General features: G+C 62.0%; 111 protein-coding genes and 1 pseudogene (2 of these 112 only partly in view). 56 read left to right on the top strand and 56 right to left on the bottom strand.

Translation table 11 applies throughout. The features are described 5' to 3' along the window. Window positions 1–1,433, top strand: the 3' portion of a protein-coding gene (locus ATY76_RS31265; protein ID WP_088678505.1) for a methyl-accepting chemotaxis protein. 391 nt of this gene lie to the left of the window's left edge; only the last 1,433 of its 1,824 coding nucleotides appear in the window; its start codon lies off the left edge, out of view; it ends in the stop codon at window positions 1,431–1,433. Window positions 1,434–1,506: 73 nt separating this feature from the next. Here the strand turns inward: ATY76_RS31265 and ATY76_RS31260 are convergent, their stop codons facing one another. Both ATY76_RS31260 and glyS read right to left on the bottom strand, forming a co-directional pair. Continuing rightward, window positions 1,507–1,995 (bottom strand): DUF523 domain-containing protein, encoded by a 489-nt coding sequence (locus tag ATY76_RS31260; RefSeq protein ID WP_088678504.1) that lies wholly within the window; start codon window positions 1,993–1,995, stop codon window positions 1,507–1,509. 56 nt (window positions 1,996–2,051) lie between these two features. Then, on the bottom strand, window positions 2,052–4,166 hold the full coding sequence (glyS, locus tag ATY76_RS31255) for a glycine--tRNA ligase subunit beta (protein ID WP_088678503.1): 2,115 nt from the start codon (window positions 4,164–4,166) through the stop codon (window positions 2,052–2,054). 417 nt (window positions 4,167–4,583) lie between these two features. Here glyS and ATY76_RS31250 point away from each other — a divergent pair, with 417 nt between their 5' ends. From ATY76_RS31250 to ubiA, 5 genes are all read left to right on the top strand, one after another. Beyond that, window positions 4,584–6,893, top strand: coding sequence for a Tex family protein (locus ATY76_RS31250; protein WP_088678502.1), 2,310 nt, complete (start codon window positions 4,584–4,586; stop codon window positions 6,891–6,893). Window positions 6,894–7,026: 133 nt separating this feature from the next. Then, entirely contained in the window at window positions 7,027–8,286 is a 1,260-nt protein-coding gene (locus tag ATY76_RS31245) for a cyclopropane-fatty-acyl-phospholipid synthase family protein (RefSeq protein WP_088678501.1), read from the top strand. A gap of 40 nt (window positions 8,287–8,326) precedes the next feature. Then, window positions 8,327–8,908: a histidine phosphatase family protein gene (locus tag ATY76_RS31240; protein ID WP_088678611.1), complete on the top strand. Its 582-nt coding sequence runs from the start codon at window positions 8,327–8,329 to the stop codon at window positions 8,906–8,908. 122 nt (window positions 8,909–9,030) lie between these two features. After that, on the top strand, window positions 9,031–9,843 hold the full coding sequence (locus tag ATY76_RS31235; protein ID WP_088678500.1) for a MipA/OmpV family protein: 813 nt from the start codon (window positions 9,031–9,033) through the stop codon (window positions 9,841–9,843). A 160-nt stretch (window positions 9,844–10,003) separates the two neighbouring features. Further along, window positions 10,004–10,963, top strand: a complete 960-nt coding sequence (ubiA, locus tag ATY76_RS31230) for a 4-hydroxybenzoate octaprenyltransferase (protein WP_088678610.1) — start codon at window positions 10,004–10,006, stop codon at window positions 10,961–10,963. An 83-nt stretch (window positions 10,964–11,046) separates the two neighbouring features. On the opposite strand, the gene ATY76_RS31225 is transcribed toward ubiA, so the two are convergent. Beyond that, window positions 11,047–11,613: a DUF6101 family protein gene (locus ATY76_RS31225; RefSeq protein WP_088678499.1), complete on the bottom strand. Its 567-nt coding sequence runs from the start codon at window positions 11,611–11,613 to the stop codon at window positions 11,047–11,049. Between the two features lie 301 nt (window positions 11,614–11,914). On the opposite strand from ATY76_RS31225, the gene ATY76_RS31220 reads away from it, so the two are divergent. Continuing rightward, on the top strand, window positions 11,915–15,250 hold the full coding sequence (locus ATY76_RS31220) for a DUF1217 domain-containing protein (protein ID WP_088678498.1): 3,336 nt from the start codon (window positions 11,915–11,917) through the stop codon (window positions 15,248–15,250). Window positions 15,251–15,262: 12 nt separating this feature from the next. Here the strand turns inward: ATY76_RS31220 and ATY76_RS31215 are convergent, their stop codons facing one another. The 3 genes from ATY76_RS31215 to ATY76_RS31205 all read right to left on the bottom strand — a co-directional run bounded on the left by ATY76_RS31215 (window position 15,263) and on the right by ATY76_RS31205 (window position 18,383). After that, the gene (locus ATY76_RS31215) at window positions 15,263–16,699 is read right to left on the bottom strand and encodes an FAD-binding oxidoreductase (RefSeq protein ID WP_088678497.1); all 1,437 of its coding nucleotides are present in this window, start codon (window positions 16,697–16,699) and stop codon (window positions 15,263–15,265) included. A gap of 32 nt (window positions 16,700–16,731) precedes the next feature. Then, window positions 16,732–17,706, bottom strand: coding sequence for an L-threonylcarbamoyladenylate synthase (locus ATY76_RS31210; RefSeq protein WP_088678496.1), 975 nt, complete (start codon window positions 17,704–17,706; stop codon window positions 16,732–16,734). 68 nt (window positions 17,707–17,774) lie between these two features. Then, the gene (locus tag ATY76_RS31205) at window positions 17,775–18,383 is read right to left on the bottom strand and encodes a DUF6656 family protein (RefSeq protein ID WP_088678495.1); all 609 of its coding nucleotides are present in this window, start codon (window positions 18,381–18,383) and stop codon (window positions 17,775–17,777) included. A 406-nt stretch (window positions 18,384–18,789) separates the two neighbouring features. Between ATY76_RS31205 and ATY76_RS31200 the strand changes: the two genes are divergently transcribed. Next, complete coding sequence (locus tag ATY76_RS31200; protein ID WP_088678494.1) at window positions 18,790–20,034, top strand: aromatic ring-hydroxylating dioxygenase subunit alpha; 1,245 nt, start codon at window positions 18,790–18,792, stop codon at window positions 20,032–20,034. A 135-nt stretch (window positions 20,035–20,169) separates the two neighbouring features. Continuing rightward, window positions 20,170–20,640: a BA14K family protein gene (locus ATY76_RS31195; protein ID WP_088678493.1), complete on the top strand. Its 471-nt coding sequence runs from the start codon at window positions 20,170–20,172 to the stop codon at window positions 20,638–20,640. 108 nt (window positions 20,641–20,748) lie between these two features. On the opposite strand, the gene ATY76_RS31190 is transcribed toward ATY76_RS31195, so the two are convergent. Together ATY76_RS31190 and ATY76_RS31185 are read right to left on the bottom strand one after the other, a co-directional pair. Then, the gene (locus ATY76_RS31190) at window positions 20,749–21,012 is read right to left on the bottom strand and encodes a DUF982 domain-containing protein (RefSeq protein WP_088678492.1); all 264 of its coding nucleotides are present in this window, start codon (window positions 21,010–21,012) and stop codon (window positions 20,749–20,751) included. A gap of 177 nt (window positions 21,013–21,189) precedes the next feature. Further along, complete coding sequence (locus tag ATY76_RS31185; RefSeq protein WP_088678491.1) at window positions 21,190–22,185, bottom strand: transporter; 996 nt, start codon at window positions 22,183–22,185, stop codon at window positions 21,190–21,192. A 205-nt stretch (window positions 22,186–22,390) separates the two neighbouring features. On the opposite strand from ATY76_RS31185, the gene ATY76_RS31180 reads away from it, so the two are divergent. Then, on the top strand, window positions 22,391–24,169 hold the full coding sequence (locus ATY76_RS31180; protein WP_088678490.1) for an acyl-CoA dehydrogenase: 1,779 nt from the start codon (window positions 22,391–22,393) through the stop codon (window positions 24,167–24,169). Between the two features lie 10 nt (window positions 24,170–24,179). Then, entirely contained in the window at window positions 24,180–24,932 is a 753-nt protein-coding gene (locus ATY76_RS31175) for a crotonase/enoyl-CoA hydratase family protein (protein WP_088678489.1), read from the top strand. Window positions 24,933–25,075: 143 nt separating this feature from the next. Here ATY76_RS31175 and ATY76_RS31170 read toward each other — a convergent pair whose 3' ends face one another. Both ATY76_RS31170 and ATY76_RS31165 read right to left on the bottom strand, forming a co-directional pair. Beyond that, on the bottom strand, window positions 25,076–26,080 hold the full coding sequence (locus tag ATY76_RS31170) for an MBL fold metallo-hydrolase (RefSeq protein ID WP_088678488.1): 1,005 nt from the start codon (window positions 26,078–26,080) through the stop codon (window positions 25,076–25,078). Between the two features lie 82 nt (window positions 26,081–26,162). Then, window positions 26,163–26,981, bottom strand: coding sequence for an oxidoreductase (locus tag ATY76_RS31165; protein ID WP_088678487.1), 819 nt, complete (start codon window positions 26,979–26,981; stop codon window positions 26,163–26,165). 84 nt (window positions 26,982–27,065) lie between these two features. Between ATY76_RS31165 and ATY76_RS31160 the strand changes: the two genes are divergently transcribed. After that, window positions 27,066–27,515 (top strand): helix-turn-helix domain-containing protein, encoded by a 450-nt coding sequence (locus tag ATY76_RS31160; RefSeq protein WP_088678486.1) that lies wholly within the window; start codon window positions 27,066–27,068, stop codon window positions 27,513–27,515. Between the two features lie 59 nt (window positions 27,516–27,574). Here the strand turns inward: ATY76_RS31160 and ATY76_RS31155 are convergent, their stop codons facing one another. Together ATY76_RS31155 and ATY76_RS31150 are read right to left on the bottom strand one after the other, a co-directional pair. Beyond that, complete coding sequence (locus ATY76_RS31155; protein ID WP_088678485.1) at window positions 27,575–28,825, bottom strand: class I SAM-dependent RNA methyltransferase; 1,251 nt, start codon at window positions 28,823–28,825, stop codon at window positions 27,575–27,577. Continuing rightward, window positions 28,822–29,607: a TlyA family RNA methyltransferase gene (locus ATY76_RS31150; protein WP_245310199.1), complete on the bottom strand. Its 786-nt coding sequence runs from the start codon at window positions 29,605–29,607 to the stop codon at window positions 28,822–28,824. Before ATY76_RS31150 ends, ATY76_RS31155 begins: the two co-directional genes overlap by 4 nt. A gap of 92 nt (window positions 29,608–29,699) precedes the next feature. Here ATY76_RS31150 and ATY76_RS31145 point away from each other — a divergent pair, with 92 nt between their 5' ends. Together ATY76_RS31145 and ATY76_RS31140 are read left to right on the top strand one after the other, a co-directional pair. Beyond that, entirely contained in the window at window positions 29,700–30,695 is a 996-nt protein-coding gene (locus ATY76_RS31145; RefSeq protein WP_088678484.1) for a DUF4424 domain-containing protein, read from the top strand. 216 nt (window positions 30,696–30,911) lie between these two features. Then, window positions 30,912–32,858, top strand: coding sequence for a methyl-accepting chemotaxis protein (locus tag ATY76_RS31140; RefSeq protein WP_088678483.1), 1,947 nt, complete (start codon window positions 30,912–30,914; stop codon window positions 32,856–32,858). Window positions 32,859–32,949: 91 nt separating this feature from the next. Here ATY76_RS31140 and dxs read toward each other — a convergent pair whose 3' ends face one another. The 5 genes from dxs to ATY76_RS31115 form a co-directional block, all read right to left on the bottom strand. Beyond that, window positions 32,950–34,866 carry a 1-deoxy-D-xylulose-5-phosphate synthase gene (dxs, locus tag ATY76_RS31135; protein ID WP_088678482.1) on the bottom strand — a complete coding sequence of 639 codons (1,917 nt, stop codon included), beginning with the start codon at window positions 34,864–34,866 and terminating at the stop codon, window positions 32,950–32,952. 164 nt (window positions 34,867–35,030) lie between these two features. After that, on the bottom strand, window positions 35,031–35,954 hold the full coding sequence (locus ATY76_RS31130; RefSeq protein ID WP_088678481.1) for a pirin family protein: 924 nt from the start codon (window positions 35,952–35,954) through the stop codon (window positions 35,031–35,033). 75 nt (window positions 35,955–36,029) lie between these two features. Beyond that, window positions 36,030–36,797, bottom strand: a complete 768-nt coding sequence (locus ATY76_RS31125; RefSeq protein ID WP_088678480.1) for an SDR family oxidoreductase — start codon at window positions 36,795–36,797, stop codon at window positions 36,030–36,032. 88 nt (window positions 36,798–36,885) lie between these two features. Further along, entirely contained in the window at window positions 36,886–37,137 is a 252-nt protein-coding gene (locus ATY76_RS31120; RefSeq protein ID WP_003545921.1) for an exodeoxyribonuclease VII small subunit, read from the bottom strand. A 2-nt stretch (window positions 37,138–37,139) separates the two neighbouring features. Then, on the bottom strand, window positions 37,140–38,075 hold the full coding sequence (locus ATY76_RS31115; protein WP_088678479.1) for a histone deacetylase family protein: 936 nt from the start codon (window positions 38,073–38,075) through the stop codon (window positions 37,140–37,142). 187 nt (window positions 38,076–38,262) lie between these two features. Here ATY76_RS31115 and ATY76_RS31110 point away from each other — a divergent pair, with 187 nt between their 5' ends. From ATY76_RS31110 to ATY76_RS31100, 3 genes are all read left to right on the top strand, one after another. After that, window positions 38,263–38,664: a thioesterase gene (locus ATY76_RS31110; RefSeq protein WP_088678478.1), complete on the top strand. Its 402-nt coding sequence runs from the start codon at window positions 38,263–38,265 to the stop codon at window positions 38,662–38,664. Between the two features lie 162 nt (window positions 38,665–38,826). Beyond that, on the top strand, window positions 38,827–39,141 hold the full coding sequence (locus ATY76_RS31105; protein WP_088678477.1) for an EthD family reductase: 315 nt from the start codon (window positions 38,827–38,829) through the stop codon (window positions 39,139–39,141). Window positions 39,142–39,198: 57 nt separating this feature from the next. Next, window positions 39,199–39,621, top strand: a complete 423-nt coding sequence (locus tag ATY76_RS31100; RefSeq protein WP_141105065.1) for a hypothetical protein — start codon at window positions 39,199–39,201, stop codon at window positions 39,619–39,621. A 98-nt stretch (window positions 39,622–39,719) separates the two neighbouring features. Here the strand turns inward: ATY76_RS31100 and ATY76_RS31095 are convergent, their stop codons facing one another. Next, on the bottom strand, window positions 39,720–40,370 hold the full coding sequence (locus ATY76_RS31095; RefSeq protein ID WP_088678475.1) for a GntR family transcriptional regulator: 651 nt from the start codon (window positions 40,368–40,370) through the stop codon (window positions 39,720–39,722). A 162-nt stretch (window positions 40,371–40,532) separates the two neighbouring features. On the opposite strand from ATY76_RS31095, the gene ATY76_RS31090 reads away from it, so the two are divergent. From ATY76_RS31090 to ATY76_RS31080, 3 genes are all read left to right on the top strand, one after another. Next, entirely contained in the window at window positions 40,533–41,957 is a 1,425-nt protein-coding gene (locus ATY76_RS31090) for a malonyl-CoA decarboxylase (protein WP_088678474.1), read from the top strand. After that, window positions 41,954–43,468, top strand: coding sequence for a malonyl-CoA synthase (locus ATY76_RS31085; protein WP_088678473.1), 1,515 nt, complete (start codon window positions 41,954–41,956; stop codon window positions 43,466–43,468). The genes ATY76_RS31090 and ATY76_RS31085 overlap by 4 nt, the downstream gene beginning before the upstream one ends. Before the next feature lie 93 nt (window positions 43,469–43,561). Next, window positions 43,562–44,911 (top strand): SLC13 family permease, encoded by a 1,350-nt coding sequence (locus tag ATY76_RS31080; RefSeq protein ID WP_088678472.1) that lies wholly within the window; start codon window positions 43,562–43,564, stop codon window positions 44,909–44,911. Between the two features lie 102 nt (window positions 44,912–45,013). Here the strand turns inward: ATY76_RS31080 and ATY76_RS31075 are convergent, their stop codons facing one another. Continuing rightward, window positions 45,014–45,400, bottom strand: coding sequence for an ectoine synthase (locus ATY76_RS31075; RefSeq protein WP_088678471.1), 387 nt, complete (start codon window positions 45,398–45,400; stop codon window positions 45,014–45,016). 225 nt (window positions 45,401–45,625) lie between these two features. Here ATY76_RS31075 and ATY76_RS31070 point away from each other — a divergent pair, with 225 nt between their 5' ends. Beyond that, window positions 45,626–46,519 (top strand): LysR substrate-binding domain-containing protein, encoded by an 894-nt coding sequence (locus ATY76_RS31070; RefSeq protein ID WP_088678608.1) that lies wholly within the window; start codon window positions 45,626–45,628, stop codon window positions 46,517–46,519. Between the two features lie 529 nt (window positions 46,520–47,048). Here ATY76_RS31070 and ATY76_RS31065 read toward each other — a convergent pair. From ATY76_RS31065 to ATY76_RS31055, 3 genes are read right to left on the bottom strand one after another with little or no spacing between them, the layout of a single operon-like run. Continuing rightward, window positions 47,049–47,612, bottom strand: a complete 564-nt coding sequence (locus ATY76_RS31065) for a biotin transporter BioY (RefSeq protein WP_088678470.1) — start codon at window positions 47,610–47,612, stop codon at window positions 47,049–47,051. Between the two features lie 24 nt (window positions 47,613–47,636). Further along, a complete protein-coding gene (locus ATY76_RS31060) occupies window positions 47,637–48,245 on the bottom strand; it encodes an energy-coupling factor transporter transmembrane protein EcfT (protein ID WP_088678469.1) in 609 nt (202 codons plus the stop codon). Next, entirely contained in the window at window positions 48,245–48,919 is a 675-nt protein-coding gene (locus ATY76_RS31055) for an ABC transporter ATP-binding protein (protein ID WP_088678468.1), read from the bottom strand. The genes ATY76_RS31060 and ATY76_RS31055 overlap by 1 nt, the downstream gene beginning before the upstream one ends. 315 nt (window positions 48,920–49,234) lie before the next feature. On the opposite strand from ATY76_RS31055, the gene ATY76_RS31050 reads away from it, so the two are divergent. Then, entirely contained in the window at window positions 49,235–50,425 is a 1,191-nt protein-coding gene (locus ATY76_RS31050) for a winged helix-turn-helix domain-containing protein (RefSeq protein ID WP_088678467.1), read from the top strand. Window positions 50,426–50,646: 221 nt separating this feature from the next. Here ATY76_RS31050 and ribB read toward each other — a convergent pair whose 3' ends face one another. The 3 genes from ribB to ATY76_RS31035 form a co-directional block, all read right to left on the bottom strand. Further along, window positions 50,647–51,750, bottom strand: coding sequence for a 3,4-dihydroxy-2-butanone-4-phosphate synthase (gene ribB, locus ATY76_RS31045; RefSeq protein ID WP_088678466.1), 1,104 nt, complete (start codon window positions 51,748–51,750; stop codon window positions 50,647–50,649). A 9-nt stretch (window positions 51,751–51,759) separates the two neighbouring features. Continuing rightward, window positions 51,760–52,857: a chorismate synthase gene (gene aroC, locus ATY76_RS31040; protein ID WP_088678607.1), complete on the bottom strand. Its 1,098-nt coding sequence runs from the start codon at window positions 52,855–52,857 to the stop codon at window positions 51,760–51,762. Between the two features lie 176 nt (window positions 52,858–53,033). Further along, entirely contained in the window at window positions 53,034–56,204 is a 3,171-nt protein-coding gene (locus ATY76_RS31035; protein WP_088678465.1) for an EAL domain-containing protein, read from the bottom strand. A 245-nt stretch (window positions 56,205–56,449) separates the two neighbouring features. Between ATY76_RS31035 and ATY76_RS31030 the strand changes: the two genes are divergently transcribed. Further along, window positions 56,450–56,710 carry a DUF1344 domain-containing protein gene (locus ATY76_RS31030; RefSeq protein WP_003569889.1) on the top strand — a complete coding sequence of 87 codons (261 nt, stop codon included), beginning with the start codon at window positions 56,450–56,452 and terminating at the stop codon, window positions 56,708–56,710. A 99-nt stretch (window positions 56,711–56,809) separates the two neighbouring features. Here ATY76_RS31030 and ATY76_RS31025 read toward each other — a convergent pair whose 3' ends face one another. From ATY76_RS31025 to ATY76_RS31010, 4 genes are all read right to left on the bottom strand, one after another. Next, window positions 56,810–57,400, bottom strand: coding sequence for a histidine phosphatase family protein (locus ATY76_RS31025; protein ID WP_088678464.1), 591 nt, complete (start codon window positions 57,398–57,400; stop codon window positions 56,810–56,812). A gap of 25 nt (window positions 57,401–57,425) precedes the next feature. Then, window positions 57,426–58,244 (bottom strand): enoyl-ACP reductase FabI, encoded by an 819-nt coding sequence (gene fabI, locus ATY76_RS31020; RefSeq protein WP_088678463.1) that lies wholly within the window; start codon window positions 58,242–58,244, stop codon window positions 57,426–57,428. 121 nt (window positions 58,245–58,365) lie between these two features. After that, complete coding sequence (locus ATY76_RS31015) at window positions 58,366–59,550, bottom strand: DnaJ C-terminal domain-containing protein (protein ID WP_088678462.1); 1,185 nt, start codon at window positions 59,548–59,550, stop codon at window positions 58,366–58,368. Window positions 59,551–59,858: 308 nt separating this feature from the next. Next, a complete protein-coding gene (locus tag ATY76_RS31010) occupies window positions 59,859–60,317 on the bottom strand; it encodes an RT0821/Lpp0805 family surface protein (RefSeq protein WP_088678461.1) in 459 nt (152 codons plus the stop codon). A gap of 65 nt (window positions 60,318–60,382) precedes the next feature. Between ATY76_RS31010 and pdxH the strand changes: the two genes are divergently transcribed. Beyond that, window positions 60,383–61,003 (top strand): pyridoxamine 5'-phosphate oxidase, encoded by a 621-nt coding sequence (gene pdxH / locus ATY76_RS31005; RefSeq protein ID WP_088678460.1) that lies wholly within the window; start codon window positions 60,383–60,385, stop codon window positions 61,001–61,003. A 5-nt stretch (window positions 61,004–61,008) separates the two neighbouring features. Here the strand turns inward: pdxH and ATY76_RS31000 are convergent, their stop codons facing one another. Next, on the bottom strand, window positions 61,009–62,046 hold the full coding sequence (locus ATY76_RS31000) for a polysaccharide deacetylase family protein (RefSeq protein ID WP_088678606.1): 1,038 nt from the start codon (window positions 62,044–62,046) through the stop codon (window positions 61,009–61,011). A 316-nt stretch (window positions 62,047–62,362) separates the two neighbouring features. Between ATY76_RS31000 and ATY76_RS30995 the strand changes: the two genes are divergently transcribed. Next, complete coding sequence (locus ATY76_RS30995) at window positions 62,363–63,661, top strand: D-alanyl-D-alanine carboxypeptidase family protein (RefSeq protein WP_088678459.1); 1,299 nt, start codon at window positions 62,363–62,365, stop codon at window positions 63,659–63,661. Between the two features lie 81 nt (window positions 63,662–63,742). Further along, window positions 63,743–64,060: a pyrophosphatase gene (locus ATY76_RS30990; protein ID WP_088678458.1), complete on the top strand. Its 318-nt coding sequence runs from the start codon at window positions 63,743–63,745 to the stop codon at window positions 64,058–64,060. Between the two features lie 31 nt (window positions 64,061–64,091). Here the strand turns inward: ATY76_RS30990 and ATY76_RS30985 are convergent, their stop codons facing one another. The 5 genes from ATY76_RS30985 to ATY76_RS30965 form a co-directional block, all read right to left on the bottom strand. Then, complete coding sequence (locus ATY76_RS30985) at window positions 64,092–65,105, bottom strand: inorganic phosphate transporter (RefSeq protein WP_088678457.1); 1,014 nt, start codon at window positions 65,103–65,105, stop codon at window positions 64,092–64,094. Beyond that, on the bottom strand, window positions 65,105–65,746 hold the full coding sequence (locus tag ATY76_RS30980) for a DUF47 domain-containing protein (RefSeq protein WP_088678456.1): 642 nt from the start codon (window positions 65,744–65,746) through the stop codon (window positions 65,105–65,107). Before ATY76_RS30980 ends, ATY76_RS30985 begins: the two co-directional genes overlap by 1 nt. Window positions 65,747–66,022: 276 nt before the next feature. Beyond that, on the bottom strand, window positions 66,023–66,514 hold the full coding sequence (locus tag ATY76_RS30975; protein WP_088678455.1) for a GNAT family N-acetyltransferase: 492 nt from the start codon (window positions 66,512–66,514) through the stop codon (window positions 66,023–66,025). Window positions 66,515–66,530: 16 nt separating this feature from the next. Further along, the gene (gene tldD, locus ATY76_RS30970) at window positions 66,531–67,946 is read right to left on the bottom strand and encodes a metalloprotease TldD (protein ID WP_088678454.1); all 1,416 of its coding nucleotides are present in this window, start codon (window positions 67,944–67,946) and stop codon (window positions 66,531–66,533) included. Between the two features lie 77 nt (window positions 67,947–68,023). Further along, window positions 68,024–68,680, bottom strand: a complete 657-nt coding sequence (locus tag ATY76_RS30965) for an invasion associated locus B family protein (RefSeq protein WP_176538931.1) — start codon at window positions 68,678–68,680, stop codon at window positions 68,024–68,026. Window positions 68,681–68,996: 316 nt separating this feature from the next. Here ATY76_RS30965 and coxB point away from each other — a divergent pair, with 316 nt between their 5' ends. From coxB to ATY76_RS30935, 6 genes are all read left to right on the top strand, one after another. Next, window positions 68,997–69,887 (top strand): cytochrome c oxidase subunit II, encoded by an 891-nt coding sequence (gene coxB, locus ATY76_RS30960; protein ID WP_088678452.1) that lies wholly within the window; start codon window positions 68,997–68,999, stop codon window positions 69,885–69,887. Window positions 69,888–69,904: 17 nt separating this feature from the next. Then, entirely contained in the window at window positions 69,905–71,605 is a 1,701-nt protein-coding gene (gene ctaD / locus ATY76_RS30955) for a cytochrome c oxidase subunit I (protein ID WP_088678451.1), read from the top strand. A 68-nt stretch (window positions 71,606–71,673) separates the two neighbouring features. Further along, window positions 71,674–72,624 (top strand): heme o synthase, encoded by a 951-nt coding sequence (locus tag ATY76_RS30950; RefSeq protein WP_088678605.1) that lies wholly within the window; start codon window positions 71,674–71,676, stop codon window positions 72,622–72,624. Then, complete coding sequence (locus ATY76_RS33895; RefSeq protein ID WP_088678450.1) at window positions 72,624–72,764, top strand: hypothetical protein; 141 nt, start codon at window positions 72,624–72,626, stop codon at window positions 72,762–72,764. The genes ATY76_RS30950 and ATY76_RS33895 overlap by 1 nt, the downstream gene beginning before the upstream one ends. Continuing rightward, window positions 72,761–73,369, top strand: coding sequence for a cytochrome c oxidase assembly protein (locus ATY76_RS30940; protein WP_088678449.1), 609 nt, complete (start codon window positions 72,761–72,763; stop codon window positions 73,367–73,369). Before ATY76_RS33895 ends, ATY76_RS30940 begins: the two co-directional genes overlap by 4 nt. Window positions 73,370–73,430: 61 nt before the next feature. Next, a complete protein-coding gene (locus tag ATY76_RS30935; protein ID WP_088678448.1) occupies window positions 73,431–74,309 on the top strand; it encodes a cytochrome c oxidase subunit 3 in 879 nt (292 codons plus the stop codon). Between the two features lie 54 nt (window positions 74,310–74,363). On the opposite strand, the gene ATY76_RS30930 is transcribed toward ATY76_RS30935, so the two are convergent. Beyond that, entirely contained in the window at window positions 74,364–75,005 is a 642-nt protein-coding gene (locus ATY76_RS30930) for a chloramphenicol phosphotransferase (protein ID WP_088678447.1), read from the bottom strand. 136 nt (window positions 75,006–75,141) lie between these two features. Here ATY76_RS30930 and ATY76_RS30925 point away from each other — a divergent pair, with 136 nt between their 5' ends. The 5 genes from ATY76_RS30925 to rnhA all read left to right on the top strand — a co-directional run bounded on the left by ATY76_RS30925 (window position 75,142) and on the right by rnhA (window position 78,901). Next, entirely contained in the window at window positions 75,142–75,522 is a 381-nt protein-coding gene (locus tag ATY76_RS30925) for a DUF983 domain-containing protein (protein WP_088678446.1), read from the top strand. Then, on the top strand, window positions 75,515–76,270 hold the full coding sequence (locus tag ATY76_RS30920; protein ID WP_088678445.1) for an SURF1 family protein: 756 nt from the start codon (window positions 75,515–75,517) through the stop codon (window positions 76,268–76,270). The genes ATY76_RS30925 and ATY76_RS30920 overlap by 8 nt, the downstream gene beginning before the upstream one ends. Before the next feature lie 139 nt (window positions 76,271–76,409). Beyond that, window positions 76,410–77,411 carry a 4-hydroxy-3-methylbut-2-enyl diphosphate reductase gene (ispH, locus tag ATY76_RS30915; protein WP_088678444.1) on the top strand — a complete coding sequence of 334 codons (1,002 nt, stop codon included), beginning with the start codon at window positions 76,410–76,412 and terminating at the stop codon, window positions 77,409–77,411. 72 nt (window positions 77,412–77,483) lie between these two features. Beyond that, window positions 77,484–78,449: a homoserine kinase gene (locus ATY76_RS30910; RefSeq protein ID WP_088678443.1), complete on the top strand. Its 966-nt coding sequence runs from the start codon at window positions 77,484–77,486 to the stop codon at window positions 78,447–78,449. After that, a complete protein-coding gene (gene rnhA / locus ATY76_RS30905; RefSeq protein WP_088678442.1) occupies window positions 78,446–78,901 on the top strand; it encodes a ribonuclease HI in 456 nt (151 codons plus the stop codon). The genes ATY76_RS30910 and rnhA overlap by 4 nt, the downstream gene beginning before the upstream one ends. A 16-nt stretch (window positions 78,902–78,917) precedes the next feature. On the opposite strand, the gene ATY76_RS30900 is transcribed toward rnhA, so the two are convergent. The 3 genes from ATY76_RS30900 to ATY76_RS30890 all read right to left on the bottom strand — a co-directional run bounded on the left by ATY76_RS30900 (window position 78,918) and on the right by ATY76_RS30890 (window position 80,966). Continuing rightward, on the bottom strand, window positions 78,918–79,991 hold the full coding sequence (locus ATY76_RS30900) for a putative zinc-binding metallopeptidase (protein WP_088678441.1): 1,074 nt from the start codon (window positions 79,989–79,991) through the stop codon (window positions 78,918–78,920). Window positions 79,992–80,081: 90 nt separating this feature from the next. Beyond that, window positions 80,082–80,273: a CsbD family protein gene (locus tag ATY76_RS30895; RefSeq protein ID WP_088678440.1), complete on the bottom strand. Its 192-nt coding sequence runs from the start codon at window positions 80,271–80,273 to the stop codon at window positions 80,082–80,084. Between the two features lie 87 nt (window positions 80,274–80,360). Beyond that, window positions 80,361–80,966, bottom strand: coding sequence for a YqgE/AlgH family protein (locus tag ATY76_RS30890; protein ID WP_088678439.1), 606 nt, complete (start codon window positions 80,964–80,966; stop codon window positions 80,361–80,363). Between the two features lie 140 nt (window positions 80,967–81,106). Here ATY76_RS30890 and ATY76_RS30885 point away from each other — a divergent pair, with 140 nt between their 5' ends. From ATY76_RS30885 to ATY76_RS30865, 5 genes are all read left to right on the top strand, one after another. Next, window positions 81,107–81,946, top strand: a complete 840-nt coding sequence (locus ATY76_RS30885) for a protein-disulfide reductase DsbD domain-containing protein (protein ID WP_088678604.1) — start codon at window positions 81,107–81,109, stop codon at window positions 81,944–81,946. Between the two features lie 81 nt (window positions 81,947–82,027). Beyond that, window positions 82,028–82,513 carry a peroxiredoxin gene (locus ATY76_RS30880; protein WP_088678438.1) on the top strand — a complete coding sequence of 162 codons (486 nt, stop codon included), beginning with the start codon at window positions 82,028–82,030 and terminating at the stop codon, window positions 82,511–82,513. 263 nt (window positions 82,514–82,776) lie between these two features. After that, window positions 82,777–83,526, top strand: a complete 750-nt coding sequence (locus ATY76_RS30875; protein ID WP_088678437.1) for a metal ABC transporter ATP-binding protein — start codon at window positions 82,777–82,779, stop codon at window positions 83,524–83,526. Beyond that, window positions 83,523–84,395, top strand: a complete 873-nt coding sequence (locus ATY76_RS30870) for a metal ABC transporter permease (RefSeq protein WP_088678436.1) — start codon at window positions 83,523–83,525, stop codon at window positions 84,393–84,395. The genes ATY76_RS30875 and ATY76_RS30870 overlap by 4 nt, the downstream gene beginning before the upstream one ends. A gap of 16 nt (window positions 84,396–84,411) precedes the next feature. Next, window positions 84,412–85,311 (top strand): zinc ABC transporter substrate-binding protein, encoded by a 900-nt coding sequence (locus tag ATY76_RS30865; RefSeq protein ID WP_088678435.1) that lies wholly within the window; start codon window positions 84,412–84,414, stop codon window positions 85,309–85,311. A gap of 63 nt (window positions 85,312–85,374) precedes the next feature. On the opposite strand, the gene ATY76_RS30860 is transcribed toward ATY76_RS30865, so the two are convergent. The 7 genes from ATY76_RS30860 to thrC all read right to left on the bottom strand — a co-directional run bounded on the left by ATY76_RS30860 (window position 85,375) and on the right by thrC (window position 93,333). After that, on the bottom strand, window positions 85,375–86,064 hold the full coding sequence (locus tag ATY76_RS30860; protein ID WP_088678434.1) for a substrate-binding domain-containing protein: 690 nt from the start codon (window positions 86,062–86,064) through the stop codon (window positions 85,375–85,377). Between the two features lie 24 nt (window positions 86,065–86,088). Beyond that, window positions 86,089–86,397, bottom strand: coding sequence for a Dabb family protein (locus ATY76_RS30855; RefSeq protein ID WP_088678433.1), 309 nt, complete (start codon window positions 86,395–86,397; stop codon window positions 86,089–86,091). A 101-nt stretch (window positions 86,398–86,498) separates the two neighbouring features. Next, the gene (locus tag ATY76_RS30850; protein WP_088678432.1) at window positions 86,499–86,924 is read right to left on the bottom strand and encodes a hypothetical protein; all 426 of its coding nucleotides are present in this window, start codon (window positions 86,922–86,924) and stop codon (window positions 86,499–86,501) included. A gap of 129 nt (window positions 86,925–87,053) precedes the next feature. Further along, complete coding sequence (locus ATY76_RS30845) at window positions 87,054–89,966, bottom strand: sensor domain-containing phosphodiesterase (protein ID WP_088678431.1); 2,913 nt, start codon at window positions 89,964–89,966, stop codon at window positions 87,054–87,056. Beyond that, window positions 89,963–90,577 carry a GNAT family protein gene (locus ATY76_RS30840; protein WP_088678430.1) on the bottom strand — a complete coding sequence of 205 codons (615 nt, stop codon included), beginning with the start codon at window positions 90,575–90,577 and terminating at the stop codon, window positions 89,963–89,965. Before ATY76_RS30840 ends, ATY76_RS30845 begins: the two co-directional genes overlap by 4 nt. Window positions 90,578–90,606: 29 nt before the next feature. After that, entirely contained in the window at window positions 90,607–91,905 is a 1,299-nt protein-coding gene (locus ATY76_RS30835; RefSeq protein WP_088678429.1) for a pitrilysin family protein, read from the bottom strand. Between the two features lie 3 nt (window positions 91,906–91,908). Continuing rightward, window positions 91,909–93,333, bottom strand: coding sequence for a threonine synthase (gene thrC, locus ATY76_RS30830; RefSeq protein WP_088678602.1), 1,425 nt, complete (start codon window positions 93,331–93,333; stop codon window positions 91,909–91,911). Window positions 93,334–93,597: 264 nt separating this feature from the next. Between thrC and ATY76_RS30825 the strand changes: the two genes are divergently transcribed. Further along, entirely contained in the window at window positions 93,598–94,245 is a 648-nt protein-coding gene (locus ATY76_RS30825) for a hypothetical protein (RefSeq protein ID WP_190233776.1), read from the top strand. A 197-nt stretch (window positions 94,246–94,442) separates the two neighbouring features. On the opposite strand, the gene ATY76_RS30815 is transcribed toward ATY76_RS30825, so the two are convergent. Further along, window positions 94,443–95,132 carry an HAD family hydrolase gene (locus ATY76_RS30815; protein ID WP_088678428.1) on the bottom strand — a complete coding sequence of 230 codons (690 nt, stop codon included), beginning with the start codon at window positions 95,130–95,132 and terminating at the stop codon, window positions 94,443–94,445. A gap of 199 nt (window positions 95,133–95,331) precedes the next feature. Here ATY76_RS30815 and ATY76_RS30810 point away from each other — a divergent pair, with 199 nt between their 5' ends. From ATY76_RS30810 to ATY76_RS30800, 3 genes are all read left to right on the top strand, one after another. Beyond that, window positions 95,332–96,000 (top strand): GntR family transcriptional regulator, encoded by a 669-nt coding sequence (locus ATY76_RS30810; RefSeq protein WP_088678427.1) that lies wholly within the window; start codon window positions 95,332–95,334, stop codon window positions 95,998–96,000. A 212-nt stretch (window positions 96,001–96,212) separates the two neighbouring features. Continuing rightward, a complete protein-coding gene (locus tag ATY76_RS30805; protein WP_088678426.1) occupies window positions 96,213–96,803 on the top strand; it encodes a biotin transporter BioY in 591 nt (196 codons plus the stop codon). Between the two features lie 32 nt (window positions 96,804–96,835). Next, on the top strand, window positions 96,836–97,225 hold the full coding sequence (locus tag ATY76_RS30800) for a DUF1284 domain-containing protein (RefSeq protein WP_348627537.1): 390 nt from the start codon (window positions 96,836–96,838) through the stop codon (window positions 97,223–97,225). Here the strand turns inward: ATY76_RS30800 and ATY76_RS30795 are convergent. From ATY76_RS30795 to ATY76_RS30770, 6 genes and pseudogenes are all read right to left on the bottom strand, one after another. Then, complete coding sequence (locus ATY76_RS30795; RefSeq protein WP_088678424.1) at window positions 97,218–97,907, bottom strand: metalloregulator ArsR/SmtB family transcription factor; 690 nt, start codon at window positions 97,905–97,907, stop codon at window positions 97,218–97,220. The genes ATY76_RS30800 and ATY76_RS30795 overlap by 8 nt on opposite strands. A gap of 58 nt (window positions 97,908–97,965) precedes the next feature. Beyond that, window positions 97,966–99,282: a histidinol dehydrogenase gene (hisD, locus tag ATY76_RS30790; protein WP_088678423.1), complete on the bottom strand. Its 1,317-nt coding sequence runs from the start codon at window positions 99,280–99,282 to the stop codon at window positions 97,966–97,968. 59 nt (window positions 99,283–99,341) lie between these two features. Then, window positions 99,342–100,067 carry an amino acid ABC transporter ATP-binding protein gene (locus tag ATY76_RS30785; protein ID WP_088678422.1) on the bottom strand — a complete coding sequence of 242 codons (726 nt, stop codon included), beginning with the start codon at window positions 100,065–100,067 and terminating at the stop codon, window positions 99,342–99,344. Continuing rightward, window positions 100,060–100,714: pseudogene (locus tag ATY76_RS30780) on the bottom strand (amino acid ABC transporter permease). The gene ATY76_RS30785 and the pseudogene ATY76_RS30780 overlap by 8 nt, the downstream one beginning before the upstream one ends. 27 nt (window positions 100,715–100,741) lie before the next feature. Next, a complete protein-coding gene (locus ATY76_RS30775; protein ID WP_088678421.1) occupies window positions 100,742–101,404 on the bottom strand; it encodes an amino acid ABC transporter permease in 663 nt (220 codons plus the stop codon). 70 nt (window positions 101,405–101,474) lie between these two features. Next, complete coding sequence (locus tag ATY76_RS30770) at window positions 101,475–102,278, bottom strand: transporter substrate-binding domain-containing protein (RefSeq protein WP_088678420.1); 804 nt, start codon at window positions 102,276–102,278, stop codon at window positions 101,475–101,477. A 145-nt stretch (window positions 102,279–102,423) separates the two neighbouring features. On the opposite strand from ATY76_RS30770, the gene ATY76_RS30765 reads away from it, so the two are divergent. The 5 genes from ATY76_RS30765 to ATY76_RS30745 all read left to right on the top strand — a co-directional run bounded on the left by ATY76_RS30765 (window position 102,424) and on the right by ATY76_RS30745 (window position 106,958). Then, window positions 102,424–103,248: a helix-turn-helix transcriptional regulator gene (locus ATY76_RS30765; RefSeq protein WP_088678419.1), complete on the top strand. Its 825-nt coding sequence runs from the start codon at window positions 102,424–102,426 to the stop codon at window positions 103,246–103,248. A gap of 149 nt (window positions 103,249–103,397) precedes the next feature. Further along, window positions 103,398–104,855: an aspartate ammonia-lyase gene (locus ATY76_RS30760; protein ID WP_088678418.1), complete on the top strand. Its 1,458-nt coding sequence runs from the start codon at window positions 103,398–103,400 to the stop codon at window positions 104,853–104,855. A gap of 158 nt (window positions 104,856–105,013) precedes the next feature. Continuing rightward, on the top strand, window positions 105,014–105,343 hold the full coding sequence (locus tag ATY76_RS30755) for an NIPSNAP family protein (RefSeq protein WP_088678417.1): 330 nt from the start codon (window positions 105,014–105,016) through the stop codon (window positions 105,341–105,343). Further along, window positions 105,340–105,690 (top strand): antibiotic biosynthesis monooxygenase, encoded by a 351-nt coding sequence (locus ATY76_RS30750; protein WP_088678416.1) that lies wholly within the window; start codon window positions 105,340–105,342, stop codon window positions 105,688–105,690. The genes ATY76_RS30755 and ATY76_RS30750 overlap by 4 nt, the downstream gene beginning before the upstream one ends. Before the next feature lie 125 nt (window positions 105,691–105,815). Then, window positions 105,816–106,958 (top strand): site-specific DNA-methyltransferase, encoded by a 1,143-nt coding sequence (locus ATY76_RS30745; RefSeq protein ID WP_088678415.1) that lies wholly within the window; start codon window positions 105,816–105,818, stop codon window positions 106,956–106,958. 98 nt (window positions 106,959–107,056) lie between these two features. Here the strand turns inward: ATY76_RS30745 and ATY76_RS30740 are convergent, their stop codons facing one another. Genes ATY76_RS30740 through mutY form a run of 3 tightly spaced genes read right to left on the bottom strand, consistent with a single transcriptional unit; the run spans window position 107,057 to window position 109,136 of the window. Then, the gene (locus ATY76_RS30740; RefSeq protein WP_088678414.1) at window positions 107,057–107,422 is read right to left on the bottom strand and encodes a nuclear transport factor 2 family protein; all 366 of its coding nucleotides are present in this window, start codon (window positions 107,420–107,422) and stop codon (window positions 107,057–107,059) included. 5 nt (window positions 107,423–107,427) lie between these two features. Continuing rightward, entirely contained in the window at window positions 107,428–108,042 is a 615-nt protein-coding gene (locus ATY76_RS30735) for an HAD family phosphatase (RefSeq protein WP_088678413.1), read from the bottom strand. Window positions 108,043–108,044: 2 nt separating this feature from the next. Beyond that, a complete protein-coding gene (gene mutY / locus ATY76_RS30730) occupies window positions 108,045–109,136 on the bottom strand; it encodes an A/G-specific adenine glycosylase (protein WP_088678412.1) in 1,092 nt (363 codons plus the stop codon). 96 nt (window positions 109,137–109,232) lie between these two features. On the opposite strand from mutY, the gene ATY76_RS30725 reads away from it, so the two are divergent. The 5 genes from ATY76_RS30725 to ATY76_RS30700 form a co-directional block, all read left to right on the top strand. Beyond that, complete coding sequence (locus ATY76_RS30725; RefSeq protein WP_039623073.1) at window positions 109,233–109,727, top strand: DUF721 domain-containing protein; 495 nt, start codon at window positions 109,233–109,235, stop codon at window positions 109,725–109,727. A 96-nt stretch (window positions 109,728–109,823) separates the two neighbouring features. After that, window positions 109,824–110,048 carry a DUF6290 family protein gene (locus ATY76_RS30720; RefSeq protein ID WP_088678411.1) on the top strand — a complete coding sequence of 75 codons (225 nt, stop codon included), beginning with the start codon at window positions 109,824–109,826 and terminating at the stop codon, window positions 110,046–110,048. Continuing rightward, entirely contained in the window at window positions 110,032–110,301 is a 270-nt protein-coding gene (locus ATY76_RS30715; RefSeq protein ID WP_071087404.1) for a type II toxin-antitoxin system RelE/ParE family toxin, read from the top strand. Before ATY76_RS30720 ends, ATY76_RS30715 begins: the two co-directional genes overlap by 17 nt. 147 nt (window positions 110,302–110,448) lie before the next feature. After that, on the top strand, window positions 110,449–111,225 hold the full coding sequence (locus tag ATY76_RS30710) for a DsbA family protein (RefSeq protein ID WP_088678410.1): 777 nt from the start codon (window positions 110,449–110,451) through the stop codon (window positions 111,223–111,225). Window positions 111,226–111,513: 288 nt separating this feature from the next. Next, window positions 111,514–112,656: the start of a chromosome segregation SMC family protein gene (locus ATY76_RS30700; RefSeq protein ID WP_088678409.1), read on the top strand. 2,319 nt of this gene lie beyond the right edge of the window; the window shows 1,143 of its 3,462 coding nt (coding positions 1–1,143); it begins with the start codon at window positions 111,514–111,516; the stop codon falls past the right edge of the window.

Raw genomic sequence — 112,656 nt, 5'->3', positions numbered from 1 at the left:
TCGGCCAGCAGGGCGGTGGCCTCGTCGAATTTTATTCCACCAGCAAACCGGGCCAACCGGCCGGCGATTACCGCAAGACGGCCTATGGACAGGCCTTCGACCCTTGGAAAGTCGTCGTCGTCACCGGCGTCTACATGGACGATCTCGATGCACAGATAGACAGCACGATCCTGACCGCGCTCTCCGGCAGCATCGTTCTGTTTTTCCTTGCCATGGCGGCAGCCTACGTCGTCATTCGCGGCATTTCAGGACCTCTCAACAACGTGCATGCCGCCCTGAAGGCTGTTTCCGAAGAGGACGTTTCCATCGCCATTCCGCATACGGCCATGAACAATGAAGTCGGCATGATGGCGAAGGCGACGCAGTCGCTGCAGGAAAAAATCAGGGAGCGTCACGCGATGTCGGATCGCGAGGCGACCCAGCAGCTGGCGCTGGAAAGCGAGCGTGAAAACAATCTGCGCCAGCAGAACGACGAAGCCGCACTTCAGGCTCGGGTCGTGGCGACGATCGGCCAGGCGCTGGAGATGATTGCCCGGGGCGACCTCACTGTCCGCTGCGCCGATCTCGGCCAGAAATATGCCGCCCTTCGCGACAACTTCAACGATGCGCTGTCGCATCTGGAAGCCGCCATGGCCAAGGTCAGCGCCAAGGGCAGCGATATCGGCACCAGCAAGGAAGAAATCCGCCGCGCTTCCAACGAGCTGTCGCAGCGCACCGAGCGCCAGGCCGCAAGCCTGGAGGAAACCTCGGCCGCCCTCGACGAGCTCACCGTCGCCGTCCGCCAGACCGCCGACGGCGCACACGAAGCCAGCAAGCGCGTCCATTCCGTCAGCACCGAGGCCACCCATAGCGATGCCATCGTCAGTCAGGCGATTGAAGCGATGAGCGGCATCGAGAAGTCGTCCTCGGAGATTTCGAAGATCATCGGGGTCATCGACGAGATCGCCTTCCAGACCAACCTCCTGGCGCTGAATGCCGGCGTCGAGGCGGCCCGCGCCGGCGACTCCGGCAAGGGCTTTGCGGTCGTCGCCCAGGAGGTTCGTGAGCTTGCCCAGCGGTCAGCCGCCGCGGCAAAGGAGATCAAGGACCAGATCGCCCGCTCCTCCACCCAGGTGGATCACGGCGTCCGTCTGGTCGGCGAGGCAGGCGAGGCGCTGAAGCGCATCTCCGACCAGATCAAGGCCGCCAACGAGATCGTCGCCAAGATCGCCCACAGCGCCTCCGAGCAGGACACGACGCTGCGGTCGATCTCATCTTCGATGAACCAGCTCGACGCTGCCACCCAGCAGAACGCCGCCATGGCCGAAGAGACCACGGCCTCGGCCGAAACGCTGGCCAGCGACACCGACGAACTGATCGATCTCATCCGCGGCTTCCGCGTCGGCACCGCCGGCGCTCAGCCGGCGATGCATCAGGGCCGCCGCGCCGCCTAACAGACCGGGCGACCTGTTTTCATCGCCAAAGACTGGACGGCCGCCGGTTTCCGGCGGCCGTTCCTTATGATGATCAGTCGGAAACACGTTCGATCAGCCGCTCGATTTCGCGATCGGAAAACACCTCGACGCCGGCCGCTTTCAGCGCCGCCGCCGTCACGCCGTTGCCGGCTAGCTTGCGTCCGGAAAACGTCCCGTCATAGATGAAATCGGATCCGCAGGACGGGCTGCCGTCGATGAGCAGCGCGTAGCGGCAACCGGCCTGGCTGGCGAGCGTGACGGCGTTTTCCGCAGCCTGCAGGAACTCTTCCGTCACGTCTGCGCCGGTGCTCTCGACGACCCGCGCCTTGCCTGCCAGTACGTCTTCACCGCTTGCCCCATTCGCAATCTCCGCCGGCGGCCGCGGCACCTGCATGCCCGCCGACATCTCCGGACAGATCGTCACCAGCCGTCCTTCTGCCCGCCATCTCTCGATTGCAGGATGAAGCAACGGCTTCGCCTGCCCGTCATAGCGGACGGCATGGCCCATGAGGCAGGCACTGACGAGAATCCTGTTTTGCATGCCTCATTGAATAACGCCGCGGCGGCCGCAATGCCAGACCGCCGAGGCCCGCATTCTTAACCCGATATCTTCGAGAAATCCGCGACCGTTCCCGTCGCTTCGCGGATCAGCCGCAGCAAAGCGAGGCGGTTGGCGCGAATGGCGGCGTCCTCGTCGTTGACGAGAACGTCTTCGAAGAACCGGTCGACAGGGCCGCGCAGCTTGGAAAGCGCCGCCATCGCCGAGCGGAAGTCCTCTCCGGCGACGGCATCCGCGGCATCCTTGGAGGCGCTCGATATGGCCGCGAAGAGTTCCTTTTCGGCGTTGAGCTTCAAAAGCGCTTCAGCGACGGCATCGGCGATGACGGTGCCCTTCTTTTCCTCGGCGGCGAGCAGCTGCGTGGCGCGCTTGGTGCCGGCAAGCAGGTTCTTGCCATCCTCGGAGGTGATGAAGGCCGTCAGCGCCTCGACGCGGCGCGCCACCATCAGCAGATCGTCGGCTTCGGGCGTCAGCACGGCATCGATGAGATCGTGGCGGGCGCCCTGATCGCGCAGATAGACCTTGAGGCGATCATGGAAGAAGGAGAGCAGGTCGGCATCCCTGACGGTCGCTAGAAGCGGCAGGCGGATCCTGCGCTCCAGCAGGATTCTGACGACGCCAAGCGCCGCGCGGCGCAGCGCGAAGGGATCCTTCGAGCCGGTCGGCTTTTCATCGATCGCCCAGAAGCCGATCAGCGTATCGAGCTTGTCTGCAAGAGCGACCGTGATCGCCACCTTGTCCTCCGGCACACGGTCCGATGGGCCTTGCGGCTTGTAGTGGTCCTCGATGGCCGCGGCGACGGAGGCATTCTCGCCCTGCAGCACCGCATATTTGCGGCCCATCAAGCCCTGCAGCTCCGGGAATTCGCCGACCGCTTCGGTGCGCAGATCGGCCTTTGCCAGCACGGCGGCGCGATCGGTGAGAGTTGCGTCGGCGCCGGTGATCTTCGCGAGCTCGGATGCCAGCGCGCGGATGCGGGCGACGCGCGCCCCTTGTGTGCCAAGCTTGGCGTGGAACGTCACATTGAGCGCATCGAGCTTGGCCATGCGCTGATCGAGCGGCTTCTTCAGGTCGAGGCCGAACTTCTCGGCCGAAACCGTCAGCGTTTCGAGATCCGGCAGGTTGCCCTGGTCGCGCTTCCAGAAATGCAGTGCATCCGAAAGCCGGGCGCGCACGACCTTGCCGTTGCCGTGAACGATTTCCTTGCCGCCATCCGTCGCCTGGATATTGGAGACGAGGATGAACTTGTTCGATAGCCCTTCTTCACCCTGCTTGCGGGTGACGAAGCACTTCTGGTTGGTTTTGATCGTCAGCCGGATGATCTCGGAGGGGATGGAGAGATAATCCTCTTCGAAGGAACCCATCAGCACCTGCGGCCATTCCACCAGGCCGGAGACTTCCTCCAGCAGGCCTTCGTCTTCCACCAGCTCGAGCCCGTTGGCGAAAGCAATGTCGCGCGCATCGTGCAGGATGATGTCCTTGCGGCGCTCGGCGTCGAGGATGACCTTGGCCCTTTCGAGGCTCGCCGCATAATCGTCGAAGCGGCGCACGGTGATCGCCTCCGGCGCATGGAAGCGATGGCCGTAGGTGACGTTCGAGGCAGTGATGCCGTCGATCTCGAAGGGGATGACGACCGTTTCTTCATGCTCGGGGCCGAAGGTGCAGACGATCGACTGCAGCGGCCGCACCCAGCGCAGCGCGCCCGGCTTGGAGGAGGCTTTGCCCCAGCGCATGGATTTCGGCCAAGGGAAATCGCGGATGATGCCGGGCATCACCTCGGCGATGATCTCTTCCGCCGCGCGGCCGGGCTTGGAGATGACCGCCACGTAAAAATCGCCCTTCTTCGGATCGCTCACCACCTGCGCCTCGGAGACCGAGGAAAGGCCGGCGCCGCGCAGGAAGCCTTCGATCGCCTTCTCGTTGGCGTCGGTGCGCGGCCCCTTGCGCTCTTCGCGCACATCGGCGGAGCGGGCCGTCAGGCCGTGAATGTCGAGCGCCAGCCGACGCGGCGTCCAATATTCGCGCGCGCCCTCATAGGACAGACCCGCTTCGACGAGCGCATCGGTGACGAGCTTCTTCAGATCGCCGGCAGCCTTGCGCTGCATGCGGGCCGGAATCTCTTCGGAGCGGAGTTCGAGAAGAAGGTTTGGCATGTCACACTTTTCCTTGCGCCCGCGGGCAGGGCGATCCAAAACGTTGCTTCTGCTATCAAAGAATGCCGCATCTGCACAACCGCAAAAACGGAAGAGAGTGATGGGGTGGATGGTTGGTAGGCGTTGTGCCGTGTGGCCCCCTCATCTGCCTGCCGGCATCTTCTCCCCGAGGGGAGAAGGGATATGCCGCACTGCTTTCCTCCATCACAAACGGTAGCGGCAAGAATGGGCCGCTGCCGCACCTCCCCTTCTACCCATCGGGGAGAAGGTGCCCGGCAGGGCGGATGAGGGGGCCGCACGGTATAACGCCTGCCGACCGCCAATCACTCAACTTCCGCTGTGGAAACCACGGTCGGGCATTGCCTTGCCGCTTTTCGCCGCTATGGTCCCGCAACTTTCGTCGGAACAGGAAATCCCATGGCCGCTGATCTTCGCTTTCTCGCAGCCCGCATCTCGGCCGAAATCAATGCCCGGCCCGACCAGGCCAAGGCCGCCATCGAGCTGCTGGATGAAGGTGCCACCGTGCCTTTCATCGCCCGCTACCGCAAGGAGGTGACGGGCGGGCTCGATGACACGCAGCTGCGCAATCTCGCCGAGCGGCTGGTCTATCTGCGCGAACTCGAAGCCCGGCGCGCTGCGATCGTCGAATCGATCACCGGTCAGGGCAAGATGACCGACGAGCTGATGGGGAAAGTCGCCGGCGCCGAAACCAAGGCCGAGCTCGAGGATCTCTATCTGCCCTACAAGCCGAAGCGGCGCACCCGCGCCGAGATCGCCCGCGAACGCGGCCTCGGCCCGCTCGCCGAGGCGATCCTTGCCGATCGCGGCCGGGAACCGGCGGTATTGGCCGAGGGCTTCATCACGGCGGATGTGCCCGATGTGAAAACGGCGCTCGAAGGAGCACGCGATATCATCGCCGAAGCCATCGCCGAAAATGCCGATCTGCTCGGCAAATTGCGCGCCCATATGCGCCAGGCCTCCCTGCTGAAAGCGAAGGTCGTTGATGGCAAGCAGGCAACGGGCGAGAAGTTTTCCGATTATTTCGACCATTCCGAACGCTGGGCGACCGCGCCCGGCCATCGCGCGCTCGCCATGCTGCGCGGCTGGAATGAGGAAGTGCTGACGCTGACGATCGAGGCGGACGCCGAGGCCGTCTCGCCGAACAAGCCTGTTGAACGCATGATCGCCGCTGCCTACGAGATCGGCACGAGCCGCCCCGGCGACCGCTGGCTGATGGATGTGGCAAGCTGGACCTGGCGCGTGAAGCTATCCATGTCGCTCTCGCTCGACCTGATGCGCGAACTGCGCGAGAGAGCGGAAGAGGAGGCGATCCATGTCTTTGCCCGCAACCTCAAGGATCTGCTGCTCGCCGCCCCCGCCGGCTCGCGCGCGACGATGGGCCTCGATCCCGGCATCCGTACCGGCGTCAAGGTTGCCGTCGTCGATGGGACCGGCAAGGTGGTGGCGACCTCGACCGTCTATCCTTTCCAGCCGCGGAACGATGTGCGCGGCGCGCAGATCGAACTCGCATCGCTGATCCGCAAGCACAATGTCGAGCTGATCTCGATCGGCAACGGCACCGGCAGCCGCGAAACGGAAAAGCTGGTGGCCGACATGCTGGCCGAACTGCCAGCGCCGAAGCCGACCAAGGTCATCGTGTCCGAAGCCGGCGCTTCGGTCTATTCCGCCTCGGCGACAGGTGCGGCCGAATTTCCCGATCTCGACGTGTCGCTGCGCGGCGCCGTCTCCATTGCACGCCGTCTGCAGGATCCGCTGGCCGAACTCGTCAAGATCGAGCCGAAGTCGATCGGCGTCGGCCAGTATCAGCACGATGTCGACCAGCAGAAGCTGTCGCGTTCGCTCGATGCCGTGGTGGAAGATGCGGTGAATGCCGTCGGCGTCGATCTAAACACGGCGTCCGCGCCGCTGCTCGCCCGCGTCTCCGGCCTTGGGCCGTCGATCGCCGATGCCATCGTCCGCCACCGCGACAGCGAGGGCCGTTTCGAGACGCGGCGCGACCTGTTGAAGGTCGCGAGGCTCGGCGGCCGCACTTTCGAGCAATGCGCCGGCTTCCTGCGCATTCCGAACGGCAAGGAGCCGCTCGATGCCTCCTCCGTCCATCCTGAAGCCTACGGCGTTGCCAAGAAGATCGTCGCCGCTTGTGGCCGCGATCTCAGGGCGCTGATGGGCGACAATGCCGTCCTGAAATCGATCGACCCGCGCCAGTTTATCGACGAGAAATTCGGTCTGCCGACGGTTCGCGACATTATCGCCGAGCTGGAAAAGCCCGGCCGCGACCCGCGTCCGAGCTTCAAGACCGCGACCTTCGCCGAAGGCGTCAACGAAATTTCCGACCTGAAGCCCGGCATGGTGCTGGAAGGCACGGTGACCAATGTCGCCGCCTTCGGCGCCTTCGTCGATATCGGCGTGCACCAGGATGGGCTTGTGCATGTGTCCCAGCTTGCCGACCGTTTCGTCAAGGATCCGCATGAGGTCGTGAAGGCCGGCGACGTCGTCAAGGTGAGAGTCGTCGAGGTCGATGCCAAGCGTAAACGGATCGGTCTTTCCATGCGGCGCGACGACGGTTCTTCGACACCTTCCCCGCGTGGTGATTCTCGGGGAAGTCAGGGTTCGCGGCCGCAGAACGATCGCCGGCCGGCCGCTCCGAAACAGGAAAGCCAGGGCGCCTTCGGCGCGGCACTTGCCGAAGCCATGAAGCGAAAATAAGGGCTTATCCTGCCTTTCGGCAAAAATGCAACAGTTTGGCAAAGTTCTCGAAAGAGTGCTAAATCCGGCGCTTGTAAGGCGAAGGAGAGCTATTAAGTTGATGTGACCATCCTGTCACATTTGCGAGGCGTCCATGGCGTCGGCTTTCCTTTCGATCGTCCAGCAAATCATCCGCAAGGGGTCTTTGAAACTTACCCTTGCCAATGGCGACACCCACATGATCGGTGACGGCACCGGAGACATGGTTGTCGCCCGTGTTGCCGATCAGGAGGCCGAGGATGCCATTCGTCGCGACCCGACGATGAAGCTCGGCGAAATGTACATGCAGGGCCGGTTCATTCTCGAACAGGGCAACATTTACGATTTCCTGTCGCTGGTGAAGCAGAACACCACCAATGAGATTTTCGATTTCAAGATGGCGGCGCTGCTCGTCGGCCGCATTGCCTGGCAGCAGCTGAAGAGCCGTGTGCCCGTCAACCGCAACAAGCACAACGTCGCTCATCATTACGATCTCTCGGCCAAGCTCTTCGATCTTTTCCTCGATGAGGATTGGCAATATTCCTGCGCCTATTTTGAGCCGCCGGGCATCGGCCTCGACGAGGCGCAGCTTGCGAAGAAACGCCATATCGCCGCCAAGCTTCTGCTCGAACCGAACCAGCGCATCCTGGAGATCGGCTCCGGCTGGGGCGGCATGGGCATGTATCTGGCGGAGGCGACGGAGGGCTCTGATTTCACCGGCATTACGCTGAGCGAAGAGCAGCTCAAGGTGTCGCGCACGCGCGCCGAAAAACGCGGGCTTGGAGATCGCGTGCGGTTCGAGCTGCAGGATTATCGCAGCATGACCGGCCGGAAGTTCGACCGCATCGTCTCGGTCGGCATGTTCGAGCATGTCGGCATCGGCAATTACGGCAATTTCTTCCGCAAGGTGTCGGACCTGCTCGACGACAACGGCGTCATGGTCCTGCACTCGATCGGCCGTCCGAAGCCGAGCTTCGGCACCAACGCCTTCATCGAAAAATATATTTTTCCCGGCGGCTACATTCCCTCGGTCGGCGAGGTCCTGCCGCCGCTTGAAAAGGCGGGATTGCTGGTCCGGGATGTCGAGATCCTGCCGATGCATTATGCCTATACGCTGCGTCACTGGCGCGAGCGTTTCGTGGCGCGCAAGGCCGAAGCGGTGGCGCTTTACGACGAGCAGTTCTTCCGCATGTGGGAATTCTATCTCGCCGGCTCGGAAATGGGCTTCCGTTGGGATGAGCTTTTCATCCTGCAGATTCAGATCGCCAAGAACCAGTTCACGGTTCCCGACAACCGCAATTACATTGCCCGGAACGAAGCGAAGCTGAAGGAGTTCGAGGCGAACCGCCCACCGCTGGAGAAGGTGACGTTCTGAGCGACAGCATCTGTGCCAGTTTTCATGAAAGGGCATGCCGATGAGCAGTGCGTTTCCCGAAATCTATCTTGTGCGGCACGGCGAGACCGAATGGAGCCTTTCCGGGCGCCATACCGGGCGAAGCGATATTCCCTTGACGGAAAATGGCGAGGCTGCCGCGCGCAAGCTTGCCGACCGGCTGGCGGGCCTTTCCGTCTCCGCTGTCTGGTCGAGCCCGTCCGCGCGTGCCCGTAAGACCTGCATGCTTGCCGGGTTCGGCTCCGGCGCGGTGATCCGTGAAGATCTCGCCGAATGGGATTATGGCGCTTACGAGGGCATCACGACGAAGGCTATTCTGGCGGACCGCCCCGCCTGGCAGCTCTTTCGCGATGGCTGCCCGAATGGCGAAAGCGCTGCTGATGTCGGCGCCCGCGCGGATGGTGTCATCGATGCGATTCGCCAGGCGCCTGCCAGCATCCTGATCTTCTCGAGCTCGCATTTCCTGCGTGTGCTCGCTGCCCGCTGGCTCGGCCTGCCGCCGCAAGGCGGCGAGCATTTCGTGCTGGATACCGCGAGCATCAGCGTGCTCGGCTACGAACACGACTTGACCGAACCGGTTATCCGCCGCTGGAACCAGCGGTAAAAAGACATCGGTTTTGCCTTCCAATCTCGCTGCCGTGGTTAACATTGGCGTAACGACCTCACGATAAATGTAGCGACCGCCGCCCTCCGCGGCTTTGTTTTTGCGTTTTCTGGAGTGCGGACGTGTCTCATCGATCAGTCGTATCGATTTCTTTGCTTATTGCTTTTTCTTCCTTTGGTTCGGCGGCCGCGCAGGAAAGCGGCCAGCATTTCTGGTCCGGCGACTGGTATTTGAGCGTCGGCGTTGCCGGCTTCTCTGCTCCGAAATTCGAAGGCTCAAGGCGTTATGAATTCAGGTTCAGCCCGCTGATCTCGGCCGGCCGGCAGGGATCGGCGCCGCGCTTTTCCTCACGCAACGACAATCCTTCCTTCGCCCTCATCGACAACGGAACTATCCGGGCCGGCATCGTCGGCCGGTTCGTGCCTTCGCGCGATGATGGCGACGGCCATGAGTTGAAGGGCATGAAGAAGGTCAAGTGGGGAGCGGAAGCCGGCGGTTTCGTCGAAGTCTACCCGACCGATTTCATTCGCGCCCGCGCCGAAGTCCGCCAGGGCATCCGCTCGCACGATGGCGTCGTCGCCGATCTCGCTGTCGATGCCTTCACCGACATCGCGCCCGACCTGCAGCTATCCGGCGGTCCGCGCGCGACATTCGCCACAAGCGGCTATTATGACGCCTATTACGGCGTCAACGCCAAGCAGGCTGCGGCGAGCGGCCTCGATCCCTACAAGCCGTCATCCGGTATTCAATCTTACGGCGCGGGTGCAGCCCTGACATGGAAGGCGACGGAAAACCTGTCGGCGAGTTCCTTCCTGGAATATAAGCGGCTCGCAGGCCCGGCTGCCGACAGCAGCCTCGTCAGGGAGCGCGGCTCGAAGAACCAGGTGCTGATCGGTGTTTCGGCGACTTACAGGTTCAATTTCTCACTGCAGTGATTGAAGCAATTCCGGCAAGAGGATACACCGGTCTTGCGTCAGGAATTGAGAGAAAACAAGGCGATAGAGCATTTCCGCGGTTCGAAGAATAGCGGGAGTGCTCCCATGACGCCGCGATCGCTTCTTGACCGGATCGCCGGCCCGCCGCTAGATGAACGGCATGCAAGATACCGGTCATTTTCACGATCGCGTCTCCGACGCCCCTTCCGATAACTGGGTCTACCGGATCCTGCCGCCATGGCTGTGGCCCTATGCGCAGCTCGCGCGCTGGGACCGGCCCATCGGCTGGCAGCTCTTGATGTGGCCATGCTTTTGGTCGGCGACACTCGCCGCCAATGCGGCGATCGGTGAGGGGCGCTATTCCGGCAGCCTGCTGGTCTCCCACCTCATTCTTTATTTCATCGGCGCGGTCGCCATGCGCGGCGCCGGCTGCACGTACAACGATCTCGTCGACCATGAGATCGACATGGAAGTGGCGCGCACGCGTTCGCGCCCGCTTCCGTCCGGCCGCGTCACCCGCGCCCATGCGAAGATCTTTATCGGCCTGCAGGCGCTGGTCGGCCTTTTCGTGCTGCTGCAGTTCAACTGGCTGACCGTTTTCCTCGGCATTCTCTCGCTCGGCATCGTCGCGCTTTATCCCTTCGCCAAACGCTTCACCGACTGGCCGCAATTCTTCCTGGGACTTGCCTTTTCCTGGGGCGCGCTGATGGGCTGGGCCGGCATATCGGGCGGCCTCTCCTTCGCCGCGATCCTGCTTTATGCCGCCTCCGTCGCCTGGACGATCGGTTACGACACCATCTACGCCCACCAGGACAAGGAGGACGACGAACTGATCGGCGTTCGCTCCACAGCACGGCTCTTCGGCGACAGGACGAGGCTTTGGCTGATCGGCCTTTATGGGCTGACGCTGGTGCTGATGTTCGCCGCTTTCCTGCTCGGCGACGCCAATCTCATTGCCTTCCTAGCGCTCATCGGCGCGGCCGGCATGTTCGCCTGGCAGATCGTCCGGCTTGATATCGACGATCCCGTCCAATGCCTGGCGCTCTTCAAGTCGAACAACCGCGTCGGCCTGATCATCTTCTTCGGCCTTTTCGTCTCGCTGCTGTTCGCCATTCCCTGAATGGAACGACAAACCCGGCGCGGGCGCCGGGTTTCAAAATGGTTCCGGAGCGGCGTTGCCGCATGGAACTGTCGCGATTTTGCTCAGTTGCGGGCGATGATTTCCTTGCCTTCGATCTTCATCGCAACGCCCAGCCGGCCAGTGGTGCGGCGCACGAGGAAGCGCGGACGGCGATTGGCGAAGTAGGAATGACGGCGGCGCGGCTTCAGATCGCCGGTACGCAGGGCTCCGATATGGTCTTCGAGCGGCCGTGCGACGCCATCGGCTTCGACCATCAGCATCGGAATGCGGAAGGCCTCCGACCAGCTGCGCCAGTCGGCGGCGATGTCGCTGAGATCATGGGCGACCAGCAGCGGAATGCAGAGTTCCGGATCCGCATGGTGGAGTTCGAGCGTCACCGTAACCTCGCCGTCGCCATGGTCTATGGCGCGGGCCGCGACACCCTGAAAGACGCGCTTCGGCAGGGCAATCGATAGCGGCAGGCCGCTGGAGGGAAGGATCTTGCGCAGAACGGCGCCGCGTTCGTCTATGGTGATGCTGACGTCATCCGAACAATCATGGATGGCGTAGCTGACCTGCTGGGGAAAGCGGGACGGATCGAGGCGTAGCGTCGTGCCAGCCCATGCGGGCTTCATAACGGGATTGTTCATTTCATTCTACCCTTGTCTTACCTGAGAGCCGGTTTCCGGTCTTCTCCTTGGGACTTTTCGTCCTCTATGGCCGACAATAGGCGGGGGCCCTTCCGTACAGCTTAAAAATTGCGGTTAAGAAAACTTTGCCTCCTACGATGGTTATCAAAACCGAATCCGGCAGGGTTTCCGGAAGGTGAACGGTGTCTTGTCCTGAAATGACGCAACCCAGAGGTAAGTCTCGGGTAAGCTTTGCGTGGCAAAATGGGCTCACCAGCAGTTCGTCGTTCTTTTAGAGATTTTGCCGAAAAGGGCGCTTTTGATGATTACGGCTTCCCTCGCTTACTCGATCCTGTCGAAGGATATGACGTCGAGCCTCAACAAGGTTGCGGCGCAATCGACGGTCAAGAAGGATGCCCAGTACTACGCCGACAATATCAACAAGGTCACCGACGTCGACGACTTCCTCGGCGACTACAAGCTCTACAGCTACGCGATGAAGGCCTATGGCCTCGAGGACATGACCTACGCCAAGGCCTTCATGAAGAAGGTGCTCGAAAGCGATCTCACCGACCCCGACAGCTACGCCAACAAGCTCTCCGATACGCGCTACCGCGAATTCGCCGCCGCCTTCAATTTCAACGCGCCCGACAAGGACGTGCAGACGGACGCGCAGGAGGACGATCTCATCGGCCTCTACAAGCAGTCCTTTGTCGATGCCGACAAGGCCGCCGCCACCGAGAGCACCTATTACGGCAACAATATCGACAGCGTGCAGACCGTCGACGACCTGATCAACAACACCCGGCTGCGCACCTATGTGCTGAAGACGTTCAAAATCGATCCGACCTATGCGTCGAAGGATTTCCTGCGGCAGGTGCTGACGAGCGATCTCAGCGACCCGTCGAGCTTCGTCAACACGCAGGGCGGCGACAAATACAAGGCGCTTGCCGCCCAGTTCAGCTTCAATGCCGACGGCACGGTCACCGGGACGGCCCAGACGGCCGCGCAGAAGGCTTCGGTGATCGAGACCTACACGCTGAATTCCCAGTCGGTCATCATCGACAATTCGGTCGGCTCCGACGTCTATTATGTCGGCAAGACGGCGGCCGAATATAACAAGGCCTATTATACGGCGAAGATCGGCACGATCACCAATGTCGACGATCTGGTCGCCGACAGCCGCCTGACCTCCTATATCAAGACGGCCTACAGCATGGGGGCCGACTTCACCGCCGCGGCGTTGCGCACGGTGCTGACCGATCCGGGCTATGCCCAGCTGATGGGCTTTACCAATGTCTACAACGCCTTCAATTTCAAGGCGGACGGCACGACCTCGAACACGGTGCGAGCTCAGTCGATCGAGCAGGCGAACAAGCTGACGTCGGCCGCGTCGAACACTACCAATTATTATAGCGTGACATCGCAATCGAGCAGCATCACCAATGTCGACGATCTGCTCGCCGACGGCGTCATGGCGCGCTACATCAAGGATGCCTATGGCCTCGGTGTGAATTTCAGCAATGCCGAGCTGAAGAACATCCTGACGGACCCAGCCTATGCCGCCGCCCAGGGGAAGGCCGGCCTCAATGCCGACTTCAACTTCAATGCGGACGGCTCGATCAACGGTTCGGTGATCCAGACGGAGGCACAGCGCAAATCGACCACCGACAAGTCGGCGGCGAATGCAACGCACTTCAACGGCATGATCGGCAATGTCACCAATGTCGACGACATCATGTCGGATCCTGTTGCTGTCAGCTACATCAGAACCAGCATGCAGATCGCAGACAGCGTCTCGGATGCGACGCTGAGGACCTTCCTCGTCGATCCCGCGGCGGCAAGCGCCCAGGGCTATAGTGACGTCCACGAACTCTTCAATTTCAAGACGGACGGGACGGTCGCGACCCTCTATGCCTCGCAGAGCGCGGCGCAAAGCGCCAGCACCGCCAGCAAGGCCGACAATGCGGCAGTCTATTACCAGTCGACCATCGCGGGCATCTCGAACGTCGATCAGCTGCTGGCGGATCAGAAGCTGAACAATTTTGTCCGCAACGCCTATGGCATCCCGTCGACCGTCACCGATGTCGCTCTTCGTGCCATCCTGACCGATCAGAGCGGCACCGGCACCTATGCTGACGTTGCCGCTTCCTTCAACTTCAAGGCGGATGGATCACTCGAGGACGGCATGTCTGCCCAGACGGGCGGCCAGGTCACCAACACGAAATTGGCCGCCGCAGCGCGCACGGACGACTATTCCGCCAGGATGTCGACGATCTCCAATGTCGATGATCTGCTCGCCGATCCCGCCATCACCAATTTCCTGAAGAGCACGTATAACCTGCCTACAGGTATCTCGGATACTGACCTCAGGAGCATCTTGACCGATGCGGCTGCGGCATCTGCGGCTGGCTATGCCGATCTCAATGCCGATTTCAACTTCGCCGCCGATGGATCGCTCCCGGCTGTCAGCTCGGTCCAGACCGCCGCGCAGGCGCAAGCCACCAACGACAATTATGCCGCCCGCTATGACGACGAGCGCGACGATGCGATCGACGAGGTCGCCGCCAATTACAAGAAGATGATGGCCGACAGCACCAGCCTGCTGGATTTCTCCGAAATCGACAGCGTCAATGATTTCCTGCGCACCAATTCGGCAGCGGATTTCACGAAGAGCAACGACAATCTGCCGGACCTCTATCATGTGGCGCTGCAGGCTTTCGGTCTCACCGATCAGGAAGTGCCGCGCTCGATGATGCGCAAGATCCTGACGAGCGATGCTTACGATCCGAATGGTTATATCGCGTCCCTCAAGGATGAACGCATCACCAACCTCGCCCGCGCCTTCAACTTCGGTCCCGACGGCAAGGCGGCTTCGCCTTTCCAGGCGCTACCTGACGCGACCATGGCCAAATACGCCACCGACTATAAGGCGCATATGACCATGCTGCTGAAGGATGGTCCGGTGAAGGACAAGGCGGCCAAGGACGCGACGGCCGAGGTCGATTATTTCGCCAAGGGCATGGCGAAGGTGAAGTCGCTCGACGACTTCCTTGATGACAGCCGGTTGACCGATCTGGTGCTGAAGGCGAACAACCTCGATCCGAAGGATTACGACAAGGCCACGCTGAAGAAGATCTTCACCTCGGATCCCGACGACAAGAAGAGCTACCTGAACGACAAGGCGGATGCGCGCTTCAAGGATATCGTCGCGGCATTCAACTTCGACAAGGACGGCAATCTGACCCGCGCCAAGATCGGCACCATCCAGAACAAGGCGTCCGAGGATCGCACCCAGCAGCTCTACCTGCAGCAGACGCTGGAGACCCAGGAGGGCCAAACCAACGACGGCGTGCGCCTGGCGCTCTACTTCAGCCGCAAGGCTTCGAGCATCACCTCGATCTATTCGATCCTCGGCGACAGGGCGCTCTACCAGGTCATCACCACCGCCTACAGCCTGCCGTCGCAGATTTCGGGCATGGACGTCGCCAAGCAGGCCGATCTCATCAACCGCTTCGTCAAGCTGGAAGATCTTCAGGATCCGAAGAAGGTCGACAAGCTGCTGAGACGCTTCACGGCAATGTACGACGTCCAGAACAACACGCAGCAGTCGCCGGCGCTGCAGATCCTGACCGGCGGCGGCACGCAGTCGGCCTGATAATGGTCAGCCTCACACGTCGAGGCTGACGACCTTCCCAGGATTCATGATATCAGCCGGATCGAAGGCGCGTTTGATGCGGCGCATCAGCTCGATTTCGATCGCCGGGCGGATCGTCGCCAGTTCGTCGCGCTTCAGTTGACCGATGCCGTGCTCGGCCGAGATCGAGCCGCCATGGGCGAGCACCAGCCCGTGAACGATGCGGTTCATCTCATGCCAGCGGGCGATGAAAGCGGCTTTGTTAGCGCCGATCGGCTGGGAAATATTGTAATGGATATTGCCGTCGCCCATGTGGCCGAAGGCGCAGATCCGGGCGCCCGGCATCGCCGCCATGACTGCCGTCTCCGCTTCGGCCATGAAATGCGGAATCCGCGATACGGGAACGGAAACATCGTGCTTGATCGAGCCCCCCTCGGGCTTTTGAGCATCCGACATGCTCTCGCGCATGTGCCATATCGCTTTCTGCTGCGCCACGGATGAGGCGATCACGGCATCCAAGACAAGTCCGGCCTCGAAACCCTGTTCCAGCAGGCCATTCATCATCCGCTCTGCCGTCTCGGCAGAGTCCGAGGTCGAGATATCGATCAGCACGTACCAGGGATAGGCCGTTTCCAGCGGATCGCGGACGCCGTCGATGTGGCGGGCGGTGATCTCGACCCCGAAGCGCGGCATCAGTTCAAAGCCGGTGAGCGAGGCGCCGCAGAGGCTGGAGGCAAGGTTGAAAAGCGCAAGCGCATCTTCGACCGAATGCAGCCCGGCGAATGCCACCTGATGGCCGAGCGGCTGCGGGAAAAGCTTCAGCACGGCGCCGGTGATGATGCCGAGCGTGCCTTCTGCGCCGATGAAGAGGTCGCGCAGATCGTAGCCGGTATTGTCTTTCTTCAGGCGGCGCAGGCCATCCCAGATTTCGCCGGTCGGCAGCACCACTTCGAGACCGAGGCAGAGCTGGCGCATATTGCCATAGGCAAGCACGGCGGTGCCGCCGGCATTGGTGGAAAGGTTGCCGCCGATGCGGCATGAGCCCTCCGATCCGAGCGACAACGGAAAGAGCCGCCCATGCGCCTCGGCAGCCTTCTGCACCTCGGCAAGAATGGCGCCGCCATCGGCCACCAGCACGTTCGCCACCGGATCGACGTCGCGGATCCTGTTCATGCGCTCGAGCGAGACGATGATATCGCACTTGCCCGAGCGCGGTGTCTGGCCGCCGACGAGACCGGTATTGCCGGTCTGCGGCACGATTGCCGTTCTCGTCTCGGTCGCGAGCTTCATGATCGCGGAGACTTCCTCGACCGAGCCGGGTTCTAAAAGGAGAGGGGAGGAGCCGTGATAGAGCCCGCGATTTTCGATGAGATGCGGCGCAAGGTCGGCCTCGCTGCGGAGCGCGCATTTCTCGCCGACGATGGCGGTGAAGCGGTCGAGAAGATCTGTGGAAATGCCGGGGCTGCTCATCAGGTCGATCCTCTATTGCTTCTATCGGTCTGTCAGTCGCGCGGGGCGGCAGCCCTTTGCAGACGGTCGTTGATGGCCTCGCCCAGTCCCTCCTCGGGAATGGGCGAAAAGGCGATGCTCGACGCGCCGCTGGCATCGGCCCGCTTCATGTAGTCGAAAAGATTTGCCGCCGCCTCGGCAAGGTCGCCGCGCGGGCTGAGATCGAGGACGATCCGCGCGCCGTCGGCCCCGGAGACCGGAGCGCTACCGAAAGAAATCAGCGCTTCCCCGGGTTCCACCGCCGTCGCATTGAGGCGCACGGAAGCGCCCGGCGCATAATGCGAGGCGAGCATGCCCGGCGCCTCGATCGCGGCCGATGCCGTTTTCGAACGCAGCAGCGGCCGGCCTGCGACGCGTTCGATTTCGCGCGCCGCCAGCCCGCCGGGCCGGAGCAGCCTCAGTCGGTCGTCCTCGACTTTGACGATGGTCGATTCGACGCCGACCGCGCTTGGGCCTGCATCGAGGATCAGGGGGATCCTCGTCCCGAGATCTGCTTCGACATGGGCCGCACTCGTCGCGCTGATGGCGCCCGAGGTATTGGCGCTCGGTGCGGCGAGCGGGTGGCCCAAGGCTTCGATCAAGGAGCCCGCGAAACCCTTCGGCACACGAACGCCGACGCTGTCGAGCCCGGCAGTCGCAAGCGAGTGGATCGGGCTGTCAGGCTTCAGCGGCAGCACGAGCGTGAGCGGGCCGGGCCAGAAGGCGATGGCGAGCGCCCGTGAGACCGGGTCGAATTCGGCATGTTCTTCGGCCATTTCGAGGTCGGCCATATGGCAGATCAACGGGTTGAAGCGCGGCCGTCCCTTGGTCTCGTAGATGCGGGTGATTGCCGCCGGATTGGTGGCGTCGGCCGCAAGGCCGTAGACGGTCTCGGTCGGAATAGCGATGGCAAAGCCGTCGGCCAGAGCGGCGCAGGCCGCTTCCAGCGCTGCCTGCCTGTCTGTCCTGATGTCGATGATGCGTGCCATATGCTGCCTGTGTCCGGTTCCGGCAGTCATTAGGCTTTCCGTCGCCCGCGATCAATCGCCTTGTTCGCTCACAGCTGGCGGATGATTTCGCGCAGTTGCTCGTTGCGGGCACCGAGCAGCAGGATATTGCGGATCGCCGCCTGCGGATCGTGGGTGCGGAAGAGCAGCCCGTTGCCGCGCACCGAGCGGTCGATGGACATCTTTTCCGTGGAATCCTCGCCCGGCTTGATCGCCACGGCAAAATACATTCTGGAATAGCCGACATCGATGCGTTCGAAGAAGTTGTCGTTGTCGCCGATGTCGGAATAGAAATTGGCGATGTAGAAGGCCCAGCTGACGTCTTCGTAATGTGCGAACTTCGTTCGCGCGGCGGTGACGTGGCAATAGCCGAGATGAGGGCTGTCCTCCAGCGTCCGGTGGAAGATCATCCTCGGAAACTGGATGGAGCGGTGGAAGCCGTTGATATGCTGATGGGTCTTTTCGCCGGCCGCCTCCAGCTTGCGGCCGGTTTTCGCCGCCACTTCTTCATGGGTGAGGTAACGCTTTTCCTCGGCCAGCCAATGGCGCCGGTCGCGGGTGATACGGCCGGTGCGCAAGAATTCCGAATGCGCGGTGATCAGCTGCCGCTCCGGCGATTTGCTCGGTATTTTCGCGTCGAAATAACGGAGTTTGGCCATGGTTCGCGTTCTTCGGTCGATCTGTAATCCCCGGGAGGATAGGACCGTATGCTTAAGGCGGTGTTAAAGCGGCCGCCGGACGGGCCTTAACTGCTTGTCAATGTCGTAAATACGATGATTATCGATGCGGTTCGGCCAATCGCTCGCCAGGTGTGGTCTTTACGCCGTGTCGCAATTGACGATAGATGCTGGAAAGTCGGGTGAATTGAACGATCGGGGCGAGGCGTTTGCGCTGCCTTGCATCCTGTCGTCAATTTCGAAGCCGATGTCGCATTGTAACCACGCGGCGGCCATACCAGGTGATTAAATGACGCCGTAAACAATTCTCCCGAAGGAGAAGGAAGCGGGCGCGCTTCCGCCGGCCTTCTTTCTCGAAGGCGGTAGCCGGGTGCACGAGGACAAGAAGATGGATATTCGTAGCAACGTTTTACGTCAGCTCAAGAACCGCCGCGAGGGCTTCAGCCTCGAACAGCCGTTCTATATCGACGAGGATTATTTCCAGCTCGACATGGAGATGATCTACTATCGCGACTGGCTGTTCATCGGCCATGACTGCGAGCTGCCGAAGCCCGGAGCCTATTTCACCGTCCAGATCGGCAGCTACCCTGTGGTCATCGTCCGCGGCCGTGACAATGTCATCCGCGCCTTCCACAATAGCTGTCGCCATCGCGGCTCGCGCGTCTGCACCAAGGACCACGGTTCCTCCGTGCGTCTCGTCTGCCCCTATCATCAGTGGACCTACGATCTCGATGGCAAGCTCGCCTTCGCCCGTCACATGGGCGACGATTTCGACAAGACCGGCTTCAATCTGAAGCCCGTTCATTGCGAAAGCGTCGCGGGCTACATCTTCATCTGCCTCGCCGACTCCGCCCCGGATTTCAAGACGGTGCGCGACAAGGTCGAGCCCTATGTGGCCCCGCACCGGATCGGCGAGACCAAGGTCGCTTTCCAGAGCACGATCATCGAGAAGGGCAACTGGAAGCTCGTCTGGGAAAACAACCGCGAGTGCTATCATTGCGCCGCCAATCACCCCGAGCTCTGCCGCACCTATCCCGAAGCGCCGAGCGTGACCGGCACGGATGGCGGCGCCGACGATCCGGAGATCGCCGGCCATTGGGCGCGCTGCGAAGCTGCCGGCCTGCCGAGCAAGTTCCAGATTTCCCCGGACGGCCAGTTCCGCACCGCCCGCATGCCGCTGATCGAGGATGCCGAGAGCTACACCATGTCGGGCAAGCCCGCGGTCAAGCGCCGGATCTCCGACGATATCTCGATCAACCGTATCGGCACCATGCTGCTCTTCCACTATCCGACGACGTGGAACCACCTGCTCGGCGACCATGCCATCTCTTTCCGCGTGCTGCCGCTCAGCGCCAATGAGACCGCGGTCACGACCAAGTGGCTCGTCCACAAGGACGCGGTCGAGGGCGTGGACTACAATCTGGAAGAACTGACGCACGTCTGGACCGAGACCAACGATCAGGATCGCCGCATCGTCGAGGAGAATGCTTTCGGCATCCATTCGCCTGCCTATGAGCCCGGCCCCTATTCCGCCGTGCATGAGGGCGGCGTCATGCAGTTCCTCGAATGGTACTCGAACTTCATGGTGAACCGCCTCCAGGGCGATCAGGCGAAAATTTCCGCCGTTGCCTGAGCGCTCCCGGTTAATCCCCGGTTCAATTCGATTTCTTTAAAAAACGAAAGCAGCCGGTCCCGGCCGCTTTCGGAACCATTCGGGCGCGAAGGCGTTGCTGAGCAGGCGGTGTTCGCTGTCGAATGGGAGAGAGAAATGTTCAGTTTGAGTAACAAGATCGCAACCGCGGTTCTGGCCGTCGCCGTCGTTGTAACGAGCTTCGCGCCGTCGCAGGCAATGCAGATGCCGAGCGCACCGCAGGTGGAGAAATCCTCCGCGGTCGAGAGCATCCAGTACCGCCGTTATTATCGCGGCGATTATTACCGGCCTGGCTATCGCCCCGGCGCCTATTACCGGCCCGGCTATTACGGCGGCTATCGCGGATATTCCTACTATCGCCCGGGCTATCGTCGCTATAACGGATATTGGTATCCGCTCGCCGCCTTCGGCGCCGGCGCGGTCATTGGCGGAGCCATTGCCGCGCAGCCGCGTTATGTCGCGCCCGCCCCGCGCATGGGCTCGGCCCACGTCGCCTGGTGCGCCAACCGCTACCGCTCCTATCGGGCTTACGACAACACGTTCCAGCCATATAACGGTCCGCGCCAGCAGTGCTATTCGCCTTATTGAGGCTGGAATCGGAAATCTGCGTTCACTATTGCCACTCCCACTCGCTCTAACATGAGCGAGTGGACGGCATCAGAGTGCCCGTGAACCCATTGGTGTCGGCTGCGAAACTCAGTGAACGGCTGTTATCACCGAAATGCCGGCTTCGTCGGCGGCACGGATAAGCGCTGCTCGCGCGTCCTCTGCCGGAATTTCTCCATGAATTGCATCCCGGCAGGCCCTAATCGCAATAAGATATTCGTCTCCATCGTCGATCGGCCAGCCAACCGTCAGCATCTCGGCAGCCTGCACGAGGGTCGCAACAAGCTTGTATTTTTCCGGCCCACTCACCACGAGCATCAGAGGGGCAAACTCTTCGGATGTGCACCATTTCATGACATTAGGTCTCCCCACGGTAAATATATTAGTAACCGTGCAAAAACCATTCCTGGCGAGGTGCATGAACAACTCGATCACCCCGAACGTCGACCGCTGGGATCTGCCATCGTGGAAGCTAAACAGCAGCTGGACGGTAGGCGGATGAGGGGAGGCATCGCCTCCCAGCTCTCACATTCAAAGAATATTCACCCGCCGCAGCAGCCACCAGGCGAATGCGATCGAAGCGACGATGAGGATGACGGCATATTCGGTGCCGTAGTCGCCGATGGAAAACGGCAGGTTGGCCGTGTTCATGCCGAAAAACCCCGTGACGAGGGTGGGCGGCAGCAGGAACGCCGTCATGATCGACAGCAGATAGAGGTGGCGGTTGGTCTCGGAGGATTGCTTCGAGTCGATTTCTTCATGCAGCAGGCGCGCCCGATCCTGCAGGGCGTAAATATCGTGGTCGACCGTTTCCAGCCGGCTCGTCAATCGCCGCGCGACGTCATCGAAGCCGAAGGGCATCTCGTCATCATCGGCCGCCGCGGCCCGGCGCATCAGCGCCAGCACGGTGCGCAGATGCCGGTGCAGCCTGACCACGGTTCGCCGCACCGGCGCCAGCCGCCGTCGCTCGTCGCGGGGCGCATTGTCGTAGACGATGTCCTCGATCAGGTTCAGCTCTTCGGTGAGTTCGATGACGATCGCGATCAGCGTGCGCTGGAACTCGATCACCAGCAGTTCGAAGAGATCGACCGGAAGGGTAAATTTGCCCGGATTTTTTTCGATCAGCGCCCGCGCCCGCTCGACGCTGCGCAGCGGCTGCAGCCGGGTGGTGATGATGAAGCGGTCGGACATGGCGAAATGCAGCCAGCCGAGATTGTTGGTGTCCTGGGCGAAATCGCGCTGGCAATCGACGAGAGTGCCGTAGAGCATCTGCTCGTCGACGGTGATCGCCGCATGCGTGTCGCGCGTCGTCAGCGCCGATTTCGCGTCCTCCGTTAGCCCCTCCAGCGTATCGAGCAACGCCGGCACGCGGGCATCGGCAAGGTTGAGGTGAAGCCAGTAGAAACCGTCATCGGCAGTCAGTTCCGCCACCGTCGCACTGTTCGTCAGTCGCACTGCGGTCTTTTCGCTGGGCGAAAAGCGGTAGGCCCAGACGAAACCGGGTATGTTGACGGGCAATGTGTCCATTGTTCGCCGGTCCTTTGCGAAGGCGATTTCATTCTTATTTCTCCATGACGTCCATTTATGCAAGGGTGCAAGAGCCAAGCGCCATGCCGCGGAAATTATTGCATGGCGGTCCGGGAAATCGAAATTGACGTTTACGTAAAAATCAATTAGCCCTGGCGCTGGAGAGGTTTTGCCGCGCGCAGAACGGTCTGCGGAGGAGAAAAGCATGTACAAGGCGCCCGTCGAGGAAATCGCGTTCACATTGAAGCATGTAGCGGGCATGGGCGAGGCGATTTCAACAGGGCTTCTCGGTGATCTCGGCGAAGATCTTGTCGACGCGATCCTGGCTGAGGCGGGACGTTTTGCCACAGAGGAAGTGGCCCCTCTCGCCGAAATCGGCGACCGCCAGGGCGCTCGTCTGGTGAACGGCGAGGTCCGGCTGCCGGATGGCTGGCGCGATCTTTATCGCAACTGGATCGCCGGCGGCTGGAACGGCCTGACGGCACCGGAGGCATTCGGCGGACAGGCGCTGCCGCATATGTTGAATGTCGCGGCGCTCGAGATGTGGAATTCCGGTTCCATGGCCTTTGCCCTCGCTCCGACCCTGACGATGGGCGCCATCGAGGCCGTCAGCGCTCATGGCAGCGACGCGCTGAAGGAGAAATACCTGGAAAAGATGGTGTCCGGCGAATGGACCGGCACCATGAACCTGACGGAGCCGCATGCAGGCTCCGATCTCGGCGTCCTGAAGGCCCGCGCCGAGCGCCGCGCCGATGGCAGCTACCGCATCTTTGGCCAGAAGATCTTCATCACCTGGGGCGAGCATGACGCCGCCGAAAACATCATCCATTTGGTGCTTGCCCGCCTCCCGGATGCGCCGGCCGGCACACGCGGCATCTCGCTCTTCCTGGTGCCGAAATTCCTCGTGAACGACAACGGTACGCTCGGCGCCCGCAACGATCTGTTCTGCCACTCGCTGGAGCACAAGCTCGGCATCCACGGATCGCCGACCTGCACGATGATCTACGGTGACGGCAAGTTCGGCGACGAGAAGGGCGCGGTCGGCTGGCTGGTCGGCGAGGAGAACAAGGGCCTGGCCTGCATGTTCACGATGATGAACAACGCCCGCCTTGCCGTCGGCATGCAGGGGGTGGCGGTCTCGGAAGCCGCCACCCAGAAGGCTCTCGCCTATGCCAGGGAGCGTACGCAGGGCAGGGCGCCCGGGTGGGCCGGCGCCGGCATGAGCCCGATTGTCGAACACCCCGATGTCGCCCGCATGCTGCTCACCATGAAGGCGCTGACCCAAGGCGCGCGCGCCATCTCCTATGCCTGCGCCCATGCGATCGACATGTCGCACCGGGCAGGCGGCGATCGTCAGTATTGGCAGGAGCGCGCCGCCCTGTTAACGCCGATCGCCAAGTCATTCTCGACCGATGCCGGCGTCGATGTCGCCTCTCTCGGCATCCAGGTGCATGGCGGCATGGGCTTCATCGAGGAGACGGGCGCGGCCCGTTATCTCCGCGATGCCCGCATCGCCCCGATCTATGAAGGCACCAACGGCATTCAGGCGATCGACCTCGTCACCCGCAAGCTGCCGCTCTCCGGCGGCGATCATGTGAGAGGCTTCATCGCTGAGATCAGAAAGACCGCAGAAGATGTCCGCCGTTCCAATCTCGATGGTTTCGGAGAAACGGCGGCCAGGCTCGATGTTGCCGTCGCCGACCTCGACGAGGCCACCGCCTGGCTGTTGAAGGCGCTTGCCGATGGCCGGACCGCCGAGGCGCTCTCCGGCGCCACGCCCTATCAGCGCCTGTTCGGGCTCGCGCTCACCGGCCGCTATCTGGCCAAGGGGGCTCTCGCCGAGACTTCCGATGGCGCCGGCGAGGACCGCATCGCGCTTTGCCGCTTCGCTGCCGAAAACCTGCTCGCCGAGACGGCGGCCCTTCGCGACCGGGTCGTCAACGGCGCAGCAAGTCTCGCTGCCGCTCGTATCCTGCTTGCCTGAGGGAACCCCAATGACCGATCATATCATCGTCGAGCAGCCTTCCGCCTATCCTGGCGTCCAGATCATCCGCTTCAACCGGCCGGAAAAGAAGAACGCCTTCACGCGGGCGATGTACCGCACCATGGCCGATGCGCTGAATGCCGCCAATGCGGATGCAAATATCCGGGTGACCGTCTTCCTCGGCACCGAAGGCAGCTTTTCGGCCGGCAACGATATCGGCGATTTTCTTGCGGCCGCCATGGGCGGCAGTATGGGAGAGGAACTGATCGATTTCCTCTATGCGCTCGCCAGATCCGAAAAGCCGCTCGTTTCCGGGGTCGACGGCTTGGCGATCGGCATCGGCACGACCCTCAACCTTCACTGCGACCTGACGGTCGCCTCCGACCGCAGCCAGTTCCGCACGCCCTTCGTCGATCTGGCGCTGGTGCCGGAAGCGGCCTCCAGCCTGCTTGCACCTCGCGTCATGGGCCACCAGCGCGCCTTTGCGATGCTGGCCGCCGGCGAAGCCTTCAGCGCCGAGGAAGCGCGTGAGGCCGGCATCATCTGGAAGGTGACGGCGCCGCAAGAGGTGGAAAACGCCGCGCTTGCCGCGGCTGCAAAACTCGCCGCCAAGCCCCCGGAGGCCCTGAAGATTGCCCGCGATCTCATTTGCGGCTCCCGGGATGAGACCATCGCGCGGATCGATGTCGAGGCCCGCCATTTCGCCGCGCGCCTGAAAAGCGCCGAGGCCCGCGCCGCCTTCGAAGCCTTCATGCGCCGCTGAACGGTCGGCAGCCTTCCGCGGCATATTGGATGGTTTGGCTGGGTTTAGCCGCCACGGGCATCTGCTTGACCGTGATCTCGATCGTCTCCGAAAATTTCATGACAGGTAGTCGACACCACAATCCGGGGGTAAACGGATAGCAATCAGACCGCCGGCACATTGAATACCTCTCCGGCCCTGAGCGGCCGGAATCGGTCGGGGGAAATATCATGCTCGCGCATTGCGTCTTGCAACGCTCTTGTCGGCGCGTCGACCGCCTCATTCGTCAGTTGGAACGTGGCGAAGTGATGCCCGGCCACATAGGCCGCATTTAACAGCTTCATCCCGATCACCGCCTCATGCGGATTCTGGTGCTGTCCTTCCATGAACCATCGTGGCTCATATGCGCCGAAGGGCAAAATGGCCAGGCGAAAGCCGCCATGCTTCTGCTGTGCCGCTTTGTAATTGATGCCGCGGTGAAAGCCCGTATCGCCGACGTGATAGATCTTGCCGGCTGGCGTCGACAAAACGAACGACGCCCAAAGCGCCATCCGGCGATCGGCGGTGCCGCGGGCTGACCAATGGTGTGCAGGCTCCGCATCGATGCTTATACCGGCGTGCGAGATGCGCTCGCCCCAGTCCATCGATGTCGTCTGTATATCGGGCACGGCACGGCGCATGATCGTGTCGTTGCCGAGCGGCGTCACGACCCTCGGTCGATGCTTCGCGTGCAACCGTTTCAGCGTCGTAATATCGAGATGGTCATAATGATTGTGCGAGACCAGCACGAGATCGATGGGCGGCAAATCATCAAAGGCAATACCCGGTTCGACGACGCGTTTGGGTCCGGCAAAGGTGAAAGGGCTGACCCGCTCCGACCACACCGGGTCGGTGAGAATATTGAGACCGGCGACCTGCACCAGCATGGTTGCATGCCCAACCATCGTCACCCGCAGATCCTCGCCGCCGACACGTGGATCCGGTTTGACGGCCGCAAATGGACTGGGAACCGACCGAGGCCACCGCTCGCGGCCGCCGCCGAACTGCCACCCCAAGAGTTCGCGGAAACCAAGCGGCTCGATCTCTTCGGGATTGAAGAAAAAGGTGCCGTCGAAGTGATCGGACACCGGGCCGGCATAGTAGGGATTGCGTCTTCTGGTCTTGCGCATTCGGAAACGGTTTCCTTGGCCGAGGATAGGATGACTTTAAGCGTGTCGGCTTGAAATCTGAATCCCGTCCTCACTCAAACAGTCAGGCTGAGGCCGGAAACTCATTGACCTTTCGCAGTAGGCTGTCGACCAGCCGCTCCGGGAGGTAGCGGCGAAGCGAGCGGACCTGGCGCGACTGCTTGCCTGCGGAGTAGCGCAGTTTCGGCGTCTTTGCAGTTGCGGCTTTCACGACCATGTCGGCGACGATCTCAGGCGCATCGCCCGTCTCCACCCATTTGCGCATCAGCGCTTCGCTGCGGGCGCGTTCCGAAGCATAGACCGGAAGAGGTTGGTCTGCTCGTGTCAGGTTTTCCTCGAAGGATGTTCTGGTGACGCCGGGTTGGACGAGAACGACGCGAATGCCGAAGTTGCGCACTTCATGATCAAGCGATTCCGAATAGCCTTCGAGCGCATGTTTGGTTGAAGCATAGAAGGCGTTGTACGGAGCCGGAATGAGGCCGAGGATCGAGCTCATGTTGATGATCCGGCCGCTCTTCTGCTTCCGCATGACCGGCAATGCGGCATTGGCGACGCGCGCCACGCCGAAGACATTCACGTCGAAAAGCCGCTGGGCCTGGGCGATCGAGGATTCTTCGGCGCCGCCGATGAGGCCGATGCCGGCATTATTGACGACCAGGTCGAGCCGGCCGGTTTGTCGGACGATCTCCGCAACAGCGGCCTGCACCGAGGCGTCCTCGGCCACGTCACAGACCAGCATCGTTATCCCGGGCCTGTCGGCGGCCGGTTTGCGGCTGGTCCCGAACACGCGGTAGCCGGCCTTCACCAGAGATTCCGCCGTTGCAAGGCCGATGCCTGAGGACGCACCGGTGACCAGTGCAACCTTTCTGTTTCTGTCGGTCATATTGTCAGCTTTCAAGGTGTGGATCGTTGTCCAGCAATCTGTTACTATCTTTTCGATATCGTGTCACTATCGAAAAGATACTAAATGAAAAATAGTCCGATTCCCCAGTGCCCGGTCGCCCGCGGCCTTCAATCAGTCGGCGATGCGTGGAGCATTCTCGTCTTGCGGGACGCCCATACGGGCCTCACCCGCTTCGATCAGTTCAGGAAGAGCCTCGGCATCGTGCCGACGATGTTGACCAAGCGTCTCAAGGCGCTGACGGAGGACGGTCTGCTTGAGAGGCGACTCTATTCCGAACGGCCGCCCCGCGAAGAATATGTCCTCACGGAAGCCGGTCGCGATTTTCTGCCTGTGTTGATGATGATCGGGGCTTGGGCGCAGCGCCATTGCGATGGAGAACTCGCCCGCTATATCGATGTCGAATCGGGCCTGGAGATCGAGCCGGTCGCAATCGATGCCGTCACGGGTGCAAAGCTCGGAACGCGGCCAATGCGCATGAGTTTGCCCGGGGTCAGCGAGCCGGCCGATCGATAGGATGTTCTCGACGCTCCGGCATATCGCGATCCCGTCGATGCGAAGTGTCAGGCAGGCGCCTATTTCTCCAGCGTCGCCACCACTTCGACATGCGAGGTCCAGAGGAATTGGTCGATCGGCGTCACCTTGGTAATCCGGTAGCCGCCCTCGACGAGGATCTGAAGGTCGCGCGCCAGCGTCAGCGGGTTGCAGCTGACGGCCGCGATCTTCTTGACTGCCGAGCGGGCCAGCTCCTTGCACTGGAACTCTGCCCCGGCGCGCGGTGGGTCGAACACGACCATGTCGAAGGGCTTGAACTCCTGCGTCATCAGCGGGCGGCGGAAGAGATCGCGCTTCTCGACGGTGACGGGTTTCAGTCCCTGCGTGTTGCGTGCGGCGTGATCGAGCGCTGCGAGCGCCTTTGCCTCGGCCTCGACGGCATGCACGCGGCCGATCCGAGCCAGCCTCAGCGAAAACGTGCCGGCGCCGGCAAAGAGGTCGGCGATCCGCTTCGCCTTGCCGGCATGGGTAAGCACCAGCTCGGCCATCGCCTCTTCCGCCGGTTTCGTCGCCTGGGCGAAGCCGCCCGGCGGCGGTGAAACCTGGACGCCGCCGAAATCGATCAGCGGCTTCGAGGGTTCGACGAGGATTTCGCCATTGACGGTCACGCGGGCGATGCCGCGCAGGCCGAGCACCGTCTCGATCGCCTTTCGCCGCTGCTGGTCGGAGAGTTTCTTCACCTCGTCGGCCGCGACATCGAGGCCGGAGAGCGTTTCGAGCACGGCAATCCGGAAAGGTTCGGCGCTCGTCGCCAGCGATGCGGCAATCGCCTTGATCGCCGGCAGCCGGCCGATGATCCCTGCCGACGCGATCGGACATTCCTCGATCGCGACGATATGGTGGCTTTCGGCTTGGTTGAAACCGATCAGCATATCCTTCTCGGTCTTGCGCGCCGCAAAGACCACGCGCCGGCGTTCGCCCGGCCGGGCCGGAATGACCTCGCCGACCTCAGCCGTGAGTCCTTTGGACTTCAGCGCATCGATGACCAGCTGTCTCTTGAAGGCGCGGTAAGGGGCGTCGGCCAGATGCTGTAATGTGCAGCCGCCGCAGGTGCCGTTGAGGCCATCGGGACCGAAATGCCGGCAGGGCGGCTCCTGCCGGTCGGGTGAGGGCGTTGCAATCGACATGATCGTGCCGTGGCCTTTGACGCGGGCGATCGCCACCGTTTCCCCGGGCAGGGAGAAGGGCACATAGACAGGCCCAGTGGCGCTGCTGGCGACGCCGTCGCCTTGAGCGCCGAGCTTTTCGATCGTGACGGTTTCTGTGCTCACGGTTTCAATCCTGCCAGAAGGAATTCCTGATTGCCGTCGCCGCCGGAAATCGGGGAGGGGATGAGGCCGAGGCTTTTCCAGCCCATGTCCTCGATGAACCAGCGCTCCAATTCCGCAGCGACGGCGGGAGCGGACGAGGGAGCCTTCAGCAGGCCGCCCTTGCCGATCGCCTCGCGGCCGGCCTCGAACTGCGGCTTGACCAGCAGGACGGCGATTGCGCCGGGCTCGGCGATATCGAGCGCCGGCGCCAGTGCGAGTTTCAGCGAGATGAAGGAGACGTCGGAGACGATGAAGCTGGCGGGATGGCCGATATGTTCTGCCGTCAGGTTGCGAGCGTTGAGGCCCTCTTTGCTGGTCACCCGCGGATCGCCTGATATGCGAGGATGCATCTGCCCGTGGCCGACATCGATCGCGGTGACGTGCCGGGCACCCCGCTGCAGCAGCACCTCGGTGAAGCCGCCTGTGGAAGCCCCGATATCAAGACAGTGATGGCCGGCGGGATCGAGCCGGAAATGGTCGAGGGCGCCGGCAAGCTTCAGTGCGGCGCGCGAGACATAGTCCTGCGCCGGATCGTCGATCTCGATGGCAGCGTCGTCGCCGAAGAGCGCGCCGGCCTTCGTCACCACCTGGCCGCCGATCCGGACGGTTCCGCGCTGCACCGCGTCGCGAGCCCGCGAGCGGCTGGCAAAGAGACCGCGGGAGACGAGAAGCTGGTCGAGGCGCTGGGTATTTTGATCGGACATCGGCTGTGAATGACCGGCAAAGCCGTCGGTTGCAAGCATTTTGTTCCCGGGATCGTCATTGACCCTCAAAAGCTTTCGGCGATAATCCTGCCGCGGCAATCGCGGGGCGGCCGCAGGAACGGGGGTGTTTCATGACGAAGCTCTTCACTCTTCTTGTCGCGGCAGCGGCGATCGCATCGCCTGTTTCGGCGAATGACACGCTGGCCGAGGTCAAGACCGGCGGGCTGATCTTTGCCCAATCCGACGATGTCAGCATGGCGGAGGAGGATCTTTTCATCTCCGCTTCGGAAGTGCGTGTCGACTATGTCTTCGAGAATAGCTCGGACAAGGACGTCGAGAGCCTGGTCGCCTTTCCGATGCCCGATATCACCGGCCGCCTGGATGGTGATACCGCCATCTCCGACTATGACAGCGACAATTTTCTGCATTTTTCCACCGCGCAGGACGGCAGGCCGATCAAGGCCGACCTGCAGCAGCGGGTCGTCTCGCTCGGCATCGACGTGACCGACGAGTTCGCCAAGCTCGGCATTCCCGCCATGCCCCTCAGCCCGAAGACGGCTGACGCACTTGCCAAGCTTCCCGAAACCGTCCGGAAGGACTGGATCGCCCGCGGTCTCGTCTATCCCATGGCGGATGGCGCCGGTAAGGTCGATCTGGTGCCGCTCTGGACGCTGCGCTCGACCTACTGGTGGCGCACCGTGTTTCCGGCGAAGAAGAGAGTAAGCGTCCAGCACCGTTACAAACCGGCCGTCGGCGGCACCGTCGCCATCAGTTTTCTCGAAAACGGTGAGGCGAAAGGCGAGCGTTTCGAACAATATGCCCGCAAATACTGCCTGGACGGAGACTTCGTCAGGACCGCCCAGCAGCGCGCCAGCGAAGCCGAGGCGGGAGGCGCCAACTACACCGAAAGCTGGATTTCCTATGTGCTGTCGACCGGCTCCAACTGGGCCGGACCGATCCGGCGCTTCCAGCTGACGGTCGATAAGGGCAAGCCCGGCAACCTCATCAGTTTCTGCGGGAGCAGCGTTCAGAAGATCGGTCCGACGACTTTCCGGATGACATCAGAGGATTTCGATCCCGAGAAGGATTTCGATATCCTCATCCTCAATCCGCCCGAGGCGCAATAATTGCGGGCTTGCTGCCGATGCGGTCCGCAATTTAAGCAAATTTAAAGTCTGCGCACAGAGGTTTGGCTCGATTGCAGCGGTTCCTGCGAACCGCTTCGCGCCATGAAGGCGCAGGCGTCTCCCCGCCGATCATGTTCCAAATTCAGAAGCCTTGCAGTTGCGCGTTTCGCGCGACCCCGGCTCTCGTCGCGTCGACTCGTCAGGAGAGATTCATCGATGTCCGCTAAAAACATATCCTTGAACGGCAAGCTTGCGGCCACGTTCGCAGCCCTCATCCTCATTTTCATGTCCATCTCGGTCTTCGTCTATTCCAAGGCGACGGCGTCCGCGGCCGCTTCCGCCGAGCAGGAAAAGTCCGAGCTGCTCGTCAATCAGATCGATGATGCGCTGCAGGCGATGCTCGAGCAGGCGGTCAATCTGCGCGGTTTCATTCTCTTCCGCAGCGACAGCACCTATGGCGACGTCTTCGCCAACCGCGAGCGTATGCTGAAGGCGATTGCCGCTGCCAAGCAGACGGCCGCCGGCGAGCCGCAGCTGGTCGAGATGATCGACGGCATGCAGAAGGCCGCCGACCTCTATTTCCATGAGCTTGCCGAGCCGCAGACCAAGGCGCGCAAGGAGACCGACATGCCGATCGAAGAGGTCGTCAAGATCGGCGTCAACGCCACCAAGGGTCAGCTCGATGGCTTCCGTCAGGCCTCGGCCAAGATCAAGGCCACCGCACGTCAGAAGGCTGAAGAACTGGCTGCGATCGGCGCCGATGCCAACAGCGTTCTGAAGACGACGCTGATTGCCGGCGGCATCGTCGCTTCGCTTGCCGCCGCCGTTCTCGCCTGGCTGATGTCGCGCACCATCGTCCGCCCGATCGTCGGCATGACCGCCGCCATGGATCGCCTTGCGGGCGGCCAGAACGACATCGAGGTTCCGGCCACGGACCGCGGCGACGAAGTCGGCCGCATGGCCCAGTCGGTGCTGGTCTTCAAGCAGGCCGCGATCGAGAAGCTGCGCCTTTCCGGCGAGACCGACCGCATGCGCGACGAAGCCGAGCGCCAGCGTCGGGCAACCGACGAACAGAAGGCGCGCGAGGAAGGCGAGCTCCGCTTTGCCATCGATGCTCTGGCAAGCGGCCTTGCCGGCCTTGCCGAGGGCGATGTCGCAGCACGTATCCAGACGCCGTTTGCATCGCAATACGACACGCTGCGGAACGACTTCAACCACGCCGTCGAAAAGCTGCAGGCGGCTCTCCAGTCGGTCGGCCACAATGCTTCGGCGATCAATGCCGGCGCCGGCGAGATCCGCTCGGCCGCCGACGATCTTGCCCACCGCACCGAACAGCAGGCTGCTGCCGTCGAAGAGACCGCCGCAGCGCTCGAACAAGTGACGACGACGGTTCGCGATAGCGCCAAGCGCGCCGAGGACGTCGGCAATCTCGTCGAGCGCACCCGCCTCGGCGCCGAAAAATCAGGCGAAGTCGTCCGCAAGGCTGTCTCCGCCATGGAGCAGATCGAGAAGTCCTCGGGTGAAATCTCCAACATTATCGGCGTCATCGACGACATCGCCTTCCAGACCAACCTGCTCGCTCTCAATGCAGGCGTCGAAGCGGCGCGCGCCGGCGACGCCGGCAAGGGCTTTGCCGTCGTTGCCCAGGAAGTGCGCGAGCTCGCTCAGCGCTCGGCCAATGCCGCCAAGGAGATCAAGGCGCTGATCACCAATTCCGGCACCCATGTCCAGACCGGCGTTTCGCTGGTCGGTGAAACCGGCAGGGCGCTGGAAGCGATCGTCGCCGAAGTGCAGGAGATCAACCACCACGTCAACGCGATCGTCACCGCCACGCGCGAACAGTCAATCGGGCTGCAGGAGATCAACACTGCCGTCAACAATATGGACCAGGGCACGCAGCAGAATGCCGCGATGGTCGAAGAGCAGACAGCGGCAAGCCATGCGCTCGCCCAGGAAGCAAGCGCTCTGGACCAACTGCTGCATCAGTTCAAGCTCGGCCAGGTGAGATCTGATACCGCCGCACCGCGCGCCGCCGTCGCCAGCACGGCGTCCCGCCCGGTCGCCTCTCCGGCCCGTGCGCTCGCCGGCAAGATCACGAAGGCCTCCGGCGGCAGGCAGGCAACCGCGGCAGCCACCGTCCAGGAAGACTGGACGGAGTTCTGATAGGGCGCTCTTTCTCGGAAAGGGACGTCAAACGAAGAGGGCGGCGCAGTGGATGCGCCGCCCTTTTTCATGATGATATGGCAGCCAAGATCTACCCGGCCACCCCAACCGCAACGCCGCGCCCCAGCGCCCGGAACACCGTCGAAACGATGCCGGCGCGGTCGAGCCCGGCATGGGCGTTCATCGCTTCGGGCTTTGCCTGCTCCATCCAGATATCGGGCATGACGAGCGAACGTATCTTCAGCCCGTTGTCGAGCAGGCCTTCGCTTGAGAGATACTGCATCACCTGGCTGCCGAAGCCGCCGACCGAGCCTTCCTCGACGGTGATCAGCATCTCGTGGTGGCGGGCAAGCTGGCGGATCAGGTCGTGGTCGAGCGGTTTGGCGAAGCGGGCGTCGGCGACCGTCGTTGAAAGGCCGGCCGCATCGAGATCCTCGGCGGCAAGCAGACAGTCGGCAAGCCGGGTGCCGAAGGAGAGCAGCGCCACTTTCGCGCCTTCCTTGACGATACGGCCCTTGCCGATCTGCAGGATTTCGCCGCGAACCGGCATCTCGACGCCGACACCTTCGCCGCGGGGATAACGGAACGAGATCGGGCCGGCGTCATAGGCCGCGGCGGTGCGCACCATGTGCTTGAGTTCGGCCTCGTCGGCTGCCGCCATCACCACGAAGCCGGGCAGGGTGGCAAGGAAGGCGGTGTCGAAGGAGCCGGCATGGGTCGGCCCGTCGGCGCCGACGAAACCGGCGCGGTCGATCGGGAAACGCACCGGCAGGCCCTGGATCGCCACGTCGTGGACGACCTGATCATAGGCGCGCTGCAGGAAGGTGGAATAGAGCGCGGCGAACGGCTTGTAGCCTTCCGCCGCAAGCCCGGCGGCGAAGGTCACGGCATGCTGCTCGGCGATGCCGACATCGAAGCAGCGCGACGGGAAGGCTTCGGCGAGTTTGTCGAGGCCGGTACCATTCGGCATGGCGGCGGTGATGCCGACGATCTTGTCGTCGAGTGTGGCTTCCTGCACCAGCGCTTCGGCAAAGACGCTCGTATAGCTCGGCGCATTCGGCTTCACCCGCGCTTGCGCGCCGGTGATGACGTCGAACTTGTTGACGCCGTGATATTTGTCGGCTGCCGCCTCCGCCGGCGGATAGCCCTTGCCCTTCTGCGTGACCACATGGATCAGCACCGGCCCGCGCCCGTTGTCGCGCACGTTGCGCAGCACCGGCAGCAGATGGTCGAAGGAATGACCGTCGATCGGCCCGATATGATAGAAGCCCATCTCCTCGAACATCGTACCGCCCGTAACGTAGCCGCGGGCATGTTCGACGGCGCGGGTAATCGCCCGGTCGATATTCTTGCCGAGATAGGCCGTCAGCTTCTTGCCGAAGTCGCGGAAGCCCATATAGGTGCGCCCGGAGGCGAGGCGGGCGAGATAGGCGCTCATCGCGCCCGTCGGCGGCGCGATCGACATGTCGTTGTCATTGAGGATGACGATGAGGCGGGCGTCGAGCGCGCCGGCATTGTTCAGCGCCTCATAGGCCATGCCGGCCGACATGGCCCCGTCGCCGATGACGGCTATGACGCGCCGGTCGGTCTTGTCGAGATCGGCGGCGATCGCCATGCCGAGACCGGCCGAGATCGAGGTCGAGGAATGCGCCGCCCCGAAGGGGTCATAGTCGCTCTCCGCCCGGCGGGTGAAGCCGGACAGCCCGTTTTCCTGGCGCAGCGTCCGGATGCGGTCGCGCCGGCCGGTGAGGATCTTGTGCGGATAGCATTGGTGGCCGACATCGAAGATCAGTCGATCGTTCGGCGTGTCGAAGACGCTGTGGATGGCGATTGTCAGCTCGACCACGCCGAGGCCGGCGCCAAGATGGCCGCCGGTGCGCGACACGGCATCGATCATTTCGTCCCGAACCTCGCGCGCAAGCTGCGGCAGGTCGCGATCCTCGAGCTTGCGCAGGTCTGCGGGGTAGGTGACCTGGTCGAGCAGGGGGGTCTTCGGCAGTTGTGTCACGGGCGGGCGCTCTTTCTTGCTTTTCCTTGTCTCGCTTTATTCGATTAGAATGCGGCAAAACAAGTGCATTTCAGGAACCGAAGGTTTGACCTTAGAGCATGATATCGAAAAGTGTGAGCGGTTTTCGAAGGATATCCTGCTCTATTTCTTCTAATCCTTGTGGTTCAGCTTTCCGGCAAAGGCACGAATTCCTCTTCGTCGCCGGGGACGATATCGAAGCGGCCTGTGCGCCACTCCTCCTTGGCTTTTTCGATGCGCTCCTTCGAGGAAGAGACGAAATTCCACCAGATGTAGCGCTTCGAATTCAGCGCCGCGCCGCCGAAGAGCATCAGGTGACAGCCCTCGCTGCCGGCTTCGAGCGTAATCGGATCGCCGGGCCGGAAGACCAGCAACTGGTTGGCGGCGAAACGGTCGCCCGCGATCACCACCTCGCCCGAGAGTACGTAGACGGCACGCTCCTCATGGCCTGCGCCGAAGGGAAAGTTGGCGCGCGGCTCCAGATTGAGATCGACATAGAGCGTATCGGAAAAGGTGCCGACCGGCGACGTCATGCCTTCGAACGAACCGATGACCACCCGGCCGCGCACGCCTGATGTTTCGATCAGCGGCATGTCGGTCTTTTCCGTATGGGCGAAGGAGGGATCGATCTCCTCCTTGTCGTCGGGCAGCGCCAGCCAGGTCTGCAGCCCCGACATCAGCAGCGGATGGCCGCGCAGATTTTCGGGCGTGCGTTCGGAATGCACGATGCCGCGTCCCGCCGTCATCAGGTTGATGTCACCGGGGCGGATAACCTTTTCGGTGCCGAGGCTGTCGCGATGGCGGATCTCGCCGTCGAAGAGATAGGTGACCGTCGACAGCCCGATATGCGGATGCGGCTTGACGTCGAGCGCCTCGTTCGGCTTCAGGATCGCCGGCCCCATGCGATCGAAGAAGATGAACGGCCCGACCAGCCGGCGCTGCCGCGTGGGCAGCGCGCGCCGCACCTGGAAGCCGCCGATATCGCTGGTGCGCGGAATGATCAGGTTCTCGATCGCATCACAGGCGAAGGCATCGCCGGGCAGGGGATCTTTGCCTGGAAAGAAGGACATGTCGGATCTCCGATCTCAGAAACATCCGCGATAGATAGGGACTGGAGCGCGGCGCGTCCAATGGAACATGTCCGCTCAGATCGCGGTGAAGCCGTTGTCAACGAAGAGATGGGCGCCGTTGACGAAGTTGGACTCGTCGCTGGCGAGATAGAGCGCGGCCCGAGCCACATCTTCCGGCTCGCCGATCCGCCCCTGCTGGGCAGCGATCGCGGCATCCGAGACATCGACGCCGAGCGCCTGCAGGTCGGCCACCTCGCGCAAGCCGTGCGGCGTGCGAATGAAGCCGGGGCAGACGGCGTTGCAGCGGATATTGCGGTCGCGGAATTCCACCGCAATCGCACGGGCAAACATATGCACGGCGCCTTTCGTTGTGTCGTAAAGCACTTCCATCGGGGTCGCGGCGACGGCGGAGATCGACGAGGTGCAGACGATCGAACCGCCCCCGGCCGCAATCATCTTCGGCAGCACCGCCTTGGTCATCAGGAACATCGAGCGCACATTGACGGCGTGCAGCCAGTCCCATTCCTGAAGCGTCGTTTCTAGGAAGGGTTTGATGACGATGGTGCCGGCATGGTTGAAGAGCACGGTGACGGCGCCATAACGTTCCTCGACGCCGGCGACAGCGGCATTGACGGCCGTTTCATCCGAGACATCGGCGGTCCAGTGGTCGGCCTCACCGCCGGCATCGCGGATTGCCTTGACGGTTTCGGCCGCCGCCTGGCCATTGCGGTCGATGATCGCGACACGCGCGCCTTCCGCCGCAAACAGCTTCGAGGCCGCGCCGCCCATGCCTGTGGCGCCGCCTGAGATAATGGCGACCTTGCCGTTCAATCTGTCCGTCATCTGTCCGTCCCCTCATGGTTCTTGAAGGGGATCATAGATCGGCCGCAAGCCGATCGCCAAGCGCCTTCGAAAGGCTGCTTCGATGCGCTCAGGCCCCGTCCAGCGGCTCGACGCCCTGTGGCTTGCCGGCACGATCGAGCCGGATCTTCTCGATGCGGTTTTCGGCGGCCGAGAGCAGAGTCTCGCAATGTTTCTTCAGTGCTTCGCCGCGCTCATAGATCTCGATCGATTCATCAAGCGCCACGTCGCCGCGTTCCAGCCGTGCGACGATGCTTTCGAGTTCGGCGACCGCCTTTTCGAAGGAAAGGCCTGATACTTCAGGCTTGGCGCTGTCAGTCATTCTCAACCCTTCATCATTCTCAGAATATGCATGCCCGCCGATTCGGCGAGCCCTTCCAGATCATAGCCGCCTTCGAGCAGGCTGACGACCCGGTTCTGCGCATGCCTGTCCGCCAGTTCGAGAATGCGCCCGGTCGCCCAGTCGAAATCCTCGCCGGTCAGGTTGATCTGCGCCAGCGGATCGCGGTGATGCGCGTCGAACCCGGCCGAGATGATGATGAGATCCGGCCGGAAATCGGCAAGTGCGGGCAGCACGCGCGATTTGAACGCCTCGCGGAAATGATCGCTGCCGACATTCGGCGAAAGCGGCGCGTTGACGATGGTGTTGTGCTTGCCCTTCTCCTCCTTGGCGCCGGTGCCGGGATAGAGCGGCATCTGATGCGTCGAGCAGAACAGAACGGAAGGGTCGTCCCAGAAGATATCCTGCGTGCCATTGCCGTGATGCACGTCCCAGTCGACGATGGCGACGCGCTCGGCGCCATGCGCCTTCTGTGCATGGCGGGCGGCGATCGCCGCATTGTTGAAGAAGCAGAAACCCATCGCCGTCGTCTTTTCGGCATGGTGTCCGGGCGGCCGGGCGGCGACGAAGACATTGTCGGCCCGGCCCAGAAAGACGTCGTCGACCGCCGCCATCGCGCCGCCGATGCCGGTCAGCGCTGCCTGCAGGCTTTTTTGGCTGGCGTAGGTATCGGCTTCGAGCTGGTTGATCCGATCTTCCTCGTCGGGGATCTCCCGCATGACCGCGGCAAGATGTTCTTCCGGATGCGCAAGCAGCACCGCATCCTCGCTCGCCTGCGGCGCCTGCCGGCGCTCCAACCGGGCGAAATTCGGATGTTCCAGCGCCACATTGATGGCTCGGATCCGATCCGACCGCTCCGGATGGCCGGAAGGCGTCACATGTTCCAGGAAGATCGGGTGTTCATAAAGACGGGTGCTCATGGAGACACTCTATCGGCCGCTTGTGTCATGTTCCACAGCAGATGGGGCATCGCCTGATGATTTCAACAAGCGCTCCGCCGCACCATCTCGCCGGCGGCAGCATTATAAATTCCTGTCATCTCAGCCGTTTACTTCGAAAAACCACGTGCTACTGTCGTTAACGGGGAATTTGCAGGCAGAGCTGTTGATGAGTCAGTCGAAACGCCCGGGTGTGACGGAAATACATGTGCCGTTTCGCGATGTCGATATGACCGGCCGGATGTTCCTGGCCTCCTATATTTCCTATGCCGAATCCGTCATTGCCAGCTTCTGGTCGGCTCGGCCCGAGGTCGAGGACGAACCGGTCTATAACGCCAGCAAGATTACCTGCGTTCTCCACCGCCCGCTGCATTACGACGAGCCGGCCCTTTTTACCGCCGCCGTCGACAAGATCGGCGTGCGTTCAATCGGCTTCCTCGTTTCGATCGACACCGGCGAGGAGCGCGCCGCCGAGGTGGAAATCATCTGGCAGGCCCGCAGCGGCGAGGATCAGCAGCCGGCCTCGCTGCCGGAGGAAACGCGCGATTGGCTTTATCGGTTCTTGGATTAGGGCACGCACTTCCGTGCCGTCGCCACCGGCTTCGAAAAGTACAGCGAAAACTACCGTGCTCTCGTCAAACTCGCTTCAGCCAAAATCCGGATGCGCTTTGCGACTCCGTGAGCTATGAAGGCCCTCGGACGCTCGGAGCGGCGTTCAGGCAGGAGCCCGACCATGATCAAGATGAGCGTCTACTATCCGGCCGATGGCGGCTCGAAGTTCGATCACGACTACTACCGCACCCGCCATATGCCACTGATCCAGGAACGGCTCGGCGATGCCTGCCTGCGCTACGAGATCGAGAAGGGCCTTGCGGGCCGCGAACCTGGAAGCGCGCCGGCGTTCGTCGCGGCGTGTCACGTCTACTCATCGACCCTGGAGATATTCCAGGAGGCGCTCGGTCCCCACCGCGCGGAGATCGCCGCGGACGTCGCCAACTATACCGACATCGCGCCCATCGTGCAGATCAGCGAAGTTGTTGGAGGGTAGGGGCTTCGGCGCGTCAGGCGTAGCCGTTGAACTTTCCGGGATTAGAGGAGCCGTTCGGTGACGCGACGTTCAATGCTCGCTACCGCCCTGTTGCTTGTGTCGGTCAGCGCTGCTTGGAGCGGCGATGAGCCTCCTTGTCCCTATCAAGGTCCTCTTTTCTTCAACGGCGAGGGTTATGTCAGTACGCGCTTCATAAGCGCAGTCGCACCGCTAGGTGACGGTTCTCCGATCTATGCTGGTGCCAAGCCGGGGGGCGGAAAGGTCCTCGCAGTGCTGCACTCAGAGCCAGGTCCGGGAGTTCGTGCCGTTTACGTCGTTCCGAATGAGGAAATCGTGGTAGCGGTGATCGCGCCGAAGCGCACTGGTCTTATAGGATGGAAAGGCTGGATCAGATTTACGGTCGTGACCGAAGGCTTTCCTGATGGGAACGAGGTTTCCCGGACGTTTTCAGGCGTGATCCCAAAAATCGAAGACAAGTGAGCCGGGGTTGCTTCAGCTCCGATCTCTCAAAGCGATGAGCTAGATATCCGGGCAGAGCCGAATAAAGGATCGTGCAGCGATCGGTCACCGCCTGCCACTCATCTCGCCGCCATGCTTGCGACCAGATCGCTGAACCTTTCTCCCTGAATGCCGACATGGGTTCGCAACAGGCGGCGGGCTTCGTCTCCGTCTCCGGCAAAGATCGCATCGACGATGGCGCAATGTTCCGAGAAGGATGTCGACAGACGGTTGCGGACGCGCAGCTGCAGACGGCGATAGGGGCGCAGGCGTCGATGCAACTGCACGCACTGCTCCTGCAGGAAGTCGCTGCGGCTCGCGGCGTAGATGGCCTTATGAAATTCCTCATTGTCGTAATAATAGGCATCGCTGTCGCCGGCGCCGGCGGATTGCTCGCAGCGGCTGTGGCTGGCAGTGATCGCGTCCCGGGAGGCCTTGTCCAGCCGGCGGGCGGCGAGCGATCCCGCCAGGCCTTCGAGCTCGGCCATGACCTCAAACATCTCGTAAATGCGGTGCGGGCCCGGATCGATCACGACGGCGCCCCGGCGCGGACGAATCTCGATCAGTCCGATCGCGTCGAGCTGCATCAGCGCCTCGCGCACCGGTGTTCTCGATACGCCGAAGCGAGTGGCAAGCACGGTTTCATCGAGCCGTTCGCCGGGGGCGAACTCATAGGAAAGTATTGCATTTTCAATCTCATCCCGTAGCCACCGGCCGACACTTTCGGACATTTCTCGCGCTTCCTTCATACATGACAGCCATTCTTGTATACACAAATGTTGACTTCGTGTACGAAGAGTGACAATGTACATACTACAGATGAAGTCTTGCGATGGAAAGCAGTGCTCAAGGTGCCTGTAATGCGGACGCCTTTTGGAAGAGAGGAGAATGGCATGCCCGAAGCTTCTTTCTTCACCGACATGCTGCAAAGCATTACGGATCATGGGCGCCAGCTTCTGTTTTCCGGCTCGCGCAATACGCAGGCCGCCGCCAAGGCCGATCTTCGGACCCTTTCTGAAATGCTATTGTCGAGCCGGGGCGAAGCATCCGGCATCGCCCTTGCAGCCGAGATTCTCGATCGCTGGGGCGCGCTCGATGATGAGGGCGCGCAGAATTTTTTCCATACGCTTCACGAAAGCTTCGGGCCCGACACGGTGAGGCTCGACCAGGCAATGGAAAACTACCGCACGGACAAAAGCTCCGCTGCGGTCATCGCACTCCATCAGGCGGCGGAACCGCGGCGGCAGGAGCTGCTGCGCCGGTTGAATCACGCGCCGAACGGCACCGCCAGGCTCGTGCGGATGCGTCAGCAGCTGCTTGCCTCCAAGGACCGGTCCGACGTCTTTCACGCGCTGGACGCCGACTTCACGCATCTGTTCGGCTCGTGGTTCAATCGCGGCTTTCTGACTCTGCGGCCGATCGACTGGTCGACGCCGGCATACATTCTCGAAAAGATCATCCAATACGAGGCCGTGCACGAGATTGCCGGCTGGGAGGAATTGCGCCGTCGCTTAGCGCCGGCCGACCGTCGATGCTTTGCCTTTTTCCACCCGCGGCTGGCCGATGAGCCGCTCGTCTTCGTTGAAGTGGCGCTCACCCGCTCCGTGCCGAAGGCGATCGCGGATGTGCTCGACGAAGGGCGGGAGCAGATCAACGCCGACGAGGCGACGACGGCCGTCTTTTATTCGATCTCCAACTGCCAGGATGGCTTACGCGGCATCTCCTTCGGCAATTTCCTGATTAAGCAGGTCGTGGAAGATCTGCGCAAGGACCTGCCGGGCCTCAAGAATTTCGTCACGCTATCGCCCGTCCCGGGTTTTGCCCGCTGGCTTGCCAAGGTGCGCGCCGCGAGCGGCGATCAGTCTCTATCCGAAGCGGCCCTGAAAACGCTGACCTTGCTCGACGATCCGAACTGGCCCGACAACGAGAGCGGCGCGGCCGATGTGGAGCGCGTGCTGCTGCCGCTTGCGGCCCGCTACTTCCTCACCGAACGCACGCCGGAGGGCCGCCCGGTCGATCCCGTCGCCCGCTTCCATCTCGGCAATGGGGCCCGGCTCGAAAGGGTGAATTTTCTCGGCGACCGCTCGCCGAAGGCGATGCAGCAGGCGCATGGTCTGATGGTCAATTATCTCTACAAGCTGGATGACATCGTCGCCAACCACGAGGCCCTGGCGCAGCGCGGCGAAGTGATCGCCTCGCCTGCGGTCAAGAACCTGCTCAGCCAGAGCGATGAAGGCCGCCGCGGCGGCAATGGCCAGCAAGGCTCTCGCGCCTTTGCGCAACTGATGAATTCCACGCTTGGAGGAGGGCGAAAGTGAGCAACCATCTTTTCGACGCCATGCGGGCCGCCGCACCCGGTGATGCGCCGTTCATGCGGACCGGCAGCGGGGAAACATGGACCTATGACGACGCCTTCGCTCTTTCCGGCCGTATTGCCGGCGCGATGGACACGCTCGGCATCCGCCCCGGCGACCGGGTTGCGGTGCAGGTGGAAAAGAGCGCCGAGGCATTGATCCTTTATCTCGCTTGCCTTCGAAGCGGCGCCGTCTACCTGCCGCTCAACACCGCCTATACGCTGGCCGAGCTCGATTACTTCATCGGCGACGCGGAGCCGCGGCTGGTGGTCGTTGCCTCGGCCGCCCGCGAAGGCGTGGAGAAAATCGCCAGGCCGCGCGGCGCGATCATCGAAACGCTCGATGCCGACGGCAGCGGCTCCCTGCTCGATTTGGCGCGCGACGAGCCGGCCGACTTTGTCGACGCCTCACGCTCCGCCGACGTTCTGGCCGCGATCCTCTACACCTCGGGAACGACGGGACGCTCGAAGGGGGCGATGCTCACTCATGGGAACCTGCTCTCGAACGCCCTGACCTTGCGGGACTACTGGCGCGTCACCGCCAACGACCGGCTGATCCACGCCTTGCCGATCTTCCATACGCATGGGCTGTTCGTCGCCACCAACGTCACGCTGCTTGCCGGCGCCTCGATGTTCCTGCTGTCGAAATTCGACGCCGACGAGGTCGTTTCACTGATGCCGCAGGCAACGATGCTGATGGGCGTGCCGACCTTCTATGTGCGCCTCCTGCAAAGCCCGCGCTTCGGCAAGGAGGCGGCAGCCAACATCCGCCTGTTTATCTCAGGTTCGGCGCCGCTGCTCGCAGAAACGCATACCGAGTTCGAGGCCCGGACTGGCCACGCGATCCTCGAGCGTTACGGCATGACGGAAACCAACATGAATACCTCCAATCCCTATGCGGGCAAACGCATTGCCGGAACGGTCGGCTTCCCCTTGCCTGACGTGACGGTGCGCGTCACCGATCCCGCCACGGGCGTGGTGCTGCCCGCCGAACAGACCGGCATGATCGAGATCAAGGGACCGAATGTCTTCAAGGGCTATTGGCGCATGCCGGAAAAAACCGCGGCCGAATTCACCGCCGACGGGTTCTTCATCAGCGGCGATCTCGGCAAGATCGACAGCGACGGCTATGTGCATATTGTCGGCCGCGGCAAGGATCTGGTGATCTCGGGCGGCTACAACATCTATCCGAAAGAGGTCGAGAGCGAGATCGACCAGATCGAGGGCGTGGTCGAGAGCGCCGTGATCGGCGTGCCGCATCCCGATTTTGGAGAAGGCGTGACGGCCGTCGTGGTGTGCAAGCCCGGCGCCGGCCTGGATGAAAAGACCATTGTCAGCGCCCTCCAGGATCGTCTCGCGCGCTACAAACAGCCCAAACGCATCATCTTCGCCGAGGACCTGCCGCGCAACACGATGGGCAAGGTCCAGAAGAACATCCTGCGGCAGCAATACGCCGATCTTTACACCGGGACGTAGGACGGCCGCCCTCTGGGAGGAGGCGCGTCGGTATCCGCATCAATATTTGCAAACAGCAACCACGGCGCTGGAGGCGTCGGAGGGAGGGGAATCATGGGTATTGAAATACTGGCCATCGGCCTGCTGGTCGCTATGTTCGTCGTTGCGACGATCCAGCCGATCAACATGGGCGCGCTCGCTTTCGCCGGCGCCTTCGTGCTCGGCTCCATGACCATCGGCATGAAAACCACCGATATTTTCGCGGGCTTTCCGAGCGATCTGTTCCTGACGCTCGTCGCCGTCACCTACCTCTTCGCCATCGCGCAGATCAACGGAACCATCGACTGGCTGGTCGAATGCGCCGTCCGCCTAGTGCGCGGACGCATAGGCTTGATCCCCTGGGTGATGTTCCTCGTCGCCGCCGTCATTACCGGTTTCGGTGCTCTTGGGCCTGCCGCCGTCGCCATTCTCGCGCCCGTCGCCTTGAGCTTTGCCATCCAGTACCGCATTCACCCCGTCATGATGGGCCTGATGGTGATCCACGGCGCGCAGGCGGGCGGCTTTTCGCCGATCAGCATCTATGGCGGCATCACCAACCAGATCGTTGCCAAGGCCGGCCTGCCTTTCGCGCCGACCTCCCTGTTTCTCTCCAGCTTCTTCTTCAACCTGGCGATCGCAGTGCTGGTCTTCTTCGTTTTCGGCGGTGCAAAGGTCATGAAGCAAGTACCCGCATCATCCCTTGGCCCCTTGCCCGAACTGCATCCCGAGGGCGTGTCGGCCTCGATCAGAGGTCACGGCGGCACGCCGGCAAAGCCCATCCGGGAACATGCCTACGGCACGGCGGCCGATACCGCCGCGACGCTGCGTCTGAACAATGAGAGGATTACCACCCTGATCGGCCTGACGGCGCTCGGCATCGGCGCCCTGGTTTTCAAGTTCAATGTCGGCCTCGTCGCGATGACCGTGGCCGTCGCCCTGGCGCTACTGTCCCCGAAAACGCAGAAGGCGGCAATCGACAAGGTCAGCTGGTCGACCGTGCTGCTGATATCAGGCATCATCACCTATGTCGGCGTCATGGAGAAGGCCGGTACCGTCGATTACGTGGCGAACGGTATATCCAGCCTCGGCATGCCGCTGCTGGTGGCGCTCCTGCTCTGCTTTACCGGCGCCATCGTCTCGGCCTTTGCATCCTCGACCGCGCTGCTCGGCGCGATCATTCCGCTCGCCGTCCCGTTCCTCATGCAGGGCCATGTCAGCGCCATCGGCGTCGTCGCCGCCATCGCGATCTCGACAACGATCGTCGACACCAGCCCGTTCTCCACCAATGGTGCGCTGGTGGTCGCCAACGCGCCGGATGACCGGCGCGAGCAGGTCCTCAAGCAGCTGCTGGTCTACAGCGCGCTGATTGCCATCATCGGCCCGATCGTCGCCTGGCTGGTGTTCGTCGTGCCGGGGTTGGTTTGACGTAAGGCCGCCGCGCCCATCGCTTTCCGCCGTGGGCCATCGCCCGCGGCGGCGAAAAACCTGAACGGCGCGATGTGCGCTATTTGCGGCGGAGGGGGTGGCTCAGTATTCGGAACCGCTTCTATTGTTCAGATCGTGACGTTCCGTCCCTTTCAAGGGTGGATTGAAGACGCTGACGAGGATGAGGTCCTCATCCTTGCCGCCCCGCAAATAGTGCCGATCGTGTTTGTCGAGAACGTAGATATCGCCAGCGCGGATGGGGAAGACATTGCCGTCCATATCCTCGACCTCGCCTGCTCCCTGGATGCAGTAGCAGGCCTCCAGGTGGTTGCGGTACTGCAGCAGGGCCTCGGTGTTGGCGCGAACGACGGTGTGGCAGACCGTAAATCCCATCCCGTCATCCCTGGTCAGCAGACGATGGCTTGTGCCATTGCCCCAATCGACGAAACGCTCGGTCTGCTCCACTTCTTTCAGGCTTCTCACAAACATGTTCTTTTCCTCGAATGGCTGAGATGTTTCGCTCTCCATGAATCCATTAAGCACTGGAGTGACTGCTCGTTTCAAATGATCTAATTTGAGTAAATTGTAAGAATATTTTACATATGATCTGGCGCTGATCGAGGCTAAAATCGTTCGCAGCGCCCGTTTCGTTGAAAAGATTTGACATATCACGCGGACAATGAATCCTGCTGCTTCTGTAAGGAATTCGAACATATGCAACTGCCGCCGCTGAATGCATTGAGAGCCTTCGAAGCGACCGCCCGGCTGATGAGCCTGTCAAAGGCCGGAGACGAACTGCATGTGACTCACGCAGCGATCAGTCACCAGATCAAACATCTGGAGACATGGCTGGGACGCAAGCTGCTGCAAAAATCCGGACGCGGCGTGGCACTGACGCCGGCGGGCGCCGAATATTATCTCGCCGTCTCGGGCTCGCTGGCCGCCATCGCCCACGCAACCGGCAACATGCGCAGAGACCACAATATGCGTTCGATCACCGTGGGATGCATTCCTTCGATCGCATCGCGCTGGCTGGTTCCGGCACTTCCATCTTTCCGGGAGAGCGATCCCGATCTTGATGTCAGGATAGTCTATGCAAAAGCGGAAGAGCGCTTCGATGACGAAAGCCTGGATGTTCTCATTACCATGGGAGAAGACTTGTCAGGGGGACGGGAGAGCCGCCTCCTTTTCTCCCGGCGCAACCAGCCCGTGGCCAGCGTTCATTATCTGGCAAAGCGAAATTGGACCGCCGATAGCGTTCCCTTTGCGGCCGCCGACCTGCTGCACGATGAAACCGTGGATGGTTGGAAAGAATGGTTCCGAAAGGCTGAGATAACGGCGCCCGAGCCTGTTCGCGGGCCGATATTCCAGGACTTCAACATTCTTGCCACGGCCGTGATCGCCGGGCATGGAGTCGCATTATGCCCTGTCGAAGTGTTTCGGCGAGAGATCGATCGTGGCGACCTCCTCGTGCTTTCGGATATTTCGACGGCGGAAACTCAAGGATATTACCTGATCACCAGCTCCTGGGCGAAGAAACCGGTTCGTCGTTTTGCGGAATGGTTCACCGCGGAGTGCCGATCCGCCAGTCCGCCGATGATGGAATAGACTGGCGACCACGGCACAACCGCTCGTTTTGACGTGATCTGGAATGTCATGAAAGTTTCATATCAGGGCTATTGCGGAGATTGAAAAATAATCTACAATTTCGATCCGAAAACAAGATTTCCTGATGAAAACGAAAGGATGCTGATTGGATACATTTTTCTCGAATGCGATGCCCCTCGCATTTTTCGCCCTGGTTCTTGCCTTGATATTCGCGACTGGCAAACGCAGTTCAAGAAGTTCCGGCGATGGCGGGGGAGGCTGGTTCGAGGCCTCGGACGACGGCGGCTGTGATGGCGGCGACGGAGGTGGAGGAGACTAGATCAAACGAAAATCGATATAATGCCCGACCGCCTCAAGGCGGTTTTTTGTTGCCCGAATTTTGGGCCGTGCCGTGCTAGCATCTAGGCTCCTTACGCAGCCATCAGCATAGAGCCGCGTTCCTTGCACAGGATGGCAGGCGATCTCAGGATACAATGAATGGCCGCCTTCGCATGAAGACGGCCATCGCGGGTATTTGCGATCGAAGCGCTTAGGCGCGCGCCGGCAGCAGGGGATAGCCGACCATGACCGCGCGGCCGAGGAGGGCGGCGACGAAAGCTTTGGTCACGTCGCCCGGCAGATACGCCATCGAGCCAATGAAGGCGTTCGGGAAGCCCATACCGCCGGCGGTCGCCAGATAGGCAATGCCGAAGGCGTAGAGCACAACGATGCAGCCGACCATGGCGGCGAGGAAGAAGCTTACCGTCTGCACCAGGCCGGATTGCTGGTGGTTGACCAGACGTTCGCTGAGATAGCCGGTGACGAAGGCGCCAAAGATCCAGCCGATGAGGAAGCCGGCCGAAGGCGAGGCGAAGATGGCAAGGCCGCCGCGGCCGCCGGAAAGCACCGGCTGCCCGAAAGCGACCAGCAGCAGCACGATCACCACGGCAATCGCGCCGCGCCGGGCGCCGAGCACCACGCCGGCCATCATCACGCCGAGCGACTGGGCGGTGATCGGCACCGGAATGAAGCCGAGCGTGATCGGCGGCAGCAGGCCGAGCGCCACGATGATCGCGGCAAAGAGAGCGGTAAGAACGAGGTCGCGGGTGCTCATCATGAACTCCGTATTGATAGATCGTTAATTCCCATGCCGCCGAATGCCGCGCGCGTCAATCGCCGCGGCGACATTATCCGCATCCCTGAGCGTCAGGATGATCAGCGGCGCGAGCAGCGTCGTCGGCCGGATCTTCAGTCCGCGCGCCCTATGTGCCTCGCGGATTGCCTGATACCGGCCGAGAATTTCCGGCACGAAGCGCAAGACGAGCCCGATGGCCAGGCCTATATCGTCGGCCTGCACCCGGCCGGTGCGCTCCAGCGGGCGGGCAAGCGCCGTCACCTCGTCGATGAACTGGGCAATGGTCGTCGTGGCCGTGACAGCAGCGGCCAGAAGCATCAGCGCCGTCAGCCGCAACAGGGTCACCAGCGCGTCATGCCACGGGTTGAAGATGAGGTTGAACAGCGCCACGACGGCGATCGTCAGGAAGATCGGCCGCAGCCGCGTCAACCCCTCCGCCATGGGCATGCCGACCATCCGGCAGACGATCGCCGCCAGCAGCACGGCGACCGAAAGCAGGGCGATGTTCTCGCTGATGAACAGCACGATGCTGACGATCGCAAGCGACACCAGCTTTACGCGTGGTGAAAGCCGATGCATTGCGCTGTTGCCTTCGACATAGAGCGACTGCATCAGGCGGCGATCTCCCTGTAGCGGGCAACTGCCTCGGCAGCCGGCGCGTCGGCGGCAAGCCGGCCCTCGTGAAACAGCAGCACCCGCTCGAAATCGGCGATCAGTTCCAGGTCGTGGGTGATGACGATGGCGCTTTCCGTCAGGCCGGCGATGATCTTTTCGACCAGCGCCCGGTTTTTGAGGTCGAGCTGGTTGGTCGGCTCGTCGAGGATGAGAATGTTCGGCCCTGTCGCCAGCACGGAGCAGAGTGCCGCCACCTGCAACTCGCCGCCGGAAAGCTCGTGCGCCCGGCGACCGGCGAGCGCCTCGGCGCCGAAGCGGGCAAGCACACCCTCGACCTTCGCCTCGATTTCCGCCTTGCTGAAACCGCGCCGCTTCAGCCCGAAGGCGATGTCGTCCCGGACGATCGGCAGGATGATCTGGTTCTGCGGCGACTGGAAGATGAAGCCGACATCGGCCGCGGCCGCCTTCTCATCGCTCGTGTCGCGGCCGTTGACGATGACCCGCCCGATCGATGGCTTCGTCAATCCGTTGATCAGCCGCGCGAAGGTCGTCTTGCCCGAACCGTTGAGCCCGATGACACCGATCCGCTTCTCTCCGAGAGCAAGCGTCAGCGGCTCCAGCGCCACCCGCGTCCCGAAACTCACCCCGGCACCTTCGAAACGAATATCCAAACCAGTCCCTCGCATCAGGCGACGCTGGAAAGCGTCTTCCAATGGGCAGACCTGCAAAGACCGGCCCCTCATCCGGCTGCCGCCACCTTCTCCCCGCGCGGGGGGAGAAGGGAACATGCCGCGACCTTTCCCGTTCCCTGCCGACGTCTCGCAAGGCACGTCCCCTCTCCCCGTTCTTACGGGGAGAGGGTTAGGGTGAGGGGCGGTCATTGGCGCTAACCTGACGGGAGTGCTTCTACAAAGAGCAAGTCTCGCTGTCGACATCCGATAGCAATATCGGGTGGCTAGGAAGATTTTCCGGATTATGATGCGCCCATGACGAATCTGCTCTCCAATTCCGACGCCCGCCGTGTATTCCTCGCCAAGCAGGGTCTCAGCGCTCCACCGAACCGCGCCTTGACCAAATCAGGGCTGCTGCAGCTCATCCATGAGCTGGGTTTTGTCCAGGTGGACAGCATCCAGACGGTGGAGCGGGCGCATCATCAAATATTGTTCTCCCGCAATCAGACCTATCGGCGCGAACATCTGAAAGCTCTGCTTGAGAAGGAACGAGCGCTCTTCGAGCACTGGACGCACGATGCCTCCATCCTGCCGAGCGCCTTCTTCGTTTATTGGAAGCACAAGTTCCGCCACCAGGAGAAGGTCCTCATCGAACGCTGGCGCAAATGGCGCGGCGAGGGCTTCGAGGCGGCCTTCGAGGAGACCTATGAGCGCGTGCGGCGCGACGGCGCGATGCTGGCACGCGACGTCAAGGCCGATGGCCACGTTTCGGGAGGCTGGTGGAATTGGCATCCGAACAAGACGGCGCTCGAATATTTCTGGCACACGGGCAAGCTCGCCATCGCCGGTCGCTCGAACTTCCAGAAGATCTATGATCTCACGGAGCGGGTCATTCCGGCGGAATTCCGCGAACCGGAGGTCAGTCGCGAAGACTTCATCGACTGGGCCTGCCGCAGCGCGCTCACCCGCCTCGGTTTTGCCACCCATGGCGAGATTTCAGCCTTCTGGAATCTGGTCTCGCCCGATGAGGCCAAGGCCTGGGTGTCAGCCCATCGCGACGAACTGGCCGAGGTGCTGATCGAACCGGCGCTCGGCGACAAGGCGCGACCATCGTGGGCTTTCGCCGATTTCTTCGCGACGCTCGACAGCTATCCCAATGCGCCGCCGCGCATCCGCGTGCTCAGCCCCTTCGACCCGATGATCCGTGACCGCAACCGCACGGAACGCCTCTTCGGCTTCTTCTACCGCATCGAGGTGTTCGTGCCCGAGGCCAAGCGTGAATACGGCTACTATGTCTTCCCGCTTCTCGAAGGAAACAGGCTGATCGGCCGGATCGACATGAAAGCAGATCGGAAGAAGTCGACGCTCGACGTCAAGCGACTCTGGCTGGAGCCGGGCGTAAAGGCTTCGGCGGGGCGGCTGGAGAAGCTGGAGGCTGAGCTCGACCGGCTGGCGCGGTTTGCGGGCGTGGAGAAGGTTGTGCTGCTGGAGGGGTGGCTGGGCTAGTCTCTTCCATTTTGAGAGAGCGGCATTTGCCCCTCACCCTAACCCTCTCCCCGTAAACGGGGCGAGGGGACGTGCCATACGAGAGGCCGGCGGGGAACGGAGAGGTTGCGGCATTCCCCTTCGCTCCGTTTACGGGGGTCCGAAGGACGGGTCGAGACCCGTGGCTCGACCCCGGTCGGTGGCGGCAGCCGGATGAGGGGCTGCCATCCCTCTCTTCGACCTCAGCAGATCTCCGTCTTGCTGATCTTGATCCCAAAACCTTCCAGGCCGACATAATGGCGCTCGCGGCTGGTGAGCAGTTTGATCGAGCTGACGCCGAGATCCTTGAGGATCTGCGCGCCGAGGCCGATTTCCAGCCATTCGCTGTCGCGAGTCTGCGCTTCCGTATGGGCTTCGCGGCCCTGGCTGCGGGCCTTGCGGCCGTTGTCGTAGTGGCCGACGCCGACGGACCCCTCGCGCAGATAGACGATGACGCCACGTCCTTCCTCGGCGATCTTCTGCATGTAGAAATCGACCGGGCTTTTCTTGCCGAAGAGATCTTCTGCGACGTTTTCGGGATGCAGGCGGACCGGAATATCGACGCCGTCGCGGATATCGCCGAAGACGACGGCGAGGTGCTGCATCGGATCCCAGGGAAGAGAATAGGTATGCGCCTTGGCTTTGCCGAACGGCGTTTCGATATCGAAGCTCGCGCCATGTTCGACCAGCGTTTCCTTGCGCTGGCGATAGGCAATGAGATCGGCGACGGAGAGGAGCTTCAGCCCGTGCTGCTCGGCGAATTCGACCACCTGTGGGCCGCGCGTGACGGTGCCGTCGTCGTTGACCAGCTCGGAGATGACGCCGATCGGCGGCAGGCCGGCGAGCTTGCAGAGATCAACGGCCGCTTCGGTATGGCCGGAGCGCATCAGCACGCCGCCCTCGCGGGAGACGAGCGGAAAAATGTGGCCGGGACGGACGAAATCGGAAGGTCCGGCATTGGGGTTGGCCAGGTTGCGCACCGTCAGCGTGCGGTCGTCGGCGGAGATGCCGGTGGTCGTGCCGTGCTTGAAATCGACCGAGACCGTGAAGGCCGTCGTATGGGCGGAATCGTTTTCCGCCACCATGGCATTGAGGTTGAGGCGCTTGGCCTCTTCCTTCGGCATCGGCGCGCAGACGATGCCTGACGTATGACGCACGATGAAGGCCATTTTCTCCGGCGTTGCGTGCACGGCCGCGACGATCAGGTCGCCCTCGTTCTCGCGGTCGTCATCGTCCATGACGACGACGATTTCGCCGGCTTCGAAGGCCCTTATGGCATCGACGACGCGCTTCTGGTCATAAGGCATGGGGCGCTCCTATTTCAGGCGGCCGGTCTGGCCGCGATCGCGAAGATAATGGTCGGCGATGGCGCAGGCGACCATCGCTTCTCCGATCGGCACGGCGCGGATGCCGACGCAGGGGTCGTGCCGGCCCTTGGTGCGGACATCGACATTCTTCCCGTCGGCATCGATCGACTGGCGCTCGGTCAGGATCGAGGACGTCGGCTTGACGGCGAAACGCGCCACGACCGGCTGCCCGGTGGAGATGCCGCCCAGAATACCGCCGGCATTGTTGGAAAGGAAGATCGGCGTGCCGTCATTGCCCATGCGCATCTCGTCGGCATTGTCCTCGCCCGAGGTTTCCGCGGCGGCGAACCCATTGCCGATCTCCACGCCCTTGACGGCGTTGATCGACATCAGCAGCGAGGCGATGTCCTGGTCGAGTTTCGAGTAGATCGGCGCGCCGAGGCCGGCGGGCACACCTTCGGCGATCACCTCGATGACGGCGCCGATCGAGGAGCCGGCCTTGCGGATGCCGTCGAGATACTCCTCCCAGACCGGCACGATCGCGGCGTCGGGCGAGAAGAACGGGTTCTGCCCGACCTGCTCCCAATCCCAGTTGCGGCGGTCGATCTTGTGCTTGCCGATCTGCACCAGCACGCCGCGCACGATGACGCCGGGCGCCACGAGGCGGGCGATGCCGCCGGCCGCCACGCGTGCCGCCGTCTCGCGCGCCGAGGAGCGGCCACCGCCGCGATAGTCGCGAATGCCGTATTTGAGATCATAGGTATAGTCGGCATGGCCGGGGCGGTATTGCCGGGCGATCTCGCCGTAATCCTTGGAGCGCTGATCGGTGTTCTCGATCAGCATGGAGATCGGCGTGCCGGTTGTCGTCATCGTCTCGCCGTCGGCATCGAGCATGACGCCGGACAGCACTTTCACCAGGTCGTCCTCGCGCCGCTGCGTGACGAAGCGGGATTGGCCGGGTTTGCGCTTGTCGAGCCAGACCTGCAGGTCTTCGAGCTTGAAACGCAGGCCCGGAGGGCAGCCGTCGACGACGCAGCCGAGCGCCGGACCATGGCTTTCGCCCCAGGTGGTTACGCGGAAGAGGTGGCCGAATGTATTGTGCGACATGTGTTCCCACGGCGGCGCGCCAAAGCCGGTCGCGCCATTGCTTGAAAAGGCGCGACACTCATAGGCCAAAAAACGGTCGAGGCAAAAGCCTTTCTTTGCGCGAAACCGGCTCGCTCGGGAAATGCTGTTTCCGTCATTTGCGAACAGCGAAAGCGAGGCCGCCCGGCAGGCGGCGGTTATGACGCCAGGCGCCATCCGGTGCCGGCCGCTTCGGTGGCGAAATCGTCGAAGGAGAGGGGCCGCGAGAAGGCATAGCCCTGCAGGATATCGCAGCCGAGATCGCGCAGCAGTTCGGCATGGGCCGCCGTCTCGACACCTTCGGCCACGGTTTCGACGCCGAGCGAGCGGGCGATCTCGATGATCGAGCTGACGAGCGCGCGTTCCTGCGAGGAGCCGATGATCGGCTGCACCAGCTGACGGTCGATCTTCAGCCGCTTCGGTTTCAGCTTCAGCAGGCTGACGATCGAGGTATGGCCGGTGCCGAAATCGTCGATCTCGATATCGATGCCGAGCGCCTTGATGCGCTCGAGATTGTGCGAGACGACATCCTCGCTCTCGTCGAGAAAGATCGATTCCACCAATTCGAAGGAAAGCTCGCCGGGGCGGATATGCAGGTCGGCAAGCGATTCCAAGAGGCTGCCGTCATGCAGCCGCCGCGCCGAGACATTGACCGAGACCTTGGGAACGGCAATGCCGCGCGCAGCCCAGCGCATCCTGTCGCGCAGCGCCGCTTCCAGCACGATCCGGTCGAGCGTCTGCACGACGTTGATTTCGCCGGCGATGCGCAGGAACTTGTCGGGCGTCAGCAGCCCCTTGGACGGATGCTTCCAGCGCACCAGCGCCTCGACGCCGGTCAGTTCCATCGTGCGGGCTGAGAATTGCGGCTGATACCAGGCGGTGAATTCGCCGTTGTCGATGCCGGCAAGGATTTCGTCGGCCGTGCGCTTGGTGTTGACGATATCGGCCTGAAGATTGTGATTGAAGAATTCGAAGCGATTGCGGCCCATGCTCTTCGCGCGATAGAGCGCGATATCGGCATTGATCAACACCTTGCGGGCATCGACATGGATGCCGTTCGCGAGCGCGACGCCGATCGACACGCCGCAGCGGCAGGAGAAACCCTGGAAATCGATCGGCTGGCGCATCTCCTCGATGATCCGCGTCGAGAGCTCGGCCATCTGCCCGTCGTCGACATCGACGGCGAGGATGACGAATTCGTCGCCGCCGATACGCGCGACGACATCGCTGCCGCGGACGTTCCTGGCAAGCACCTTCGAGGCGTGCACCAGCATGGCGTCGCCGGCGGCATGGCCGAGCGTGTCGTTGATTTCCTTGAAGCGGTCGAGGTCGATATGAAGGATCGCGAATTTCTGCCGATGCCGCAGGCCGTCATTGGTCAAACCTTCGAGCGCCATGTCGAGCTTGCGGCGATTGGCGAGCGCGGTCAGCGGATCGTGCAGCGAGTTGTGCTCGATCCTGTTCTTGGCAAGCTCGAGCTCGATGTTCTTGGCGACCGCCTCGTCCTTGGCTGCCTTCAGCCGGATCGTCATCAGCACGTCCTCGGTGGCGTCGAAGGCAATGCCCATGATCTTCATCTCGCCGCTTGCGGTCTGGTGAACCTTGCCGACCGAGCGTACGTAACGCACCGAGCCGTCGCCGGCGATCACGCGGCAGACGAGGGTATGCGTATCGCCCGGCTGCTTGAAGTAGCGCGCGCTTTCGAGCGCCAGACCCCGGTCCTCGGGGTGGATGCAGCTAAGCCATGTCTCCTCGGTCATGAAGCCATGGCGGGGCTCTAGCCCGTAGAGCTCGTACATTCGCTCGTTCCAGATCGAGCCGCCCCGGTGAGGCCGCGCCTCCCATATGCCGCACTGATAGGAATTGAGCGCCAGATCGAGCCGGCTCGAAAGCTCGGCGAGCTGCCCCTCGCGGCTCGAAAGCTCTTCGAGCGCCAGCTCCAGCTCGGCATTCTTGACCTCGCTCGTATCCTTGGCCCGGCGCAGATTGTCGGTGGTCTCCGCATCGGAAGTCACGTCCCAGACGATGCCGATCGTCTTGCCCGTACCGCCGGCGTCCGTATAGAAGGCGCCGACCGAGCGCAGGTGGCGGATACCGCCATCGGCAAGCATGACGCGGTATTGCCCCGTGCAGGCGGCGCCGGCGATGCTGCAGCTGAAGAAATGCACTTCGGCAACTTCGCGGTCCTCGGGCAGGATCGCCGCCAGCCATTCGTCGAGCGGCCTAGCTCCTTCTTCCGCCGTCTTGCCGTGCAGGGCGGCGGCATGGGCGTCCCAAAGCACGCTGTTGGAGTGATCCTGCAGTTCCCAGATGCCGATATTGGAGGATTCAAGCGCCAGATTAAGCCGCTGCGACAGTTCCAGCAGCTTTGCTTCGCGCGTCTCCAACTCGGTGATATTGCGGTTGCGTTCGCCGAGCAGGAGCGTCACGAAGAAGATCGGGATGATGATGATGCAGCCGGCGGCAAGGACGATCAGACGCAGCTCGGTCCTGTTCTCGGGGATTGCCTCCCAGCCGCCGGTCGGCACGGCGGAAACCTCCCACTTGCCCCCGGCAAAGGAGATTTTCCGGCGCACCGGATCCTTGCCGTCGATATCGGACGGGCCGAAGAACGGTGCTGCCGTCGCACCTGCCATGCCGAGATCCCGGATGGCGATCGAGAGGTGGTCGAGATGCGGATAACGTTCCTGGTTCTCGCGGTCGCGGGCCGGCAGCAGCCCGGCCGCCTCGTAAAACATCTTCTGGTCGATTGTGACTTCGACCGCCCCCCAGATCCGCCGCTCGCCGTTCTCCTTGACGAAGACAGGAAAGAAGATGGCGAAGGCATCCCGCCCGTCGGCCTTGATCGGACCATAAAAGCGCGCTGTCTGATCGCCGGCCGCGGTCGTCATGGCCCGCCGCGAGAAAAGGGCCTCGCGCACGTCGCGGCCTATCCGCTCGCTGCCCGATTGTGGCGGATAGACGTCGTTGACGATGAAGTCAGGCGCGACCGCGATATGAATGAAAGGCGGGTTTTGGATTAGCAGCCAGTTGATCTGGCGTTCGATTTCCTCTCCGTTCGCCACGCTGCTGAGGGAGACCAGGTTCGAAAGATCTCGGACGATGCTGAGGTCCATGCTGATTTGCGCCATGACGCGGGCGCGAATGAGATTCGTCTCATTTTCGGTGCGGATATGAAGTTCGCGTACATACGACGCAGTATTGGCCCGGTCGAGAGCGGCGCCCACCATGATAACGACGAGGGCGGCAAGCGACGATACCAGAAAAGACGCGCGGGTATTCTTCAACACGCGCCGAAACTGCTTGTTGTCGCCCAGCCTGGATAGCAAGATAAGACCCTCGTGTTCGCCAGCAACTGTAGGGCCCGAGAGTTAATTTACGCTTGCCCGCATTCGATGCCGGACAGTTCGGGGAGGAGGAAAAAGACACGGCTAACGCGCTGTCTTGATTATATTTAAAATCCTATTCATCAATTGGGCGGGAAAAGCCATTCTTACGGGCAATTTTCGCCATATTCAGGAGCTTATGTGTGGCCGGTCATGTACTCGTGCAGCGTTTCAAAAGGATTGTCGCCATGCGTTTCGTCGTCGCCACGCTTTTGGCTACAGCAAGTTTCCTGTCGCCGATGAGCGGCTTTGCCGAGAGCGCGGATGTGGAGGCGACGATCAAGAAGGTCGATACGGCCAATCTCGTGCTGACGCTCGATGACGGCAAGACTTATCAGGCGCCCGAGGAATTCAATTTCGACGGTCTCGAAGCCGGCGTGAAGGTGATCGTCTTCTATACAGAGGTCGACGGAAAGCGCGTCATCAACGATCTCGATATCGTCAAGTAGGCGGGCCTGACGGAAGCGCGTCGCGTAGGGTTATGCGACGTGCTTTCCTTTGCCCCGCCTCTTATCGTCCCGAAACAACTGCACAATCTGGGATGACGATTACAGCCAGACGATCGTCCGCTCGCTGGTGTCGATCCTGACGATCTGATCCTGCGGGATCCCGCCTTCGGCAGCGGTGCTCTTCGGCAAATCGGCGATCGTCTGGAACAGCGTGCGGATGACGCCGCCATGGGTGACGCAGACCGTCGGGCGATCGACGGAACTCAGCCATGAGCCGGTGCGCCAAGATAGGATTTCATAGCTTTCCGCATCGTCGCCCGGCGGGATGAAATCCCATTTCGAGGCGTTGCGTTCCGCCACCCTTTCACGCTGCGTCGCCTTCAATTCCTTGAGTGTCGAGCCCTCCCAGTCGCCGAAGGATATCTCCACCAACCTGGGGTCGGTGCGGTAGGCGAGGGGGGGCAGGCCCATCGCGGCGCGCATGATTTCCATGGTCGCGCGCGTGCGCCCGAGCGGGCTTGCGACGAAATCGAATTCGCCGACCGTGTCGCCGAGGATCTCCGCAAGCGTTATGCCGTTCTGCCGGGCCTGTTCGAGGCCGACGGCATTCATCGGAACGTCCTTCTGACCCTGCAGGCGGCGCTCGGCATTCCAGTCGGTCTGGCCGTGTCTGATCACGTAGATAAGCACGGTCTCGGCTCCGTTTATGGAGAAATCAGTCCTTGACGACCGAAATGTCGGGTGCGTCGACCGCCTTCATGCCGATGACATGATAACCGCTGTCGGCGTGGTGAACTTCGCCGGTGACGGAGCGCGACAGATCGGAGAGGAGATAGAGGCCGACATCGCCGACTTCCTCGATGGTGACGGTACGGCGCAGCGGCGCATTGTACTCGTTCCACTTCAGAATGTAGCGGAAATCGCCGATGCCCGAGGCGGCGAGTGTCTTGATCGGTCCGGCCGACACGGCGTTGACGCGGATGTTCTGCGGACCGAGGTCGACGGCGAGGTATTTGACGCTGGCTTCGAGCGCGGCCTTGGCGACGCCCATGACATTATAGTTCGGCATCACCTTTTCCGCACCGTAATAGGTGAGGGTGAGCATCGAACCGCCTTCCGTCATCAGCTTCTCGGCGCGGCGTGCGACCGAGGTGAAGGAATAGACGGAGATCTGCATCGTCTTGGCGAAGTTGTCGGCCGAGGTGTCGACATAGCGGCCGGTCAGCTCGTCCTTGTCGGAGAAGCCGATCGCATGCACGAGGAAGTCGATCTTGCCCCACAGCTTTTCGACGTTTGCGAAAACCTCATCGATGGTGGATTCGTCGGCGACGTCGCAGTGGCCGACGAGCGTCGCGCCGATTTCAGCCGCGAGCGGCTCGACGCGCTTCTTCAGCGCATCGCCCTGGTAGGTGAACGCGACCTCTCCGCCCTGTGCATGAATGGCCTTGGCAATACCCCACGCAATCGAACGATTGTTGGCGACACCCATGATGACGCCGCGTTTGCCTGCCATGAGGCCGGATGCTTGAGCCATATTTCGCTCCCTAGGAATCTGATCGATCCTGCCTATGGCATAGGCCGTTAATCGGTTCAAGCTTGGCCGAGATCATCAACTGTTAGGTATCGTAACAAAGGGTGCGAATGTCATAAAAATTTCACAGGAACAGGCCTTCGCGCATGCTCCTCATGAGATCGGTGACTTTGTCGTCGGGTTTTTCCCACAGCATGATGCGCAATTCGACGACCAGATCGCCCCTTCCGCCTTCTTCCCTCGGCAAACCCTGGCCGGCAATCCGGATCGTCTTGTCCGAGCCGGACCATGCGGGGACCGTCACGTTCAGCGGCCCGTTCGGCCCATCGATATCAGCCTCGGTGCCGAGCACGGCATTTTCGATGCTGAGCGGCAATACGGCGTGCAGATCGAAACCGTCGACCTTGAAACGCGGATCGGGCGCGATGCGGATGGCGATGACGGCGTCGCCGCGCTGCATGCCCGGCAGCTTGAAGCCCTGTCCCTTGAGCCGCACCTCATGGCCATCCGTGGTGCCGGCCGGCAAGGCAAAGCCGATTTCGCGCCCTTCGGGCAGCGAGGCGGTAACCCAGCCGCCCTTGAGAACGTCGTCGATCGTGACTGTCGCCGTCGCCACCTCGTCGGGCGCCTTTTCCGCAGCCGCATCCTTGGCGCCGGTGAAACGACGTACCAGCGACGTCAGGATGCTGAGCGGCAGCGACAGGTTGGCGCCGCCATTGGTAGCGGTGTCGCCCGGCTCGCCGTCGCTCTTCATGTCGCTTTCGGCGGCATCGCCATCCGGGCGCTTGTCGGCCTCGGCCTGTGTCTGGCCCTGTGCCTGCTGCTGCGGGGCCTGCTGATAGCGGGCCTGCTGGGCACGGCTCTGCGCCTGGCCGCCGGCAGCCGCCCGCGCGCCGAAGATCCGCTCCACCATCTCTTCAGCCGCTTCGCCGGAGTCAGCCTGCTGCCTGGAACTGTCGGCGGCAGCCTTCTGGGCGGCGCGGGCCAGCTCTTCCATCACCCGCTCGGCATTGGCCTGCGCCGCCTTGGCGCGGACGGCGGCTTCGCGCGCAGCCTGGCGCTGCTGCATGATCGTTTGTTCCTGCTTCTTGGCTTCCGCCATGCGCACGGCATTGTCGAACAGGCTGCGCTTGCGCGGATCCTTCAGCGTCTCGTAAGCGCGGCCGATCTCGGCGAACCGGGCCGCCGCCGTCGGATCGTCCCTGTTGTGATCGGGATGGACGGCTTTGGCCATGTTGCGCCAGGCCGCCTTGATCTCGTCTGCCGCCGCGTCGCGCTTGACGCCAAGAATCTTATAAGGATCGCGCATGTAAACCGCCGGTGTTGTGATGCGGCAGGCCCATGTCCTTGCCTGGCATCCCCGCCCAATATCAACTCGTCAGCCGCCAACCGCCGCGAAAGCAGAGCGAGCCATTCTCAACTCCGATCGTGCGGCCGAGTTGCTAATCACTTCTTATTTTTTGCTGGGAGATAGGAGATGTTTTGCCCCGAATGGTTAGCTCTTTGCTAAGCATTCGGCAGAACGGGACCGGCCGTTAACTTCCTGCGCGCAAAGACGCTGCAGGACCTTGGCGTGTGCGGCAGGGACGGCTTCCGGGACTCGGTTGTCCAGATGGATCAGCTTTCCGGCTGGAAGCTCAGGAGCTGCCAGTTGCCGCCGCCGACGAGGCAGGTCTTGCCGTAGAATTTGGCGATGCCGACATAGGAATGGCGCGTCGTGCGGAACTGGCGGCAGACCTGGCCGGATTCATTGTTCTCGACGATCGTATCGATGACGCCGGCGCTGCCCGTCGATGCATTCGCCCAGGGGAGTGGCTGGCCTTCGAGCTTATGCACGTCGGCCGAAGTCACGGCGTTGCGCACGGTCATTTCATCGGAGAGCGTATCGGTGCTAGGCGGCGTCTGCGGCACGGTTCCGGTTGCCACCGACCGGTCGACCTTGGCTTCGCTCAGAAAATCCATTCCGCCGGCAAGGCAGCCGGAAAGCGACAGCATCGCGATGCCCATGACCAGGAACGCGCTGCTGCGTCGCCGCAGGGCCTTTGTATGGCGATATGACTTTGCTATGACTTCCACCCTGCATCCTGTCCAGTTATGAAAAGCTGGGCGATTTTTGAACAATCCGGGGCATTTGAGCTAATATGTCGGCAAACGAGTTAACAAGCGGTGACTTTACCGAAAGTGGCGAGCCCTTCAAGCTTTTTGCCGAATGGCTGAAAGAAGCGGAGGCTTCCGAGCCTAACGATCCCAATGCCGTGGCGCTCGCGACGGTCGATGAGGATGGTCTTCCCAATGTCCGCATGGTTCTCCTGAAGGGATTCGATGACGACGGTTTCGTCTTCTACACCAATTTCGAGAGCCAGAAAGGTCGTGAAATCTTGGGGCAGAAAAAAGCGGCCATGTGTTTCCACTGGAAAAGCCTGCGCCGCCAGGTGCGGCTGCGCGGCCCGGTCGAGATCGTGACCGATGCCGAGGCGGACACCTATTTCAAAACGCGCGCCCGCGGCAGCCGCATCGGCGCCTGGGCTTCCAAACAGTCCCGCCCGCTCGAAAGCCGGTTTGCGCTGGAGAAGGCCGTGGCCGAATATACCGCGCGTTATGCCATCGGCGATATTCCCCGCCCCGCCCATTGGTCCGGTTTCCGCATTCGTCCGACATCGATCGAATTCTGGAAGGATCAGAAATTCCGCCTGCACGATCGCATCGAATTCCGCCGGCCGTCGCCGGAAGGCGAATGGGAAAAGGTGAGAATGTATCCCTGACAGCTTTACCGGCCCATGAGCTTCAGCGGTATGCCGGAGGCGAGTGCGGAGACGTAGCGTCGCTTCTGGTAGAAGCCGTTGAGCGAAATGCGCGGCAGATAGGCCGTCCGGCCGACAGCCGGTAGCCCCGGTTGGGTGGTGACGGCGACCGTAAAGCCGAGATTGCCGACAATCCGCGCCTCGCGGCCGGTCGTGGCCTCAGGCGTGCCGTAGGGATAGGCGATCGTCGCCGGGCGAATGCCGGTCAGCGCCTCGATATAATCGGCCGACACCTGCATCTCGATTCTCGCTTCGGCTTCCCCCAGGCGGGCAAGCGCGCGATGGCTGATCGTATGGGCGCCGAGCGCGGCAAGCGGACGCCCGGCGAGCCATTGCAATTCACCCGGACTCATCACCAGGTTGCGCGTGATGTCGGTCGGCTCGATGCCGTTCTCCCGCGCCAGCTGGTCGATGGCGGCGACGGCGGACGCTTCGTCGGAGCGATGAATGTAGGCGGCGAAACGGTCGAAGGCATTCCATTGCTGCTGCGGGCTGTCGAGCGCTAGGCGCTCCTTGCCGCGGCCGAAATCGAAACGCAGCTCCGTCGCCCGGCGCAGCAGGATGGCAAGCGTCTCCCACCAGATGCTGTGCGAGCCCTCTGCAAACCCTTTGGCAACGAACACCGTGAACGGCGCCTGATGCCGCTCGAAGACCGGCAGCGCGTGCTCCAGATTGTTGCGGTATCCATCGTCGAGCGTGAAGGCTGCGAATGGCCGTGCACCCTCAGGCTCCGCCAGCAATGCCGGCAGCGCATCGAGCGGCACGAAGCGATAGCCATCCCGTCTCAGCTGCCGCAACGCGCCATCGAGAAAGCCGGGCGTGATTTCGAGATGCGCGTTCGGCTCGAAAGCCTGGGACGCGTGTGGACGGACATGATGCAGCGTGAAGACGACGCCGCGCCCGCGCGCCGCGCGCATCCGGCCGGCCGAGGCGAGGAGCCATGACGCCTCCAGCCCGGCGCCGATCGCCGCCCGCTTTGCCAGTCGCTTCCATTGTCCCGTCATGCGGCGTCCGCCCATTTGAGCAATTCCAGCAAAAATGCGCAGCGGCTTTACGTCCGGAATGCGTGAAACGAAGTGAGAGCATTTTCGGCTTGGAGAAATTGGAAAATGCTTTAGGTTTGCCGAAACTAGCAGGGGCGACTTAAGCCTTGCTGAATCCCGATAGAGCACAGGTTTTTTCATGCCTTGTTAACCAAGACGATGAAAAGACTAGAAAATTAGTAGGCGTTGCCTCAAAGTCGCGCCAAACTTGCGGCTTCTGTCACATTACGGCACAAGTGCCGGTCTTATCGAGAGCCAGCGCATTGAGGGGAAGTGCATGAGAAAGCTTTTGGCGGCTGTTTTGACCGTAACGCTTGCCGTTTCGGCGCCACTTGCCGCCCTTGCCGGCAGCGCTTCGCTGATCCTCGATGCCCGCACCGGCAAGGTCCTTGCCGCCGAGAACGCCGACACGCTGAACCACCCCGCCTCGCTGACGAAGATGATGACGCTCTATCTCACCTTCGAGGCGTTGAAGCGCGGGAAGATCAGCTGGGATACGCCGATCAAGATGTCGAAATACGCCGCGGCGCGCCCGCCGACCAAGCTAGGCGTCAAGGCGGGCGGCACGATCACCGTGCGCGAAGCGGTCTATGGCATGATCGTCAAGTCCGCCAATGATGCCGCCGCCGCCATGGGCGAGAAGCTCGGCGGTTCGGAAAGCGGCTTTGCCCGGATGATGACGGCGAAGGCCCGCCAGCTCGGCATGAGCCGCACCGTCTTCGTCAACGCGTCCGGCCTGCCGAATTCGCGCCAGGTGACGACGGCGCGCGACATGTCGACGCTCGCCGTGGCGCTGATGAAGAACTATCCGAACGAGTATCGGCTGTTCTCGGCGGCAAGCTTCAATTTCCGCGGCCGGACCGTCCGCGGCCACAATAATCTCATGTATCGCTATCAGGGCATGGACGGTATCAAGACCGGTTACACCAATGCCTCCGGCTTCAACCTCGTCAGCGCCGTCAAGGACGGCAACCGCCGTGTCGTCGGCGTCGTGCTCGGCGGCCGCACTGCCCGAAGCCGCGACGACAAGATGGCGGCATTGCTCGACCGTCATCTCGGACGCGCTTCCTCCTCCGGCGGCGCCAGGCTGGTTGCGAGCGTCGGCGCGAAGGAGCCTGTCGAAGTCGCTTCGGCGGCAGAGGCCTCCGATGTTCCGGTGCCGGCAAACGCGCCGCGCTCGACCATCGAGATCGCGCCGAAGAACCTGGCCCCCGACAGCCTGGCTTACGCTGATGATGCCGTCGTGCCTCTCGAACGTCCGACCGCGATGGACGAGATCCTGAATGCCGGCAAGGCGCCGAAGACCTCGGCGGAAAAGGCCGGCGGAAACTGGCAGATCCAGATTTCCGCCGCACCCAGCGCCGATGCGGCGCGGGCTCTTCTCGCCCAGGCGCAGTCGGAAGGCGGCGCCCCGCTCGTTTCCGCTTCGCCCTATACCGAGGCGGTCGGGCAGGGGGCGAACAGGATCTACCGCGCCCGCTTCGTCGGCTTCGCCAGCAAGGACGCCGCGCTGTCTGCCTGCGATGCCCTGAAGCAGCGTTCCTATGACTGCATGTTGCTGCCGGACCACGGCTGATTGCCGCGGTAACCTAGACAGGGCCACTCTGGACATTCATCGGGAATCAGCGTCTCCTCCCTAAACAAAAGGAGAACGCCCATGCTGCGCCGTCTCGCCGATCAGTTCGAAATGTCTTCCTCTGCCCATGTCACCGCCAACGGCATTGAGCGCGATGCCGACTGGTTCCTCCTGAAGCTGCAGGAGGAAATGGGCGAACTGACCCAGGCATGGAACCGGCTGACCGGCCGGGGCCGTGCAAAGGGACGCTCATCTGAAGATATGCAGCGAGACCTTGCCGACGAAACCGCCGATGTTCTCGGCCATCTCCTGCTCTTCGCTCGCCGCAACGAGATCGACCTTGCGGCCGCGATCGAACGTAAATGGCTGTTTCAGCCGGCGCAGAAGCCGGAAGCGTAAGCGCTTTGCCATCTCCCGAACGGCGTTGACGCTAAAGGATATTGCTCAATCCCGTTACCAGCCAGAACGTAACCGCCGAAATCATCGCCGCCGCCGGCAGGGTCACGACCCACGCGACCACGATATTGCCCGCGAGCCCCCACCGGACGGCAGACACGCGCCTTGCGGCGCCGACGCCGATAATAGCGCCGGTAATGGTGTGCGTCGTCGAAACGGGTATGCCGAGCCATGTGGCGCCGAAGAGGGTCAAAGCGCCGCCGGTTTCGGCGCAGAAACCTTGCATCGGATTGAGCCTGGTGATCTTCGAACCCATCGTGTGAACGATGCGCCAGCCGCCGAACAGCGTGCCGAGGGCCATTGCGGCTTGGCAGGAAAGAACGACCCAGAACGGCACGTGAAAGCTGCCGCCGAGGTAACCCTGGGAATAAAGAAGCACGGCAATGATGCCCATGGTCTTCTGTGCGTCGTTGCCGCCATGGCCGAGCGAATAAAGGGACGCCGATACGAATTGCAGGAAACGAAACGACCGGTCGACTGCAAACGGAGTCTGCCGGATGAAGGCCCAGGACACGATCAGAATTAGAAACAGCGCCAGGAGAAAGCCGATCATCGGCGACATCACGATCGCGGCGGCGGTCTTGAGGAGACCGCTCCAGACGATCGAACTCAATCCTGCTTTGACAAGGCCCGCTCCGACCAGTCCGCCGACCAGCGCATGCGAAGAACTGGAGGGAATGCCGAATATCCAGGTCACGACGTTCCAGACGATGGCGCCGATCAGCGCTGCGAAAATGACCTGCGGCGAGACGATCGCCGGATCGATGATGCCGGTTCCGAGCGTCTCGGCCACATGCAGCCCAAAGAACAGGAAGGCGATGAAATTGAAGAAGGCAGCCCAGAAGACCGCATATTGCGGCCTCAGGACCCGCGTCGATACGATCGTCGCAATCGAATTGGCAGCATCATGCAGGCCGTTCAGAAAATCGAACAGCAGGGCGACGCCAATCAGGCCGACGAGAAGGGGAAGGGCGAGCGTGGCGTCCATCAGACATTCTCGATCACGATGCCGCTGATCTCGTTGGCGACATCCTCGAAACGGTCGACCACCTTTTCCAGCTCGCCATAGATCTCGCTGCCGATCATATAGGCCATCGGGTTGTTGGCGCCGTGCCGGCGGAACAGATCCTTGAGGCCCTGCTCGTGCAGTTCGTCGGACCGGCCTTCCACGCGCGTGACCTGCTCGACGATGGCGGAGAGCCGCGGCGCGTTGGCGTTCATGCGGTCAAGCAGCGGAATTGCCTCGGCAATGAGGTTGGCGGCCTCGACGACGGTCTTGCCCATTTCCCGCATGCCGGGGTCGAAGCTGGTCTGCTCGAAGAGGCGGATCGTCTTGACGGTCTTGTGCATCATGTCGATCGCATCATCCATGGACTGGATGAGATCCTTGATATCGCCGCGATCGAAGGGCGTAATGAAGCTGCGCCGCACGGCCTGCATGACTTCACGCGTGATATCGTCCGCCTGATCTTCCAATCTCACGATCGTTTCGCATTGGCGTTCGATCTCGATGCCGGACAGCAACCTGTCGAGCGCCTGTGCGGCGTCGACGATCGTCCTCGAATGCCGTTCGAAGAGAACGAAAAACCGGTCTTCGCGCGGCATCAATTTTCGAAACCAACCAAGCATGAGGACCTCGCGATTCTTGGTCTGTGCTGTGGATAGCGAAAGCGGACCGCTACCCGTGCGGCCGTGTCCTAACGCCTATCTCTTTGAAGAGATAGGGGCGAATTAAGATTTATGACAGATTTGTGACAGTGCTGACGTGAAAAAGATGCTCGCAGCCGCTAATCCGCTTCGCGAGTCGGAACCGGAAAATTACCGGGAAGGGCAGAAAAGCGGTCGTCAAACCGCCTCTGGCATGACGCCGAAACGCGTGAGCAGTGTCTGTGACGCGATGCTCTCTCAGCCGAACTTGTACCGGTAGAATTTGCTGTCCACCGGCATCAGCGGAAACGAGCGGGGCAGTTCGGCCTTGCCGATCTCGACAAAGCCGTTCTTTTCGTAGAAGCGATGCGCGGCGACGAATTTGTCGGTCGTTCCGAGAAAGATATCGGTGAGGCCGGCATCCCTGGCATGGGCGAACAGGCGGTCGAGAAGCCGCGCCGCCACTCCGTGTTCGCGGCCGCGAACCTCGGCGGCGACGAACATCTTGCGCAATGCCGCCTGGCCGTTGCCGATATCCTTGAGCCCGATCGTGCCGACGATCGCGCCGTCCTTGACGGCGACCCAGAACTGCCCTTTGCCGGACTGATAATAATCCGGGATAACCCTGAGATCGGGCTGCGCATCCGCGGTGATATTGATGCCGAACTCCTCGCGCTGGATCGGCAGGATCACCGAAAGCACGTCATCGGCGTCATCGGCGGCAAAAGCTCTGATTTCGATTTCCGCCATCGACGATCCCTCTGCCTCAGGCCTGCGTGCCGCCGACGGTGATCTGATCCATGCGCAGATGCGGCTGGCCGACGCCGACCGTAACCCACTGGCCGGCCTTGCCGCAATTGCCGATGCCGGTATCGAGCTTCATGTCGTTGCCGATCATCGAGACCCGCTTCATCGCGTCCGGCCCGTTGCCGATCAGCATTGCCCCTTTGATCGGCGCGCCGATCTTGCCGTTCTCGATCAGATAGGCTTCGGTGCAGCCGAAGACGAACTTGCCGGAGGTGATGTCGACCTGGCCGCCGCCAAAGGAGACGGCATAGACGCCCTTCTTCACCGAGGCGATAATCTCGTCGGGCGTCTTGTCGCCGCCGAGCATATAGGTGTTGGTCATGCGCGGCATCGGCACATGGGCATAGCCCTGGCGGCGGCCGTTGCCGGTGGGCTGCATGCCCATCAGCCGGGCGTTCTGCCGGTCTTGCATGTAGCCGACGAGCTTGCCGTTCTCGATCAGCACGTTGTAGCCGGACGGCGTGCCTTCGTCGTCGATGGTGATCGAGCCGCGGCGGCTGTCGATCGTGCCGTCGTCGACGACGGTGACTCCCGGTGCTGCGACCATCTGGCCGAGAAGGCCGGCGAAGGCCGACGTCTTCTTGCGGTTGAAATCGCCTTCCAGCCCGTGGCCGACGGCCTCGTGCAGCATCACGCCCGGCCAGCCGGAGCCGAGAACGACGTCCATCGTGCCCGCCGGCGCGTCGATCGCCTCGAGATTGACGAGCGCCTGGCGCAACGCCTCGTCGGCACCCTGCTTCCAGCTTCCCGTCGCGATGAAATCGCCGAAGCCGATGCGGCCGCCCTGGCCGTAGGAGCCGCTTTCCTGCCGCTCGCCTTCGCCGACCACGACGGAAACATTGATGCGCGTCATCGGGCGGATGTCCTGCACGCGGCGGCCATCGGCGCGCAGGATGTCGACCACCTGCCAGCTCGCCGCCACCGAAGCAGTGACTTGCCGCACCTTGTCGGTCTTGTTCCTGAGATAGGCGTCGATATCGGTCAGCACCTTTACCTTCTCTTCGAAGGTCGGCGAGCCGATCGGGTTCTCGTCGGTGTAGAGTTTGCGGTTCGTGCCTTGCGGTGCGGCCGCGTAAGCGCCGGAATAGCCGCGCGTCACGGCGCCGACCGCATCGGCGGCCCGCTTCAGGGCCGAGACGGAAAGATCCCCGGCATGGGCATATCCGACCGCTTCGCCGGCAACCGCGCGCAGGCCGAAGCCCTGCTCGGTGTTGAAGCTGCCGCCCTTCAGCCTGCCATTGTCGAAGGTCAGCGCCTCCGCCTGCGCATGCTCGATGAAGAGCTCGCCGTCATCGGCGCCGGACAGAGCCTCGGCGACATGCTTGCGCATCGCCGCTTCGTCGGCATCGAAAAGCGTCAGGAGATCGGTGGTCATGTCTTATGCTCCGCTGAAGAGCAGGAGTGCTCAAAGCCGATGTAGGTCTGATGGATTGTCCGAGCAAGGCCCAGCTGTCAGGGCAGGGCGTCGAAGCCTTCGGCGAAGCCCTTGAGGTCGACGGGAATGCCGATGCCTTCTTCCGGGGTCTGGAAGACGATGAAGGTTGCCTGCGCGCCGCTGCGGAAGGTCTTCAGCAGCTCGTCCTCGAGCACGACCTCGGCATAGCAGCCGTCGGCGAAGCAGCGCACGAAATAGGCGCGGCCGATATCCTTGCCGTCGACATTGAGCCCGAGCCCGTTCGGCAGAAGCACGCCCAGCGGCGCAAGCACGCGCAGGATCTTTGACTTGCGGTCGGCCGTCTTCAGCACGACCACCGAAAGCCCGACTTCCGGCCGATCCTCGGCGATGACGTTCTGCATCAGCGCGCATTGTTCGGCCGAAGCGCCGGCCGGCTTGTCGCAGACGACCGACCACGCGCCATGATTGGATTTCACCGTACCGGGCGCCTGCGGCTGCGTTTGGCCTGGGGTTACCTGTTCGACATTCGGAGTGGCGGGTGCCGGCTGCTGCGGCGCCGGAGCAGGGGCGGCGGCCGGCGGCTTTGCCTGCGAGGGAGCGGCGGGCTGCTGTGCGAAAACGGGCGTCGTCGCAGCGGCCGCGATACTGGCGGTCAGAAGAAGCGACCGCGCGAGGGAACGGAAACCCATGAAAACCTCTGGATATCGAATCATTGCCGCTATTGTTGAAGCTGCCCATGGAAAATGAAAAGCCCCACCCCGTGAAAACCGGGGGACTGCGGCAGAAATTGGACCTTTCGGCAAGAATGTGCGGCGGCCGGATTGGCCGGAAAGGTCTTTTTTCATATGCTGATGAAAAACTTGGGATGTTTTGCCGCCCGGGCCTGCCTCCTGTTTAGGCAAAAATGCCGCATAGACAATTGCTCTGGCCTGTTGCGGCAAATGCCAAACTGTGGTTTGAAGCGCTGAAGATGGCAAGGATTCTGCGTTCGATTTTGCAGGTCAAGCGCTCGAGGGAGATAATAAGGTGATGAAGAAGGCTTATGCAGCTCTGACCGCGCTGGTCTGTCTGCTTTTTGCTTCCGGCACATATGCCGACCAGCCGATGCCGTGGCAGGCGACGTTGCAGCCGGCGGCGACGCCGATCATGCGGGATATCCACTGGTTCGAACAATATACGCTGATATTTATTGTTCCGATCACGCTCTTCGTTCTGATCCTGCTCATCGTCGTCTGCGTCAAGTTCCGCGCCAGCGCGAACCCGGTGCCGTCGAAGACGAGCCACAATACGCTGATCGAAGTTGCCTGGACTGTGGGGCCGGTTCTGGCGCTGCTCTTTCTCGCCATTCCCTCGTTCAATCTTCTGACGGCGCAGCTGACGCTGCCTGAAAACCCCGACGTCACGATCAAGGCGACCGCCACCCAGTGGCAGTGGAATTATGAATATGAGGGTTCGGGCGAAGCGCCGCTCGCCTTCGATTCCTACCTGCTGAAGGATCAGGACCGCGCCGCCGCCGGCAAGGAAGACAAGTCGGTTTATCCGCGCCTTCTCGCCGTCGACAACGAGCTGGTCCTGCCAGTCAACAAGACCGTGCGCGTTCTCGTGACCGCGGCGCCGACCGACGTTATTCATGCTTTCGCCATGCCGTCCTTCGGCGTCAAGATTGATGCCGTGCCGGGCCGCCTGAACGAAACCTGGTTCAAGGCAGAGCGCGAAGGCCTGTTCTACGGCCAGTGTTCCGAGCTCTGCGGCAAGGACCATGCGTTCATGCCGATCGCCATCCGCGTCGTCTCCGAGGACAAGTACAAGCAGTGGCTGACCACGGCCGCGAGCGACCTGCCCGGCGCCTATAAGACACTCATGGCCGCAACCGATGGTCCCGCAAAGACCGTCGACGTCGCCGAAAACGCCGCACAGTAATAAAGGGGATCGGGACAATGGCTGGACCTTCCGCTCACGACGATCATTCTCATGGTCACGCTCACCATGATCACGCACATGACGATCACCATGATCATGGGCATAAGCCGAGCTTTGCCAATCGCTGGCTGTTCTCGACGAACCACAAGGACATCGGCACGCTCTACCTGATCTTCGCGATCATTGCCGGCATCATCGGCGGCGCGCTTTCCGTCGCCATGCGCATGGAGCTGCAGGAGCCGGGCATCCAGATCTTCCACGGTCTCGCCTCGATGGTCTACGGCTATGAGGGCGATGCCGCGATCGACGGCGCCAAGCAGATGTTCAACATGTTCACGACGGCGCACGCGCTGATCATGATCTTCTTCATGGTCATGCCGGCGATGATCGGTGGATTCGCCAACTGGATGGTGCCGATCATGATCGGCGCGCCCGACATGGCCTTCCCGCGCCTGAACAACATCTCCTTCTGGCTGATCGTTCCGGCCTTCGCGCTCCTGCTGCTGTCGATGTTCGTCGAAGGCCCGGCGGGCGCCTACGGCACCGGCGGCGGCTGGACGATGTATCCGCCGCTGGCGACGAGCGGCACGCCCGGACCGGCTGTCGATCTTGCGATCTTCGCCCTTCACATCGCCGGCGCCTCGTCGATCCTCGGTGCGATCAACTTCATCACTACGATCCTCAACATGCGCGCCCCCGGCATGACGCTGCACAAGATGCCGCTGTTTGCCTGGTCCGTGCTGATCACCGCCTTCCTGCTGCTGCTGTCGCTGCCGGTTCTGGCAGGCGGCATCACCATGCTGCTGACCGACCGTAACTTCGGCACCACCTTCTTCTCTCCGGAAGGCGGCGGCGACCCGATCCTCTACCAGCACCTCTTCTGGTTCTTCGGTCATCCCGAGGTCTACATCCTCATCCTGCCGGGCTTCGGCATGATCAGCCACATCATCTCGACTTTCTCGAGGAAGCCGATCTTCGGTTACCTCGGCATGGCTTATGCCATGGTCGCGATCGGCGCAGTCGGCTTCGTCGTCTGGGCCCACCACATGTACACGGTCGGCCTTTCGCTCGATGCGCAGCGTTACTTCGTCTTCGCGACGATGGTCATCGCCGTTCCGACGGGCGTGAAGATCTTTTCCTGGATCGCGACGATGTGGGGCGGTTCGATCTCGTTCCGCACGCCGATGCTCTGGGCGATCGGCTTCATCTTCCTGTTCACGGTCGGCGGCGTCACCGGCGTCCAGCTTGCCAATGCCGGTCTCGACCGGTCGCTGCATGACACCTATTACGTCGTGGCGCACTTCCACTACGTTCTGTCGCTCGGCGCCGTCTTCGCAATCTTCGCCGGCTGGTACTACTGGTTCCCGAAGATGACCGGCTACATGTACAGTGAGTTCGTCGGCAAGCTGCACTTCTGGATCATGTTCATCGGCGTCAACCTGGTGTTCTTCCCGCAGCACTTCCTCGGCCTCGCCGGCATGCCGCGCCGCTACATCGACTATCCCGATGCATTCGCCGGCTGGAACTACGTCTCGTCCGTCGGCTCCTACATCTCGGCCTTCGGCGTGCTGGTCTTCCTCTACAGCGTCTTCGAAGCTTTCGCCAAGAAGCGCGTCGCAGGCGACAATCCGTGGGGCGAGGGCGCAACGACGCTCGAATGGCAGCTGCCTTCGCCGCCGCCCTATCACCAGTGGGAACAGCTTCCGCGCATCAAGTAAATCGCGCGGGACATCAGGACGCCGCATCCGATACGGCGTCCTGATCCAGAGAAATTCAGGACTGAATGATGACGGTTATCGACAATCACGAGGTGTTTGCAGAGGACGGCGAGATGTCGGAAGCAAGCGCGCGCGATTATTTCGAACTCTTGAAGCCGCGGGTCATGTCGCTCGTGGTCTTCACGGCCTTTGCCGGCCTCGTGCTGGCGCCGGGCCACATCAATCCCGTCCTCGGCCTGATCGCCATCCTCTGCATCGCTGTCGGCGCCGGTGCCTCCGGCGCGCTCAACATGTGGTACGACGCCGATATCGACGCCATCATGAGCCGCACGGCCAACCGTCCGATCCCGGCCGGCCGCGTGGCCCCCTCCGAAGCGCTGGCCTTCGGCCTGGTGCTGTCGGGCTTTTCGGTCGTGATCCTCGGCCTTGCCGTCAATTGGCTTTCGGCCGGCATCCTCGCCTTCACCATCTTCTTCTATGCCGTCGTCTACACCATGTGGCTGAAGCGCTCGACGCCGCAGAACATCGTCATCGGCGGCGCCGCCGGCGCCTTCCCGCCGATGATCGGCTGGGCCTGCGTGACGAACTCGGTGACGATCGAGAGCACCGTTCTCTTCTTCATCATCTTCCTGTGGACGCCGGCGCATTTCTGGGCGCTCGCGCTCTTCAAGATGCGCGATTACGAGGCCGTCGGCGTGCCGATGCTGCCGAACGTCTCCGGTGAGCGCACGACCAAGCATCAGATCGTCGCCTATGCGGTGCTGACCGCCGTCTGCGCGGTCTTGCCGTCCTTCCTCGGTTTCGCGAGCTTCGGCTATGGCCTGGTCGCCGCCGTCCTCGGCGTGATCTTCATATACTGTTCCATCGCCGTCTGGCGCATGCCCGACGGCGATCTGAAGATGATCCCGGCGAAGAAGCTTTTCGGCTTTTCGATCTTCTATCTCTTCGCCGTGTTCTCCGCCTTGATGTTCGACCGGCTGGCCTGGCTGCTGGTCTCGCATGCGGGAGATTGGTTCTGATGGACATGGTCAAGCTCACGGAGACGCAGCGCAAGTCGCGCCGCAATCGCAACATCGCCCTCGGCCTGGCGCTTGCCGGCCTCGTCATCCTTTTCTACGCGATCACCATCGTGAAGTTCAGCGCGGGGATAACGGGATGAGCGAGAACGCCGCCCCACGCAAGAAGCAGGGCCGCAACAACGGCGCCGTCGTCATGATGTGCCTGAGTTTCGTCTTCGGCATGGGCGCGATGAGCTACGCTGCCGTGCCGCTCTACCGCCTCTTCTGCCAGGTGACCGGCTACAACGGCACGACGCAGCGCGTCGATCAGATGTCGAGCGTCGTTCTCGACCGCAAGATGCGCGTCACCTTCGATGCCAACGTCGCTCCCGGCCTGCAGTGGAATTTCAAGCCGGTGGAGCGCGAGGTCAATCCGAAGATCGGCGAGACCATCCAGGTGAATTTCGTTGCCGAGAACCGTTCGAACGAGGTCCAGCGCGGCCAGGCGGTGTTCAACGTCACGCCGGGCGAAGCGGGCGCCTATTTCAACAAGGTGCAATGTTTCTGCTTTACGGAAACGGACCTGAAGCCGGGCGAGAAGCTTGAAATGCCGGTGGTGTTCTACATCGATCCGGAGATCGTCAAGGCCGTGGAATCGAAAGATATCCATACGGTTACGCTATCATACACGTTCTACCCCAAAGAGGGTCCGAAGCCGGTGGCTTCGAATGAGGGCGGAACGCAGAAGATTGAAAAGAAACTTTGATCAAGGCTTGTTTCCGGCTATGCCGGGAGCGGAGTGAAGGAAGACATCCGGGGATAGCTACATGGCCGATGCTCACCAGAAAAATCACGACTACCACATCATCGATCCGAGCCCGTGGCCGATTCTCGCCTCGCTCGGCGCCTTCATCATGGCGCTCGGCGGCGTCTGCTACATGCGCTACCTCAGCGCAGGCTCTTTCAAATTTGCCGGAATAGAACTGGCCAATCCCTGGCTCTTCTACATCGGCCTGGTGCTGGTTCTCTACGTCATGTACGGCTGGTGGGCCGATACGGTGAAGGAAGCGCACGAAGGCGCCCATACCCGCGTCGTCTCGCTGCACCTGCGCTACGGCATGATCATGTTCATCGCTTCGGAGGTGATGTTCTTCGTCGCCTGGTTCTGGGCCTATTTCGACGCCAGCCTGTATCCGAACGAAGCCATCCAGGCCTCCCGCATGGTCTATACCGGGGGCGTCTGGCCGCCGAAGGGCATCGAAGTGCTCGATCCCTGGCACCTGCCGATCTACAACACTGTCATCCTGCTGCTGTCGGGCACGACGGTCACCTGGGCGCACCATGCGCTGCTGCACAACGACCGGAAGGGCCTGATTCAGGGCCTGACGCTGACCGTGCTGCTCGGTATCTTCTTCTCCTGCGTGCAGGCCTACGAATATGCCCATGCGCCTTTCGCCTTCAAGAGCTCGATCTACGGCGCGACCTTCTTCATGGCGACCGGCTTCCATGGTTTCCACGTCCTGGTCGGCACGATCTTCCTGCTGGTCTGCCTGCTTCGCGCGCTGCGCGGCGACTTCACGCCGAAACAGCATTTCGGCTTCGAGGCGGCCGCCTGGTACTGGCACTTCGTCGACGTCGTCTGGCTGTTCCTGTTCTTCTGCATCTACGTCTGGGGCGGCTGGGGCGCTCCGGTAGCCGCAGGCTGATCGAGGCCGGAAGGAAATCGAAAGGCGGGTGCCATTGGCCCCGCCTTTTTTATTTCAACGCAGGCCTGCCAACCTTTCAAAGGCAGAAGGCTCGGGAATGCCGAGGTCGAGCCGCTGCCGGATCGCCTCGGCGCATTCCAGCGCCGTCAGCACCGAGGTATCGACCTCCATGTCGTAGATGCCCGGCCGATGCACTTCGTCCTGCCAGCGCTGCACCGGTTCGGGGACGGGAATGTCTTCGGTGGCGCGGACGTAAAGTGTCTGGCGCCCCTCCTGGCTGACCTCTCGCCGCTGCATGATCGTCTCGATCGGACAGCGCACGCCGACGAACAGCACGGAAAAACCTTCCAGGCGCCGGGCGCAATCGCCGAGAATGCCCAGCGGTTGCGAATAGCTGTCGTGATGGCCGAGATCGGCCACAACATTGAGCCCCAACCCGGCATGGATGGCGATCGATTCATAGAGCGCGGCATAGAGGAACGGCACCAGCTCCTCCAGCTCCTGCCGCTCGCCGCCCGGCCGCAGGCCGATACCGGGCAGGTAGCGGTTCGGCGTCATGGCATTGTAGGTATCGACGCCGAGGTTGATCCACGGCCCCTCGAATTCTTCCTGGATTGCGCGTGCAATGCTGGATTTGCCGCTTCGCGGTGCGCCGTTCAAGATAATGATCTGGCCGGCATGGTTGTCGTTGGTCATCAGTCTTCTTCTTCTGTTTGGCGCGAATCGCTCAAGCGAAACGCGCAGGCATTTCCATCCGGGATGCGAATACTTTATGGGAGAGTTAAGGCAGCATTGAATGCAGCGGCCGCAAGAGGCCGCTGGAAGGAACAGCATGAGCGACGACAGCGCGCATTTTCCCCCCGTCGATCCGGTGAAAACAGGCATCAAGGGTCGCTGCCCGCGCTGCGGCCAGGGCAAACTGTTCGATGGTTTGCTCGGCCTGAAGCCGCGTTGCGCCTCCTGCGGCCTGGATTATTCCTTTGCCGATTCCGGGGACGGGCCCGCCGTCTTCGTCATTCTCATCGTCGGCTTCATCATCATCGGCATGGTGCTCTGGCTGGAGGTGAACTACGGACCGCCGATCTGGGTGCATATCCTGCTCTTCGGACCATTGACGATCATTCTCTCGCTGCTCACGCTGCGCTGGTTCAAGGGCATCCTGATCGCCATGCAATACCGCCATAAAGCCCGCGAGGGACGCCTGAGTGACTGATATCGACAATGCCGTACCGCGCCGCCGGTTGCCCGTCGTCACCGGTATCCTGGTGCTGATCGCACTCGCCATCCTGATTTCGCTCGGAACCTGGCAGGTGCAGCGCCTTTACTGGAAACAAGGCCTGCTCGCCGATATCGCCGCGCGCGAAGTCTCAGCCCCGGTGCCGCTTGCCGATATCGAAACGATGGCGGCTGCAGGCGGCGACATCGAATACCGCAAGGTGACGGCCACCGGCCGCTACATCAACAACAAGGAACGGCACTTCTTCGCCACATGGCGCGGTCAGACCGGCTTTTACGTCTATACCCCGCTGGAGCTTGCCGACGGGCGCTATCTCCTCGTCAACCGCGGCTTCGTTCCCTATGAGAACAAAGAGCCGGAAATGCGCATGCAGGGTCAGTTGACGGACCAGCAGACCGTCACCGGCCTGGCCCGCGCCAAGCTCCCGGGCAAGCCTTCCCGGCTGGTGCCCGACAACGATATCGCCAAGAACATCTTCTATTGGAAGGATCTCGACGTCATGGCCGACAGTGTCGGGCTGGACAAGGCGCGCGTCATCCCGTTCTTCGTCGATGCCGATTCCACGCCCAATCCCGCCGGCCTGCCGATCGGCGGCGTCACCCAGGTCGACCTGCCGAACGATCACCTCCAATACGCTTTCACCTGGTACGGGCTTGCCGCCGTTCTCATCGTCGTGGTCGCGATCTCCTGGTTCCGCAAACCCGGCAAGTCGCCTCGGCAATAGTATCGCTTCAATTCTTGGCCATATTGGGCTAGAGGTCGGTTGCCCCGCACGCGTGGCGTTGCTGTTGAAGCTGGACGTAGCCAAGTTCTCCCTCCTTCCTGTGACGAGCACAGGAATGAGGAATTCTGACGGAACAAACATGAATATTGCGGCGAAACCTCCCTTGACGATCAGGCTCTGCGGGCCGCGCGGCTTCTGCGCAGGCGTCGACCGCGCCATCCAGATCGTCGTGCTGGCGCTGAAATCCTACGGCGCGCCGGTCTATGTGCGCCATGAGATCGTCCACAATCGTTATGTCGTCGAGGGTCTCGAGGCCAAGGGCGCCGTCTTCGTCGAGGAGCTCGATGAGATCCCGGCCGAGCATCGCGCCCAGCCGGTGGTCTTTTCCGCCCACGGGGTTCCGAAATCCGTGCCGGAGGATGCGGCGAGCCGCAATCTCTTCTACCTCGACGCGACATGCCCGCTGGTTTCCAAGGTCCACAAACAGGCGATGCGCCACAATCGCCTCGGCCGCCACGTCGTCCTCATCGGCCATGCCGGCCATCCCGAGGTGATAGGCACGATGGGGCAGCTGCCGGAGGGTTCCGTGTCGCTGATCGAGACGATCGAGGATGCCGATGCCTATGTTCCCCCCGATCCGGACAACCTCGGCTATGTCACGCAGACGACGCTTTCGGTTGACGACACGGCCGGCGTCATTACCCGCCTGCACGAACGTTTTCCCAATCTGACGGCGCCGGCGGCGGATTCGATCTGTTATGCGACGACCAATCGCCAGGAAGTGGTGAAGCAGGCGGCCCCAGGCTGCGATCTCTTCGTCATCGTCGGTGCGCCGAATTCCTCCAATTCCAAGCGCCTCGTCGAAGTGGCGCTGAGGGCAGGGGCAAAGAAATCGATCCTCGTGCAGCGCGCCGCCGAGCTCGACTGGGATGATATCGGTGCGATTTCGACGCTTGGCCTTTCTGCCGGCGCCTCCGCGCCAGAGGTCATCGTCAACGAGATCATCGAGGCGTTCCGCGCCCGTTTCGACGCCCGCGTCGAGCTGGCCGAAACGGTGCAGGAGACCGAGAATTTCCTGGTCAACCGCGAATTGCGCAACATCGAGCTGACGGCCGCCGACATGGCCTTCGTCAACGGGTAGGTCGAGCCTCATCGCAGCCCGGCCGTTCGCTCCGGGCAATCCAGTATCAACAATGCAAAGACGAGACCTCCCTTGGCAGTCTATACCGATATCGCCGAAGACGATCTGAAATGGTTCTTGACCGAATATGACGCGGGAAGCCTGCTTTCCTACAAGGGAATCGCCGAAGGCGTCGAAAACTCCAACTTCCTGCTTCATACTTCGAAGGCGCCGCTGATCCTGACGCTCTATGAGAAGCGCGTGGAAAAGAGCGACCTGCCGTTTTTCCTCGGCCTGATGCAGCATCTTTCCGCCCGCGGCCTTTCCTGCCCGCTGCCTTTGCCGCGTCGGGACGGTGCGCTGCTCGGCTCGCTTTCCGGCCGTCCGGCCGCCCTCATCTCCTTTCTCGAGGGCATGTGGCTGAGGAAGCCGGAGGCGAAACATTGCCGCGAAGTCGGCCGGGCGCTTGCCGAGATGCATGTGGCCGGCGATGGCTTCGAGTTGAAACGCCCGAACGCGCTTTCGGTCGACGGCTGGCGGGCGCTCTGGGAAAAGTCGGAGGCGCGCGCCGGCGAGGTTGAGGCTGGTTTGCAAAGCGAGATCGGCGACGAGCTCGATTTCCTCTCCGCGGCCTGGCCGAAGGGCCTGCCGGCCGGCGTCATCCATGCCGACCTCTTCCCCGACAATGTCTTCTTCCTCGGCGACGAACTCTCGGGCCTGATCGATTTCTATTTCGCCTGCAACGATCTGCTCGCCTATGACGTTTCGATCTGCCTGAATGCCTGGTGCTTCGAGAAGGATGGCGCTTACAACATCACCAAGGGCACGGCGATGCTCGAGGGTTACCAGAGCGTGCGCCCGTTGAGCGGCGAAGAGATCGCCGCCTTGCCGGTGCTGTCGCGCGGTTCTGCGCTGCGTTTCTTCCTGACGCGGCTCTATGACTGGCTGACGACACCGGAAGGCGCCATGGTCACCAAGAAAGACCCGCTCGAATACCTCCGCAAGCTGCGCTTCCACCGCCAGATCGGCTCGGCCGCCGAATATGGATTGAGCCTATGAAGCATGTCGATATCTTCACCGACGGCGCGTGTTCCGGCAATCCCGGTCCCGGCGGCTGGGGCGCCGTGCTGCGCTATGGCGACGTCGAAAAGGAGCTTTGCGGCGGCGAGGCGGATACGACGAACAATCGCATGGAACTGCTGGCCGCCATCTCGGCACTGCAGGCGTTGAAGACGCCTTGCGAGGTCGACCTCTATACCGACAGCGCCTACGTCAAGGACGGCATCTCCAAGTGGATCTTCGGCTGGAAGAAGAACGGCTGGAAGACAGCAGACAAGAAGCCGGTGAAGAATGCCGAACTCTGGCAGGCGCTGGAAGAAGCCCGCAACCGCCACAAGGTGACGCTGCACTGGGTCAAAGGCCACGCCGGCCACCCGGAAAATGAGCGCGCTGACGAACTGGCCCGCAAGGGTATGGAGCCTTTCAAGAAGGGGAAGGCGGTATCCTTTTAAACCCAGCGCGAGCCACCTATTGCCGCATCGCCGCTGCTCCCTGGATCAGCCGGTGTAGATATTCGAGCTTGGCCACCACGGGCGAGGAGAGCACGAAGGGATAGGAATCCGGCTGGCCCATGCTGCGCTGGATGGCGTTGATCGCCAGGCTGAGCGGCACCCAGGCGCTGACCAGTTGTTCGGCGCTCTCTGCTCTGTAGGGGAGAAAATCAACCTCGCCGGCAATCTCTTCGTGGCCGCGGGGATCGATGGCGATACCGAAGGCGCGCGCCGTTTCGAGCGTGTCAACGATATGGAGGTAATGCGCGAAACATTCGGCGAAATCCTCCCACGGGTGGGATGCCGCATAGGCGCTGATGAAATTGTTCTGCCATCCCAGGGGGGCGCCGCCGGCATAGTGTTTGTCGAGCGCCGCCGCATAATCCTGCCGCTCGTCGCCGAACACGGCGCGAAAATCCGCTAGCCGATCGCGGTCGCGCACTAGCTTGTTCCAGATGAAATGCCCGGCCTCGTGGCGGAAGTGACCGAGCAGCGTGCGATAGGGCTCGTTCATGGAGGTGCGCGCCTGTTCGCGCGTCGCATCGTCGGCTTCGGCGGCGCGGATGGTGATCAAGCCTTCCTCGTGGCCGGTCATGGCGGGCACGACATGGCCGTTATCCTGCAGGGAATCCTCAAGGAAATCGAAGACGAGGCCGCCTTGCGGATCCTGCGTCCGGTCGGGATGCGGTAATCTCCAGCGCAACAGCGAATAGAAGAGATGTCGCTGCGCCTGGCTGATACGCCGCCAACGATCGATACCGTCCTGGGCGCCTGTGTTGGGGACCAGCCGGTTGTGGCGGCAGGCCAGGCAGAATTCGCTGTCACTATCGCCGTCGATCAGCCAGTTGCAGATGTCGAGCCCGGCATTGGCGCAGAAGCGCACCTCACGCTCGGGGTCGGACACAAGCTGCCAGACCGTCTCATCGCGCGGCTCCAGCGCATGCATCGAGAGATCAACGGGCAGGAAGCCGAGACGACGGTTGCAGCGCACGCACTGGCGGTTGTCGAAGTGGACGACTTGGTCGCAATTGTCGCAAGCGAAAAGCTTCATCGTGAATGCCTTCTGCAGAGCATGGGAGGCGGATGAAAAAATGCCCGCCGGGCGAGCGCGCGGCAGGCATCATGAAGAACGAGGTTTGGCTCACAGCCGGTCGATGGCGCCCTTGAGCTTGTCCTTGACCTTGCCGGTTGCGACCTGTCCTTTGCCCTTGGCTTCCTGCACGGCGCCCTTGGCCTGCATGTCGCGATTGTCCGTGGCCTTGCCGACGGTCTGTTTGGTCTTGCCGGCAATTTCGTTCGCTTTGCCCGAAATCTTGTCGCTGGTGCTACCCATTGTCCGATGTCTCCTTCCTCAGCGAGGGAACATCTTGTCCCCGTTCGCCCAGTGAAAACGTCAGTCGGACCTAATCGTTCCAGCTTCTCAGGCGTGGCCGGCTTCGGCGGAGAGCATGGCGGCCGTGACGCCCATGCTGGCGAGCGCCCGTTCGTATTTGTCCTCGAGGCTGCGATCGAAGATCATTTCCTCGTTGGCCGGGCAGGTGAGCCAGCCATTATTGGCGACCTCGTTTTCGAGCTGGCCGGCCGCCCAGGAGGAATAGCCGAGCAGCATCGTCGCCCGCTTCGGTCCGTCGCCCTTGGAGATGGCGCGTACGATGTCGAGCGTCGCGGTCAGGCAGATGTCGTCGCTGACCGGGATCGAGGAGTCGCTGGCATAATCGTCCGAATGCAGCACGAAGCCGCGGCCGCTTTCCACCGGGCCGCCCGTCTGGATCGGGAAGTCGCGCGCCTGCTTCGGCAGCACGATCGAATCTTCCTGCTTGATCATGTCGAGATGCAGCAGCACGTCGGTGAAGGTGAGGCTCTGCGGCCGGTTGATGACGAAGCCCATGGCGCCGGCATCCGAATGGGCACAGATGTAGATCACCGTGCGCGCGAAGTTGCGGTCTTCCATACCAGGCATGGCGATGAGGAACTGGCCATCGAAGAAGCCACGTTCCCGTCTGTTCTTCAGCGTCGATAAGGACATCGTTCCTCCTGCTGCCAGACCGCACAAGGCCTCGACAGAGGAAACATGGGCCAATGTCACAAATCAATCAACCGAAAATGAAGATTTAAATGGCCGCGGCTTCTGGCGGCCAAACACCGCTTTCGGTAAACCATTGTTCCATGATGATTATTTGCGTGAACCCGCGAAAGCTTTTAATTGCGGCCGTTTCGACAGCCGCGGCGCTTGTTCCCTTTGGCTCCGTTCATGCGGAAATGAGCGCCTGGGCGCAGAATGAGGGCGGCCGCATGCGCCTCGTGGCGCTGCCGGCCGATCCCGGCGGCAAGATCCGCGCCGCGCTGCAGATCGAGCCGAAACCCGGCTGGATCACCTATTGGCGCGAGCCCGGCAATAGCGGCATTCCGCCTCAGCTCAGCCTCGCGCCGGAGAGCGGCGTAACGCTCGAGGCCATGGCCTATCCCGTTCCGAAGCATTTTTTCAAGAACGGGATCGAGGATATCGCCTATGACGCGCCGGTGACGCTGCCGCTTTCGCTTTCGGCGGCCGGCAAGGGGCCGGTGGCGATCGACGCGACTGCCTTCATCGGCATCTGCAAGGATATCTGCATCCCGTTCCAGGCGAATTTGTCGCTGAAGCTTGGGCCTGCCATTCAGTCGCAGCCCGAAGAAGAGGCGATCCTTCAGGCGGCGCAGGCGAGCCTCCCGAAGCCGCCGTCGGCGGACTTCGAGGTGAGGGCGCATGCACTGTCGCCTGACATGAAGACGCTGTCGCTGATGCTCGCTTTGCCAGGCGAGGGGATTGATGCTCCCGACATCATCGTCACCGGCCCGAGCGGCCATGCCTTTACCAAGCAGATCGGCGGCAAACGAGACGGTGCCACCTTCACGGTCGACATCGCGATCGGCAAGCTGCCGAAAAATTACGACATATCGGGCAAGCGCTGGGGCGTGCTGGTCATTGACGGCAAGAAGGCGATGGAGACGACCCTTGCCTTTGAATGATCGGGATCTATAGTCGCCCCTAACCCCGCCAGGCCGGAAACCGACAAGCCGGCTCCCGAGCCAGAAACCCAGGAGAAACCCATGACCATCGCGATCGGCGACAAGCTTCCTGCCGCCACGTTCAAGGAAAAGACCGCTGACGGTCCCGTTGAAATCACCACCGATCAGCTCTTCGCCGGCAAGCGCGTCGTGCTCTTTGCCGTGCCGGGCGCCTTCACGCCCACCTGCTCGCTGAACCATCTGCCGGGCTATCTCGAAAACCGCGACACCATCCTCGGCAAGGGTGTCGACGACATCGCCGTACTCGCCGTCAACGACTGGCATGTCATGGGCGCCTGGGCGCAATCCTCCGGCGGTCTCGGCAAGATCCACTTCCTCGCAGATTGGGACGCCGGCTTCACCAAAGCCATCGGCCTCGACGCCGATCTCTCCGCCGGCGGCCTCGGCCTGCGCTCCAAGCGCTATTCGATGCTGGTCGAAGACGGCGTGGTGAAGTCCTTGAACGTCGAGGAGAGCCCCGGCCAGGCAACGGTTTCGGGTGCTGCCGCGATGCTGGAACAGCTCTGATCTTTTCTTCGAAGTAAGCATGAAGGGCGGCATTCGGTCGCCCTTTTTCATTTGCTGAACAACTGACGGATCTCGGCCTCAATCTCGCCGCAATTGTTATAACATAACCGTAATGTTATTACATTGTCAGGACGAGCCATGCCCCCGAGCCCCGATCGCCTCTCCATCAGCCTGCTTTGTCAGTCGGCTTTATCGAGAGTGATTGGGGTTTCGCTGCTCATTGCCGTGCTCTGGCTTGTCATCCATTGGGCGGTCCTGCTGCCATGACGCCGCTGATTCGTGTCGACAATCTGACCGTCGCCTACGACCGTCATCCGGCCATCCATCATGTCTCTGGCGCCTTTGCATCAGGCAGCCTGACGGCGATTGCCGGCCCGAACGGGGCCGGCAAGTCGACGCTGCTGAAGGCGATCATGGGCGAGCTTCGGCCCGCCGAGGGCAGGGTGGAGCACCGGCTGGGCCGGGCGGAATTCGGTTATCTCCCGCAGGCGGCCCAGATCGACCGGCGTTTTCCGATCTCGGTCATCGATACCGTCATGCTCGGCGCTTGGAAGACGGCGGGCGCCTTCGGCCGTGTCGCTCCAGCCGACATCAGAAGGGCAGGCGAGGCTCTTTCGGCCGTGGGGCTCGAAGGTTTCGGCAGGCGCCATGTCGGGTCGCTCTCGGCCGGCCAGTTCCAGCGCGTGCTTTTTGCCCGCCTGCTGCTGCAGGATGCCGGCACCATTCTGCTTGATGAGCCGTTCACGGCGATCGATGCCCGCACGACGAGGGATCTGCTCGACATCGTCGTCCGCTGGCATGGCGAGGGCCGCACTGTCATCGCCGTGCTGCATGATTTCGAACTCGTCCGTGCACATTTTCCGCAAACCCTGCTGCTCGCCCGCGAACTCGTTGGCTGGGGGGCGACCGCCGAGGTCATGTCATCCGCCAATCTGCTGAGGGCCCGCGCCATGGCAGAGCGCTGGGATGAGGATGCCGAGGCATGCGGTCCTGAAGAGGCGCCGGCGGCATGACGGCCTACGATATCTTCCTCGCGCCCTTCGCCGATTTCGGTTTCATGCGCCGCGCGCTCGTCGCCTGCCTTTGCCTTGGGCTCGGCTCGGGGCCGATCGGCGTTTTTCTGATGCTCCGGCGCATGAGCCTCATGGGTGACGCCATGAGCCACGCCGTTCTGCCGGGCGCTGCGATCGGTTACCTTGTCGCGGGCTCTCTGTCGCTGACGGCGATGGGTTTAGGCGGCCTCGTCGCCGGCCTGTCGGTCGCGCTGCTGTCAGGCGCCGTCAGCCGGATGACCGTGCTGCAGGAGGACGCGAGCTTTGCCAGCTTCTATCTCGCTTCGCTGGCGCTCGGCGTGCTGATCGTCTCGCTGCGCGGCTCGAACATCGACCTGCTGCATGTGCTGTTCGGCACGATCCTCGCGATCGATGCTCCCGCACTCTATCAGATCGGCGCCATCACCTCGCTGACGCTTGTCGTCCTCGCTTTCATCTATAGGCCGCTGGTGGCGGAATGCTTCGATCCCGGCTTCCTGCGCGCCGTCGGCGGGCGCGGGCCGGTCTATCACGTACTCTTCCTGCTGCTCGTGGTTCTGAATCTCGTCGCCAGCTTCCAGGCGCTCGGCACCCTGATGGCGGTCGGCCTGATGATGCTGCCCGCCGCGATCGCCCAGCTCTGGTCGCGCAGCCTGCCGGCCATGATTGCCGTCGCGACCCTGAGTGCGGCTGCCTCCGGCTATCTTGGCCTGATCGCCTCCTACCATCTTGAGCTCGCCTCCGGCCCGACGATCATCATGACGGCGGCGCTGATCTACGCCTTTTCCATCTTCTTCGCGCCTTCCGGTCTGGCTCGGCGCCTCTTTCCCCGCCCGCATCTGACGGGCTGATCCCAAGGAGACTTCGATGACACCGCATAAACTGCTTCTCTCCGCAGCTATTCCCGCTTTGATGGTGCTCTCCACCACGCCGGCCTCCGCCGAAACGCTGAAGGTGGTCGCCTCCTTCACCGTGCTCGCCGATGTCGTCAAACAGGTGGGCGGCGACCATGTCGACGTGAAGAGCCTCGTTGGTCCGAATGGCGATCCCCATGAATTCGAGCCGTCTCCGGCCGACGCGAAAAATCTGAACGCGGCGCAGGTTACTTTCGTCAGCGGCGAAGGGCTGGAAGGCTGGATGGACCGGCTGATCACTGCCTCTGGCTATAAGGGCAAGCCGGTCACGGTCTCCGAAGGCATCAACACCCGCACCATGGAAGAGGACGGAGAAACCATCACCGATCCGCATGTCTGGAACAGCCCCGTGAACGTCAAGGTCTGGGTCGCCAACATCGAAAAGGCGCTGTCATCAGCCGATCCGGCCGATGCCGCCGCCTTCAAGGCCAATGCCGAGAAATATACCGAAACATTGGACAGGCTGAACGCCTACGCCCATTCGAAGTTCGACAAAGTGGCCGCCGACCGCCGCAAGGTGCTGACGAGCCATGACGCTTTCGGCTATTTCGGCCGCGAATATAATGTCAGTTTCCTTGCGCCTCTCGGTCTTTCCACGGAAAGCGAAGCCTCGGCTGCCGACGTCGCCAAGCTGATCGAGCAGATCAAGAACGAGCACGTGAAGGCTTATTTCTTTGAAAACTCCAACGATCCACGCCTGGTCAAGCAGGTCGCCAAGGCAACGGGCGCCGAGCCCGGAGGTGAGCTCTATGTCGAATCCCTTTCCGACGCCAAGGGACCGGCGCCGACCTACGAAAAGATGTTCAGGTACAATGTCGACCAGATCGCCGCCGCCATGGCCAAATCGAGCTGACGATCGAGGCTACGGGTCATGCGCCGTTGTTTGGAACCGCGGCGCACTCTCGCGCGACACGCATCAGCGGCGCTCGACACCTTTTGCCGCCAGCATGTCGTCAATGGCAGCCGACGCCAGAAACTCCGACAGTTGCCTGGCGGCCTCTGCGTCCCTTGCGCTGGCGCCGATGCCGATAGCGAAGTCGATGTAGCTTTGAAGTTCCGCCGGAAACCGGCCGAAAAGCATGACATCGGGCGCGGCCGCGAGAATTGAGGTCACGGGGACGACCAATTCGGCTTCCCCGCGACCGACGGCCGCCGCTGTCTGTCCTCCCTGTGCGGCCACGAGTTTGGGCTTCACCTCATCGGCTATTCCCAGGCGATCCAGCAGACCGGAAAAGTAGGCGCCGCTGCTGCCGTCACTGGCATAGGCGATCGATCCGGCGCTCCGCAATGCATGCTTGAATGCTTCGACCGATCCGATGTCGAGCGGCCGGCTGCCCGCCCGGGCCGCCACTCCCATTCCTATTCGGCCAAACGCGACGTGGCTGCCGGGCTCGACCTTTCCCGAGGCGATGAGATCGTCGACCATGGGCGGATTGATGATGACGAGATCGAAAGGCTCGCCGGCGTCAATCTGCTTCTTAACGGCAGGGTTGACCTCCCATTTGGCCGCAACGGTCAAACCTGTGGCCGCTTCGAACCGGGGAATGAGAGCAAGGACGGCGGGCCGGACCGCGATCGCGCCAAAAAGCCGGATTTCCTGAGTCATGGCCCAGCCGTCCCAGGTGCGCTCTTAAATATTGAGGTCGAAGACCAGGATGCCGGCAAGGCCTCCGTCCGTCGAGGAGACGAGGCGTTCGCCCACAGTCACATGTTCGGGATGGATGAGATAGGCGTCGCGCGCCTCGGGGCTTTCGAAGGTTACGGCAAAACCGTCGACGAAGCCGGCGTGCAGCCCCTCGGGCGAAACATTCGGCCCGTGTTTGATATCCAATATGCCGGGAATGACCTGTTTCAGCGCGACGATCGCGTCGAACAGGGACTGCTTGTCTTCGCTCGTCACCGCCGTCTTCAGCCGCAGGAATACGCAGTGCAGGATCATCAGTCTTCCTCCCGATTTCTGTGCCGGCAGAATAGCCGCGAAAGCCGGGAGGGCAATGGGATTTATTCAGGCAGGCGTGGCGGTGCGTCGGAACCGGAGAGTTACATTTGGTCGGTTGCAGCAGGGGCGCGCTTGTAGATCTTCTGAACGAGATCGCCGGAAAGCGCGCGGGCTTCGTCTTTCTCAGCCGTCGTCATCGGCCGGCAGGTGTCGCGGAGGTTGGAAGCGTCGAGCACGGTCGCGGCACCCGAATTGGCGATGACGAGATGCCAGCTGCAGGACGCAACTCTATCGATGGTCACGGCACCATGGCAGCCGGAAGAGAGGCAGAGGGCCACGATCACCTGCGCCCCGTGATCGCCCTTGTGTGCCCGCTCCAGGGCTGTCTTGAAATCTTTCGTCCACCTCTCGCAGTGGGCCTGCATCGCCCCCGGCTGGCAGCTCTTGGCGACGGGATGAATATCTTCAGCCTGAAGTGGCGAGACGCAAAGAACGCTCATGGAAAGGGCGAGCAGCAGCTTGAGCATGGAATTTTCCTGTTGGGATGAAAGAAAAGCGCAGATCGCCGGCCGGTGGTCAATGGTCATTATTGGGGAGGTTGGCGCACCGGCAGGAATCGCCCGGCCGCGCCGAAACCGACCGGCTCGGCTCGCCGGTCAGGCCCGCTTCGTCAGCGGAAATCGCTCCCGCAGCAACCGCAGGACCGCTTCCGAAGTCGCTGGCTGCCCCAAATGATAGCTCTGCCCGTAATTACAGCCCATCTTGGCGAGTTCGATCGCATCCTCGTCGGATTCGATCCCTTCGGCGACCACCTTCATCTCCAGCTCGCGCGCCATTGCTATCACGGATTTGAGCACGGTCGCCTTCTTGTCGTTGTCTCCGCGCACGAGCGTCTTGTCGAGCTTGATCGTGTCGAACGGAAAGCGGGTGAGATAGGCCAGCGACGAATAGCCGGTGCCGAAATCATCGAGCGCGAGGCCGATGCCGGCTTCCTTCAGCTTCTGCAGCACGAGCCGCGCCTGTTCCGGATTTTCCATGACCATGGATTCCGTCAGTTCGAGCTTGAGGCGCGAGGGCTCGCAATGTGTCTTGGCGAGCACGGAGCGCACGTCGTCGTAGAGCTCGTTGTTGAGCAGCTGCACGCTCGACAGGTTGATCGAGACGAAGATCGGCAGTTCGCCGGTCTGGTGCTGCCAGCTCATCAGATCGTTGGTCGCCTGCTCGAGCGCGAATATGCCGAGCGCCCCGATAATATCGGAGGCTTCGGCGATCGGAATGAATTCGGACGGCGGGATATTGCCGCGCTTGGGATGTTCCCAGCGCATCAGCGCCTCGAAACCGGCGACCTCGGCATCCTCCAGCCGCGCGATCGGCTGGTAGACCATCGACAATTCCTTGCGCTCGATGGCGCGGCGCAGGTCGGTTTCCAGCTGCAGGCGGTCGGTGCCGAAATCGCGGAAGGCCGGCTGGAACGGCTCGACGCGGTTGCCGCCGGCACGCTTTGCCCGGTACATGGCAAGCTCTGCATCGCTGAGCAGGCCGCTGGCGCTTTCCTGCCGGTCCACCCAGGAGGCAAGCCCGATCGAAGCCGTCAGAATGATCTCGCGACTGGAGAAATTGATCGGCACCATGATCGCCTTGCTGATCGCGTCGGCGAAATCGGCGACCTTGGCCGGATTGTGCTCGGAAACAAGAATAAGGCCGAACTGGTCGCCGGCCAGCCGCGCCAGCGTGTCCTGCGGCTTCAGCAGCCGGCGCAGGCGCCGCGTCAGCGCGATGAGGATGTTGTCGCCGGCGGCGACGCCGAGCGAATCATTGACCAGCTTGTAGCGATCGATGTCGATCACCATCACCGTCGGGCGCAGCGTTTCCCCGCCCGGCGCCAGCGCCAGCACCGATTGCAGGCGATCGAGGAAGACCTGCCGGTTCGGCAGTCCGGTCAGATTGTCGTGCAGCGCATCGTGCAGCAGCCGCTCGACGGAATTCTTCTGCTCGGTCACGTCGACGATCGTGCCGACGCAGCGGATGATCTCGCCGTTCGAGCCGAGCACCGGCCGGGCGCGGATCAACAGCCAGTGGAAATGCCCGTCCTCGGCGCGGATACGGAATTCGTGGTTCAACCGGCCGCGGCGGTGTTCGAGCAGCACGTCGAGCGTGGCGCGGAAACGGTCGCGGTCGTCAGGGTGCAGCCGCGGCAGCCAGTTGCGCGCTGCCCCATGCATCGCGCCGGCGGAAAGGCCGAGCTTGATCGAGACGTCTGGAATGGTGACGACGCGGTCGCGCGCCACGTCCCAGTCCCACACCATATCGCCGGAGCCGGTCAACGCCAGAGATTGCCGTTCGAGATCGGAAAACAGCCCCTGCTGGAAGGCGCCGCCGGCAAAGGCGTGCTGCATGACCGTGAAGCCGATCAGGAGCACGATCAGCACGAGGCCGCCGCCGAGCGCGGGCTGAATGATGTCGTTGTCGAGCCGGCCGGTGACGGTCAGCCACGCCCCGAACAGCCAGACGAGCGTCAGCGCCCAGGCCGGTACCAACAGGATGGCACGGTCGTAGCGGTTGAAGCCGAGATAGATGATCAAAAGCAGGCCGGTCGCCGCCGTCAGTGCGAAGGACAGCCTGGCGATGCCGGCGGCGATCGACGGATCGTAGATCGCCACGCCGAAGAGCAGGGCGAGGCCGAGCACCCAGGCGAGCGTGGCGTAGCCCAGATGCGCATGCCAGCGGTTGAGGTTCAGATAGGTGAAAAGGAAAATGACGAAGCTCGAGGCCAGCGCCACTTCCGCGCAGGCGCGCCATATTCGCTGGTCGGCCGAGGCGACGCTGATCAGCTTGCCGAGAAAACCGAAGTCGACGCAGATATAGCCGAGCACGGCCCAGGCGAGCGCTGCCGTCGCCGGCAGCATCGAGGTGCCCTTGACGACGAACAGGATGGTCAGGAACACGGCCAGCAGGCCGGCGATGCCGAGCACGATGCCGCGATAGAGCGTGAAGGCGTTGATCGTATCCTTGTAGGCGTTCGGCTCCCAGAGATAGATCTGCGGCAGCTCCGGCGTCGAAAGCTCCGCGACGAAGGTGATGACGGCGCCGGGGTTCAGCGTGATGCGAAAGACGTCGGCCTCATCGCTCGGCTGCCGATCGAGCGCGAAACCTTCGCTCGGCGTGATCGCCATGATGCGCTGCGAGCCGAGATCCGGCCAGAAGAGCTTGGAATTGACCAGACGGAAATGCGGCGCGACGATCACCCGCTCGAGCTGCTCCTCGGAAACGTTGGCGAGCGCGAACACCGCCCAGTCGCCCTGATGGTTTTCCGAGCTGGCCCGAACCTCGATGCGGCGGCGGATGCCGTCGGCTCCGGCCGCCGTCGACACCTGGAAGGCCTCGCCCTGATTGGCGTAGATCTCGGTCGTCGCCGTCAGATCGAGGGCTGTATCGTCGCGGGAAATCTTCACCGGTTCGGCCGCCTGGGCAACGCTCGCCATGAGGGCGAAGGCCGCCAGGAAAAAGGCTGCGATCACCGCGATCACTCGTCCGGACGGTGACTTGGGCAGCATGCGGTCTCTGGTCATCGGCTGTCGGTTTTCCTGCCTTTATCCGTATCGGTGGCGAGACGTGAAAACATCACATGGTCGTGCCACTGACCGTTGATCTTCAAATATCCGCGCAGATAGCCTTCCTGCTGAAACCCGGCTTTTTCAAGCAGGCGGATGCTGCGCGCGTTATCTGGAATACAGGCTGCTTCGATACGGTGCAACTCAAGCCCGGTGAAGATGTAAGGAATAACCATTTGAAGGGCGGCAAACATATGCCCCTGGCCGGCATGGCGTTCGCCCATCCAGTAGCCGATCATGCAGCTTTGCGCCGCACCCCGCCTTATGTAGCCGATGGTGATGCCGCCGACGAGCGTCATGTTGTCCCTGAGGAATATGAACAGCGGGATCGCCTGGCCCGAGGCATATTCCTGCTTCCCGCGGATGACGCGGGCGCGATAGGCGCCTTCCGTCAGCTCGTCGCGCCGCCAGGTCGGCTCCCAGGGTTCCAGGAACTTGCGGCTCTCGGCGCGCAGCCGGTGCCATTGGCTGAAATCCTGGTAGCGCGGCAGGCGCAGCAGATATCTGTCGTTTTCCAGCTCCACCGCTTCCGGCTGCCGCGACAGGAACCGAAAAACCGATTTTGGCATCGATCACTCCCGGCGGAACGGACGGCGGCTCAGAGGCTTGCCTGCATCGTCTTCGGCGCCGGGACCGAAAGCGAGGCTTTGATGTCTTCCATCGGCGCAAGCTGTTCCAACGGCCCGATCGCCGACAGCGTCGGCACCGTGTCGTAGAACAGCCGGCCGGCAAGGTCGGTCAGGCGCTCGATGGTGATGCCCTCAAGCCGCTCCATCATTTCCGGATTGGAGATTGGCCGGCCGTAGAGCATCATCTGCCGGGCGATCTGGCCGGCGCGGGCGGCCGGGCTCTCCTGGCCCATCAGCAGCTGGGCGCGGATCTGGGCACGGGCGCGCTCGATTTCCTTCTGGTGGATCTCATTGGCGGATTTGTGCAGCTCGTCGATGATGACGGGCACCAGTTCCGGCAGATTTTCGCCGCCGGTTGCCGCATGGATGCCGAAGATGCCGGTGTCCGAAAAACCCCAATGGAAGGCATATACGGAATAACAGAGGCCGCGGAATTCGCGCACTTCCTGGAAGAGCCGCGAGGACATGCCGCCGCCGAGGATATTGGCGAGGATCTGCGAGCAATAGAAGTCGCGGGCGTGATAGGGCTTGCCCTCGAAGCCGAGCAGGATCTGCGCATCCATCAGGTCGCGCGGCTCGCGCACGCTGCCCCCGATGTAACGCGCCGCTTCCATGACCGGCGGGGCGGATGGCGAAGTCGGCAGGCTGGCGAAACGATCCTCGACCATGCGCAGGAATTCTTCATGATCGACGGCGCCGGTCGCCACCACGAACATGCGGTCGGTCGTGTAATTGCGGCCGAGATAGGCGCGGATCTGCTGCGGCGTGAAGGAGACGACGCTCTCCGGCGTGCCGAGGATCGGCCGTCCGAGCGTCTGGTCGCGATAGGCGGCCTCGGAGAAGCGGTCGAACACCACGTCGTCGGGCGTGTCGTTGGCGGCGTTGATCTCCTGCAGGATCACCTGCTTCTCGCGTTCGAGTTCTTCCTCCTCGAAGGCCGATTCCGTCAGGATGTCGGCGAGGATGTCCACGGCGAGCGGAACGTGGTCCTTGAGCACGCGGGCGTAATAGGACGTCGTCTCGGTCGAGGTGGCGGCATTGACTTCGCCGCCTACGTCCTCGATTTCCTCGGCGATCTGGCGGGCCGTGCGGCGCGCCGTGCCTTTGAAGGCCATGTGTTCGAGCAGGTGAGCGATGCCGTGCTCGTCTAGCGTCTCGTTACGCGATCCTGATTTGATCCAGACTCCAAGCGCGACGCTTTCGAGATGCGGCATGGTCTCGGTGACTACTGTCAGCCCGGATTTCAGCCGGGTGCACTCAACTGTCATTGGTTATCTTTCTGCGCCTGCGTTCGTCTCGCCGCGGGCGTGCTGGCCGATAAAGGTTTCTACGGCTTTAAGCTCCGGCTTGATGATCTGGAAACGCTCCTCCCTGTCCATCAGACCAGCAAGCCACGTCGGAAGCGCCGGGTCAATACCGGAGGCGGATTTTACGGCGACGGGGAATTTCGCCGGATGCGCGGTCGAAAGCGTCACCATCGGCGTATTCGGCTTTTCTTTCTTGGCCGCGACGAAAACGCCGATGGCCGAATGCGGATCGAGGAGATAGCCGGTCTCGGTATGGGTCTTGCGGATCGTCTCGGCCACCTGCTTTTCGCTGGCGCGCCCGGCGCGGAAGTCGCGGCGGATGGCTTTCAGCGCCTCGGGGGCGATCTCGAAGCCGCCCGATTGCTTGAGGCTTTCCATTGCCGCGCGCACCTTCGAGGCGTCGCGGTCATAGGCTTCGAAAAGCAGCCGTTCGAAGTTCGAGGAGATCTGGATGTCCATCGACGGCGACGTCGTCGCCTTGACCGCCTTCATGTCGTAGCGGCCGGTCTTCAGCGTCCGCGTCAGGATGTCGTTCTCGTTGGTGGCGATGACAAGCCGGTCGATCGGCAGGCCCATGCGCTTGGCGCAGTAACCGGCGAAAATATCGCCGAAATTGCCGGTCGGCACCGTGAACGAGATCTTCCGGTCCGGCCCGCCGAGCGCCACGGCCGTCGTGAAATAATAGACGATCTGGGCCATGATGCGCGCCCAGTTGATCGAGTTGACGCCCGAGAGCCTGACCTTGTCGCGGAAGGCCACGTCGTTGAACATCGCTTTGACGAGGTTCTGGCAATCGTCGAAATTGCCTTCGACGGCGAGCGCATGCACGTTCGCCGAGGTCGAGGTCGTCATCTGCCGCTGCTGCACCGGCGAGACCTTGCCATGCGGGAAGAGGATGAAGATGTCGGTGCGCTCGCGCCCGGCGAATGCGTCGATCGCCGCACCCCCGGTGTCGCCCGAGGTCGCGCCGACGATCGTCGCCCGCTCGCCGCGCTTCTCCAGCGCATAGTCCATCAGCCGCGCCAGCAGCTGCATCGCCACATCCTTGAAGGCGAGTGTCGTGCCGTGGAAGAGCTCCATCACGAAGCTGTTCGGCCCGGTCTGGACGAGCGGCGCGATCGCCGGATGGCGGAAGGTGCCATAGGCCTCGTCTATCATCGCCCGGAACGTGTCGTCGGGGATCTCGCCATTGGTGAAGGGCAACAGGATGCTGAAGGCGATTTCCTGATAGGTCTTCCCCCGCAGGCTGCGGATTTCCTTCTTGGAAAAGCTCGGCCATTTGCGTGGAACATAAAGCCCGCCGTCGCGCGCCAGCCCCGTCAGCAGGGCGTCGCAAAAGCCGAGGGAAGGGGCCTCGCCGCGGGTCGAGATATAGTCCACGTTCGTTATCCTTGATCTATCGCTGGAGGAAATACGGCCGGGCGCAGCCCTGGCCCGCTTTGCCGCAAACCGGCAAGGCGCTGCCCGTGAGGCCATACCATTGCCGTTATCTTGTTGAAGTTGCCCGCATCCGGCGGCGAAAAGTGCATCAAAACGGCGCGTACCCAATCGATTTTTGTTTGCGCCGCTGATATAGACCATTGCAAACCGTCGTGAAAGGCCTCGCGAAAAAGACATGGGGCCTCCAAGAAACGCTTGTTCAAGGGGTGGAATATCGTGCTCGGCAAGGTCTCGCGTCTCATCGTCTCTGCTTCTTTCGTTGCACTGCTTGCCGGCTGCAACTCGCTTGGCGTAGGCGGCGACAGCAAGACGGAGCCGCCGCCGGCCCAGCCGAACGGCAACGCGCAGATCATGCCGCTGGCGCCTGCCAACCCGTCCTCGAACAATCCTTCGATCGGTACGGCCACGACGGCGCAAGGCACGACGGCCCCGGTCGTTCAGGGCGCCTGCCCGCAGATCTTCATGCGCGACCAGGATGCGATCTTCCGCACTTACGCCAAGGGCAAGAAGGACGATCCGCAGCAGATTGCCCTCCAGGCCTCCGTCGGCGATTACACCCGCCAGTGCACGCTGAACGACACGAACCTGACGATGACCATCGTCGCGCAGCTGCGCCTCATCACCGGTCCGGCCGGTGGCCCCGGCCCGGTCACGCTGCCGATCCGCATCTCCGTCGTCGACGGCGACAGCGTGCTCTATTCCGAAGTTACCAAGTTCCCGACCGAGATCCCGCAGGGTGCCGCGAGCGCGCAGGTGATTTTCCGCAAGGAAGGCATCAAGCTGCCGGTCGGCTCCGGCGCGCTGGTCCGTGTCAACATCGGCTTCGACACTCAGCCGGCCAAGAGCAAGAAGAGCAGCTGAGCAATATCGGGTCTGCTTCCGAGGCGCGGCTCTCCACCTCCCTCATTCCTGTGCTCGTCACAGGAATCCAGCCACGGCGCGTCTGCGCCATGAATGACTGCCGTCGACGTAAGCGTTCTCTCGCGCCCAAGGACTTGGGCGCACTGGATCCCTGTGACGAGCACAGGGATGAGGGAGGAGAGGGTGTTGCCTAAACCTTAAAGCACGCCTTCCCACGCAGCGAGTGCTGCAACGACGCCCGGCAGGTCGTTCATGCGAGAGATGACCGTTTCAGCGCCGGCATCCGTCAGTTTGTCGGCATGGGCGGGGTAGCTGTGCGAGGCGCCGGTAAAGCCGATGACGCGCATGCCGGCGGCGCGCGCCGCATGCACGCCGTGCACGGAATCCTCGACGACGACCGTCTTGTCGGGCGAGACACCCATGCGGCTCGCGCCATGCAGGAAGATGTCGGGCTTCGGCTTGACGCGGTCGGCGCCGAGATCCTTGGCTGAAAAGATGTTGGGCGCAAACAGCGGCTTCAGACCCACTTTGCCCAGCATCATGTCGAGCCGTTTCGTGCTCGAATTCGAGCAGATGCAGCGCTTCATCGGCAGCCTGGAAATAGCGAATTCGACGCCGGCGATGGCCTTCACGTCACTCGCCAGCCTTGCGTCGAGCAGCTTTTCCGATTTCTCCAGCAGCGAAGCCGAAAGCGGGATGCTTGCCTCGCGCTCGATCTGGAGCAGGATGTTGTGCCATGTCATGCCGGCGAAGCGCTCGCCCATTTCTTCGGCGCCGATCGGATAGCCGGCCTCCGTCAGAAGTTCGGATTCGACTTCCGCCGCAATGATTTCCGAATCGACCAGAACGCCGTCACAGTCGAAGATGATGAGGTCGAAGCCGTCCATATGTTCACGCCTTGCTGGAAGTCTGGGTCTTGTCCGGGAATGCTGCGGCTTTACACGATGGCCGTTCAAAGCTCAACCTGATCTCCGGCATGGCTGGGATGCGGCACGCGGGCGGCTCCGCGCCGGCTATAGGATCGGCGGCGCGAGACACGGTCACTCCGGCCTCGACAAGCCGGTACCTGCCCGCTACTGAACGTGCATGGCTAGAGAACCGGAAGATACAATCGCAAGCCGCATCAGCCGGGTGCTCGCCGAGCGCATCGTGCGCGGCGAACTGCCTCCGGGCGCGCGCCTGCGGCAGGACCATATCGCCGAGGAGTTCCAGGCCAGCCACGTGCCGGTGCGGGAAGCCTTCCGCCGGCTGGAGGCGCAGGGGCTGGCGATCAGCGAGCCGCGCCGGGGCGTGCGCGTTGCCTCCTTCGATCTCGCCGAAGTGCGCGAAGTCGCCGAGATGCGCGCCGCCCTCGAAGTGCTGGCGCTGAAACATGCCGTCCGGCACATGACCCCCGCCATTCTCGATGCCGCCGAGGCGGCGGCGCGCGAGGGCGATGCCGCGGCCGACGTCCATGCCTGGGAGGAGGCCAACCGCCGCTTCCATCGGCTGATCCTTTCCCCATGCGTCATGCCGCGCCTGCTTGCCGCCATCGATGATCTGCATGCGGCCAGCGCCCGTTTTCTCTTTTCCGCCTGGCGTTCCGGCTGGGAAAAACGGACGGATCACGACCATCGGGCCATCCTCGCCGCCCTTCGCCAGGGCAAGGCCGAAGAGGCCGCCGCCATTCTGCAGAAACATGTGCAATGGATCGGCCGCGCCCCACAATCCGCTCAAAAGAGTGGTAGGCCCGAGGCCTTCGCCATTGTCGGCTGACTTTTCCTGAAAATTATAGATAATTTCAGCGGCGAAAATTCGTTGAATAATCCAGTTTTTTCATCGTGTTGTGGCGTATGTTTGCGCCACCTTGCGAGTTCCGGATGTTGAAAATGATCCGGAGTCGGCTCCGCCAGCTTGCATTTGGACGGAATCTTTCTCATAAAAATAGATGATATAAGAAATTATCTATAATTTGAAAAGGAGAGCCTATGTCCCTGTCCGATCCGTCACGCGGCCTTGCCTTCGATCTGTTGCGTCTTGCCGCGAGGCCGCTGGCGGTAAAAGCAGCCTTCGTTCTCGCCGGCACGCTGGTGCTTGCACTGGCCTCACAGATCGCCGTGCCGATGGTGCCGGTTCCCATCACCATGCAGACCTTTGCCGTGACCATGATCGGCGCGCTTTACGGCTGGCGTCTCGGTGCGCTGACCGTGCTCGCCTGGCTCGGTGAAGCCATGCTCGGTTTGCCCGTCCTTGCCAACGGCAGCGGCGGCCTGGCGCCCTTCGCCGGTCCGACCGCCGGCTATCTCGTTTCCTTCCCTGTCATCGCCGCTCTCGCCGGCTGGCTTTCCGAGCACGGCTGGACAGGAGACCGGGTGGTGGCGAGCTTCGTCGCGCATTTTTCCGCCAATCTTCTTTGCCTTGCGATCGGCGGCCTCTACCTCGCCTCTCTTCTCGGCACGGAAAAGGCGTGGGCTCTCGGCGTTGCTCCCTTCATTCTCGGCGCCGTGCTGAAATCCGCGCTCGCCGCCGCCATGCTGAAGGGCCTGCGCATCTACGCCGGCCGGACGCGGCTGAATTGACCGTCCGGCTTCGCGCCCATCATCTGCTCTGCATGCTGACCTTTGTCGGCGAAGGCTATACGCCAGCCTTCATCGCCAATTACCACCGCATCGCCGCGCGTCTTTCGGCCGGAGAGGAGATCGAAGTCGTCTCCGGCCCCGACGACATCTGCGCGCCACTTCTGCAAGATCTGTCGGCCCATTGTTTCAGTCCCGGCCCGGCACGCCGAGACGAGGCCGCGGCAGAAACCATCGGTCGCCTGCTCCGCATCACAGTCGGGCAGGGGACGCGGATTTCGCCCGATGAAAGGCTTCTGCGCCGCCTTCGCCTGCGCTTCGCCATGGAAGAGTTTAAAAGCGCCTGCGAGGGTTGCGAATGGAGCGAGTTTTGCAGCGACATCGCCGGCGGCGGATTCCGCGGCGTGCGTGTTGCGCCTAGCTAGTTTCCAGCGGGAAAAGCTTCAGGAACTGCCGGTCGCCTTCCGGCGAGAAGAGGATGGAGCGGCTTTCGGCCGCCCGCCGCGCCCATCCCTTGTCGAGGAAGCTTGCCAGCAGAGCCTTGCCGAGGCTGCCGGCAAGATGGGCCCGCCTTTCGCTCCAGTCGAGGCAGGAACGGCAGAGCGGGCGCCGCGACGATCTGAGCGCGCCGACATCGATGCCGATGCATTTGAGATCGCTTTCGCCCTTTTCAGTCAGCGCAAGGCCGTCTCCGACCGCGTCGATCGATCCGGAGGAAATGAGGCTGTCGAGCATGCGCACGCCGTAATCGCCGGCAAGATGATCGTAGCAGATGCGCGCCTTGCGCAGCGCCGGCTCCTTCGGGCCTGGGCGATGGCGCAAATGTCCCCGTCCGGCCGCAAAGCCCATCATGCTTTCGATAAGCCGCGCGGCCGCCTCGTCGGCAAGCGTGAAATACCGATGCCGCCCTTGTTTGCGCTGGGCAAGCAGCCCGCCGGCTTCGAGCTTGGCAAGATGCGTGCTCGCCGTCTGCACGGTGATGCCGCCGACGCCGGCAAGCTCGGTCGCCGTCAGCGCCCGGCCGCCGGTCAGCGCCGCCAGCATGTTGGCGCGGGCGGGATCGCCGATGAGCGCGCCGATCTGCGCAATGTCAGGACCTTCCTTCATACTTCGATCGTAACCGAAGCATGGCCGTCAGGCAATGTGCGAAAACGGGGAGGCACATTCAGGATGATCGCGGTGCGGCTGCCATACCGTAGCCAACATTCTCCCTGCCGTAACGGCGAACCCGGATATTGGCCTGCTCGGCATGTCCGACGAATCCCTCCATCAGGCACAAACGCGAACCATACTGGCCGATAAGCGCGGAAGCTTCATCCGAGGTGATGCGCTGATAGGTGCAGGTTTTCAGGAATTTGCCGACCCAGAGCCCGCCGGTATAGCGCGCCGCTTTGTCCGTCGGAAGGGTGTGGTTGGTGCCGATGACCTTGTCTCCGAACGCCACATTCGTTCGCGCGCCGAGAAACAATGCGCCGTAGTTCTTCATGTTGTTGAGGAAATAGTCCGGGTCTGCGGTCATGACCTGAACATGCTCGGAGGCGACACGATCGGCCTCGGCGACCATTTCTGCGAGTGAGTCGCAGAGGATGATTTCGCCGCAATCTTCCCAGGCCTTCGCTGCGATGTCGCGGGTCGGAAGCAGCGTGAGCAGGCGCTCGATCTCGCTGAGCGTATCCTGCGCAAGCTTCCGCGAGTTGGTGATCAGGACAGCCGGCGAGTTTGGGCCGTGCTCTGCCTGCCCCAGCAAATCGGTCGCCACCAGTTCTCCGTCCACGCTATCGTCCGCAATGACGAGCGTTTCCGTAGGACCAGCGAAGAGGTCGATGCCGACCTTGCCGAACAGGAGACGTTTGGCTTCGGCCACATAAGGATTGCCCGGGCCAGCCAGCATATCGACCGGCGCGATCGTCTCGGTGCCATAGGCCATCGCAGCAATCGCCTGTACGCCGCCCAGGCAGTAGATTTCATCAGCGCCGGCGAGCGCCTGCGCAGCAACGATCTTCTCGGCGATCTTGCCCTTGAAGGGCGGCGCACAGGTGATCACCCGATCACAGCCGGCAACTTTAGCCGTCAGGACGGTCATATGTGCCGAGGCAAGCAGCGGATATTTGCCGCCCGGCACGTAGCAGCCGACGTTCTGGATCGGAATGTTTCGATGACCGAGGACGACACCCGGAAGGGTCTCGACCTCGATGTCGAGCATGCTTTCGCGCTGCGCCTGGGCGAAGTTGCGAATCTGATCTTGCGCAAAGTCCAGATCCGCGCGCTCCTGCGCGGTGAGGCTGTTCACGCATTGATCGATTTCAGCTTGGCTAAGGCGATAGTCGTCGCGATCAAAGCCGTCGAAACGATTTGACAATTCGCGAACGGCCGCGTTCCCGCCTTTTTGCACCTGACGAAGGAGCCCGAGCACGGTCTCGGTGAGTTTCGCATCGTCCTTCGGGCCGGAGAGGGCTTTCGCCGCCTTGATTTGCTCAGCCATGGATCGCTTCCTTTATGGGTCGATTATTGTGGGATGGATTTCTTGGAAATGCTGTTGCGTCATCGCGTGCTGGCATTGACGAAGGCAGCCGTCTCCGGCCTTTCGGGTGCTCCGAATATCTGCCGGGCCGGCCCGATCTCATGGATTTTCCCTTGGTGAAAGAACGCGACACGGTTCGACACCTCTTTGGCAAAGGCCATTTCGTGCGTCACCACGATCATGGTCATGCCCTCGGCCGAAAGCATACGCATGGTGTCCAGCACCTCGCCAACCAGCTGAGGGTCAAGCGCCGATGTTACCTCGTCGAAAAGCATATAGTCGGGCGACATCGCGAGCGCGCGTGCGATCGCCATCCGCTGCTGCTGTCCACCCGACAGCTTCGAAGGATAGACGTCAAGCTTGCTGGAAAGCCCGACGTGCTCAAGCTTTTGTCTAGCGACAGCCGCAGCCTCGGCCTTGCTCTTTCCGAGGACCTTTCGGGGAGCGAGTGTCACGTTTTCGAGAACCGTCAGATGGGGAAACGCATTCCACTGCTGGAAAACGATTCCGATCTTCCGGCGCAGGTTGTTCAAGTCGGTCGACCGTCGATGGACATCGACATTGTCGACGACGATCCGGCCGGAGTTGATCGGCTCCAGTCCGTTGATACACATCAGAAGCGTCGACTTGCCGGACCCCGAACCGCCGATCAGTGAAACGACCTCACCTTTCTCGATGGTCAGCGAAACTCCCTTCAGCACTTCAAGATTGCCGAAAGACTTATGCACATTGGATATCTCAATCATTGGCCTGCCACTTTCTTTCCAGCCGCGCGCCGAGGCGGGCGATAGGGAAGCTGATTGCGAAATAGATCAGTCCCGTGATGAAGAGGAGGAACATCGGTTCCTGGATGCGGGTGATGATGCTCTGGGATGCGCGGAGCAGCTCCATGATTCCGATCCAGCTGACGAGGGCCGTATCCTTCATGACGCTGAGCGTGAGGCCGATCCAGCCGGGCAGGGATGTCCGTAGCGCAATAGGAAACACAACATAGGCAAGGTCCTGGCGCCAGGTCATGCCGAGCGAGCGAGCGGCGCGGCGGGTGGTCGTCGGAACCGCAAGCACCCCGGCCCGAACGATCTCCGTGCAATAGGCTGCCGTATAGATCGCCAGCATGACGCATGCGATGGTGAAGGGAGCCCAGCTTAGACCGATTAACGGACTTCAGCGAGTTCGCCATAACGAACTGGATCAGGAGCGGAACGGAACGGAAGATATCGAGCATGGCGCCGATCGGCGCGTTCACCCAACCGGGAGCGCTCGCGCGAGCCAAACCAAGCAGCAGGCCAGCCGACGTCCCCCCGAGCACGGCCCGAAAGGCGATCAGCAGTGTAACGCCAGCGCCCCTGAGCATATAGAGGAGGTCGAAGTGTGTGAACGCGGTGTCAAACAGGGAGGGAAAATCCATCGGTGCCTCCCCTCAGTACCGGAACAGACGCCAGGCGGCGAGCCGGGCTGAAACCGTTACGAACTTGGCTATCAGGAAATAGATGATGGCGGCGACGACATAGAATTCGAAAGTCCGATAGGTCTTCACATTATATTCCTGCGTCACGCCGTTGAGGTCGGAATCGAGGCCTACGACCACGCCGAGCGACGTCAGCAGGATGGCCCAGACCATCTGGTTGGTGATCGGGTAGAATGTCACGCGGATGAGCTGCGGGAACACGATCAAGCGAAACGCCTGCGTCGGTCCCATGCCGAGTGATCGGGCGGCTCGGGTCTGGGTGGGCGCAATAGCGCGCAGGCCGCCCCGAAAGGTCTCTGCGAGATAGCCGGCATTGTTGAACGCGATCCCGGCAAGCAAGGCGGCCATGCTGCCGAGATGGATGCCCAGCGAACCGAGACCAAAGAAAAACATATAGATTTGGAACAGCGCCGGCGTATTGCGGGCCAGTTCGATCCATGTGGTGGCGATTGCACGAAGGCTCTTATGCTTCGATCCACCCGCCAGAGCGAGAAGCACGGCGAAGAAAATGCCGATCACCATCGAGGTAATCGCGATCTCCAGTGTGACCAGCGCACCATAGAGCATGTCGGGCAGCGCGCGTTGCACTGCAGACCAGTGAAATTTGTAGGTCATGTACGGGTGCTCTCGGATAGACCGAAGCCGACGGCACTTTCAGCGGCGCCGGCTTCGGAACGGGGATCCATCAGCGATAGACGTTCGGCACCGACAGCGAGGCCGCCTTGCCACCGATCCACTTCGCATACAATTCGTCGTAGCGCCCGGTGCGAACCTGCTGGTTGATGAACAGGTTGAGGTAGTTGAGAAGGCCCTGCTCGCCACGCAGCGCCATAAGGCCGACATAGTCGATGACATAGGGGGCATCACCGACGACCTCGAACTCCGGGTATTGCTTGACGGCAGCCGCTGCGAGCGTCGACGGCAGGATCGTGGCCTGAATCTGGCCCTGCTTCATGGCAAGATAGGTGTCGGCCTGGGACTGGAAGCCCTTGTACTCGCCGCCAGCATTCCACTTTTCGACGTCAGCCTTCAGCGTAAGGCCTTCAGCAGAACCGGCCGGTGTCCCGACAACCTTGCCCTTCAGCTCGTCGTAGGTCTTGATGCCGGCATCCGTGCGCGCCAGGATCACCGAGGTAAAGGCGAAGTAGGGAATGGTGAAGCCGATCGTCTTCGCCCGTTCGAGCGTATCGGAGGCGGACGCTACGGCGATATCGGCGCGTCCCGAAAGCAGCGCGGGGATACGGTCGCCGAGCGGCGTTTCGACGATTTCCGGCTCGACGCCGAGGGCCTTGGCGAGATCATTGCAGGTTTCGACGTCGAAACCCGCCGGCTCCTGCTTTTCGTCGCGGAAGCCCATCGGCGCGAAGTCGAGCATGACGGCGCAACGCAGCTTGCCGGAGGCGATGATATCGTCGAGGCTGTCCGCATAAGCTGCGGTCGAAGAAAGACCGAGTGCGAGCAGCGATGTGAGAAGAAGTGCGTTTTTCATCGTAGTTCCCCAATTGCGGCCAATTCTGTGGCCTTGGCGATTGGAATGCTCGCCTACCTCATAGTGCTTTTGCAATTTCGCGGAACCTTGATTTCTTGCGCAAACTGACGCATTGTCTGCATCAGTTTGCGCAGAGGAGGGCGGCGTGGAGTTCAAGCAGCGAGACGCCAACATCTTTGCCGCCAATCTTCGCACCCTTTGCGAGCAGCACGGGTCGATCTCGGCCATCTGCCGCAAGATCCAGATGAACCGTCAGCAGTTCAACAAGTACCTGTCGGGCACCCATATTCCCTCGGACGCCAACCTGCGGTTAATCGCCAATCATTTCGGGCTGAGCACATCAATCCTGTTTTCGAATCCCGAGGAACTGCGCACCCTCGTCGACGGCAATTTCTTCCATGCGATGATGACGGCCAAGCAGATGCAGAAGATGCCCGGATTCCTGTCGGAAATGGTGGTCGGCACGACGGCCTATGAGCCGGAGCTCGTGGGCGTCTATGACCGCTATCAATACTCGTCGATCTACAAGGGCTCTATCCTCAAATCCGTCTTCTGCATCTACCGCAACGGCGAATTCCTGCAGCACTATTATGTCGAGCGGTTTCCCAGCTATGAGGAGCCGGGAAAAGCCGAATATATCTTCAAATATCATGGCTTATGCTTTGCGATGGAGGACCGCTTCTTCACCATCGACGTCGAGGCCATCCAGCGGAACGAAATGACCTCCGGCGTGTTCGCCGCCGTCAAGAGGAATACGAAAAAGTTCATGTTCGGCATTGCAAGCGGCATTGCCGCAACCCAGTTCCGGCAGCCCTACGCCACGAAGGTCGTGCTCCACTATCGTGGTCCAGGACTGATCAGACGCGAACACCTGGCGGGCGGCACGGTGCTCGAGGCAAATTCTCCGCAGATACCACGCGAGGTGCTCCAATACCTCGGCGATGACGGGGACATGATCTATTCCCGGTGAGCCATCAGCCAAACCTTCTGCCTTGGCGACGCGGCCATGAGCAGTTGCTGCGTCATTGTGCGTCATTTTCTTCGCCACCGCCAAATTGATCCGGCGATCGCGGGCTTTCAATCTCGCCTGCAGAGTTTTTGCGGAGGAGGACGCAGCAAATGGTCAACTCGATCCAATCGCCACGCATTGAAAGGGACCCTCTCGGTCAGATCGAATTGCCGGCCCTGGCCTATTACGGTCCGCAGACCGGACGTGGCATCGCCAATTTTCCGATCTCGGGCATTTCGATCAGTCACTTTCCGAACCTCATCCGGGCTTTGGCATGGGTGAAGAAGGCGGCAGCGCGCGCCAACGCGACACTTGGCGATCTGGACCCAGCCAAGGCGGAAGCCATTTGCGCCGCCTGTGATGACGTTGCGTCAGGAGCCTACGATGCTGAGTTCCCGCTGGACGTCTTTCAGGGGGGAGCCGGCACCTCGACAAACATGAACGCCAACGAGGTCATCGCCAACCGCGCCCTCGAAATCCTCGGTCTGCCGCGCGGGTGCTATGACATCATTCACCCGAACAACGACGTGAATCTGGCACAGTCGACCAACGACGTGTATCCGACTTCCATCCGGCTCGCGATCCTCCTGTCTTACGGCGGTCTGGTGCAGGGTCTCGGGCGGCTTGCGGCGGAGTTCGAGGCCAAGGGTGAGAGTTTTGCCGATGTCGTCAAACTCGGCCGCACGCAGTTGCAGGACGCGGTTCCGATGACGCTTGGGCAGGAGTTCCAGGCATTCGCTGCTACACTTCGAGAAGATGTCGCGCGGATTGCGGAGATCGCCTGCCTTTTTAACGAGATCAACCTTGGCGGAACGGCAATCGGAACAGGCATCAACACCAACCCCGCCTACCAAGGTCTCGTAGTCGCCGAGCTACGAAAGATCAGCGGCCTCCATCTTTGCGCCGCTGGAAACCTCATCGAAGCGTGTTGGGATACCGGCGCTTTCGTTCTCTTCTCCGGCATGCTGAAACGTACCGCCACCAAACTGTCTAAAATTTGCAATGACCTTCGTCTGCTTTCCAGCGGTCCGCGGGGCGGTTTCAACGAAATCAATCTGCCGCCTTTGCAGCCCGGCTCCTCGATTATGCCAGGCAAAGTCAACCCTGTCGTCCCCGAAGTCGTCAACCAGGTCGCCTTCCAGATTATCGGCTACGATCTGACGATCACTCTCGCTTCGGAAGCAGGGCAGCTCCAGCTGAATGTCATGGAGCCGGTCATTGCCTATAATATTCTGCATTCCCTGGAATTGCTGACCAACGCCATTGAGACGTTGCGAACGAAATGTGTCGTTGGCATCACGGCCAATTCAGACGCATGTCTAGGGCATCTGGAAGCAAGCACGGCAGTTGCCACAGCGCTAACCCCGTTCATCGGCTATGAGCGCGCTGCCGAGCTGGCGCTAGAGGTGCTTGCGAGCGGCAAGACAATCCGCGAGGTTCTTGAATTACAACCAGACCTTTCCCCGAATGTTCTGTCTCGAGTGACGGACCCCGCGCTTCTGACCCGTCCGCTGCAGCAGCATATAACCGCGGCGGGAACGTCGAACTCGTTTGACAAGCTTGTTTGAGTGCCCTCAGACCGCTGCATCCTTATTCGGGCCTGCCAAAATTCTCGGCTGACGGCATGTTGAGCACCTGCGCAATCTCCGGACCTTCTTTCATACTTCGATCGCAACCGAAGCATCGCGGTCGGGCAATGTGCGAAAAGGAGCAAAAGGAGAAAACGATGATCACCTGCTTCATCCGCTACCAGATCGACCCCTTCAAGAAAGAGGCTTTTGCCGAATATGCCCGCAAATGGGGCCAGGCGATCCCGAAAAACGGCGCCGACCTGATCGGTTATTTCGGCCCGCATGAGGGATCGGCGACGACGGCCTACGGCGTCTACAACATCGAAAGCCTCGCCGCCTACGAAGCCTATCGCGCCAGACTGGCCGCCGACCCGCTCGGCCGCGACAATTACGAATTCGCCAGGCGCGAGCGTTTCATCCTCGAGGAGGACCGCATCTTCCTCAAAAACGTCTCCGCTCCTCACGCCAGGCTGGTGCTGCCATGATCGCCGTCATCTTCGAAGTCGTGCCCTATATGGGCGAACGCCACAAATATCTCGATCTCGCCGGCCAGTTGCGATCCGAGCTCGAAAAGATCGACGGCTTCATCTCGATCGAGCGTTTCGAGAGCTTGACGAACCGCGGCAAACTGCTTTCGCTCTCCTTCTTCCGCGACGAGGAGGCCGTCCGAAACTGGCGCAATCGCGAAGCCCACCGGGCGGCTCAGCAGGCCGGCCGCGGCGGCATCTTCGCCGATTACCGCCTGCGCATCGCCAGCGTCCTGCGCGATTACGGCATGTTCGAACGCGACGAGGCGCCGGCGGATAGCCGTAGCGTTCACGATGCCGCCTGATGGGGAATGTCTTCCGCTCGGCTGCGGAATTAATTCCCGAATTCGGCCACCCCTTCAGGCTTTGGTAACTAAGTTGCGTAACCATAACGGAGAGTTAAGCGTAAAGCGTATGAGTGAGTATCAGAATGGCATCAGTTTTTCCGCTTGCCGACCTCAAGGCCTCCGTCAAGCCGGGTTCCCGGTCGGAGTCCTGGATCGACACGATCATCAAGGGCGATTGCGTCAGCGCCCTTGAAGCCTTGCCCAGCCACTCCGTCGATGTAATCTTCGCCGACCCGCCGTATAATCTTCAGCTCGGCGGATCGCTGCATCGTCCCGATCAGTCGCTGGTCGATGCCGTCGATGACGAATGGGATCAGTTCGCTTCCTTCGAGGCCTATGACGCCTTCACCCGCGCCTGGCTGCTCGCCTGCCGCCGCGTCTTGAAGCCGACGGGCTCGATCTGGGTAATCGGCTCCTACCACAATATTTTCCGTGTCGGCGCGACGCTGCAGGATCTGAACTTCTGGATCCTCAACGACATCATCTGGCGCAAGACCAATCCGATGCCGAATTTCAAGGGCCGCCGCTTCCAGAACGCTCATGAGACGATGATCTGGGCAAGCCCCAACGCCAAGGCCAAAGGCTACACCTTCAATTACGATGCGATGAAGGCCGCCAATGACGATGTGCAGATGCGCTCCGACTGGCTGTTCCCGATCTGCAACGGCAATGAACGGCTGAAGGGCGAAGACGGCAAGAAGGTGCATCCGACCCAGAAGCCGGAAGCGCTGCTTGCCCGCGTCATCATGGCCTCGACCAAACCTGGCGATATCGTGCTCGATCCTTTCTTCGGCTCGGGAACGACGGGCGCCGTCGCCAAGCGCCTCGGCCGTCACTTCGTCGGCATCGAGCGCGAGCAGGATTATATCGATGCGGCATCCGCCCGCATCGCCGCCGTCGAGCCGCTCGGCAAGGCGGAACTCACCGTCATGACCGGCAAGAAGGCCGAGGTGCGCGTCGCCTTCAACGTGCTGGTCGAAAGTGGCCTCATCAAGCCCGGCCAGGTGCTGATCGACGCCAAGCGCCGCTATAGCGCGATCGTGCGCGCCGACGGCACGGTGGCTTCAGGCGGCGAGGCCGGCTCCATTCATCGTCTCGGCGCCAAGGTGCAGGGTCTCGATGCATGCAACGGGTGGACCTTCTGGCATTTCGAAGACGGGCAGTCCCTGCGCCCGATCGACGATCTCAGGTCCGTCATCCGCAGTGATCTGGCAAAGGTGGAGTGAGCAGCACCTTCGCGGGATCGAAATACCTTCTTCCGGTTTCCTCCAGTTGCGGAAGAAGGCCAAGGCGCCCGGGGCTCGAACCCCGGGCGTCTTCTATTTTAGAAGTCCTTGTAGTCGGTGACGTCGACGCGGATGATGCGGCCTTCTGTGTTGAAGGTGATCGTCTCCTCGCCCTCGCGGATCAGCGGCCTTCCCGTCTTGCCGTGCGTGGCGCGCAGCGACCAGACGGCCCGGCCGGACAGCGGCGTCAGCGTCTCGACCAGCGAGTTCTCCGCCGTCTGATCGGGATAGTCGTCGAAATATTTCCGGAAGGCGGCCATGATCTCGCCCCGCCCGGCAAGGCTGCCGACGCCGTTTGAGACATAGGTGGCGTCCTCGGCGAAATAGGCCTCGATAACAGGGAAATCCAGCGCGTTGATCGCGGCGTGGAAGCGTTCGATTTCTTCGGCCGGGTCGAAAGCCATGGCTCTCAGACCTTCAATCCGTAGGCGGCAAGATCGCTGCGCAGCTTCTCGGCGCCGGAAAACAGCACGGCGTTCCAGCCGAAGGCCTTGGCGCCTTCGACATTGGCAGGCGCGTCGTCGATGAAGATCGTTGCCTTGGGGGCGAGGCCGAAGCTTTTCGTATGTGTCTCGTAGATCGCGATATCCGGCTTGATCAGGCCGACATCGCCGGAAACGGTGACGCCGCGCGGTTTGGTCAGAAAAGGGAAACGCTGCTGCGCCTCGCGGAAAGTGTCGGAGGCGAAGTTGGTCAGCATCGTCACGTCGCGGCCTTCGGCGATCAGCCCTTCCATGATCGCGACGCTGTCCTCATAGGCGTGCGGCACCATCTCGTGCCAATATTTGCGGAAGGCGCGAATATGCTCTTCACGTGCCGGGTGCTGGGCAATCAGCAGCGCTTCGGCCTCTTGCCATGTGCGGCCGCGGTCCTGCTCGATGTTCCAGTCATGGGTGCAGATATTGGCGAAGAACCAGTTGCGCTCGGTCTCATCAGGGATGAGGCGGGAGAAGGGAAGATGCGGATCGTAATGAATAAGAACTTTGCCGATGTCGAAAACGATATGTTTTATCTCAGTAGTCATGGTCATCCCTTGGATGTTTTGAACGCGAGAGGAATAGCCACTGCGATCGCTTTTTTCATGACGGTCGGCAAGGCCTGCGCTTCAAGATTTGTGACCGGCTCCCACCATCCGTCATTCGTGTCGACCGTGGCGGCGATGGCCGTGCGGTAGATCGAAAGCCTGAGTTCGAAATGCGTGAAGACATGGATGACGGTGCCGCAGGCATGCCATGCCGCATCGAAGGGGGCGGCTTCCGCCGAGGTCTCGCCATCGATGCGCGCCGTCCAGGCCGTCGTCGGCACCTCGGTCATGCCGCCGAGCAGACCGCTGTCGCCTCGCCGTCGCAACAGGATTTCTCCATCGGCGGTCACCGCGATAAAGGCCGCGCCCTGACGGACCGGTTTCTCCTTTTTCGCCGCTTTGACAGGAAAAAGCTCGGGATCGGAAAACTTCAGCGCCTCGCAGGCCCCTCTGAACGGACAGAGCGAACAGGCCGGCCGCTTCGGGGTGCAGATCGTCGCGCCGAGATCCATCATCGCCTGGGCAAAATCGCCGGGCCGCGCCGCAGGCGTCAGCAGCACCACCTTTTCCTTCATCACGGGCTTTGCGGCCGGCAGCGGGGTTTCGATCGCGTAAAGCCTGGAGATCACCCGCTCGACATTGCCGTCCATCACAGCGGCCTGCCGGTTAAAGGCGATGGCCGCGACGGCGGCGGCCGTATAATCGCCGATGCCGGGCAGCGACTTGAGTCCTGCTTCCGTGTCGGGAAAGATGCCGCCATATTCCCTAGCCACCGCTTCGGCGCATTTCTTCAGGTTGCGGGCGCGTGCATAATAGCCGAGCCCCGCCCAGGCGGCCATCACTTCGTCGTTTGCGGCCGCGGCGAGGCTGGTCACCGCGGGCCAACGCTGCAGAAACTTGGCGAAATAGGGTTTGACCGCCTGCACCGTCGTTTGCTGCAGCATCACCTCGGAAAGCCAGATGTGATAGGGATCGGGCTTGACGCCGCGCGCCGCCATGCCCGGTGAGACACGCCAGGGCAGGTCGCGATGGTGCCGGTCGTACCAGTCGAGGAGGGGTTTTGCCGAAGGCGTGTCGAGGGTCGTGATCGTCATGATTTGCCGCGATAGGGGGAAGGCCCTATACTTGGCGAAGCAAGGTCGCGCGATCAAGTCGGCCCCGCCAAATCGCGCCGCCGCTTAAGGGTTTCGATGAGTTATCCACGCAAAGATGTGAAGCAGATTTCCGAGCTGGCGAACGGGCTGATCGATCCTGTCCTGGCGCGCCGGGCCGGCATCAACACGGCTCTGCTCGGCTCCTGGAGCGAAATCGCCGGCGAGGATTTCGCCGATTGCACCCGGCCGGAAAAGATCGCCTGGGCGCGCGGCGGCGGCGATGACGGCAGCTTTCGCCCCGGCGTGCTGACGATCGCCTGCGAAGGTGCGCGCGCGCTTTTCCTCACCCATGCCCAGGGCGAACTCATCCAGCGCATCAACAGCTTCTTCGGCTTCGCCGCCGTCCATCAGATCCGCATCGTCCAGAAGCCGGTCTCTCAAGCCGTCCGCCGCTCCCGCACGCCACCGCCGCTGAAGGGCGAAGCCGCCCGCAAGCTCGAAGGCATGATGGAAGGCATCGAGGGCGACAAGCTGCGCCAGGCGATCCAGCGATTGGGCACGGCGGTGATGGGCAAGCGGGGTGGGCGTTGACGGGCAAGGTGCCTGAGTTGTCCGGACAACCGTAAAGCGGATGTAGATTCTGTTCCTGTCGAATGCTATATTTGTATAGCAGACAGGAGAACGAACATGCTGGCCTTGCGATTGCCGCCGGATATCGAAGCACGGCTCGATGAGCTCGCCAGGCGCACGGGTCGCAGCAAGAGCTTCTATGCGCGTCAAGCCATTGTCGAACATCTCGATGATCTCGAAGATATTTATCTTGTCGAAAAGCGCCTCGAAGAGCTTCGACGGGGCGAGAGTGATACCGTGTCACTGGCCGAGCTGATGACGCGTCATGGCATGGAGAATTGAGTTTCACCGGGCCGCAGAGCGTGAGCTTGAGAAGCTCGGACATGAGGCGGCTCGCCGAATACTCCGATTTCTCAATGACCGCGTCGCAAGGCTGGACGACCCACGATCCATTGGAGAGGCGCTTAAAGGGTCCGAACTCGGGGATTTCTGGAAGTATCGCGTAGGGGACTATCGCGTGATCGCAAGCATCGATGATGGGGCCGTGCGAATCCTCATCGTGCGTATCGGCAACCGCCGCGATGTCTATCGGTAATCAACAAGCCGATCGATCGCAATTTTGTCTGGCGGTCCCATCACGGTCACAATTCTTTGAAGGAAGTTGCTGATCCGTGGCTTGTGAGCGGCCGTCAGCCGTTATATCGCACAGTCACGCCGTCACTCTCGTACCTATGGGGAACCCATGCAGATGTCCGAAATGCAACTGACGAAACGCCGCCTCCTGGGTGGCATCGCCATCGCCGCAGCTGCCGTAACGCTTGTCGCCTGCAACGACAGCAATGACGCTGCCGATGCTTCGTCCTCCGGCAAGACCATGGCCGACGGCACCAATGTCGACACCATTCAGACGGCTGCTACGTCCGGGACGGAAATGCCGCAGTCCGACGGCGACGTCGATATGGCCGAAGTGCTAAAGCCCGGCGCCTTGCCTGAGATGGCGCTGGGGAAGGCCGATGCCCCGGTCAAGATCGTCGAATATATGTCGATGACTTGCCCGCACTGCGCGCATTTCCACAACACGACTTTTGACACCATCAAGCAGAAATACGTCGACAGCGGCAAGGTGCAGTTCATCATCCGCGAATTCCCCTTCGACCCGCGCGCCGCCGCCGCCTTCATGCTTGCCCGCTGCAACGCTTCAAATCCGGAGCAGTTGAGCACGCCTGAGCAGTATTTCCCGATGGTATCAATGCTGTTCAAGCAGCAGCAGGTCTGGGCCGCCGCCGATGACGGCCGCGCCGCGCTGCTACAGATGTCGAAGCTTGCCGGATTTACTGAGGATAGCTTTACGAAATGCTTGACGAACCAGAAGCTTCTGGATGAAGTGAACGCCACGCGGGAAAGAGGTTCCAAGGACTTCGGCGTCAACGCCACGCCGACTTTCCTGATCAATGGCAAGCGCTATTCTGGAGACATGCCGGTTGACACCATGTCGGCGCTCATCGACAGCCTGCTCTGAACCGCACCGTTTGACGACGACGGGCGACGGCGAAAGCCGTGCGCCCTTTTTTTTGTCGCTGCGTGGGAAGCACCCCCCTCTGTCCTGCCGGACATCTCCCCCACAAGGGGGGAGATCGGCAGGGGGAAACGTCCCATCCTCAATATCTGACCCTTTCAAGGCTGCTCTGGACGTGCGGCCCGTTGTTTGGGGAAACCCTAGCCTCCTGCCGATCTCCCCCCTTGTGGGGGAGATGCCCGGCAGGGCAGAGGGGGGTGCCATCCCCACCCTCCGCGCCGGAGCTTCTGCATGAAGTTCAACAGGCTGCGCCTTGTCGGCTTCAAATCCTTCGTCGAGCCGACGGAATTCATCATCGAACGGGGGCTGACCGGCGTCGTCGGCCCGAACGGCTGCGGCAAGTCGAACCTCGTCGAGGCGCTGCGCTGGGTGATGGGGGAAAACTCCTACAAGAACATGCGCGCCTCCGGCATGGATGACGTGATCTTCTCCGGTTCCGGCAATCGCCCGGCCCGCAACACCGCCGAAGTGGCGCTCTATCTCGACAATTCCGAGCGCACGGCGCCTGCCGCCTTCAACGATAGCGACGAGATTCAGGTTGCCCGCCGCATCGAGCGTGAACAGGGTTCGCTCTATCGCATCAACGGCAAGGAAAGCCGCGCCAAGGACGTGCAGCTGCTCTTTGCCGACGCCTCCACCGGGGCGCGATCGCCCTCGATGGTCGGGCAGGGGCGCATCGGCGAGCTGATCCAGGCAAAGCCGCAGGCCCGCCGCCAGCTGCTTGAAGAGGCGGCCGGCATATCAGGCCTGCATTCGCGCCGCCACGAGGCCGAACTTCGTCTGCGCGCCGCCGAAAGCAATCTCGAACGTCTCGACGACGTCACTTCGCAGCTCGAAAGCCAGATCGAGAGCCTGAAGCGCCAGGCCCGCCAGGCGAACCGCTTCAAGACGCTGTCCGCCGATATCCGCGCCCGCGAGGCGATGCTTCTGCACATCCGCTGGGTACAGGCCAAGGAGGCCGAGGCCGAGGCCGACAGCGCGCTGAACCAGGCGACATCAGTCGTCGCCGAAAAGGCACAGGTCCAGATGGAAGCGGCGAAGCAGCAGGGCATCGCCAGCCTCAAGTTGCCGGAACTGCGCGACGGGGAAGCCCGTGCCGCCGCCGCGCTGCAGCGGCTGCAGATCGCTAGAAGCCAGCTGGAGGAAGATGCCGGCCGCATCCTGCGCCGCCGCGACGAACTCACGCGCCGGCTCGCCCAGCTTGCGGAGGATATCAGACGCGAGGAACGGCTGGTGGCCGACAATGCCATCATCCTCGCCAGGCTTGATGCGGAAGAGGCAGAAATCTTGGAGATCCTCGCCGATTCAGGCCGCTATGCCGACGAAACCCGCGAGGCCTTCGAGGGAGCGGCCGCAAAGCTGGCGGACAGCGAG

It is taken from the genome of Rhizobium sp. R339 (assembly GCF_002211395.1).
Taxonomy (GTDB): Bacteria; Pseudomonadota; Alphaproteobacteria; order Rhizobiales; family Rhizobiaceae; genus Rhizobium.
The sequence above is the reverse complement of the archived record's forward strand: the minus strand, read 5'-3'. Positions and strand labels throughout refer to the sequence as shown.

Bases quoted from the DNA above. Each gene is read 5' to 3' on its own strand.
- ATY76_RS31260 (WP_088678504.1), bottom strand. From the start codon at position 1,995: ATGCAAAACAGGATTCTCGTCAGTGCCTGCCTCATGGGCCATGCCGTC.
- glyS (WP_088678503.1), bottom strand. From the start codon at position 4,166: ATGCCAAACCTTCTTCTCGAACTCCGCTCCGAAGAGATTCCGGCCCGC.
- ATY76_RS31250 (WP_088678502.1), top strand. From the start codon at position 4,584: ATGGCCGCTGATCTTCGCTTTCTCGCAGCCCGCATCTCGGCCGAAATC.
- ATY76_RS31245 (WP_088678501.1), top strand. From the start codon at position 7,027: ATGGCGTCGGCTTTCCTTTCGATCGTCCAGCAAATCATCCGCAAGGGG.
- ATY76_RS31240 (WP_088678611.1), top strand. From the start codon at position 8,327: ATGAGCAGTGCGTTTCCCGAAATCTATCTTGTGCGGCACGGCGAGACC.
- ubiA (WP_088678610.1), top strand. From the start codon at position 10,004: ATGCAAGATACCGGTCATTTTCACGATCGCGTCTCCGACGCCCCTTCC.
- ATY76_RS31225 (WP_088678499.1), bottom strand. From the start codon at position 11,613: ATGAACAATCCCGTTATGAAGCCCGCATGGGCTGGCACGACGCTACGC.
- ATY76_RS31220 (WP_088678498.1), top strand. From the start codon at position 11,915: ATGATTACGGCTTCCCTCGCTTACTCGATCCTGTCGAAGGATATGACG.
- ATY76_RS31215 (WP_088678497.1), bottom strand. From the start codon at position 16,699: ATGAGCAGCCCCGGCATTTCCACAGATCTTCTCGACCGCTTCACCGCC.
- ATY76_RS31210 (WP_088678496.1), bottom strand. From the start codon at position 17,706: ATGGCACGCATCATCGACATCAGGACAGACAGGCAGGCAGCGCTGGAA.
- ATY76_RS31205 (WP_088678495.1), bottom strand. From the start codon at position 18,383: ATGGCCAAACTCCGTTATTTCGACGCGAAAATACCGAGCAAATCGCCG.
- ATY76_RS31200 (WP_088678494.1), top strand. From the start codon at position 18,790: ATGGATATTCGTAGCAACGTTTTACGTCAGCTCAAGAACCGCCGCGAG.
- ATY76_RS31195 (WP_088678493.1), top strand. From the start codon at position 20,170: ATGTTCAGTTTGAGTAACAAGATCGCAACCGCGGTTCTGGCCGTCGCC.
- ATY76_RS31190 (WP_088678492.1), bottom strand. From the start codon at position 21,012: ATGAAATGGTGCACATCCGAAGAGTTTGCCCCTCTGATGCTCGTGGTG.
- ATY76_RS31185 (WP_088678491.1), bottom strand. From the start codon at position 22,185: ATGGACACATTGCCCGTCAACATACCCGGTTTCGTCTGGGCCTACCGC.
- ATY76_RS31180 (WP_088678490.1), top strand. From the start codon at position 22,391: ATGTACAAGGCGCCCGTCGAGGAAATCGCGTTCACATTGAAGCATGTA.
- ATY76_RS31175 (WP_088678489.1), top strand. From the start codon at position 24,180: ATGACCGATCATATCATCGTCGAGCAGCCTTCCGCCTATCCTGGCGTC.
- ATY76_RS31170 (WP_088678488.1), bottom strand. From the start codon at position 26,080: ATGCGCAAGACCAGAAGACGCAATCCCTACTATGCCGGCCCGGTGTCC.
- ATY76_RS31165 (WP_088678487.1), bottom strand. From the start codon at position 26,981: ATGACCGACAGAAACAGAAAGGTTGCACTGGTCACCGGTGCGTCCTCA.
- ATY76_RS31160 (WP_088678486.1), top strand. From the start codon at position 27,066: ATGAAAAATAGTCCGATTCCCCAGTGCCCGGTCGCCCGCGGCCTTCAA.
- ATY76_RS31150 (WP_245310199.1), bottom strand. From the start codon at position 29,607: ATGCTTGCAACCGACGGCTTTGCCGGTCATTCACAGCCGATGTCCGAT.
- ATY76_RS31145 (WP_088678484.1), top strand. From the start codon at position 29,700: ATGACGAAGCTCTTCACTCTTCTTGTCGCGGCAGCGGCGATCGCATCG.
- ATY76_RS31140 (WP_088678483.1), top strand. From the start codon at position 30,912: ATGTCCGCTAAAAACATATCCTTGAACGGCAAGCTTGCGGCCACGTTC.
- ATY76_RS31130 (WP_088678481.1), bottom strand. From the start codon at position 35,954: ATGTCCTTCTTTCCAGGCAAAGATCCCCTGCCCGGCGATGCCTTCGCC.
- ATY76_RS31125 (WP_088678480.1), bottom strand. From the start codon at position 36,797: ATGACGGACAGATTGAACGGCAAGGTCGCCATTATCTCAGGCGGCGCC.
- ATY76_RS31120 (WP_003545921.1), bottom strand. From the start codon at position 37,137: ATGACTGACAGCGCCAAGCCTGAAGTATCAGGCCTTTCCTTCGAAAAG.
- ATY76_RS31115 (WP_088678479.1), bottom strand. From the start codon at position 38,075: ATGAGCACCCGTCTTTATGAACACCCGATCTTCCTGGAACATGTGACG.
- ATY76_RS31110 (WP_088678478.1), top strand. From the start codon at position 38,263: ATGAGTCAGTCGAAACGCCCGGGTGTGACGGAAATACATGTGCCGTTT.
- ATY76_RS31105 (WP_088678477.1), top strand. From the start codon at position 38,827: ATGATCAAGATGAGCGTCTACTATCCGGCCGATGGCGGCTCGAAGTTC.
- ATY76_RS31095 (WP_088678475.1), bottom strand. From the start codon at position 40,370: ATGTCCGAAAGTGTCGGCCGGTGGCTACGGGATGAGATTGAAAATGCA.
- ATY76_RS31090 (WP_088678474.1), top strand. From the start codon at position 40,533: ATGCCCGAAGCTTCTTTCTTCACCGACATGCTGCAAAGCATTACGGAT.
- ATY76_RS31080 (WP_088678472.1), top strand. From the start codon at position 43,562: ATGGGTATTGAAATACTGGCCATCGGCCTGCTGGTCGCTATGTTCGTC.
- ATY76_RS31075 (WP_088678471.1), bottom strand. From the start codon at position 45,400: ATGTTTGTGAGAAGCCTGAAAGAAGTGGAGCAGACCGAGCGTTTCGTC.
- ATY76_RS31070 (WP_088678608.1), top strand. From the start codon at position 45,626: ATGCAACTGCCGCCGCTGAATGCATTGAGAGCCTTCGAAGCGACCGCC.
- ATY76_RS31065 (WP_088678470.1), bottom strand. From the start codon at position 47,612: ATGAGCACCCGCGACCTCGTTCTTACCGCTCTCTTTGCCGCGATCATC.
- ATY76_RS31060 (WP_088678469.1), bottom strand. From the start codon at position 48,245: ATGCAGTCGCTCTATGTCGAAGGCAACAGCGCAATGCATCGGCTTTCA.
- ATY76_RS31050 (WP_088678467.1), top strand. From the start codon at position 49,235: ATGACGAATCTGCTCTCCAATTCCGACGCCCGCCGTGTATTCCTCGCC.
- ribB (WP_088678466.1), bottom strand. From the start codon at position 51,750: ATGCCTTATGACCAGAAGCGCGTCGTCGATGCCATAAGGGCCTTCGAA.
- aroC (WP_088678607.1), bottom strand. From the start codon at position 52,857: ATGTCGCACAATACATTCGGCCACCTCTTCCGCGTAACCACCTGGGGC.
- ATY76_RS31030 (WP_003569889.1), top strand. From the start codon at position 56,450: ATGCGTTTCGTCGTCGCCACGCTTTTGGCTACAGCAAGTTTCCTGTCG.
- fabI (WP_088678463.1), bottom strand. From the start codon at position 58,244: ATGGCTCAAGCATCCGGCCTCATGGCAGGCAAACGCGGCGTCATCATG.
- ATY76_RS31015 (WP_088678462.1), bottom strand. From the start codon at position 59,550: ATGCGCGATCCTTATAAGATTCTTGGCGTCAAGCGCGACGCGGCGGCA.
- pdxH (WP_088678460.1), top strand. From the start codon at position 60,383: ATGTCGGCAAACGAGTTAACAAGCGGTGACTTTACCGAAAGTGGCGAG.
- ATY76_RS31000 (WP_088678606.1), bottom strand. From the start codon at position 62,046: ATGACGGGACAATGGAAGCGACTGGCAAAGCGGGCGGCGATCGGCGCC.
- ATY76_RS30995 (WP_088678459.1), top strand. From the start codon at position 62,363: ATGAGAAAGCTTTTGGCGGCTGTTTTGACCGTAACGCTTGCCGTTTCG.
- ATY76_RS30990 (WP_088678458.1), top strand. From the start codon at position 63,743: ATGCTGCGCCGTCTCGCCGATCAGTTCGAAATGTCTTCCTCTGCCCAT.
- ATY76_RS30985 (WP_088678457.1), bottom strand. From the start codon at position 65,105: ATGGACGCCACGCTCGCCCTTCCCCTTCTCGTCGGCCTGATTGGCGTC.
- ATY76_RS30980 (WP_088678456.1), bottom strand. From the start codon at position 65,746: ATGCTTGGTTGGTTTCGAAAATTGATGCCGCGCGAAGACCGGTTTTTC.
- ATY76_RS30975 (WP_088678455.1), bottom strand. From the start codon at position 66,514: ATGGCGGAAATCGAAATCAGAGCTTTTGCCGCCGATGACGCCGATGAC.
- tldD (WP_088678454.1), bottom strand. From the start codon at position 67,946: ATGACCACCGATCTCCTGACGCTTTTCGATGCCGACGAAGCGGCGATG.
- ATY76_RS30965 (WP_176538931.1), bottom strand. From the start codon at position 68,680: ATGATTCGATATCCAGAGGTTTTCATGGGTTTCCGTTCCCTCGCGCGG.
- coxB (WP_088678452.1), top strand. From the start codon at position 68,997: ATGAAGAAGGCTTATGCAGCTCTGACCGCGCTGGTCTGTCTGCTTTTT.
- ctaD (WP_088678451.1), top strand. From the start codon at position 69,905: ATGGCTGGACCTTCCGCTCACGACGATCATTCTCATGGTCACGCTCAC.
- ATY76_RS30950 (WP_088678605.1), top strand. From the start codon at position 71,674: ATGACGGTTATCGACAATCACGAGGTGTTTGCAGAGGACGGCGAGATG.
- ATY76_RS33895 (WP_088678450.1), top strand. From the start codon at position 72,624: ATGGACATGGTCAAGCTCACGGAGACGCAGCGCAAGTCGCGCCGCAAT.
- ATY76_RS30940 (WP_088678449.1), top strand. From the start codon at position 72,761: ATGAGCGAGAACGCCGCCCCACGCAAGAAGCAGGGCCGCAACAACGGC.
- ATY76_RS30935 (WP_088678448.1), top strand. From the start codon at position 73,431: ATGGCCGATGCTCACCAGAAAAATCACGACTACCACATCATCGATCCG.
- ATY76_RS30930 (WP_088678447.1), bottom strand. From the start codon at position 75,005: ATGACCAACGACAACCATGCCGGCCAGATCATTATCTTGAACGGCGCA.
- ATY76_RS30925 (WP_088678446.1), top strand. From the start codon at position 75,142: ATGAGCGACGACAGCGCGCATTTTCCCCCCGTCGATCCGGTGAAAACA.
- ispH (WP_088678444.1), top strand. From the start codon at position 76,410: ATGAATATTGCGGCGAAACCTCCCTTGACGATCAGGCTCTGCGGGCCG.
- rnhA (WP_088678442.1), top strand. From the start codon at position 78,446: ATGAAGCATGTCGATATCTTCACCGACGGCGCGTGTTCCGGCAATCCC.
- ATY76_RS30900 (WP_088678441.1), bottom strand. From the start codon at position 79,991: ATGAAGCTTTTCGCTTGCGACAATTGCGACCAAGTCGTCCACTTCGAC.
- ATY76_RS30895 (WP_088678440.1), bottom strand. From the start codon at position 80,273: ATGGGTAGCACCAGCGACAAGATTTCGGGCAAAGCGAACGAAATTGCC.
- ATY76_RS30890 (WP_088678439.1), bottom strand. From the start codon at position 80,966: ATGTCCTTATCGACGCTGAAGAACAGACGGGAACGTGGCTTCTTCGAT.
- ATY76_RS30885 (WP_088678604.1), top strand. From the start codon at position 81,107: ATGATGATTATTTGCGTGAACCCGCGAAAGCTTTTAATTGCGGCCGTT.
- ATY76_RS30880 (WP_088678438.1), top strand. From the start codon at position 82,028: ATGACCATCGCGATCGGCGACAAGCTTCCTGCCGCCACGTTCAAGGAA.
- ATY76_RS30875 (WP_088678437.1), top strand. From the start codon at position 82,777: ATGACGCCGCTGATTCGTGTCGACAATCTGACCGTCGCCTACGACCGT.
- ATY76_RS30870 (WP_088678436.1), top strand. From the start codon at position 83,523: ATGACGGCCTACGATATCTTCCTCGCGCCCTTCGCCGATTTCGGTTTC.
- ATY76_RS30865 (WP_088678435.1), top strand. From the start codon at position 84,412: ATGACACCGCATAAACTGCTTCTCTCCGCAGCTATTCCCGCTTTGATG.
- ATY76_RS30860 (WP_088678434.1), bottom strand. From the start codon at position 86,064: ATGACTCAGGAAATCCGGCTTTTTGGCGCGATCGCGGTCCGGCCCGCC.
- ATY76_RS30855 (WP_088678433.1), bottom strand. From the start codon at position 86,397: ATGATCCTGCACTGCGTATTCCTGCGGCTGAAGACGGCGGTGACGAGC.
- ATY76_RS30850 (WP_088678432.1), bottom strand. From the start codon at position 86,924: ATGCTCAAGCTGCTGCTCGCCCTTTCCATGAGCGTTCTTTGCGTCTCG.
- ATY76_RS30845 (WP_088678431.1), bottom strand. From the start codon at position 89,966: ATGACCAGAGACCGCATGCTGCCCAAGTCACCGTCCGGACGAGTGATC.
- ATY76_RS30840 (WP_088678430.1), bottom strand. From the start codon at position 90,577: ATGCCAAAATCGGTTTTTCGGTTCCTGTCGCGGCAGCCGGAAGCGGTG.
- ATY76_RS30835 (WP_088678429.1), bottom strand. From the start codon at position 91,905: ATGACAGTTGAGTGCACCCGGCTGAAATCCGGGCTGACAGTAGTCACC.
- ATY76_RS30815 (WP_088678428.1), bottom strand. From the start codon at position 95,132: ATGGACGGCTTCGACCTCATCATCTTCGACTGTGACGGCGTTCTGGTC.
- ATY76_RS30810 (WP_088678427.1), top strand. From the start codon at position 95,332: ATGGCTAGAGAACCGGAAGATACAATCGCAAGCCGCATCAGCCGGGTG.
- ATY76_RS30805 (WP_088678426.1), top strand. From the start codon at position 96,213: ATGTCCCTGTCCGATCCGTCACGCGGCCTTGCCTTCGATCTGTTGCGT.
- ATY76_RS30800 (WP_348627537.1), top strand. From the start codon at position 96,836: ATGCTGACCTTTGTCGGCGAAGGCTATACGCCAGCCTTCATCGCCAAT.
- ATY76_RS30795 (WP_088678424.1), bottom strand. From the start codon at position 97,907: ATGAAGGAAGGTCCTGACATTGCGCAGATCGGCGCGCTCATCGGCGAT.
- hisD (WP_088678423.1), bottom strand. From the start codon at position 99,282: ATGGCTGAGCAAATCAAGGCGGCGAAAGCCCTCTCCGGCCCGAAGGAC.
- ATY76_RS30785 (WP_088678422.1), bottom strand. From the start codon at position 100,067: ATGATTGAGATATCCAATGTGCATAAGTCTTTCGGCAATCTTGAAGTG.
- ATY76_RS30775 (WP_088678421.1), bottom strand. From the start codon at position 101,404: ATGACCTACAAATTTCACTGGTCTGCAGTGCAACGCGCGCTGCCCGAC.
- ATY76_RS30770 (WP_088678420.1), bottom strand. From the start codon at position 102,278: ATGAAAAACGCACTTCTTCTCACATCGCTGCTCGCACTCGGTCTTTCT.
- ATY76_RS30760 (WP_088678418.1), top strand. From the start codon at position 103,398: ATGGTCAACTCGATCCAATCGCCACGCATTGAAAGGGACCCTCTCGGT.
- ATY76_RS30755 (WP_088678417.1), top strand. From the start codon at position 105,014: ATGATCACCTGCTTCATCCGCTACCAGATCGACCCCTTCAAGAAAGAG.
- ATY76_RS30750 (WP_088678416.1), top strand. From the start codon at position 105,340: ATGATCGCCGTCATCTTCGAAGTCGTGCCCTATATGGGCGAACGCCAC.
- ATY76_RS30745 (WP_088678415.1), top strand. From the start codon at position 105,816: ATGGCATCAGTTTTTCCGCTTGCCGACCTCAAGGCCTCCGTCAAGCCG.
- ATY76_RS30740 (WP_088678414.1), bottom strand. From the start codon at position 107,422: ATGGCTTTCGACCCGGCCGAAGAAATCGAACGCTTCCACGCCGCGATC.
- ATY76_RS30735 (WP_088678413.1), bottom strand. From the start codon at position 108,042: ATGACTACTGAGATAAAACATATCGTTTTCGACATCGGCAAAGTTCTT.
- mutY (WP_088678412.1), bottom strand. From the start codon at position 109,136: ATGACGATCACGACCCTCGACACGCCTTCGGCAAAACCCCTCCTCGAC.
- ATY76_RS30725 (WP_039623073.1), top strand. From the start codon at position 109,233: ATGAGTTATCCACGCAAAGATGTGAAGCAGATTTCCGAGCTGGCGAAC.
- ATY76_RS30720 (WP_088678411.1), top strand. From the start codon at position 109,824: ATGCTGGCCTTGCGATTGCCGCCGGATATCGAAGCACGGCTCGATGAG.
- ATY76_RS30715 (WP_071087404.1), top strand. From the start codon at position 110,032: ATGGCATGGAGAATTGAGTTTCACCGGGCCGCAGAGCGTGAGCTTGAG.
- ATY76_RS30710 (WP_088678410.1), top strand. From the start codon at position 110,449: ATGCAGATGTCCGAAATGCAACTGACGAAACGCCGCCTCCTGGGTGGC.